Annotated in this window: 102 protein-coding genes, 3 tRNA genes and 1 riboswitch; of the genes, 27 read left to right on the top strand and 78 right to left on the bottom strand. The window is 64.4% G+C overall.

The genetic code is table 11. From position 1 onward, the window contains the following. Window positions 1-8: 8 nt before the first annotated feature. From alaC to HBH1_RS17865, 8 genes are all read right to left on the bottom strand, one after another. Entirely contained in the window at window positions 9-1,292 is a 1,284-nt protein-coding gene (gene alaC / locus HBH1_RS17900) for an alanine transaminase (RefSeq protein ID WP_102663829.1), read from the bottom strand. Between the two features lie 318 nt (window positions 1,293-1,610). Further along, entirely contained in the window at window positions 1,611-2,882 is a 1,272-nt protein-coding gene (locus HBH1_RS17895) for a phenylacetate--CoA ligase family protein (RefSeq protein ID WP_102663828.1), read from the bottom strand. Window positions 2,883-2,893: 11 nt separating this feature from the next. Further along, on the bottom strand, window positions 2,894-3,757 hold the full coding sequence (locus HBH1_RS17890; protein WP_199181616.1) for an ABC transporter ATP-binding protein: 864 nt from the start codon (window positions 3,755-3,757) through the stop codon (window positions 2,894-2,896). 67 nt (window positions 3,758-3,824) lie between these two features. Beyond that, a complete protein-coding gene (locus HBH1_RS17885) occupies window positions 3,825-5,156 on the bottom strand; it encodes an ABC transporter substrate-binding protein (RefSeq protein ID WP_182992086.1) in 1,332 nt (443 codons plus the stop codon). A 99-nt stretch (window positions 5,157-5,255) separates the two neighbouring features. Further along, window positions 5,256-6,332 (bottom strand): branched-chain amino acid ABC transporter permease, encoded by a 1,077-nt coding sequence (locus tag HBH1_RS17880; protein WP_006463903.1) that lies wholly within the window; start codon window positions 6,330-6,332, stop codon window positions 5,256-5,258. A gap of 233 nt (window positions 6,333-6,565) precedes the next feature. Then, complete coding sequence (locus HBH1_RS17875; RefSeq protein WP_102663827.1) at window positions 6,566-7,480, bottom strand: branched-chain amino acid ABC transporter permease; 915 nt, start codon at window positions 7,478-7,480, stop codon at window positions 6,566-6,568. Window positions 7,481-7,555: 75 nt separating this feature from the next. Further along, entirely contained in the window at window positions 7,556-8,437 is an 882-nt protein-coding gene (locus HBH1_RS17870; protein WP_039875658.1) for an ABC transporter ATP-binding protein, read from the bottom strand. 73 nt (window positions 8,438-8,510) lie between these two features. Beyond that, a complete protein-coding gene (locus tag HBH1_RS17865; protein WP_102663826.1) occupies window positions 8,511-10,472 on the bottom strand; it encodes an AMP-dependent synthetase/ligase in 1,962 nt (653 codons plus the stop codon). Between the two features lie 267 nt (window positions 10,473-10,739). Between HBH1_RS17865 and HBH1_RS17860 the strand changes: the two genes are divergently transcribed. Continuing rightward, on the top strand, window positions 10,740-11,417 hold the full coding sequence (locus HBH1_RS17860; protein ID WP_039875661.1) for a Crp/Fnr family transcriptional regulator: 678 nt from the start codon (window positions 10,740-10,742) through the stop codon (window positions 11,415-11,417). Between the two features lie 119 nt (window positions 11,418-11,536). On the opposite strand, the gene HBH1_RS17855 is transcribed toward HBH1_RS17860, so the two are convergent. From HBH1_RS17855 to HBH1_RS17840, 4 genes are all read right to left on the bottom strand, one after another. After that, window positions 11,537-12,010, bottom strand: coding sequence for a response regulator (locus tag HBH1_RS17855; RefSeq protein ID WP_077235391.1), 474 nt, complete (start codon window positions 12,008-12,010; stop codon window positions 11,537-11,539). Between the two features lie 231 nt (window positions 12,011-12,241). Next, window positions 12,242-12,892, bottom strand: coding sequence for a response regulator (locus HBH1_RS17850; RefSeq protein ID WP_039875663.1), 651 nt, complete (start codon window positions 12,890-12,892; stop codon window positions 12,242-12,244). Then, window positions 12,892-14,355, bottom strand: a complete 1,464-nt coding sequence (locus tag HBH1_RS17845; protein ID WP_077235390.1) for a hybrid sensor histidine kinase/response regulator — start codon at window positions 14,353-14,355, stop codon at window positions 12,892-12,894. The genes HBH1_RS17850 and HBH1_RS17845 overlap by 1 nt, the downstream gene beginning before the upstream one ends. 97 nt (window positions 14,356-14,452) lie before the next feature. Further along, a complete protein-coding gene (locus tag HBH1_RS17840; RefSeq protein ID WP_102663825.1) occupies window positions 14,453-16,237 on the bottom strand; it encodes a sensor histidine kinase in 1,785 nt (594 codons plus the stop codon). A gap of 427 nt (window positions 16,238-16,664) precedes the next feature. Here HBH1_RS17840 and HBH1_RS17835 point away from each other — a divergent pair, with 427 nt between their 5' ends. The 5 genes from HBH1_RS17835 to HBH1_RS17815 all read left to right on the top strand — a co-directional run bounded on the left by HBH1_RS17835 (window position 16,665) and on the right by HBH1_RS17815 (window position 21,692). Further along, window positions 16,665-17,153, top strand: coding sequence for a Csu type fimbrial protein (locus HBH1_RS17835; protein ID WP_166757976.1), 489 nt, complete (start codon window positions 16,665-16,667; stop codon window positions 17,151-17,153). A 306-nt stretch (window positions 17,154-17,459) separates the two neighbouring features. Then, a complete protein-coding gene (locus HBH1_RS17830; protein WP_233207649.1) occupies window positions 17,460-18,176 on the top strand; it encodes a fimbrial biogenesis chaperone in 717 nt (238 codons plus the stop codon). A gap of 23 nt (window positions 18,177-18,199) precedes the next feature. Beyond that, window positions 18,200-20,476 carry a fimbria/pilus outer membrane usher protein gene (locus HBH1_RS17825; RefSeq protein WP_102663822.1) on the top strand — a complete coding sequence of 759 codons (2,277 nt, stop codon included), beginning with the start codon at window positions 18,200-18,202 and terminating at the stop codon, window positions 20,474-20,476. Window positions 20,477-20,502: 26 nt separating this feature from the next. Continuing rightward, window positions 20,503-20,985 carry a Csu type fimbrial protein gene (locus HBH1_RS17820; RefSeq protein ID WP_102663821.1) on the top strand — a complete coding sequence of 161 codons (483 nt, stop codon included), beginning with the start codon at window positions 20,503-20,505 and terminating at the stop codon, window positions 20,983-20,985. A 206-nt stretch (window positions 20,986-21,191) separates the two neighbouring features. Continuing rightward, window positions 21,192-21,692: a Csu type fimbrial protein gene (locus HBH1_RS17815; RefSeq protein ID WP_102663820.1), complete on the top strand. Its 501-nt coding sequence runs from the start codon at window positions 21,192-21,194 to the stop codon at window positions 21,690-21,692. Window positions 21,693-21,914: 222 nt separating this feature from the next. Here the strand turns inward: HBH1_RS17815 and HBH1_RS17810 are convergent, their stop codons facing one another. The 11 genes from HBH1_RS17810 to HBH1_RS17760 form a co-directional block, all read right to left on the bottom strand. Then, window positions 21,915-24,518: a 2-oxoglutarate dehydrogenase E1 component gene (locus HBH1_RS17810; RefSeq protein ID WP_102663819.1), complete on the bottom strand. Its 2,604-nt coding sequence runs from the start codon at window positions 24,516-24,518 to the stop codon at window positions 21,915-21,917. Window positions 24,519-24,767: 249 nt separating this feature from the next. Next, window positions 24,768-26,402 carry a methyl-accepting chemotaxis protein gene (locus HBH1_RS17805; protein WP_102663818.1) on the bottom strand — a complete coding sequence of 545 codons (1,635 nt, stop codon included), beginning with the start codon at window positions 26,400-26,402 and terminating at the stop codon, window positions 24,768-24,770. Window positions 26,403-27,019: 617 nt separating this feature from the next. Then, window positions 27,020-27,096: transfer RNA gene (locus HBH1_RS17800), tRNA-Asp, on the bottom strand. Between the two features lie 25 nt (window positions 27,097-27,121). Beyond that, window positions 27,122-27,197 (bottom strand) — tRNA-Val (locus HBH1_RS17795). A gap of 49 nt (window positions 27,198-27,246) precedes the next feature. After that, the gene (locus tag HBH1_RS17790; RefSeq protein WP_102663817.1) at window positions 27,247-27,519 is read right to left on the bottom strand and encodes an HU family DNA-binding protein; all 273 of its coding nucleotides are present in this window, start codon (window positions 27,517-27,519) and stop codon (window positions 27,247-27,249) included. Window positions 27,520-27,843: 324 nt separating this feature from the next. Continuing rightward, window positions 27,844-30,252, bottom strand: coding sequence for an endopeptidase La (gene lon / locus HBH1_RS17785; RefSeq protein WP_039875666.1), 2,409 nt, complete (start codon window positions 30,250-30,252; stop codon window positions 27,844-27,846). A 298-nt stretch (window positions 30,253-30,550) separates the two neighbouring features. After that, window positions 30,551-31,816, bottom strand: coding sequence for an ATP-dependent Clp protease ATP-binding subunit ClpX (clpX, locus tag HBH1_RS17780; protein WP_006463921.1), 1,266 nt, complete (start codon window positions 31,814-31,816; stop codon window positions 30,551-30,553). A 261-nt stretch (window positions 31,817-32,077) separates the two neighbouring features. Then, window positions 32,078-32,704, bottom strand: a complete 627-nt coding sequence (gene clpP, locus HBH1_RS17775) for an ATP-dependent Clp endopeptidase proteolytic subunit ClpP (protein WP_006463922.1) — start codon at window positions 32,702-32,704, stop codon at window positions 32,078-32,080. Window positions 32,705-32,755: 51 nt separating this feature from the next. Then, entirely contained in the window at window positions 32,756-34,105 is a 1,350-nt protein-coding gene (gene tig / locus HBH1_RS17770; RefSeq protein WP_102663816.1) for a trigger factor, read from the bottom strand. Between the two features lie 274 nt (window positions 34,106-34,379). Next, window positions 34,380-34,883: a CreA family protein gene (locus tag HBH1_RS17765; RefSeq protein WP_102663815.1), complete on the bottom strand. Its 504-nt coding sequence runs from the start codon at window positions 34,881-34,883 to the stop codon at window positions 34,380-34,382. Window positions 34,884-35,015: 132 nt separating this feature from the next. Beyond that, window positions 35,016-35,210 carry a DUF1653 domain-containing protein gene (locus HBH1_RS17760; RefSeq protein ID WP_102663814.1) on the bottom strand — a complete coding sequence of 65 codons (195 nt, stop codon included), beginning with the start codon at window positions 35,208-35,210 and terminating at the stop codon, window positions 35,016-35,018. A 204-nt stretch (window positions 35,211-35,414) separates the two neighbouring features. Between HBH1_RS17760 and HBH1_RS17755 the strand changes: the two genes are divergently transcribed. Then, window positions 35,415-35,501 (top strand) — tRNA-Leu (locus HBH1_RS17755). Window positions 35,502-35,612: 111 nt separating this feature from the next. Here HBH1_RS17755 and HBH1_RS17750 read toward each other — a convergent pair. Continuing rightward, complete coding sequence (locus HBH1_RS17750) at window positions 35,613-36,362, bottom strand: SDR family oxidoreductase (RefSeq protein WP_077235385.1); 750 nt, start codon at window positions 36,360-36,362, stop codon at window positions 35,613-35,615. A gap of 207 nt (window positions 36,363-36,569) precedes the next feature. On the opposite strand from HBH1_RS17750, the gene HBH1_RS17745 reads away from it, so the two are divergent. Next, on the top strand, window positions 36,570-36,854 hold the full coding sequence (locus HBH1_RS17745; protein ID WP_006463927.1) for a hypothetical protein: 285 nt from the start codon (window positions 36,570-36,572) through the stop codon (window positions 36,852-36,854). A gap of 36 nt (window positions 36,855-36,890) precedes the next feature. Then, window positions 36,891-37,700 (top strand): squalene synthase HpnC, encoded by an 810-nt coding sequence (gene hpnC / locus HBH1_RS17740; protein WP_102663813.1) that lies wholly within the window; start codon window positions 36,891-36,893, stop codon window positions 37,698-37,700. A 90-nt stretch (window positions 37,701-37,790) separates the two neighbouring features. Here hpnC and HBH1_RS17735 read toward each other — a convergent pair whose 3' ends face one another. Beyond that, window positions 37,791-38,630 (bottom strand): HDOD domain-containing protein, encoded by an 840-nt coding sequence (locus HBH1_RS17735; RefSeq protein ID WP_077236870.1) that lies wholly within the window; start codon window positions 38,628-38,630, stop codon window positions 37,791-37,793. 326 nt (window positions 38,631-38,956) lie between these two features. On the opposite strand from HBH1_RS17735, the gene hpnD reads away from it, so the two are divergent. From hpnD to HBH1_RS17720, 3 genes are all read left to right on the top strand, one after another. Further along, on the top strand, window positions 38,957-39,790 hold the full coding sequence (gene hpnD / locus HBH1_RS17730; protein ID WP_077236869.1) for a presqualene diphosphate synthase HpnD: 834 nt from the start codon (window positions 38,957-38,959) through the stop codon (window positions 39,788-39,790). Between the two features lie 18 nt (window positions 39,791-39,808). Further along, complete coding sequence (hpnE, locus tag HBH1_RS17725; protein ID WP_102663812.1) at window positions 39,809-41,140, top strand: hydroxysqualene dehydroxylase HpnE; 1,332 nt, start codon at window positions 39,809-39,811, stop codon at window positions 41,138-41,140. A gap of 194 nt (window positions 41,141-41,334) precedes the next feature. After that, window positions 41,335-42,477 (top strand): alpha-hydroxy acid oxidase, encoded by a 1,143-nt coding sequence (locus tag HBH1_RS17720; RefSeq protein WP_102663811.1) that lies wholly within the window; start codon window positions 41,335-41,337, stop codon window positions 42,475-42,477. 83 nt (window positions 42,478-42,560) lie between these two features. Here HBH1_RS17720 and HBH1_RS17715 read toward each other — a convergent pair whose 3' ends face one another. The 4 genes from HBH1_RS17715 to HBH1_RS17700 form a co-directional block, all read right to left on the bottom strand. After that, on the bottom strand, window positions 42,561-43,232 hold the full coding sequence (locus HBH1_RS17715) for an ankyrin repeat domain-containing protein (RefSeq protein ID WP_006712964.1): 672 nt from the start codon (window positions 43,230-43,232) through the stop codon (window positions 42,561-42,563). Next, window positions 43,229-44,008 (bottom strand): TatD family hydrolase, encoded by a 780-nt coding sequence (locus HBH1_RS17710; protein WP_102663810.1) that lies wholly within the window; start codon window positions 44,006-44,008, stop codon window positions 43,229-43,231. Before HBH1_RS17710 ends, HBH1_RS17715 begins: the two co-directional genes overlap by 4 nt. 96 nt (window positions 44,009-44,104) lie before the next feature. Further along, a complete protein-coding gene (locus tag HBH1_RS17705) occupies window positions 44,105-44,653 on the bottom strand; it encodes a response regulator transcription factor (protein WP_006712968.1) in 549 nt (182 codons plus the stop codon). A 60-nt stretch (window positions 44,654-44,713) separates the two neighbouring features. After that, complete coding sequence (locus HBH1_RS17700; protein ID WP_102663809.1) at window positions 44,714-46,069, bottom strand: HAMP domain-containing histidine kinase; 1,356 nt, start codon at window positions 46,067-46,069, stop codon at window positions 44,714-44,716. A 213-nt stretch (window positions 46,070-46,282) separates the two neighbouring features. On the opposite strand from HBH1_RS17700, the gene HBH1_RS17695 reads away from it, so the two are divergent. Further along, the gene (locus tag HBH1_RS17695; protein WP_102663808.1) at window positions 46,283-48,508 is read left to right on the top strand and encodes a TonB-dependent receptor; all 2,226 of its coding nucleotides are present in this window, start codon (window positions 46,283-46,285) and stop codon (window positions 48,506-48,508) included. Between the two features lie 110 nt (window positions 48,509-48,618). On the opposite strand, the gene HBH1_RS17690 is transcribed toward HBH1_RS17695, so the two are convergent. From HBH1_RS17690 to mltG, 3 genes are read right to left on the bottom strand one after another with little or no spacing between them, the layout of a single operon-like run. Further along, a complete protein-coding gene (locus tag HBH1_RS17690) occupies window positions 48,619-49,656 on the bottom strand; it encodes a DNA polymerase III subunit delta' (protein WP_102663807.1) in 1,038 nt (345 codons plus the stop codon). Between the two features lie 10 nt (window positions 49,657-49,666). Then, on the bottom strand, window positions 49,667-50,275 hold the full coding sequence (gene tmk / locus HBH1_RS17685; protein WP_102663806.1) for a dTMP kinase: 609 nt from the start codon (window positions 50,273-50,275) through the stop codon (window positions 49,667-49,669). 42 nt (window positions 50,276-50,317) lie between these two features. After that, window positions 50,318-51,298 carry an endolytic transglycosylase MltG gene (gene mltG / locus HBH1_RS17680; protein WP_102663805.1) on the bottom strand — a complete coding sequence of 327 codons (981 nt, stop codon included), beginning with the start codon at window positions 51,296-51,298 and terminating at the stop codon, window positions 50,318-50,320. Between the two features lie 153 nt (window positions 51,299-51,451). Between mltG and HBH1_RS17675 the strand changes: the two genes are divergently transcribed. From HBH1_RS17675 to HBH1_RS17665, 3 genes are read left to right on the top strand one after another with little or no spacing between them, the layout of a single operon-like run. After that, window positions 51,452-52,510: a CAF17-like 4Fe-4S cluster assembly/insertion protein YgfZ gene (locus tag HBH1_RS17675; RefSeq protein ID WP_102663804.1), complete on the top strand. Its 1,059-nt coding sequence runs from the start codon at window positions 51,452-51,454 to the stop codon at window positions 52,508-52,510. 34 nt (window positions 52,511-52,544) lie between these two features. Then, window positions 52,545-52,844, top strand: coding sequence for a DUF4936 family protein (locus HBH1_RS17670; protein ID WP_102663803.1), 300 nt, complete (start codon window positions 52,545-52,547; stop codon window positions 52,842-52,844). Continuing rightward, window positions 52,835-53,683, top strand: a complete 849-nt coding sequence (locus tag HBH1_RS17665; RefSeq protein WP_102663802.1) for an NRDE family protein — start codon at window positions 52,835-52,837, stop codon at window positions 53,681-53,683. Before HBH1_RS17670 ends, HBH1_RS17665 begins: the two co-directional genes overlap by 10 nt. A 374-nt stretch (window positions 53,684-54,057) precedes the next feature. On the opposite strand, the gene HBH1_RS17660 is transcribed toward HBH1_RS17665, so the two are convergent. Further along, window positions 54,058-55,383, bottom strand: coding sequence for a dicarboxylate/amino acid:cation symporter (locus HBH1_RS17660; protein WP_102663801.1), 1,326 nt, complete (start codon window positions 55,381-55,383; stop codon window positions 54,058-54,060). Between the two features lie 297 nt (window positions 55,384-55,680). On the opposite strand from HBH1_RS17660, the gene HBH1_RS17655 reads away from it, so the two are divergent. Next, the gene (locus tag HBH1_RS17655) at window positions 55,681-57,258 is read left to right on the top strand and encodes a methyl-accepting chemotaxis protein (protein ID WP_166757933.1); all 1,578 of its coding nucleotides are present in this window, start codon (window positions 55,681-55,683) and stop codon (window positions 57,256-57,258) included. A gap of 35 nt (window positions 57,259-57,293) precedes the next feature. Here HBH1_RS17655 and HBH1_RS17650 read toward each other — a convergent pair whose 3' ends face one another. The 4 genes from HBH1_RS17650 to HBH1_RS17635 all read right to left on the bottom strand — a co-directional run bounded on the left by HBH1_RS17650 (window position 57,294) and on the right by HBH1_RS17635 (window position 59,467). Beyond that, on the bottom strand, window positions 57,294-57,722 hold the full coding sequence (locus tag HBH1_RS17650; RefSeq protein WP_102663799.1) for a GNAT family N-acetyltransferase: 429 nt from the start codon (window positions 57,720-57,722) through the stop codon (window positions 57,294-57,296). 62 nt (window positions 57,723-57,784) lie between these two features. Beyond that, the gene (locus tag HBH1_RS17645) at window positions 57,785-58,219 is read right to left on the bottom strand and encodes a PaaI family thioesterase (protein WP_039876442.1); all 435 of its coding nucleotides are present in this window, start codon (window positions 58,217-58,219) and stop codon (window positions 57,785-57,787) included. A gap of 10 nt (window positions 58,220-58,229) precedes the next feature. After that, the gene (locus HBH1_RS17640) at window positions 58,230-58,532 is read right to left on the bottom strand and encodes a Dabb family protein (protein ID WP_102663798.1); all 303 of its coding nucleotides are present in this window, start codon (window positions 58,530-58,532) and stop codon (window positions 58,230-58,232) included. 74 nt (window positions 58,533-58,606) lie between these two features. After that, the gene (locus tag HBH1_RS17635) at window positions 58,607-59,467 is read right to left on the bottom strand and encodes a LysR substrate-binding domain-containing protein (RefSeq protein ID WP_102663797.1); all 861 of its coding nucleotides are present in this window, start codon (window positions 59,465-59,467) and stop codon (window positions 58,607-58,609) included. Between the two features lie 174 nt (window positions 59,468-59,641). Here HBH1_RS17635 and phnD point away from each other — a divergent pair, with 174 nt between their 5' ends. The 5 genes from phnD to phnX all read left to right on the top strand — a co-directional run bounded on the left by phnD (window position 59,642) and on the right by phnX (window position 64,230). After that, a complete protein-coding gene (gene phnD, locus HBH1_RS17630) occupies window positions 59,642-60,508 on the top strand; it encodes a phosphonate ABC transporter substrate-binding protein (RefSeq protein ID WP_102663796.1) in 867 nt (288 codons plus the stop codon). Continuing rightward, window positions 60,505-61,314 (top strand): phosphonate ABC transporter ATP-binding protein, encoded by an 810-nt coding sequence (phnC, locus tag HBH1_RS17625; protein WP_102663795.1) that lies wholly within the window; start codon window positions 60,505-60,507, stop codon window positions 61,312-61,314. Before phnD ends, phnC begins: the two co-directional genes overlap by 4 nt. A 1-nt stretch (window position 61,315) precedes the next feature. After that, on the top strand, window positions 61,316-62,173 hold the full coding sequence (gene phnE / locus HBH1_RS17620; protein WP_102663794.1) for a phosphonate ABC transporter, permease protein PhnE: 858 nt from the start codon (window positions 61,316-61,318) through the stop codon (window positions 62,171-62,173). Between the two features lie 62 nt (window positions 62,174-62,235). Beyond that, a complete protein-coding gene (psrA, locus tag HBH1_RS17615; RefSeq protein ID WP_102663793.1) occupies window positions 62,236-63,333 on the top strand; it encodes an iron-containing alcohol dehydrogenase PsrA in 1,098 nt (365 codons plus the stop codon). A 69-nt stretch (window positions 63,334-63,402) separates the two neighbouring features. Continuing rightward, window positions 63,403-64,230 carry a phosphonoacetaldehyde hydrolase gene (gene phnX, locus HBH1_RS17610; RefSeq protein WP_102663792.1) on the top strand — a complete coding sequence of 276 codons (828 nt, stop codon included), beginning with the start codon at window positions 63,403-63,405 and terminating at the stop codon, window positions 64,228-64,230. 25 nt (window positions 64,231-64,255) lie between these two features. Here phnX and HBH1_RS17605 read toward each other — a convergent pair whose 3' ends face one another. Beyond that, on the bottom strand, window positions 64,256-66,766 hold the full coding sequence (locus HBH1_RS17605) for a DUF3141 domain-containing protein (RefSeq protein WP_102663791.1): 2,511 nt from the start codon (window positions 66,764-66,766) through the stop codon (window positions 64,256-64,258). A gap of 150 nt (window positions 66,767-66,916) precedes the next feature. Between HBH1_RS17605 and HBH1_RS17600 the strand changes: the two genes are divergently transcribed. Further along, window positions 66,917-67,789, top strand: a complete 873-nt coding sequence (locus HBH1_RS17600) for an HDOD domain-containing protein (protein ID WP_102663790.1) — start codon at window positions 66,917-66,919, stop codon at window positions 67,787-67,789. Window positions 67,790-67,799: 10 nt separating this feature from the next. Beyond that, window positions 67,800-68,036 carry a hypothetical protein gene (locus HBH1_RS17595; protein WP_102663789.1) on the top strand — a complete coding sequence of 79 codons (237 nt, stop codon included), beginning with the start codon at window positions 67,800-67,802 and terminating at the stop codon, window positions 68,034-68,036. A gap of 29 nt (window positions 68,037-68,065) precedes the next feature. On the opposite strand, the gene HBH1_RS17590 is transcribed toward HBH1_RS17595, so the two are convergent. From HBH1_RS17590 to urtA, 8 genes are all read right to left on the bottom strand, one after another. Next, window positions 68,066-68,362: an FmdB family zinc ribbon protein gene (locus tag HBH1_RS17590; protein WP_006713012.1), complete on the bottom strand. Its 297-nt coding sequence runs from the start codon at window positions 68,360-68,362 to the stop codon at window positions 68,066-68,068. A 363-nt stretch (window positions 68,363-68,725) separates the two neighbouring features. After that, on the bottom strand, window positions 68,726-69,904 hold the full coding sequence (gene fmdA / locus HBH1_RS17585; protein WP_102663788.1) for a formamidase: 1,179 nt from the start codon (window positions 69,902-69,904) through the stop codon (window positions 68,726-68,728). 57 nt (window positions 69,905-69,961) lie between these two features. After that, on the bottom strand, window positions 69,962-70,993 hold the full coding sequence (locus tag HBH1_RS17580; RefSeq protein ID WP_102663787.1) for an aliphatic amidase: 1,032 nt from the start codon (window positions 70,991-70,993) through the stop codon (window positions 69,962-69,964). A 30-nt stretch (window positions 70,994-71,023) separates the two neighbouring features. Then, window positions 71,024-71,713: an urea ABC transporter ATP-binding subunit UrtE gene (urtE, locus tag HBH1_RS17575; RefSeq protein WP_102663786.1), complete on the bottom strand. Its 690-nt coding sequence runs from the start codon at window positions 71,711-71,713 to the stop codon at window positions 71,024-71,026. Between the two features lie 25 nt (window positions 71,714-71,738). Then, the gene (gene urtD / locus HBH1_RS17570) at window positions 71,739-72,506 is read right to left on the bottom strand and encodes an urea ABC transporter ATP-binding protein UrtD (protein ID WP_102663785.1); all 768 of its coding nucleotides are present in this window, start codon (window positions 72,504-72,506) and stop codon (window positions 71,739-71,741) included. Beyond that, entirely contained in the window at window positions 72,503-73,732 is a 1,230-nt protein-coding gene (urtC, locus tag HBH1_RS17565; RefSeq protein WP_102663848.1) for an urea ABC transporter permease subunit UrtC, read from the bottom strand. Before urtC ends, urtD begins: the two co-directional genes overlap by 4 nt. 43 nt (window positions 73,733-73,775) lie before the next feature. Continuing rightward, the gene (gene urtB / locus HBH1_RS17560) at window positions 73,776-74,693 is read right to left on the bottom strand and encodes an urea ABC transporter permease subunit UrtB (RefSeq protein ID WP_006713022.1); all 918 of its coding nucleotides are present in this window, start codon (window positions 74,691-74,693) and stop codon (window positions 73,776-73,778) included. A 124-nt stretch (window positions 74,694-74,817) separates the two neighbouring features. Then, window positions 74,818-76,074: an urea ABC transporter substrate-binding protein gene (gene urtA / locus HBH1_RS17555; protein WP_077236840.1), complete on the bottom strand. Its 1,257-nt coding sequence runs from the start codon at window positions 76,072-76,074 to the stop codon at window positions 74,818-74,820. Window positions 76,075-76,613: 539 nt separating this feature from the next. On the opposite strand from urtA, the gene HBH1_RS17550 reads away from it, so the two are divergent. Both HBH1_RS17550 and HBH1_RS17545 read left to right on the top strand, forming a co-directional pair. Next, window positions 76,614-80,078, top strand: a complete 3,465-nt coding sequence (locus HBH1_RS17550; RefSeq protein WP_102663784.1) for an ATP-binding protein — start codon at window positions 76,614-76,616, stop codon at window positions 80,076-80,078. Beyond that, window positions 80,056-81,042 (top strand): response regulator transcription factor, encoded by a 987-nt coding sequence (locus HBH1_RS17545; protein ID WP_102663783.1) that lies wholly within the window; start codon window positions 80,056-80,058, stop codon window positions 81,040-81,042. Before HBH1_RS17550 ends, HBH1_RS17545 begins: the two co-directional genes overlap by 23 nt. Window positions 81,043-81,145: 103 nt before the next feature. On the opposite strand, the gene HBH1_RS17540 is transcribed toward HBH1_RS17545, so the two are convergent. The 7 genes from HBH1_RS17540 to HBH1_RS17510 form a co-directional block, all read right to left on the bottom strand. Further along, on the bottom strand, window positions 81,146-81,871 hold the full coding sequence (locus HBH1_RS17540) for an immunity 52 family protein (RefSeq protein ID WP_102663782.1): 726 nt from the start codon (window positions 81,869-81,871) through the stop codon (window positions 81,146-81,148). A 93-nt stretch (window positions 81,872-81,964) separates the two neighbouring features. Then, a complete protein-coding gene (locus HBH1_RS17535) occupies window positions 81,965-82,717 on the bottom strand; it encodes an immunity 52 family protein (RefSeq protein WP_233207648.1) in 753 nt (250 codons plus the stop codon). Next, the gene (locus HBH1_RS17530; RefSeq protein WP_233207647.1) at window positions 82,717-83,436 is read right to left on the bottom strand and encodes an immunity 52 family protein; all 720 of its coding nucleotides are present in this window, start codon (window positions 83,434-83,436) and stop codon (window positions 82,717-82,719) included. Before HBH1_RS17530 ends, HBH1_RS17535 begins: the two co-directional genes overlap by 1 nt. 14 nt (window positions 83,437-83,450) lie before the next feature. Next, complete coding sequence (locus HBH1_RS17525) at window positions 83,451-84,056, bottom strand: restriction endonuclease fold toxin 5 domain-containing protein (protein WP_102663780.1); 606 nt, start codon at window positions 84,054-84,056, stop codon at window positions 83,451-83,453. Continuing rightward, complete coding sequence (locus tag HBH1_RS17520; RefSeq protein ID WP_102663779.1) at window positions 84,056-84,403, bottom strand: hypothetical protein; 348 nt, start codon at window positions 84,401-84,403, stop codon at window positions 84,056-84,058. The genes HBH1_RS17525 and HBH1_RS17520 overlap by 1 nt, the downstream gene beginning before the upstream one ends. Beyond that, entirely contained in the window at window positions 84,387-84,890 is a 504-nt protein-coding gene (locus HBH1_RS17515) for a DUF4123 domain-containing protein (protein WP_102663778.1), read from the bottom strand. The genes HBH1_RS17520 and HBH1_RS17515 overlap by 17 nt, the downstream gene beginning before the upstream one ends. Window positions 84,891-84,892: 2 nt before the next feature. After that, a complete protein-coding gene (locus HBH1_RS17510; RefSeq protein ID WP_102663777.1) occupies window positions 84,893-85,309 on the bottom strand; it encodes a PAAR domain-containing protein in 417 nt (138 codons plus the stop codon). A gap of 301 nt (window positions 85,310-85,610) precedes the next feature. Between HBH1_RS17510 and HBH1_RS17505 the strand changes: the two genes are divergently transcribed. Further along, complete coding sequence (locus tag HBH1_RS17505) at window positions 85,611-85,808, top strand: hypothetical protein (RefSeq protein ID WP_006713029.1); 198 nt, start codon at window positions 85,611-85,613, stop codon at window positions 85,806-85,808. Window positions 85,809-85,877: 69 nt separating this feature from the next. On the opposite strand, the gene HBH1_RS17500 is transcribed toward HBH1_RS17505, so the two are convergent. The 25 genes from HBH1_RS17500 to pgm form a co-directional block, all read right to left on the bottom strand. After that, on the bottom strand, window positions 85,878-87,392 hold the full coding sequence (locus HBH1_RS17500) for a cobyric acid synthase (protein ID WP_102663776.1): 1,515 nt from the start codon (window positions 87,390-87,392) through the stop codon (window positions 85,878-85,880). Next, window positions 87,385-88,407 carry a threonine-phosphate decarboxylase CobD gene (cobD, locus tag HBH1_RS17495; protein ID WP_102663775.1) on the bottom strand — a complete coding sequence of 341 codons (1,023 nt, stop codon included), beginning with the start codon at window positions 88,405-88,407 and terminating at the stop codon, window positions 87,385-87,387. The genes HBH1_RS17500 and cobD overlap by 8 nt, the downstream gene beginning before the upstream one ends. Next, window positions 88,400-89,347: an adenosylcobinamide-phosphate synthase CbiB gene (gene cbiB / locus HBH1_RS17490; RefSeq protein WP_102663774.1), complete on the bottom strand. Its 948-nt coding sequence runs from the start codon at window positions 89,345-89,347 to the stop codon at window positions 88,400-88,402. Before cbiB ends, cobD begins: the two co-directional genes overlap by 8 nt. After that, the gene (cobU, locus tag HBH1_RS17485) at window positions 89,341-89,952 is read right to left on the bottom strand and encodes a bifunctional adenosylcobinamide kinase/adenosylcobinamide-phosphate guanylyltransferase (RefSeq protein ID WP_102663773.1); all 612 of its coding nucleotides are present in this window, start codon (window positions 89,950-89,952) and stop codon (window positions 89,341-89,343) included. Before cobU ends, cbiB begins: the two co-directional genes overlap by 7 nt. Next, the gene (gene bluB, locus HBH1_RS17480; protein WP_102663772.1) at window positions 89,949-90,632 is read right to left on the bottom strand and encodes a 5,6-dimethylbenzimidazole synthase; all 684 of its coding nucleotides are present in this window, start codon (window positions 90,630-90,632) and stop codon (window positions 89,949-89,951) included. The genes cobU and bluB overlap by 4 nt, the downstream gene beginning before the upstream one ends. Continuing rightward, on the bottom strand, window positions 90,629-91,963 hold the full coding sequence (locus tag HBH1_RS17475) for a cobyrinate a,c-diamide synthase (protein WP_102663771.1): 1,335 nt from the start codon (window positions 91,961-91,963) through the stop codon (window positions 90,629-90,631). The genes bluB and HBH1_RS17475 overlap by 4 nt, the downstream gene beginning before the upstream one ends. Then, the gene (cobO, locus tag HBH1_RS17470) at window positions 91,963-92,565 is read right to left on the bottom strand and encodes a cob(I)yrinic acid a,c-diamide adenosyltransferase (RefSeq protein ID WP_102663770.1); all 603 of its coding nucleotides are present in this window, start codon (window positions 92,563-92,565) and stop codon (window positions 91,963-91,965) included. Before cobO ends, HBH1_RS17475 begins: the two co-directional genes overlap by 1 nt. Before the next feature lie 25 nt (window positions 92,566-92,590). After that, on the bottom strand, window positions 92,591-93,694 hold the full coding sequence (locus tag HBH1_RS17465; RefSeq protein WP_102663846.1) for a CobW family GTP-binding protein: 1,104 nt from the start codon (window positions 93,692-93,694) through the stop codon (window positions 92,591-92,593). Between the two features lie 38 nt (window positions 93,695-93,732). Further along, complete coding sequence (gene cobJ / locus HBH1_RS17460; protein ID WP_102663769.1) at window positions 93,733-95,292, bottom strand: precorrin-3B C(17)-methyltransferase; 1,560 nt, start codon at window positions 95,290-95,292, stop codon at window positions 93,733-93,735. Window positions 95,293-95,312: 20 nt separating this feature from the next. After that, window positions 95,313-96,149: a cobalamin biosynthesis protein gene (locus HBH1_RS17455; RefSeq protein ID WP_102663768.1), complete on the bottom strand. Its 837-nt coding sequence runs from the start codon at window positions 96,147-96,149 to the stop codon at window positions 95,313-95,315. Continuing rightward, window positions 96,146-96,922, bottom strand: coding sequence for a precorrin-4 C(11)-methyltransferase (gene cobM / locus HBH1_RS17450; protein ID WP_102663767.1), 777 nt, complete (start codon window positions 96,920-96,922; stop codon window positions 96,146-96,148). Before cobM ends, HBH1_RS17455 begins: the two co-directional genes overlap by 4 nt. Further along, a complete protein-coding gene (gene cobI, locus HBH1_RS17445; RefSeq protein ID WP_199181615.1) occupies window positions 96,919-97,686 on the bottom strand; it encodes a precorrin-2 C(20)-methyltransferase in 768 nt (255 codons plus the stop codon). The genes cobM and cobI overlap by 4 nt, the downstream gene beginning before the upstream one ends. After that, window positions 97,683-98,888, bottom strand: coding sequence for a cobalt-precorrin-5B (C(1))-methyltransferase CbiD (cbiD, locus tag HBH1_RS17440; protein ID WP_102663766.1), 1,206 nt, complete (start codon window positions 98,886-98,888; stop codon window positions 97,683-97,685). The genes cobI and cbiD overlap by 4 nt, the downstream gene beginning before the upstream one ends. Further along, window positions 98,888-100,477, bottom strand: coding sequence for a precorrin-8X methylmutase (locus HBH1_RS17435; RefSeq protein ID WP_102663765.1), 1,590 nt, complete (start codon window positions 100,475-100,477; stop codon window positions 98,888-98,890). The genes cbiD and HBH1_RS17435 overlap by 1 nt, the downstream gene beginning before the upstream one ends. After that, entirely contained in the window at window positions 100,474-101,265 is a 792-nt protein-coding gene (locus HBH1_RS17430) for a cobalt-precorrin-7 (C(5))-methyltransferase (RefSeq protein ID WP_102663764.1), read from the bottom strand. The genes HBH1_RS17435 and HBH1_RS17430 overlap by 4 nt, the downstream gene beginning before the upstream one ends. Beyond that, window positions 101,211-103,232: a putative cobaltochelatase gene (locus HBH1_RS17425; RefSeq protein WP_102663763.1), complete on the bottom strand. Its 2,022-nt coding sequence runs from the start codon at window positions 103,230-103,232 to the stop codon at window positions 101,211-101,213. Before HBH1_RS17425 ends, HBH1_RS17430 begins: the two co-directional genes overlap by 55 nt. Further along, on the bottom strand, window positions 103,229-107,377 hold the full coding sequence (locus HBH1_RS17420) for a cobaltochelatase subunit CobN (RefSeq protein WP_102663762.1): 4,149 nt from the start codon (window positions 107,375-107,377) through the stop codon (window positions 103,229-103,231). Before HBH1_RS17420 ends, HBH1_RS17425 begins: the two co-directional genes overlap by 4 nt. Next, complete coding sequence (locus HBH1_RS17415) at window positions 107,370-107,711, bottom strand: (2Fe-2S) ferredoxin domain-containing protein (RefSeq protein WP_166757936.1); 342 nt, start codon at window positions 107,709-107,711, stop codon at window positions 107,370-107,372. The genes HBH1_RS17420 and HBH1_RS17415 overlap by 8 nt, the downstream gene beginning before the upstream one ends. Before the next feature lie 63 nt (window positions 107,712-107,774). Next, complete coding sequence (locus HBH1_RS17410) at window positions 107,775-108,536, bottom strand: CbtA family protein (RefSeq protein WP_102663760.1); 762 nt, start codon at window positions 108,534-108,536, stop codon at window positions 107,775-107,777. A gap of 10 nt (window positions 108,537-108,546) precedes the next feature. Next, the gene (locus HBH1_RS17405) at window positions 108,547-108,753 is read right to left on the bottom strand and encodes a CbtB domain-containing protein (protein WP_006463938.1); all 207 of its coding nucleotides are present in this window, start codon (window positions 108,751-108,753) and stop codon (window positions 108,547-108,549) included. Between the two features lie 143 nt (window positions 108,754-108,896). Beyond that, window positions 108,897-109,135, bottom strand: a riboswitch (cobalamin riboswitch). A gap of 39 nt (window positions 109,136-109,174) precedes the next feature. Further along, a complete protein-coding gene (locus tag HBH1_RS17400) occupies window positions 109,175-109,774 on the bottom strand; it encodes a hypothetical protein (protein WP_233207646.1) in 600 nt (199 codons plus the stop codon). A 147-nt stretch (window positions 109,775-109,921) separates the two neighbouring features. After that, window positions 109,922-110,662: a hypothetical protein gene (locus tag HBH1_RS17395; RefSeq protein WP_233207645.1), complete on the bottom strand. Its 741-nt coding sequence runs from the start codon at window positions 110,660-110,662 to the stop codon at window positions 109,922-109,924. A gap of 437 nt (window positions 110,663-111,099) precedes the next feature. Further along, entirely contained in the window at window positions 111,100-111,246 is a 147-nt protein-coding gene (locus HBH1_RS25250; protein ID WP_006463942.1) for a hypothetical protein, read from the bottom strand. 61 nt (window positions 111,247-111,307) lie between these two features. Next, complete coding sequence (locus HBH1_RS17390) at window positions 111,308-111,646, bottom strand: hypothetical protein (protein ID WP_102663758.1); 339 nt, start codon at window positions 111,644-111,646, stop codon at window positions 111,308-111,310. A 196-nt stretch (window positions 111,647-111,842) separates the two neighbouring features. Next, the gene (pgm, locus tag HBH1_RS17385; RefSeq protein ID WP_102663757.1) at window positions 111,843-113,492 is read right to left on the bottom strand and encodes a phosphoglucomutase (alpha-D-glucose-1,6-bisphosphate-dependent); all 1,650 of its coding nucleotides are present in this window, start codon (window positions 113,490-113,492) and stop codon (window positions 111,843-111,845) included. Window positions 113,493-113,800 lie beyond the last annotated feature (308 nt).

Genomic DNA, 113,800 nt, shown 5'->3' with positions numbered 1-113,800 from the left:
GACCTGTATCACGCCCCCTTGGCGTTCTTGAACATGGTCTTGATGCCGCGAATGGCCTGGCGGATGCGGGATTCGTTCTCGATCAGGGCGAAGCGCACGTACTCATCACCATATTCGCCGAAGCCGATACCGGGCGAGACGCAGACCTTGGCCTGCTCCAGGAGGATGCGCGAGAACTCCAGCGAGCCGAACTGGCGGTAGGGTTCCGGAATGCGCGCCCAGATGTACATCGAGGCCTTGGGTACATCAACCATCCAGCCGGCCTCGTGCAGGCCCTTGACCAGCACGTTGCGGCGCTTTTCGTAGTTGGCGCGAATTTCCTCCACGCAAGCCTGGTCGCCCTCCAGCGCGGCAATGGCCGCCACCTGTACCGGCGTGAAGCTGCCGTAGTCGTGATAGCTCTTGATGCGCGCCAGGGCCGCCACCAGGCGGGCATTGCCGACCATGAAGCCGATCCGCCAGCCGGCCATGTTGTAGCTCTTGGAGAGGGTGAAGAACTCCACCGCGACCTCGCGCGCACCCGGCACCTGCATGATGGACGGCGCTTTCCAGCCATCGAAGGTGATGTCGGCATAGGCCAGGTCATGCACCACCAGGATCTGGTGTTCCCGTGCCAGCTTGACCACCCGTTCGAAGAATTCCAGCTCCACGCACTGCGCGGTCGGGTTGGAGGGGAAGCCCAGGATCATCATCTTCGGCTTGGGGTAGCTCTCGCGCACCGCGCGTTCGAGCTCGTCGAAGAAGTCCACGCCCGGGCTCATGCGCACGGAGCGGATATTGGCGCCGGCAATGACCGCACCGTAGATGTGGATGGGATAGCTGGGATTGGGTACCAGCACGGTATCGCCCTTGTCCAGCGTGGCCAGCATCAGGTGCGCCAGGCCTTCCTTGGAACCGATGGTGACGATGGCCTCGCTGTCGGGATCGAAGTCCACCTCGTAGCGGCTGCGATACCAATGCGCGATGGCGCGGCGCAGACGTGGGATGCCCTTGGAGGACGAATAGCCATGCGTGTCGGGGCGCTGCGCCACCTCCACCAGCTTCTCGACGATGTGCGGTGGCGTTGGGCCATCGGGGTTGCCCATGGACATGTCGATGATGTCTTCGCCACGCCGGCGCGCGGCCATCTTCAGTTCGGCGGTGATGTTGAAGACGTAGGGCGGCAGGCGCTCGATGCGCGGGAAGCTGACCGGGAAGGCGTCGGCGGGTGCAGCAGAAACGGAGGAAGAGGAAGAAGAAGAAGAAGCGTCAGGCGAGCGCGAGGAATCGCGCGAATCGGCGGATTGCGTCATGGAAGACTTTCACGTAAGCGCCCGGAACCGTCCGAGCGACGTTGGAACACATGTTCCGCGAATGATTCTATGCGCGAACCTTCATATGCACAAGCCGGGATGTGACTGATCGCAAGACATTTTGTACATTCCTCCCTCACCATCGGTTCGGACTGAGCGGACTGAGTAGCGGCGCAGCCGCGTATCGAAGGCGGCGTGACGGCAGCACCTCATGAGCGCCTCATGAGCGCCTTCGATACGGCCCTGACGGGCCTACTCAGTACGAACGGTCAGCCGCGGCGCGGGCTTGTCCGATGAGGAAGCCCGCCAGCAATGCATTCATTCGTACTTGCGCGCATCCTCGATCACCTTGCCATCGTTGGGCAGGCTGCCCGGCGCCACCAGCAGGACCTCGCCGCGCAGCTTGGTCACATCACGCAGGCTGCCGGCCAGGGCCGTGACATCCACCGCCGGGTCAGCCGGGTCACCCACTTCGCAATGCAGGGTCATGACGTCATTGGCCATCTCGCCGGACACCACCAGCCGTGCCCGCAGCACGTCGCCATGGCGGCGCAGCACATCGGCCACCTGTGAGGGATGGACGAACATGCCGCGGACCTTGGTGGTCTGGTCGGCGCGGCCCATCCAGCCCTTGATGCGGGTATTGGTACGCCCGCAGGGAGAGATGCCCTGTACCACCGCCGACAGGTCACCGGTACCGAAGCGGATCATCGGATAGTCGGGATTGAAGGAGGTCACCACCACCTCGCCCACCTCGCCCTCGGTCACCGGATCACCGGTGCCAGGCCGCACGATTTCCAGGATCAGCGATTCGTCCAGCACCATGCCGGGATGCACGGCGCCGTCGCTCATGGTCTCGTAGGCGATATTGCCGATATCGGCCGAGGCATACAGCTGCAGCACCTGCGGCACGCCGTGTTCATGGAACCAGTGGCGCAGCGACGGCGGCAACGCTTCGGCGCTGACCAGGGCACGCTGCACGCTGGAGATGTCGGCGCCCATTTCCTGCGCCTTCTCGATGATGATCTTGAGGAAGGACGGCGTGCCGACATAGGCATCCGGCTTCAGGGCCGTCATCGCATTGACCTGCAGCTCGGTCTGGCCGATGCCGGCCGGAATGACCGCGCATCCCAGGCGGGCCGCCGCGCCTTCGACCATGAAGGCAGCTGGTGTGAAATGGTAGGCAAAGCAGTTCTGCAGGATGTGGCCGGCCTGCAGGCCGAGCGCCTTCATCGGGCTGGCAAAGCGCCACCAGTCGGCCGCATGGCCTTCGGGATCGTAGATCGGCCCGGGAGAGACGAACAGCCGCCGCAATTGACGCGCCGGCGTGGTGTTGAGCCCGCCGAAGGGGCTTTCGCGGGTCTGCAGTTCCTTCAGGTCCGACTTGCGCGTAACCGGCAATTGCGCCAGGTCGGCGCGCGAGCGGATGGCCGCAGCGTCGACACCGGCAAGGATGCGCGCCCAGCCCGGCGCGGCCTGCGCGCGCGCCAGCAGTGACGGCAAGGCCTGCATCAGTTGCGCTTCGCGCCGGGCTGGATCGCGTCGCTCCTGGGCGTCCAGCTGCTGCATGAATTCGGTGGGATCGGACATGGGCCCTCCCCTTACGCCAGCCAGCGCTTGCGGCGGCGGTAGAACTTCATGTCGCGGAAGTTCTTGCGCCCGGCGCCGGACACGCCCAGGTAGAACTCCTTGACGTCCTCGTTGTCGGCCAACTCGCGGGCTGCGCCTTCCATCACCACCCGGCCGTTTTCCAGGATGTAGCCGAAGTCGGCATAGCGCAGGGCCACCATGGTGTTCTGTTCGGCCAGCAGGAAGGAGACCTTTTCCTTGCTGTTCAGGTCCTTGACGATCTCGAAGATCTCTTCCACGATCTGCGGCGCCAGGCCCATGGAGGGCTCGTCCAGCAGGATCATCGAAGGCTTGGCCATCATGGCGCGGCCGATCGCCGTCATCTGCTGTTCGCCGCCAGAGGTATAGCCGGACTGCGACTTGCGCCGCACCTTCAGGCGGGGAAAATAATCGTAGATCTTTTCCAGTTCGTGCTTCACCTCGGCATGACTGATGCCACGGGTATAGGCCCCGGTGAGCAGGTTCTCTTCCACGGTCAGGTGGCCGAAGCAATGGCGCCCTTCCATCACCTGGATCACGCCGCGCTTGACCAGGTCATTGGGGGTCATGCGGTCCACCCGCTCGCCCCGGAACTCGATGCTGCCCTTGGTGACATCGCCCCGCTCGGCATGCAGCAGGTTGGAGATGGCCTTGAGTGTGGTGCTCTTGCCGGCACCGTTGGCACCCAGCAGGGCCACGATCTTGCCCTCCGGCACATCCAGCGAGACGCCCTTCAGGACCAGGATCACGTGGTCATAGATCACTTCGATATTGTTGATGGCCAATGCCTTGGCCGCTGCCGGAGCGGCTGCGCTGTGGACGGTGCTGGCACTGGTCGGAATCGGTGTGGCATTCATGGTCTGTCGCATTTCCAAAAAAGCACCGGCGGCGGTGGGAGACGAGCAAAGCCGCCGGCGCAAGCGCCTACTTCATGCAGGCAGGAGTGATGCCTTTTTCTTTTGCGTATTTCGCAGCGGAAGCCTTGAACAGCGGGTGGATCAGGTTCTTGTTACCCTCGATCCAGTCCGACACCAGCACCCACTTGCTGCCGTCCCATTGCTGGATCTTCACCTTGCCCGATCCTTCGTGGTTGTCGCAGGAGGTCTTGATCTCCGGCAGCAGCCCGGTAGCGCCCAGGGCCTTCAGGCGGGCATCGGTGATGTTGAGGTTTTCAAAGCCCCAGCGCACCTGCTCGCCGCTCATGACCTTGCCCTTGCCGTATTTGTCCTGGGCGGTACGCACCGCTTCCACGGTAGCAATCGCGGCCGACACGCCACGGTTGTAGAGGATGGAACCGAGCTTGTTCTTGTCCTGCATGTTGCCCTTGCCCGCGCCATAGACCACCTTGTCGATATCGGCGATCACCGGGACATCCTTGCCGGCCACGTTCCAGGTCGCCGACAGATAGCCCTTGGCGGCTTCGCCTGCCGGAATGGTGTCTTCTTCCGAACCGGCCCACCAGGAACCGACGATCTTGTCACGCGGATAGCCGACCTTCTGCGCCGCCTTCAGCGCGGTCTGGTTCATCACGCCCCAGCCCCAGAAGATGACGTAGTCCGGGTTTTCCTGGCGGATGCGCAGCCACTGCGCGCCCTGTTCGTTGCCGGGGTGGGCCACCGGGATTTCCACCAGCTTGAACTTGCCGATGGAAGACTCGGCCTGCAGCGCCACGATGGGCTCCTTGCCATAGGCCGAATCGTGGTACAGGAAGACGATCTTCTTGCCGGCCAGCGAGCCATTGTTCTTGCCGGCCAGGTACTTGACGATGGCCGAGACCTGCATCTGGTAGGTCGTCACCAGCGGGAAGGCATACGGAAATACCGAGCCGTCCACCGCATCGGTACGACCATAGCCGATCATCACCAGGGGCACCTTGTCTTCGGCGGTCTTGTCGATGAGGGCGTAGGAGATGCCGGTGGCCATGGGATTGATGGCCGTGCCGTGGGTGACCGTGTTCTTGTTCTTCATGCGCTCGTAGCACTCCACGCCCTTGGCGTTGTTGTACTCGGTCTCGCACTCTTCCCAGGACAGCTTGACGCCGTTGACGCCGCCTTCCTTGAGGTTGACGTAGTTCAGGTAATCGACATAGCCGCCGTAGTAGGACTGGCCATTGGTCCCGTAGGGGCCGACGCGGTAGCTGGGGATGGCAATGAACTGGTCATTGGTCTGGGCCAGCGCCGGGGGCGCCGCCGACAGCAGGCCGGCGGCACAGGCGGTCGCCAGCACCAGTTGCCTGAGATGCTTCATGGTCTTCATGGTCTCGTCTCCTTTATGTTGTCGTTGCCGACTTTTATCGGACGCCGGTGATCCGGCCTCCGCCTACCTCGATACGGTGTTGCGCCACCTCGCCCCCCCTCAGTGCGGGAACGGCCACAGGCGCAGTTTTTCCTTGGCGATCTGCCACAGCCGCGCCAGCCCGTGCGGCTCGGCGATGAGGAAGAAGATGATCAGTGCGCCGAACACCATCATCTGGATGTGCGACACGGTGGCATTCGTGAACGGCAGGTGCAGCAGCGCGGCCAGCGGCGGCAGCGCGTTGTCCAGGAAGATCGGCAGCAGCAGGATGAAGGCCGAACCCAGGAAGGAGCCGAGGATGCTGCCCACGCCGCCGATGATGATCATGAACAGGATGCGGAAGGACAGGTCCAGCGAGAAGCCGTCCGGCTCCACCGAACCCAGGTAGCAGAAGGCATACAGCGCCCCGGCCACGCCGCAGTAGAAGGAACTGACGGCGAAGGCGGTCAGCTTGGTGCGCATCAGGGGAATGCCGATCACCTCGGCGGCCACGTCCATGTCGCGCACCGCCATCCAGGCGCGCCCGGTGGAGGAACGCACCAGGTTCTTGGCCACCAGCGCCAGTACGCTCACCACGGCCAGCACGAACAGGTACTTGCGCACCGGGGTGTCGATGGCGATGCCGAAGAAATCGATCTTGGGGGTGCTGATCACGCCCGAGGAACTGTTGTTGGAGAACCAGGGGAACTTGGTCAGCGCCCACACCACGAAGAACTGCGCCGCCAGCGTGGCCACGGCCAGGTAGAAGCCCTTGATGCGCAGCGAAGGCAGCCCGAAGAGCACGCCGACCAGCGCCGCACAACCGCCCGAGAGCAGCAGCGTGGCGACGATGGGGATGCCCTCCACCCGCAACTGGAAGTTGTAGGCCGCGTAGGCGCCCACCGCCATGAAGGCGGCCGACCCCAGCGAGAGCTGGCCGGCATAGCCGGTCAGCACATTCAGGCCCAGTGCGGCCAGCGCGAAGACCAAAAATGGCACCAGGATGGCCGAGAACCAGTATTCGCTGCCCAGCAGCGGCACGGCCACGAAGGCGAACACCATGAACAGCGTGAAGATGATGCGATCCTGGCGGATCGGGAAGATCTGGCTGTCGGCGATGTAGCTTGTCTTGAATTGTCCTGCTTCACGGTACAGCATCATGTTCTCCTTGTTCCTGCTCTTGCTCAATCCATCTGACACCGTTCGTCCTGAGTAGCGGCGCAACCGCGTATCGAAGGCGCGCCGTCAGCAAGCGCAGGAGCGCCCCTTCGACAGGCTCAGGACAGGCTTCGATACGGCCCTGATGGGCCTACTCAGTCCGAACGGTGGTCTGAGGTGCAAGCCGTCTCATTCAATCGATCCATATTGAAACAGTTGGAATCAGCACTTTGTCATACCCGGTCGATATGCCGCTCGCCGAACAGGCCTTCCGGCCGGACCAGCAAAAACAGCAGCGCGAACACATACGGGAACCAGCCTTCGATGCCGCCGAAGTTGCCGCCGAAGGCATCCTGCATCACCGGCGGGATATAGATTTCGGCCAGCTTTTCGGAGGCGCCGATGATGAGCCCGCCCACGATCGCCCCGGGGATCGAGGTGAAACCACCCAGGATCAGCACCGGCAAGGCCTTCAGCGCCGTCATGGTCAGCGCGAACTGCACGCCGTTGCGCGAGCCCCAGAGCAGGCCGGCGATCAGCGCCACGAAACCGGCCACGCCCCACACCACCGCCCAGATATGCTGCAGCGGGATGCCCAGCGACAGCGCGGCCTGGTGGTCATCAGCCACGGCCCGCAGCGCCCGGCCCACCTTGGTCCTCTGGAAGAACAGGGCCAGCGCCGCCACCAGTGCCACGACCATGCCGGAGGCAAAGAGGTCGAACTTGGAGAGGCCGATGCCGACACTGTCCATCACCGACTGGATCGGTTCGTCGACGATGCCCAGGTCGATGGGACGCACTTCGCTGCCGAACAGCAAGGGTCCCAGGCCTTCCAGGAAGAAGGTCAGGCCGATGGTGGCCATGAAGAGCGTGATCGGCGGCTGGTTGACCAGCTTGCGCAGCACGAAGCGTTCGGTGGCCAGGCCCACCAGGATCATCACCACGAAGGCGCCGATGATGGCGGCCCACATCGGCATGCCTTTTTCCATCAGGCCCACCACCGCCAGCGCGGCGAAATAGACCATCGCCCCCTGCGCGAAATTGAACACGCCCGAGGCCTTGTAGATCAGCACGAAGCCCAGGGCCACCAGTGAATACATCAACCCGGAGAGCAGTCCGCTCAGGGTGACTTCGAGGAAGAATTGCATGTCGTCTCCTTGCTACCGCCTTCGATATTGTTTTTATTATTTATATTATTTATTGACTGCACGTGGATCCCGGACTCAGTGCGAGGTCCCCAGGTAGGCCTTGATCACTTCGGGATTGCTCATCACCTCGTCGGGCGTGCCGTCGCCGATCTTCTTGCCGTAGTCCAGCACCACCACCCGGTCGGAGATATCCATGACCACGCCCATGTCGTGTTCGATGAGCACGATGGTGGTGCCGAACTGGTCATTCACATCCAGCACGAAACGGCACATGTCCTGCTTTTCTTCCACGTTCATGCCGGCCATGGGTTCGTCCAGCAGCAGCATGTGCGGTTCGGCCGCCAGCGCCCGCGCCAGCTCCACGCGCTTTTGCAAGCCGTAGGGCAGGCGTCCCACCGGGGTCTTGCGGATGTGCTGGATTTCCAGGAAATCGATCACCTCCTCCACCTTGTGGCGATGTTCGATTTCCTCGTTGCGGGCCGCGCCCCACCACAGGGCGTTGGAGAACAGGCCAGAGCGCATCTTGGTGTTGCGTCCGGTCATGATGTTGTCCAGCACCGTCATGCCCTTGAAGAGCGCGATGTTCTGGAAGGTGCGGGCAATGCCCTGGCGCGCGATGGCGCTGGGATGCATGCCCAGGCGCGGCTGGCCGCGATAGAGGATCTGGCCTTTCTGCGGATGGTAGACGCCGTTGATGACGTTGATCATCGAGCTCTTGCCGGCACCGTTGGGGCCGATGATGGCGCGGATTTCATGTTCGCGCACATCGAAGGAAATGTCGGTCAGCGCCTTCACGCCACCGAAGGACAGCGAGATGTTCTGCAGGTCGAGGATGACCTCGCCGATGCGGCGCCCGTTGGCGGCCACGGCCGCTGCTTCTTCATCGGGGCTGGTCACGGGCGGCAGGCCCGAGGGCAGGATTTCGGAAGACAGGTGTCGTTTCATGGTCGTATTCATTCAGCGGTGGTCTGGTCGGGCTACGCTGCTGGCCGGGCCGTTTGCGGGCGCCCGGGACGGGACTGCGTGCTGCTCAGGCGGCGCTTTGCAGCGTCTTGAAGGTCTTGGCCTCGGCGATCTTCAGGTCGGCCGCGATCATGCCCTGGCGGCCATCCTCGAACTTGACCTGGGTCTCGATGTATTGCGACGGGCGACCGTCGTAGAGCGCCTCGATCAGCACCGCGTACTTCTCGGCGATGAAGCCGCGCCGGACCTTGCGGGTGCGGGTCAGTTCTTCGTCGTCGGGATCCAGTTCCTTGTGCAGGATGAGGAAGCGATGGACTTGTGAATCGGCCAGCAGCGGGTCCGCCACCAGATCGGCATTGACCTTTTCCACGCATTCGCGCACCAGTTCGTACACCGCGGGATTGGCGGCCAGGTCGGTGTAGCCGCTGTAAGGCAGGTTGCGCCGTTCGGCCCAGTTGCCCACGGCATCCATGTCGATGTTGATGAAGGCCATGCACTGCTCGCGACCGTTGCCGAAGGTCACCGCTTCCTTGATGAAGGGGAAGAACTTCAGCTTGTTCTCGATGTACTTGGGCGCGAACATGCTGCCGCAGGCCATCTTGCCGACATCCTTGGCGCGGTCGATGATCTTGAGGTGGCCGTCGCTGTCGAAGAAGCCGGCGTCACCGGTGTGGAAGTAGCCGTTGGCGTCGATGGCCTCGGCAGTGGCGTCGGGGCGCTTGAAGTATTCCTTCATCAGGCCGGGCGAACGCACCAGCACTTCGCCGTTGTCGTCGATGCGCACTTCCACGCCCTTCATGGGCCGGCCCACGCTATCGAGCTTGACGTCGCCCGAGGGCTGCATGCACACCGTCACGCAGGTCTCGGTCATGCCATAGAGCTGCTTCAGGTTGATGCCCATGGAGCGATAGAAGTCGAACAGGTCGGGGCCGATGGCCTCGCCGCCGGTATAGGCCACGCGCAGGCGCGACATGCCCAGCACGTTCTTCAATGGCCCGTAGACCAGCAGGTCGCCCAGCGCATATTGCAGCCGGTCCATCAGCGACACGCCCGGCTTGCCATCCAGGATGCGCATGCCGACCCGGCGCGCCACGCGCATGAAACCATGGAACATCTTGCGCTTGAGCCAGCCCGCATCCTCGATGCGGATCATGACCTGGGTCAGGATGTTTTCATACACGCGCGGCGGCGCGAAGTAATAGGTCGGGCCGATCTCGCGCAGGTCGGTCATGACGGTATTGGGCGACTCCGGGCAGTTCAGGCAGAAACCGGCGACGTGCTGCTGGGCGAAGGAGTACAGGAAATCACCCACCCAGGCCAGCGGCAGGTAGCACAGGATGTCGTCGTCCTGGTCCAGATGATCGAACTCCACCAGCGTGGTGGCGGTGGTGATCATGGCCCGGTGCGAATGGCACACGCCCTTGGGCTTGCCGGTGGTGCCGGAGGTATAGAGGATGATGGCGACGTCGTCGGGCGAACCGGCCGCGACTTCCTTCTCGAAGAAGTCGGGATGGGCGTGCTCGTAGGCGCGGCCCAGTTCCTGCACGCGGGCAAAGGACAGCAGTTCGGGCTGGTGGTAGTTGCGCATGCCACGCTCGTCGTCAAAGATGACGTGGGCGATGCGGGGCAGGTTTTCCTTGATCTCGAAGACCTTGTCGACCTGCTCCTGATCTTCGGCCATGACGAAGTCGACGTTGGCGTCGGCCAGCACATAGGCCATGTCGGCGGCCGGTGCGTCCTGGTACAGCGGCACCGGCATGCCACCCAGCGCCTGCGCGGCGCTCATGGCCCAATACAGGCGCGGGCAGTTGTTGCCGATGATGGCCAGGCTCATGCCGCGCTTGAAGCCCAGGGCCGCCAGGCCGCAGGCAAAGCTACGCACCTCGTCGGCCACCTGGCGCCAGCTCGTGGTCTGCCAGATGCCCAGGTCCTTCTCGCGGAAGGCGGCCCGCTCGGGGCGTTGGCGGGCATGCGCCTGCAGCAGCCGCGGAAAGGTCGCGGCCTGGTTGTCTTGTCTCGTCTCCACCATCTTCCCACCTTCTTGTGCAGGTTCGAAAGATTCGCCCGTTCACTTTTCCGTGTATCGAGGCGAATCCGGTGTCGGATCAGTCTGTGCTGCCAGGCTTACGCTGCTCTTACTGCAGCAGTCATTGTGTCGGGCATGCCAGCTGTCCTGTCTCTATGATTGGACTGGGTTTGGTTCAGGCCTTTTTTGCGATGATAGTAGAGTGAGAGGTTGCCAGTGGATGTCATCTCACCGACAATTGACAAACTTTCGATATTGCGACGCATCATCATGGAGACATCAATTCGACGCATGCTGTCCAAGAGCATCTGGGCGCAGGCGCTGACCGAAGAGCAACTGGCCCGGGTGGAATCCGAAGTGGTCAGCCGCAAGATTGCCGCCGGTGGCTATGTCTGCCGCAAGGGTGACCCGGTCGCGCACTGGATCGGCGTGCATGAAGGCTTGCTGAAGATGAGCAGCGTCTCGCCCGAGGGCAAGACTGTCTCCTTCGCCGGCATGGCCAATGGCGGCTGGCTGGGCGAAGGCTCGCTGCTCAAGGACGAGCCGCGCAAGTACGACGTGGTGGCACTGCGCGAGAGTGAATTGCTGTACATGCCCAAGGCCACCTACATCTGGTTGCTGGACAACAGCATCCCCTTCAACCGTTTCCTGGTGACGCAGTTGAACGAGCGCCTGGCGCTGTTCATTTCGCTGGTGGAATACGACCGCATGCTGGAGCCGGATGCCCGCGTGGCACGCTGCCTGGCGGCCCTCTTCAATCCCTACCTGAATCCGGGCATCGGCCGCAACCTGCAGATTTCGCAGGAGGAAGTCGGCAATCTCTCCGGCACCTCGCGCCAGCGTGCCAACCAGGCCCTCCAGGTACTGGAAAAGGCCGGCCTGCTGAAGGTGGATTACGGCAGCATCACCATCAACGACCTGGATGGCCTGCGGCAATTTCCGGGGTGAAACCCCGGGCCTGGCCCGTCCACCCGTCCACGGTCTCGGCCTGCAGGACGGCATGAAAAAAGCGCGGTCACAGCCGCGCTTTTTCGTTGGGACAACGGCCTGCCGGCCGATGGCTGCGCTCAGGAAGCTGCCGCCGGGGATGCCGGGGCGTCTTCGCCGTTGCGGGCCGGGCGATTGCGATTGCGCCAGTAGATGCCGGTATCGACCACGGTGCCCATGAATTCCTTGGGGTCGGTGGACTTGACGACGTAACCATTGGCGCCCAGTTCGTAGCTCTGGTTGATGTCGCGCTGGTCGTCCGAGGAAGAGAACATCACCACCGGGATATGCGAAGTGGCAGCGTTGGACTTGATGATCTTCAGGAAATCGTGACCGCTCATCAGCGGCAGGTTCAGATCGAGCAGGATCAGGTAGGGGTGCAGGTCCTTGCGGTGCGCATATTCCCCCTGGAAGAAGAACTCCTCGGCCAGTTCCGCATCGGCAAACCAGGTCAGCTTGTCGGCCAGCTTGCGACTGCCCAGCGCCAGGCGGGTCAACTCGGCCACTTCCGGGCTGTCGTCGACGAGGATGATGTCATATTGCTCGATATCCATGGATGGATCGCTTTCTTCAGTAAATTTCAAGCTGGAACTATTCTTGCCGGACTGACCACCTCTGGCCGTCACCGAACGACATCAGGGACGTCGGGAACTGCCCTTCCCCCTAGTTTCCAGCATCGGCGATGCGCTGGAACACCAGTACCGACGCCGATCCCGGTACTGTCAGGGATTATTGCACAGGCGATTTCAAAAAAAATCAGATTTTTCCTTAACCAGGTGAAGCTGTCACTTGTCCGGGGTGGCAATCCCGGTCCGGATGGCGTACCGCACCAGGCCCGGCACATCGCGGATATCCAGCCGGTCCATCAGCTGCGCCCGGTGGGTCTCGATGGTCTTGGCGCTGACATTGAGCTGGTAGGCGATTTCCTTGGTGTTGTTGCCCTCGGCGATCAGTTGCAGGATTTCGCGCTGGCGCGGAGTCAGCACCTCCACCGGCGTGCCGTTCTGGGCGACCCGCTTCATGTAGTTGTCCAGGGCCTCGCGCGAGATATGGGAGTCCAGGTACTGGCGACCGTGCTTGACCTCGTAGAGCGCCTTTTCCAGCTCGGTGGCGGCGGAATCCTTGAACAGGTAGCCGTTGGCGCCGGCATTCAAGGCCTGCATCACGTATTCCTCGCTGCCGTACATGGACAGCATCAAAAAGCGGATGGTGGGGTATTCGCCGCGCAGGCGGCGTAACGCTTCCAGACCGTTCATCCCCTTCATGGCGATGTCCAGCAGCACCAGGTCGGGTTTCAGCTGCGGGATCATCTCGATGACCTCGGCGCCATCGGACGCCTCGCCCACCACTTCCACACCGGGCATGGCGGTCAGCAATGCCTTGATGCCACTGCGCACCAGCGCGTGGTCGTCGGCCAGCATGATTCGTGTAAGCATTACAACCTCCTGACGATAGGGGCGACCGGCAGGTGCATGACGATTTCCGTCCCTGCGCCGGGCGCCGAAGTGATATCCATGGAACCGCCTACCAGCACGGCCCGCTCTTCCATGTTGAGCAGGCCGAAACTGGTGCCGGAAATGGCGTTGCTGCGGGCACGCTCGATGTCGAAACCGCGACCGTCATCGCGGATGCTGAGATAGACCTGGTCCTGCTGGCGGTCGATCTTGACCCAGATGTTCTGGCACCTGGCGTGACGCAGGATATTGGTGACCGCTTCCTGCACGATGCGAAAGGCGGTGTTTTCGATGTCATGGTGCAACTCGCCGTCGTGGCCGCTGCTTTCGAACCAGCCATTGACGTTGGCCAGCTTGGATTTCTGCTCCACGTAGGAACGCAGGGCGGCGATCAGGCCCAGGTTGTCCAGCTGCGGCGGGCGCAGATCCAGCGACAGGCTGCGCACCTGGGCCAGCACGGCGGTGACGATGTCGATGCCGTTCTGCAGCGAAGGGCCTTCCAGGGTGCCGGTCTTCTTGATGGTTTCCAGGTTGATCTTGAGCGCTGTCAGCGACTGGCCGACGTCGTCATGCAGGCCGCGCGCCAGGTGCTGGCGTTCGCGCTCCTGCACTTCGATCACCCGCGACGACAGCAGCTGCTGGCGCTGGATCGCCAGCTCCAGCTCGCGCCGCGACTGCTCGCGCTCGGTGACGTCGATGGCCAGCCCGGCGACCATGTCGCCCTTGCCCTCGCCGCTGATGGGAAAACGCACCACATCGAGGATGCGGGCATTGTGGTTGTGGTCGAAGATGGTTTCCTGGGTATGCAGTTCGACCTTCTCGTCGAGCACCTTGCGGTCATATTCCTGCGAGGCCTGGGCCGCGCCGGTGCTCATCAGCTCGGCGTCGGTCATGCCATCCATGTCATGCGGAGTCATGCCGAAGAAGGCCGACTGTGCCGGGTTGACGTAGCTGTAGCGCAGCTGCGAATCCTTGATCCAGGTCGGCATCGGCGCGGCATTCATGAAGGCGTTGAAGCGCGCCTGCATCTCGCGCAGGGCCTGGGCGCTGGCGCGCTGCTTGCGCCGCGCCTGGGCGTCGCGCAGTTCGCGGTCGACCGCGTGCGGCAGGCGGGCGATGGCGCTCTTGAGGAAGTAATCCTGGGCGCCGGCCTTCATCACCTCCACTGCGGTCTGCTCGCCGATGACGCCGGAGACGATGATGAACGGCGTCTGGTCGTTGTCGGCCTTGACCAGTTTCAGGGCTTCCACGCCGCTGAACATGGGCATGGAGTAATCCGAGATGACGATGTCCCAGCGCTGCTCGTGCAGTGCCGCCAGCAGGGCCTGTTCGTCGTCGACCCGCTGCCAGGTGGGTTCGAAGCCGCCGCGCTTGAGTTCGCGCACCATCAGCACGGCGTCTTCTTCCATGTCTTCGACGAACAGCACGCGTAGGGGAATGCTCATGGGGCAGGTCTCTCTCGGTCAGACTCTTTGTTCAGAATGCGGCTGGTACATTGCTTCATACGATGTTGCTCTCATGCCGGGCCTCGATCATGCCACTTCAGCGCACATCACCCAGGCTGGGCATGACACCCTTGCGTGGCAGCGAGAAATAGAAGCTCGCGCCCACCTTGGGAGTGCTCTCGGCCCAGACCCGGCCGGTATGGCGGATCACGATGCGTTGCACCAGCGCCAGCCCGATGCCGGTACCCGGATATTCTTCCTGGCGATGCAGGCGCTGGAAGGTGCCGAACAGCTTGTGCACATAGCGCATGTCGAAGCCCACACCGTTGTCATGCACGCCATAGATGTATTCTTCGGGACCGACTTCCATGGTCACCCGCACCAGCGGCTGGTCGTTCTTGCTGCTGAACTTGACGGCATTGGAGAGCAGGTTTTCCCAGACCTGGGTGATCAGGCCACGATTGGCCACGGCGCCTTCCAGCGGCGCGACCTCGAACTGCACGGCCGGATTTTCCTGGCGCAGGCCGGCGATGACCTGGCCCACCACCTCTTCCATCGAAAAACGCTGCAAGGTCAGTTCACCCGTGGTGGACTTGGCCAACTTGAGCAGGTCGTTGATCAGTTCATCCATCTTGCGCACGTTGCGGCGGATCACCTGCAACTGTTCGCGGCCCTTTTCGTCGATCACGCTGGCGTAGTCTTCCTCCAGGATCATGGCGTAACCGGAAATGGCACGCAGCGGGGCGCGCAGGTCATGCGAGACGGAATAGGAAAAACTCTCCAGTTCCTTGTTGACGCTATGCAGGTGCTGGGCCTGCCGTTCCAGATCGGCGTTGAGGGCCTCGATTTCGTCCTCGGCGCGCTTGCGCTCGGAAATGTCATAGATGACCGTGCGGCTGATCAGCTTGCTGTTGTCGCGGCTGGGGATGGCGGTGGCATTGACCAGGGCCGTGAATTCGCTGCCATCGGCGCGGCGGAAGTCGAGATCGATGCCGTTGATCTCGCGCTTGAGCAGGAATTGCGGATGCAGCTCACGCTGGTAACGCTCGGCGCTCACAGGGCTGAGCAGATCGAGCTGGGTCATGCGCCCGACCACCTGCTCGCGGGTATAGCCCAGCCACTTGAGTTCGGTGTCGTTGATCTTGATGATGGTCTTGTCGGTCTCGTCGACCGAGTGATAGCCGCAGGGCGCGTTGTTGTAGAGGTCTTCGATCTCGTCTGAATAGGCCTGGGCGCGCTGCTGCGCCTCCACCCGACGGCTCATCTCGCGGCGCAGCTTGCTGTAGACCATCACCAGCAAGGCCATGCTGAGCAGACTGCCGCTGACCACCATGATGATGGTCAGGTCGGCGCTGGCGGCGGTGTCATGGGCACGCCGGGCAAGCAGTGCATTCTCGTTGCTCTTCATCTCTTCAAAGCCGTTGCGGATGCGATCGCTCAGGTCCTTGCCTTCCAGTACCCGTTGGCGCCCTTCGTCTGGACTGAGCTCCATCAGGCGACGGGAGAGGCTGATCCGCTGTGATACCAGATCTTCCGTACGGGTCAGCAGTTGCAGCTGCTGCAGATTGTCGCTCATGAGCCGGCGCAGATCCTGCAGAAGCACCTCGATTTGCCTGACGCCCGCCTCGAAACCGGCCTGGTATTCCTGGTTGCCGGACAAGGCATACCCGCGTGAATTGCTGACCGCGTCGCGCACGGTCGAATTGGCGACTTCCAGCTTGTTGATGACGGCGTGACTGTGCTGCAACCAGACTGCGCGCTGCTCGAAATCGCGCACGCTGTAATAGGAAAACGCCGCCACGCCCAGCGAGAGCAGCAAGGCCAGCAGGAAGAAGAGGCCGGTACTGGCGCGCGCCAGCCCGCTTTGTCTAGTTATCGGCATGTATCACATGATCAGATCGGTCACATCGGTTACTTTTCATCGGTCTGGCGGTCACGTCCTGAACTTGCGGAGCGGTTACCTGATCGCCCGCCTGAATGACCGGCGCGCAAGGCGCTGCGCAGATACTCGGGCATGAACTTTTCAAAGGGCCACCCATCCGGGCGCACGGCGATGCAGCGCCCGATCCCCCCATTGCACGGTCAGCAGCGCTGCCGTGGGTACGTCTCCTTGCTGTCTGCAGCGATGCCGGAATGTGACGATCTGGCATCAATTGTTTTCTTTCTGTCAGCAAATCGAAGCAAATTCTTAAAATTTGCTGAAAACGGTGTTGCTTGCCTGCACCTTTGACTCCGTTTCAGAGTAAATATTCGAATTAATTCTATAATAGATTCCAGCTTTTACAGACATTTGCCGGCATCGCATCATGATGAAAAAATCACCCGCCCTCTTCCTTGCCGTCGGTCTCCTGGCTGGCCTGAGCGTGAATGCCGTGGCCGTCTCTACCACCGGCAAGCTCGACATCAGTGCCATCGTCCCGGCGCAATGCGTGGTGCAGAGCGCCGCGCTGCCCTTTGGCGTCTATGCGTCCAGCGCGCTGCAACAGAACGCCCAGATCGGCGTGGCCTGTTCCGCCGGCACCAGCTACACGATCAGCCTGGATGCCGGCACCGGCGCAGGCGGCAATGTCGCCACGCGCAAGCTGACCACTGCCGACGGGGCCAATTCGCTCAACTATGGCCTGTATCAGGATGCGGCCCGCACCCGCGCCTGGGGCAACAGCAGTGGCAGCGACACGGTCGCCGGGGTCGGCAACGGCAGCGCCCAGAACGTGCCGGTCTACGGCTATATCCCGGCCGGCCAGACAGCGCGCGCCGGTAGCTACAGCGACGTGGTCGCCATTACCTTGTCCTACTGAATACCGGGTTGGTCGGCGCAGGCCATGCGCCAGCAGGCAGCGCCTGCGACCACTTCCCTACCCGCCCCTCCATGCATGGCGCGACTTTTCACACGAAGTCGCGCCATTTTTACGTCCGCGTGGGGCGTACATCTTCCGTCCCGACACGCAAGTTGATGAAATGAAATATTTAACTTTCAGTTAAATTCTGTGGCTGCCCTGCAACTTTTTGTTTTACCTGTCGCGGTTTCGTTTTACTCTAGTAAAAATTTGACAAATACCTGACAACCAGAATGGGGATTTCGTAGCGTGACGAGATCAGAAACCATGTTGTGGCGGCTCGCACGTGTCTGTGCAATGGGCTGCCTGATGACGGCAGGGGGATGGCAACAGGCGCAGGCCTCCAATTTCGAGATTGCCCCCGTGGTGCTGGAGCTATCCTCCTCACGCACGGCAGGGGTGATCAAGATCGTCAATAACGACAATCACAATGTGTCGCTGCAGATCCGTGCCTACGACTGGAACCAGGTCGACAGCAAAGATGATCTGCAACCCACCCAGAACCTGATCATCAGCCCGCCGGTGTTCAACCTGGCGCCGGGCGCGTCTCAGGTGATCCGCGTGGTGTCGCGCCAGGCAGCGGGAGCCGGCGAGATCGCGTTTCGCCTGCTGATCGACGAAATTCCCTCCGCGGCCGAGGGCGCCACCATCAATTTCAAGTTCCGGATTTCCATGCCGGTGTTCATCGCTCCCACCGGCACACCGAAGCCGCAGCTTGACTACCAGTTACGCTCAGGCAAGCCGACACGTCTGGTGGTGCAGAACCTGGGCAACCGGCGTGCCCGCTTGCTGGACCTGGCGTTGACCCTGCCCAACGGCAAGAAGATCACCGCACCGGCAGGCGGCAACCCCTATACGCTGGCCGGCATCACCCGCCAATACCTGATCGACACCGAGACCCCGCTTGCCGTAGGCAGCAAAGTCAAACTGACTGCCAACAGTGATGCCGGGCCGATTGATACCGAACTCACCGTGGCGCCTTGAAACGGCTGCTGCTGCTCTGGCTAATGCCTCTGATGCTGGTGCTGCTGGGCGCCACGGCGACCGTGGCACGGGCCGCCACCGGTGACGAGGTGTTGCTGCTGGAAGTGTCCATCAACGGCCGCGGCACCGATCTGGTGGCGCAATTCACGCGTCGCCAGCAAGCCCTGTATGCGACCGCGGCCGAACTGCGCAGTCTCAAGCTGCGCGTGGATGGCGCCGACGACGAGCTGATTCCCCTGCGCGCCATCGCTACCGGGATCGACCTCGACGAGGGCGCTGCCAGGATCAACCTCATGATTGCGGCCCGTTTCATGAACACGACCGACATCGACGCCACCAGCATTGCCAGCCGGGTTCCCTTGTCGGAGGGCGGGCGCGGACTGGTCCTGAACTACGATCTGCTGGCCACTTCCAGCCAGAACCAGCATGCCCTGGGTGGGCTGTTCGATGCCCGCTGGTTCAGCGGCAGCAGCGTGCTCAGCTCGACCGGGCTGGGCTACACCGGCAACAGCGGCGGCGTGTCGGCCCGCCTGGAAACCACCTATACCTATTCCCAACCGGCCAGCCTGACGCGTTACCGCCTGGGTGACGTCATCAATGGCAGCCTGGCCTGGACCCGCTCGGTGCGACTGGGCGGCTTCCAGTACGCGTCGGACTTCAACCTGCGTCCGGACCTGGTGCGCTTCCCCACGCCCTCGCTGGGTGGCGAAACCGTGGTGCCGTCCACCGTGGACCTGTTCGTCAATGGCGTGCGCCAGCTTTCGCAACCGGTGCCGCCCGGCCCCTTCGAGATCCGTCAGCCCCCTATCGCCAGTGGTGCCGGCCAGATCGCAGTGGCGGTCACCGACGAACTGGGACGGCAGACCCTGCGCACCATCAACTTCTACGCCACCGACCGCCTGCTGAAACCGGGCCTGTCGTCCTATTCGGCGGAGGGTGGCTGGGTGCGCCGCCGCTATGGCCTGCGCAGCAATGACTATGGGCAGTTCGCCCTGTCCGGCACGGCCCGCCAGGGGATGAGCGACATCCTTACGCTGGAGGGCCATGCCGAGGCCATGCGCAGCCTGAAACTGGCCGGTGGTGGCGCCGTCTTCAATCTCGGCAACCGCGCCGTGCTGGCCACCTCGCTGGCCGCCAGCAGTGCCGACAGCGGCTCGGGCCAGCAGGTGTCGCTGGCCGTCGAACGCAACGCCGATCCGGTGAGCGTGTCATTGACCCGCACCCAGTCCACCCGCAACTACCAGGACATCGGCGCCATCCAGGGGGCGCCGGTCTCGCGCGCGGCCACCATCGCCACGCTGGGCCTGAACCTGGGCAGCGGCGGCTCGCTGAGCATGGCCTATGCACGCAGCAAGAGCCCGCTGCTCTTTACCGATACCGGCACCAGCGGCCTGGCCGACAGCGAGACGGTGACGGTGACCTGGTTCAAGTCGGTGGGCAGCAGCTCCAACATGTACCTGACCGGTTACCGCGACTTTCGCAACAGCGGTTATGGCGCCACCATCGGCCTGATCATCCCCTTCGGCGGGCGCGATGTGGCCGGTGCCAGCGTAAGCAACAACAATGGCCAGCGGACCGCCACCCTGCAGGCCAGTCGCTCGACGGTGGCCATCGGCGACCTGGGCTGGCAGCTGCAGGGCACCGAAGGCAGCTACCAGCAGCGCATTGCCCAGCTCAACTACAAGAGCCGCTATGGCAGCCTCACCGCGGCGGCCTCGCAGGCAGCCAATACCACCAGCCAGCGGCTGGGGGCGCGCGGCTCGGTATCCTTCATCGATGGCGGCAGTTTCGCCTCGGACTGGATCGAGGACAGCTTTGCCGTGGTCAATGCCAGCGGCGTCAAGAACGTCGGCATCTACAACGAGAACCGCTACGCCGGCCGCACCGACGACAACGGCCAGTTACTGCTGACCGACCTGCGCGCCTACGACGTCAACAAGATTTCGGTGGACGTGCTGGACCTGCCGCTGACACTGCAACTGGACCAGCCGGACCAGTACATCCGGCCGCGCGATCGCTCCGGCGTGGTGGTGCATTTCAATGCGCGACGGGCCTCGGATGTGACCATCATCCTCAAGGATGAGGCGGGCCGGTTCATTCCGCTGGGCGCCAGCATCCGCGTGCGCGAGACCGGTCTGCAGGCGCCCGTGGGCTATGACGGCGTGAGCTACCTGCAGGAACTGGCACCGGTCAATACGCTGGACGTACTGCTGCCCTCGGGGGCGCAATGCCACGCCACGCTGACGCCGCCACCCCGCAGCGAAGGCGGCATGAGCAACGAAGTCGTGATCTGCCGTTGAAATGCGGCCGGCATCATGGAGAACACATGAAGACGATCCCTCCAATCCGCCCGGCCCTGGCCTGGGCCCTTGTCCTGCTGGCATGCGCCCCGGTGCAGGCGCAACAGATCTGCTCGTCGGCCACCAATCCGGTGGCGTTCGGGCTGTACGACCCGCAGTCCAGTGCGCACGTGGACAATACCGGCAGCATCACCGTGACCTGCCAGGCTACGGTGTCGTTGCTGATCGGCTATACGGTCAAGCTCAGCACCGGCAGCAGCGGTGCCTATGCGCAGCGCAAGATGCTCAGTGGCGCCAACAGCCTCAACTACCAGGTCTATACCGACTCGGCACGGACCTCGACGTGGGGTGATGGCTCCTCCAGCACCAGCTTCATCACCGATGGCTATCTGCTGCAGGTTCTCACACCCGTGGTCAAGACCTACACGGTCTATGGGCGCTTGCCGGGCAGCCAGAACGCCAAGGCAGGCAGCTATCTGGATACGTTGACGGTATTGATCACCTATTGAGCGCTTGGCGCCGGCCGCATCGCCAGGCATCGCTGGACATAGCCGATGTGGCGGCTCAGGTTTTCCCTGACGCAGATTGGCGGGTGGCTAGGGAATCGCCGGATGTCGCCGGCGCCGCCCGGAAATTACAGTGTCTCCATACCAGCGCTGCACAGGGAAGTTCTTGCAAGGGGCAAGGACGGGGCGGCCAACACCGGAGAAACCAAATGTTTTTTGCCAAGAAGAATCGTTTCGTTGCAGCTTCCATCGCCGCCGTCGTCCTGGCCTCCAGCGCTCCGGCTTCCTTCGCCGCCACCGCCAGCGGCACGCTGACCATCAGCGCCTCGGTGGTCGCCGCCTGCACCGTGGTCGGCTCGGCCATCGCCTTCGGCGCCTACACCCAGAGCGTGGTCAACCAGTCCGGCACCATCACCGTGCTCTGCACCAATGGCACCGCCTACAACGTCGGCCTGGATGCCGGCACCGGTACCGGCTCCACCGTCAGCAGCCGCAAGATGAGCGCGGCCGGCGGTGGCACCCTGAACTATGCGCTGTACCGCGATGCAGCCCGCACCAACAACTGGGGCTCGACCATCGGCACCGATACCGCCACCGGCACCGGCTCGGGCCTGACGCAGACGCTGACCGTCTACGGCCAGATCCCCGCCGCCCAGACTCCGCTGGCCGGCGCCTACTCGGATACCGTCACGGTCACGCTGACCTACTGAGACAAATACGCTGCACGCGCCCGGCAGCCGCATGCCGAAGCGCCTTTGAAGCCGGACTTGAGCAGCTGCAGCACGAAAGTTACTTGACTAAAGCTTAACTTGCGGACTACAACGTCAACACGACCAGATAACCGGGGAAAACCGGAGGGGGTAAACGGTGCACTTCGCGCAGAAGTGCACCGTTTTTTTCGCCCTCCGTCACCTTCCTTCGCCCCCCTTCGCTCAGCCTTGAGCAAAGACGGCCTGCACCAGGCTTGCCTGCTGGGCGTAATGGCTGGCCTTGGAGGCGGTCGGCCCGGAGGCGGTATCCGGGCGATAGACCGCACGCAGGCGCACCGTCTCCGGCAAGGCGGCTTCGATGGCATCGCGCACGCACAGCCAGGCACCCTGGTTACGCTCTTCCTCCTGTACCCACACCACTTCCTGCAACTGCGGATAGCTGCGCAGGACCTCACCCAGTTGCGCCGTCGGGAAGGGATAGAGCTGCTCCACCGGCAGCAGCGCGGTCTCCTGGTCCTGCGCACTGGCGCGGGCGTCGGCCAGGTCATAGCGCACCTTGCCGCTGCACAACACGACACGCCGCACCGCGGACGCTTGCGGCCCCTCAGGGTCGCCCAGCAGCGGCTGGAAACCCTGCTCCAGCAAGTCCGATAGCGGCGAACTGGCACGCGGCTCCCCATGCAGCACCGACTTGGGCGTAAAGACCACCAGCGGCCGGTCCGCATGCAGGGCCTGATCGCGCAGAAGGTGGAACCACTGCGCCGAACTGGAGGGATAGGCCACCCGGATATTCTGACCCGCGCACAGCAGCAGCATGCGACTGAGATAGCCGGTGGAATGTTCCGGCCCCACGCCTTCGTAGCCATGCGGCAGCAGCATCGTCAACGCCGACGCATAGCCCCACTTGCCACGACCGGAGGTGATGTACTGGTCGATCATGATCTGGGCGCCGTTGACGAAGTCACCGAACTGGGCTTCCCAGATCGTCAGCGCATCCGGGCGCGCCTGCACGCTGAAGCCGTACTCGAAACCGACCACCGCTTCTTCGCTCAGGGGCGAATTGATCACTTCCAGGCTGGCGCGGGGTGCTGCGACTTCGCGCAGGGGCAGGAAGGATCGCTGCTGCGCCTGCGCCTCATCCACCGCATGCCACACGGCATGACGTTGCATGAAGGTGCCGCGCTGCACGTCCATGCCGGAAATGCGCACGCCGTGACCGGCACTGAGCAGGGAGGCATAGGCCATGTTCTCGGCAAAATTCCAGCTGCACGGGTGCTCGGGCGCGGCCACGCTGTGCTGCCATTGCGCGATCAGCTTGACGATGGCCGGATGTGGTTCGAATCCAGCCGGCAGGCGTGTCATCCGCTCCACCCATTGCCGCATCTGGTTCAGGCTGGGTGCTGCAGCTGCTTCGGAGGCCTTGTCCTGCGCGCGCTGCGGGGTGGAGCTTGCTGCTGCCACTCCGGCATGACCTGTGCGACTGCCCCTGAAGGCGGTCAGCGCCTGCTGGCTGCTGGTCGCCAGCAGGGCGGCTCCCGCATCCGAACCAGGCCATCCGGATTGCGCGTACAGCCGGGTCACCGAAGGATGCTTGTCGATGAAGCCATGCAGCAGCGGCTGGGTCACGGTAGCCGTGTCCTGCTCGGCGTGTCCCCAGCGGCGATAGCCGACCAGGTCGATGACCACATCGGCGTGGAACTGCATGCGGTAGTCGAAGGCGATGCGCGCCGCGCGCAACACCGCCTCCGGCTGGTCGGCATTGACGTGCAGCACCGGCGCGCCGACGATGCGGGCGATGTCGGTGCAGTAGCCATGGTTTTCCGGGTCCAGCGGGTTGGGTGTGGTAAAGCCGATCTGGTTGTTGACGATCACGTGAACCGTGCCGCCCACGTCATAGCCCGGATGCTGGGCCAGCTTGAGCGACTCCATCACCACGCCCTGGCCGCAGAAGGCGGCGTCGCCATGGATCACCACCGAGGCGGGCGGCGCTGCCTTGGGGTGACTGGCGCGGTAACCGCGGGCCATGCCCAGCAGGACCGGATAGGCGCTCTCCAGGTGCGAGGGGTTGTGCGCCAGGAACAGGCCGACCTGGCCCAGTGCGGTATGGCGCACGGCCTCGGCGCCCAGGTGGTAAGGCAGATCCACCGCGCTGGCGGCGGCCGGGGTGGTTTTGCTGGCATCGAAGTAGGCCACGATCTCGGCGGCCGGCATCTGCATCAGGTTCACCAGCAGGTTGAGGCGACCACGATGCGGCATGGCGAAGAACAGCTTGTCCAACTGGTAGAAGCTGCAACGCTCCACCAGGGTATCCATCAACAGGAGCAGGCTTTCGCAACCTTCCAGGGAAAAACGCTTGGCCTGCGGATAGTCTTGCTGCAGATAGTTTTCCCACTGTTCGGCCGCTGCCAGGCGGGCCAGGATGGCCGCGCGTTCCTGTGCCTGCGGCTCGGCGCCGGGGTCACGGGCAGCAAGACGCGCGAGCAGCCACTGACGGCGCGGCTCGTCGCGCACGCCGCTGCAGTCCAGTGCGAGCGGGCCGCAGAACAGCCGGCTCAGGTGATGGGTCAGCTCCTTGACATTGGTCAGGCCCAGGCCGTCGAGGAAGCGATGCTGTGCCAGCGCGATGTCCTCGTCCTCCAGCCCGTGCGTCTGCGGCAGGAGGGCCGCAATGTCGGGCACCGAGATCGTGCCCAGGGGATCGATATCGGCGATGCGATACCCCTCGTTGCGGTAGGCATCGATGAAGGACTGGATGCGGGCATGCGCCAGGGCCTGGCGCGCTGTGGAGGAAGTCTGCCCGAGTGAACTCGGAGAATGAAGTGGCATGGCGAACCTTTCTGGGCAAGTACACGGACATGTCGCATCACGCTCGACATCGAGCTCGAGATCATTTCGAAATCGAAATTGCGGACATGCCCTTGACGGAAAAGACGGTGATCACGTCCTCACCCGCAATGCCTGCGGATGGGACGCCTTGTTCTTGTCACGACCGGCCGTGAATGGCCGGCCGTGGTCTCCTCACGGCCCCTCTTACCACACTGCGTTCACACAAAAACGGGTAACCCTATCCGTCTACTAGCCCTGGATCAGGGACAGCTCGGGCTGGATGATCTTTTCGCGCACGCCACCGCGTGCCGCGCCGGCGTAGCCGGAATGGGCGATCAGTTCGCTCAGGCGGAAACGTCCCATCAGGGCCGACAGCTGCTCGGCCTGGGCCTGCAAGGCCTTGGAGGCGGCAGCGTTCTGCTCCACCAGGGCGGAGTTTTCCTGGGTCATCTGGTCCATCTGGCTGATGGCCTGGTTGATCTGCTCGATGCCTTCGCTCTGCTCCTTGCTGGAGGCGCTGATGTCGGTGATCAGATCGGTCGCGTGCTTGATGCTGGCAATGACTTCATCGATGGTGGCCACGGTCTGTTCGACGATGGTGCTGCCCGCCTTGACGTGACTGACCGAACCTTCGATCAGGGATTTGATTTCCTTGGCGGCCACGGCGCTACGCTGGGCCAGGCCGCGCACTTCGCTGGCCACCACGGCAAAGCCGCGACCGTGTTCGCCGGCGCGGGCTGCTTCGACTGCCGCATTCAGGGCCAGCAGGTTGGTCTGGAAGGCGATGCCGTCAATCACGGCGATGATGTCGGCGATCTTGCCGGAAGAAGTGCTGATGGCGCTCATGATGTTGACCACCTGCTCGACCGAAGCGCCGCCGCGCACGGCCACGTCCGAGGCCGAGACGGCGAGCTGGCTGGCTTGCAAGGCGTTGTCGGCATTCTGGCGCACTGCCGAGGTCAGCTGCTCCATGGCCGAGGCGGTTTCCTCCAGGGAGCTGGCCTGCTGTTCGGTACGATCCGACAGGCTCAGGTTGCCCTGTGCCAGTTCGCGTGCGGCCATGTCGATCGCCGAGGTACCGTTGCGCACGTTGGAGACGGTGTCATGCAGGTTATCGCTCATGTGCTGCAGCGCTTGCAGCAGGCGGCTGATCTCGTCCTTGCCCTTGGCCTGCAGGCGATAGGACAGGTCACCCTGTGCCACGGTCTCGGCCAGCATGACCGCGTGACGCACCGGGGCGGTGATGGAGCGCGTGATCAGCACCCCGATCACCGAGGCCAGTACCACGGCCACGGCCGACAGCACCAGCATCTGGATCACGGCCATCTGGCCGTCTTCGGCTGCCTGGCCGGCATCGACCACCATTTCCTTGGCCAGCGAATTGACCATCTTGTCGACCATGACGAAGTAGTCCAGCTGGAGCTTGGACATGTCGCCCTGGTACAGCGTGGTGGCGGCGGCGCGGTCCTCATTCTTCATCAGTTCGAAGAACTTGCGCACGGCCACGCCATAGGCTGCGCGGGCAGTGGTCTGCTCGGCGTAGAGGGCCTTGGTCTTGTCGGAATCGAGCATGCCTTCAAGCTGCTTGTAGGCCTCGGTGTTGGCCTTGCGCAGGCCGGCGTATTCGTCCATGTACTTGGTCGATGCTTCCGGTGTGGCGGCCAGCAGGATGTTGCTCAATACTGCGTTGGCCTTGTAGCCATTATTCTTGATCTGGTTGCTCAAGGCGATGAGCTGGTACTTCTCGTTGACGATGCTGTTGATTTCAGCGTTGTTGGAAGACTGGTTCCGGATCCCGACCGTGGCGGTCACCACGATCAGCAACAAGACCACTGCAAATGCTGCGCCCAAGCGGACGCCAATGTTGAAATTGGCGAGCTTCATCGCTACCCCCTCTTTATCCCATTAGATGCCAAACGTGCAGGCCATCGCAGGAAGACGATACGATTGGTCGTCACCCTGCTCCTGCTGTCACTGCACTACGCGCGAATCCGCTACTGCATCTCGATGGGTTCTTCTTACATCTTTGGGGAGCGGCTCAAGCCCTCTTCCTCGGCCTGTGTGACAGGCCGGGTTCCCTCAAAAACATTATTGCGCCCCGGCGTGTGCCGGTCTCCTGTTTTGAGAAACTGCAAATTCCGGCTTAGTGTAAGCATTTCCAGAGGGAAATAGTACGGAAAACTCAAATTTTTTCTAGCGTGTCGCGTAATCTTCCCAGTCGGCAACTGTGTCTTTTCCAAATAGGCGTAGGCATGCTAGAGATATGCTTCTTGGCTCTGCAATTTTTTCTGCGCAAAACAAAAACGCCCCGTTCTTGCGAACGAGGCGTTTTATCTGGCGGAGCGGACGGGGCTCTCCTACACGCGCGCAGGCCGCGGAATCGCTTGCAAGCGATTCCCTTCTCGCCCCGCCGGGAGCCGCGCAGGCGGCTCCCTCCACTCCGCAGGTTTTTGCTGCGCAAAAACAAAAACGCCCCGTTCTTGCGAACGAGGCGTTTTATCTGGCGGAGCGGACGGGGCTCGAACCCGCGACCCCCGGCGTGACAGGCCGGTATTCTAACCAACTGAACTACCGCTCCTAAACTGGTGCCGACTGCAAGATGCTGGTGGGCGCTGAGAGGCTCGAACTCCCGACCTAAGCCTTGTAAGGGCTCCGCTCTACCAACTGAGCTAAGCGCCCGGCAACCTTAACAGTCTCGTTGCTTGGTTACCGCTGCAACGAAAGAACATTATTTTATAGCATCTTTTAATGCTTTGCCAGCTTTAAATTTGGGAACCTTGGATGCCTTGATCTTGATGGCTGCACCGGTCTGGGGGTTGCGTCCAGTCCGGGCCGCGCGCTTGCCGACGGCGAAGGTGCCGAAACCCACCAGGGTCACGGTGCCGTTCTTTTTCAGCGTGGTCTTGACCGCCCCAATGAATGCGTCCACTGCACGTCCAGCCGCTGCCTTGGAAATATCCGCTGCACCGGCAATGTGTTCTATCAGTTCGCCTTTATTCACTTACGCCCCTCGAACAAGTATTTGATCTGTTTGAATTCAAACGACAACGCCCGGGCTCCGACATATCGCGACCGAGCCCCGCTGCCCGTCGATTGCCTTACGGAAAAATTCCGCAGCGGCTATTAAACAAGCCGCATCCCCAGGTGTCAAGCGGGTTTCCGGCAATGTCGCGATTTTCAGTGAGGATCTTTCCCTTCATCCCAGCAGGCGGGAAAGTGAATCATGCCGCGAACCGGCGTAAAAAAAAGCGCCCCGCAAGAGGCGCTTTTGACAAACCGCTGTGCAGTAGGCTACCTGCACAGCCAGTCCGACATGTCAGGCATTTCAGTGCTTGACGACCGGATCGGTCTTGTCTTCCTTGGCCGCGACCGCCGTGTCGACGATGGCCTCGTCTTCACTCAGCGGCACCGGCTGACGTTCCAGGGCGACTTCCAGCACCTTGTCGATCCAACGCACCGGGATGATCTCCAGCTTGTTCTTCACGTTGTCGGGAATCTCGGCCAGATCCTTCACGTTCTGCTCCGGAATCAGCACGGTCTTGATGCCACCACGGTGCGCAGCCAGCAGCTTTTCCTTCAGGCCGCCGATCGGCAACACTTCGCCGCGCAAGGTGATTTCACCGGTCATCGCCACGTCCGCACGCACCGGAATACCGCTGAAGATCGAGACCAGCGCGGTCGTCATCGCGATACCGGCGGACGGACCGTCCTTGGGCGTCGCACCTTCCGGTACGTGGATGTGGATGTCGCTCTTCTCGAACACTTCGCTCTTGATGCCCAGCTTGCGGGCACGGCTGCGAACCACAGTGCGAGCGGCTTCGATCGATTCCTTCATGACATCACCCAGCGTACCGGTGCGGATGATCTGGCCCTTGCCGGGCATGTTCACCGCCTCGATGGTCAGCAGGTCGCCACCCACTTCGGTCCAGGCCAGGCCGACCACCTGGCCGATCTGGTTTTCCTTCTCGGCGATGCCGAAGTCGAAGCGACGCACACCCAGGAACTTGTCCAGGTTACGCGAGGTGACGGTGACCTTCTTCTCCTGCTTCTTCAGCAGCAGCATCTTCACGACCTTGCGGCAGATCTTCGAGACTTCGCGTTCCAGCGAGCGCACACCCGCCTCACGGGTGTAGTAGCGGATGATGTCGCGGATGGCCGATTCGGCCACGCTGATCTCGCCTTCCTTCAGGCCGTTGTTCTTGATCTGCTTGGGCAGCAGGTAACGCTGCGCAATGCTGGTCTTTTCATCTTCGGTGTAACCGGACAGGCGAATCACTTCCATCCGGTCCAGCAGTGCCGGCGGGATGTTGAAGGAGTTCGAGGTCGCCACGAACATCACATCCGACAGGTCGAAGTCGACTTCGATGTAATGGTCGGAGAAGGTGTGGTTCTGTTCCGGATCCAGCACTTCCAGCAAGGCCGACGACGGATCGCCACGGAAATCCATGCCCAGCTTGTCGATCTCGTCGAGCAGGAACAACGGATTGCGCACGCCGACCTTGGACAGGCTCTGCAGGATCTTGCCCGGCATGGAACCGATGTAGGTACGACGGTGACCACGGATCTCGGCTTCGTCACGCACACCACCCAGCGCCATGCGCACGAACTTGCGATTCGTGGCGCGGGCAATGGACTGGCCCAGCGAGGTCTTGCCAACGCCCGGGGGACCGACGAAGCACAGGATCGGCGCCTTCAGCTTGTCCACGCGCTGCTGGACGGCGAGATATTCCAGGATGCGTTCCTTGACCTTCTCCAGACCATAGTGGTCGCCTTCCAGCACCTTCTCGGCATTGGTCAGATCGTTGTTGACCTTGGACTTCTTCTTCCAGGGCAGCGCGACCAGGGTGTCGATGTAGTTGCGCACCACGGTGGCCTCGGCCGACATGGGCGACATCAGCTTGAGCTTCTTCAGCTCGGACTGCGCCTTTTCCAGGGCTTCCTTGGGCATCTTGGCAGCCAGGATCTTCTTTTCTAGCTCTTCCAGATCGGCACCGTCTTCGCCTTCGCCCAGTTCCTTCTGGATGGCCTTGACCTGTTCGTTCAGGTAGTACTCGCGCTGCGACTTTTCCATCTGGCGCTTGACGCGGCCACGGATGCGCTTTTCCACCTGCAGGATGTCCAGTTCGCCTTCCAGCTGGCCGAGCAGATGCTCGTAGCGCTTGGCGACGTTGAAGATCTCCAGGATGACCTGCTTCTGCTCCAGCTTCAGCGGGAGGTGCGCGGCAATGGTGTCGGCCAGGCGACCGGCATCATCGATGCCCGACAGCGAGGTCAGGATTTCCGGCGGGATCTTCTTGTTCAGCTTCACGTACTGGTCGAACTGCTGCACGATGGTACGGCGCATGGCTTCGACTTCCGCCTCGTCGCCCTGCTCGGATTCCACCGGGGTCAGGTCGGCGACGAAATGGGTTTCCAGTTCGCTGATGTGATGGATGCGTGCACGCTGAGCGCCTTCGACCAACACCTTCACGGTGCCATCGGGCAGCTTCAGCATCTGCAGGATATTGGCCACACAACCGATTTCATAGATGTCTTCGGCCGAAGGTTCATCCTTGGCGGCAGCCTTCTGGGCCGCCAGCATGATGCTCTTGCCTTGCTCCATGGCCGCTTCCAGCGCCTTGATCGACTTCGGGCGGCCGACGAAGAGCGGGATCACCATATGCGGGAAGACAACCACATCCCGTAAGGGCAACAGCGGCAATTGCGATTGTTCTGTGAGTATAGGAGTCGTCATGGCGGGCCTTATCAATAAGTACTGTGAATGATGTTGGCACGAGTGACCAAAACACAAGTCCGGCAGACTAAATATTCGCCGGTTGCGCGTTGTCATGATCGCAACAAAATAAAAAAGCCACACACGAAGCTAGCTCCGGGTGGCTTTTCGATGGAAGCCAGTGTATGTGCGCCGGTTTATTTTACCGTGTTTGCGGTGACCGGACTTCGGGGTGGCTTCTTGCTACGGTGTGGCCAGCCCCAAAGACCTCCGGGACCGCACCACACTTTACTGCTCAGACCTGTTGCAGCCCGGGCGATCAGCCGCCCGAGACCTTTGGCTGGTCGTGGTAGATCAACAGCGGCTTGGCACCATTGGTGATGGTGTTTTCATCCACCACGACCTTGGCCACGTTCTGCTCGCTGGGCAATTCATACATGACATCCAGCAGGGCGTGTTCCAGGATGGAGCGCAGACCACGGGCGCCGGTCTTGCGTGCCAGGGCTTTCTTGGCGATGGCATGCATGGCGGCCGGACGGATTTCCAGCTCCGCGCCTTCCATCTGCAACAGCTTGGCGTATTGCTTGATCAGCGCGTTCTTGGGCTCGACCAGGATCTGGATCAGCGCTTCCTCGTCCAGCTCGTTGAGCGTGGCAATCACAGGCAGACGACCGACCAGTTCCGGAATCAGACCGAACTTGACCAGGTCTTCCGGCTCGGCGTTCAGGAGCACTTCGGAATTGCTCTTCTGGGTCTGGCTCTTCACGCTGGCCGAGAAGCCGATGCCGCTCTTCTCGGAGCGATCCGAGATGATCTTGGCAAGACCGTCGAAGGCGCCACCGCAGATGAACATGATGTTGGTCGTGTCGATCTGCACGAAGTCCTGGTTCGGATGCTTGCGGCCACCTTGCGGCGGCACCGAAGCCATGGTGCCTTCGATCAGTTTCAGCAGCGCCTGCTGCACGCCTTCGCCGGACACGTCGCGGGTGATCGACGGGTTGTCCGACTTGCGGGAAATCTTGTCGATCTCGTCGATGTAGACGATGCCCTTCTGGGCTTTCTCGACTTCGTAATTGCAGTTCTGAAGCAGCTTCTGGATGATGTTCTCGACGTCCTCGCCGACGTAGCCGGCTTCAGTCAGCGTGGTCGCATCAGCGATCACGAAGGGGACATTGAGCATGCGTGCCAGGGTCTGCGCCAGCAAGGTCTTGCCGGAGCCCGTGGGGCCGACCAGCAGGATGTTGCTCTTGGCCAGCTCGACATCATCCTTCTTGCCGAGGTGCTTCAGGCGCTTGTAGTGGTTGTACACCGCCACCGACAGGATGCGCTTGGCAGTAGCCTGTCCGATCACATACTGGTCCAGCAGGTCGGTGATTTCCTGTGGCGTGGGCAGATCCGACTTGGCGCCGGCTACGCTTTCCACGCTGGCAGCTTCATCACGGATGATGTCGTTGCACAGGTCGATGCATTCGTCGCAGATGAAGACCGAAGGACCCGCGATGAGCTTCTTGACTTCATGCTGGCTCTTGCCGCAGAAGGAGCAGTAAAGCAGTTTTTCGCCGCTGGAGGATTTTTTCTCAGACATAGAGCTACTAGGATAGAAGTTACGACCCGATCATACCCGCGAAATCCGGATTCGTCACGGCTTGGTCATTTAAGCTGCCCCTTATTGCTTCACAGGACTGCCGTATGACCGTTATATGTCAGCGAGAGTGCCATTTATCAAGCAAACAGAAGCAGAAAACCCGCTCTGTGCCAAATTCGTCAAAATTTGATAAAAAAAATGCCCGAACATATTCCGTTCGGGCATTTTTCGCGGCCTTGCACTGAAGCAAGAAGATGCAGATCAAGCGCGCTCGGTCAGCACCTTATCGATCAGGCCATATTCCACGGCGGCGTCAGCCGACATGAAGTTGTCGCGATCGGTGTCCTTGCTGATCTGTTCGACGCTACGGCCGGTCTTGTCAGCGAGGATGCTGTTGAGGCGCTCGCGCAGGTACAGGATTTCACGTGCCTGGATCTCGATATCCGATGCCTGGCCCTGGGCGCCGCCCAGAGGCTGGTGGATCATGATGCGAGAGTTCGGCAGCGAGAAACGCTTGCCCTTGGCGCCAGCGGCCAGCAGGAAAGCGCCCATGGAGGCAGCCAGACCCGTGCACAAGGTCGACACCTGCGGCTTGATGAACTGCATGGTGTCGAAGATCGCCATGCCGGCCGAAACCGAACCGCCAGGCGAGTTGATGTACAGGGAAATGTCCTTGTCCGGGTTTTCGCTTTCCAGGAACAGCAGCTGGGCCACGATCAGGTTGGCCATCGCATCATTGACCGGTCCGACCAGGAAAATGATGCGTTCCTTCAGCAGGCGCGAATAGATGTCGTAGGCACGTTCCCCACGACCGCTCTGTTCGATCACCATCGGCACCATGCCGAGCATTTGCGTATCCAATGCAGATTGCTTCATCAGACCTGTCATGTATGCATCCTTAAGCGTAAGAGTTTTCTGATACTACTAGAGAAAACCGGATTACGCTTGCGCCTGATTACCCATCAGTTCGTCGAACGAAACCGGCTTTTCCGAGACCTTGGCTTTGCCGAGAACGTAGTTGACGACGTTTTCTTCCAAAACAAGGGCTTCGACTTCAGCCAGGCGACGACGATCGGAGAAGTAGTACTTCAGCACTTGCTGCGGATCTTCGTAGCTCTGGGCGAAGTCTTCGATCTGGGCCTTGACCTGTTCTTCGGTGGCTTCCAGCTTGTTCTGCTTGACCACTTCAGCCAGGATCAGACCCAGGCGCACGCGACGCTCGGCCTGGGCAGTGAACAGTTCCTTGGGCAGTTGCATGACCTTCGGGTCCATGCCGCGCTGGGCCATGTCCTGACGTGCCATTTCGGACAGACGCTCGACGTCCTGGTCGATCAGGGCGGTCGGCACGTCCAGTTCGGAAGCCTTGATCAGGGCGTTCATCACGCTGTCCTTGGTCTTGGCCTTGGTGCGGGCAGTGACTTCGCGCTCCAGGTTCTTCTTGATGTCTTCGCGCATCTTGGTCAGATCGCCGTCTTCGATACCCAGGGATTGGGCGAAGACTGCATCGACTTCAGGCATGTGCGCCCATTCGATCTGCTTGACGGTGATGGTGAACTCGGCGGTCTTGCCGGCCACGTCCTTGCCGTGATAGTCCTCGGGGAAAGCCAGCGGGAAGGTCTTGGATTCGCCGACCTTCAGGCCGATGGTCGCAGCTTCGAATTCCGGCAGCATGCGGCCTTCGCCCAAGACGAACGGGAAGGCATCGGCCTTGCCGCCCTGGAATTCCACGCCGTCGATCTTGCCGACGAAGTCCACGGTCACGCGGTCGCCGTTCTGGGCCGACTGGTCGGCACCACCGTCGCCGTGCGCGCCTTGCTCGCCCTTGACGTGGTAGTGCACGCGCTGCTTGCGCAGGATGTCGATGGTCTTGTCGATTTCGGCGTCGGAGACCGCAGCGGTGGTCTTCTCGACTTCAGCGCCGGTCAGGTCGCCCAGGGTGACTTCCGGATAGACTTCAAAAGTGGCGTCGAAGGCCAGCTTGCCTTCGCCGGCTTCTTCGCTGGTCTTGGGTTCGATACGGGGGAAACCGGCCACGCGCAGGTTGTTCTCGACGGCGGCGTCGTTGAATGCGCGGCCAACCTTGTCGTTCAGGACTTCGGTTTCGACCTGGTAGCCGAACTGGGCGGCAACCATCTTCATCGGCACTTTACCCGGACGGAAACCCGGCGCCTTGGCGGTACGGGCGCGCACCTTCAGGCGCTTTTCCACTTCAGCCTGAACATCGGCCAGCGGGAAAGACAGGGTCATACGACGTTCGAGTTTGCTCAGGGTTTCGACTGCAGTTGCCATTTAAATCGTCCAAATGTTAAGAATTCCGTAAGCCGGAGCATTCCTGCTGTGTCCCAATCGAATGACTGCAGACGACAAGCGCCCTGCCCGGCCGCGCTAAAGCTCGCTATTTTATACGCAAAAAGCGCCGATAGTCCAAAAATGGGCTTGCCACCCTGCAAACAGGAGAAAAACCGGGCCACAGCCCGTCCGACCAGCCTGCAGGCGGGCTACGATGCAGCCGACCATACCGGCTCGCGCTGCCGCTGCGCCCATCTATAAAGAATTTAGCGAATTATTTCTGTTTCAGTGGAATCGGAGTGGACGGCGACACCGGCACGGCCGTCACGGCGTTCATCGGACTGCCATCGATGAGCTTGTCGGAATAGGTCAGATAGACCAGCGTATTGCGCTTGGCATCCACCACCCGCACCACGTGCAGACGCTTGAAGAGGATGGACATGCGCTCGCTGAAGACGTCCTCCTGTACCGGCAGCTTGTCCTGGAACTGCACGCTGGGCGCCACCTGGCGGCAGGCGATGGAGGCCTCGGACTTGTCTTCCGCCAGTCCCACCGTTCCCTTCACGCCACCGGTGCGGGCGCGTGAGACATAGCAGGTTACGCCGACCACCTTCGGGTCGTCATAGGCCTCGATAACCACGCGGTCATTCTTGCCCAGCCAGCGGAAAGCCGTGCTGACATCGGCCAGCTCTTCCGCCGAAGCCGGCGGAGCAACAGCAACAGCGAGAAGAGCCGCGGAAAAGGCCACCCCAGCCCGCAGGCATACTTGAAGATTCATATGAAATGATGAAAAGCTGAATAAGTTAAGGGAAGGTTCTGCAAATAGACCGTCAACGCCGAGCATTGTTCAGCTCCGCCGCTCCGCGACACAGCTTTGCATCGTCTTTGCCATGCAGACGCCGGCCTTGCCTCATTCCCCGATCTTCTGAAAGCGCGGCACCTGCTTGCCCTCCACCTCCACCATCTCGAAGAACACCTCGCGCGGGCGCAGCCACAAGCGCCCATCTGCCGCACGATAAATGATCATGGGCGTCAGATCAGCTTCCAGAATGGCCTCATCGACATATTCGTAAATGCCGCCCTTGTAATGACGATAGCGTGTCATGCAACTCCCGGTCCGTGATAAGCCAGCCGGCATGGTACTACCGATGGATTCGCAGCAGAAAATGTCCGCGCAGAAAAACGCAGACAGCTGCAACGGCTTGCAGTACAATGGCGCGCTTTGACAAAATGCTACCTGCATCGGTAGCGGCAAATCTGCGGCAAACCTGCTTCCAGACTGCTATCGCGCCGATGCCCGACACCTTCAGCGAGGATGGCGAAATTGGTAGACGCACCAGGTTTAGGTCCTGACGCCAGCAATGGTGTGGGGGTTCGAGTCCCCCTCCTCGCACCAGAATCACGCAGCGCCACCATCGGCCCGACACGACAGGATCACCATCCCGTCGGGCAGGCCGATCGTGTCCCCAACACCCCCGCAAGCAGATAGCACAGCCCTGCTGCCACATCACTTCACCGCACTGTTTCCCCCATCCGCAAACAGCGCCGCGCCCGTCACGAAACTGGACATCGGACTGACCAGAAACAGTGCCGCTGCAGCGATCTCTTCCGGTTGCGCGATCCGCTTCATCGCATGCAGGCCGGCAGCCCACTGCTTCTGCTCCGGGCTGCCGCCCATGTCGGTATCGACGCCACCAGGCAGCAAGGCATTGGCCCGTATCCCCTGCACCGCATAGTCGGCAGCAATGCCCTTGACCAGCCCCATCAGTCCGGCCTTTGCCGCGCCATAGGCCGCCATGCCGGCAATGCCTGCACTGGTCCCCACAAAGCTGGAGGTGAACACGATGGCGCCCCCACCACGCGCCAGCATGGCCGGGATCTGGCTGCGCGCGCCGAGATAGGCAGCGGTGAGATTGGCATGCAGGGTATGTTGCCACTCATCCGGGGTGATCTCCGCAAGCGGCTTGAGCGCTCCCAGTGCCCCAGCATTGTTGACGGCGATGTCCAGCCCGCCGAACTCCTTCATGGCAAGCTCCACGCACTGCTGGTGGGTTGCGGGCTGCCCGACGTCTCCTGCCAGCACGCCTGCCTTGCCGCCACTACTGCTGATGGTGGCCGCAAGCTGCTCCAGGCCTTCCCGGTTCCTCGCATTCAGGATCACCGACGCGCCCTGCGCGGCCAATAGCAAGGCAGTCGCCCTGCCGATCCCGGCTGACGCCCCAGTGACGAGCGCGACCTTTCCTTCCAGTAGAGCCATGGTGTTTCTCCTTCTGTTGTCATCGGACACCGCACTCTATGGGGCTTGCCGCTCGGCGCCACTCGATTTCTTGCTATCGAAATCGACCGGCCGACCGCCCGACCGGCGAAGCCACATCCCCCCATAGCTGCTACAATCCGCGCCTTTGCAGGGCGCACGTCCGTTTGAGACCGCCCACCGTCCAGCCCCAACCTCCGAGGATCTCCCATGCCCACCCAGGAAGAATTCGACGCACTCAAGCAAAGCCACAATGCGCTGCTGAACAAGTTCATCGAGAACAACACCGCCGACCAGATCCTGTTCTCCACTCTCTTCACGGCCGCAGCCGTGCTGTCCAAGGATGGCAAGCAGTTCACCGAAGGTGCCATGGGCATCGCCCGCTCGCTGGCCGCGCAACTCAATGCCGGTGGCACCATGCCCAAGGCCCTGCTGGAGACCGTGGAAACCCGCATCGCCACCATCGAGGCGCTGCTCAAGGACAAGTTCGACTGAGCCCCCCCACACACTCTCAGCACGCCCGCTCCCCTCATGGCCGTCGACCATTACGAGAACTTCCCCGTGGCCTCGCTGCTGCTGCCGGCGCACCTGCGCCCGGCGGTGGGGGCAATCTATGCCTTCGCCCGCAGCGCCGACGATATCGCCGATGAAGGCGACGCCGAACCGGCGCAGCGGCTGGCGGCCCTGCAGGCCTACGAAGCACAACTGGACCTGATCGCCGCCGGCAGCCGCTGCACCAAGCCGATCTTCCAGCGCCTGCAGCAGACCGTCGCCGACCATGCGCTGCCGCTGCAGCCGTTCCGTGACCTGCTCTCGGCCTTCCGCCAGGATGTGGTGACCACCCGCTACGCCCGCTACGAGGACTTGCTGGATTACTGCCGCCGCTCCGCCAATCCGGTGGGCACGCTGATGCTTCACCTCTACGGCGCAGCAACTGAAGAGAACCTGCGCGATTCGGACGCCATCTGCAGCGCCCTGCAATTGATCAATTTCTGGCAAGACGTCGCCATCGATTGGGAAAAGGAGCGCATCTACCTCCCCCTGGAAGACCTGGCGCGCTTCGGCGTGAGCCCGCAGGACATCGCCGACGGCTGTAGCGCACCACGCTGGCAGCAACTCATGCAGTTCGAGATCATGCGCGCACGCGACCTGATGCTGTCCGGCGCACCGCTGGCGCGCCGACTGCCGGGGCGCATCGGACTGGAACTGCGCATGGTGGTGCAAGGCGGCCTGCGCATCCTGGAGCGCATCGAACGCGTGCAGGGGGATGTCTTCAGGCAGCGCCCCAGGCTGGGCAAGCGCGACTGGCTGATCGTCGGCTGGCGCGGGCTGACCAGATAGCTGCGGCCGGACATGAAAAAGCCCCACGGCGCGGGGCTTGTGGGGCTCGGCATCCACACCCGTAGAGGGTATGCAACAACGACGATCGATTCAGACCAGCAGCGCTGCCGTCAAGGTACGGATCTGCTCTTCCGAATCATCCAGCATCTCGCGCAGCGATTGATCGCCGATGTAGTCATCCACCAGGTTCTCGCCGCCGATGCCGGCTTCGGCCACGGCCGCGCGCTGCAGGGGTGAGGGCACCGGCGAGAGCTCCTTGGCCAACAGCAGCACGTCGCCGATGGTCTGCGGCGGCAGCACCCGCACGCCATGCCACAGCGATTCGATGGCATCCACCACCGGCTGCGGCACGCCCAGCTTCTTGAGCACGGCGCGGCCGATCATCTTTTCGCCGTATTCCATCCAGTCCTCGGTACCACCGTCGAGCAGGCCCGGGTAATCATCGGTCCGCGACAACAGGTAGAAGCCCCCGACCTCGTGCACGATGCCGGCAAACATCGCCGTCTCCGGGTCAGCCTTGGTCAGCTTGGAGGTCAGCACATAGGCCGTGGCGGCCACATGGGCGCAGTGCTCCCACAGCTGCGCGGACTTGATGCGCATGCCCGGGTTATTGATGGTACGGCCCAGCTGGCGCACGATCACCGAGGTGGTGATGGTATTGAGGGTACGGAACCCCAGGCGCATCACCGCCGCCCGCACGTTGTTGATTTCCCCGCCGGAACGGTTGTAGGCCGCCGAATTGGCGATGGCCACCGTCCGCGCCGACACCAGCGGCTCGGCCATCACCAGCTTGGCCGCCAGCTCCAGGTGACAATCGGGGTCGGCCAGGGCCTTCTGCAGCTTGATCGACGCGCTGACGTTGGCCGGGAACACCAGCTCCCCCCGTCCGGCCTGCGAGGCGATATTACGAAAGATTTCCAGTCTGTCCATGATGTCTCCAGCCTCCTGTACGTCGTCCAGTCCCGCTCGGGGTGACTTTTGCTGCGCCGCAGCTGTCCTGCCGTTGCGGCGGGCAGTGCTTCCTGTCCATTATCGGCAAAATTCATCCGGATTTGATGTTATGTGAATTTATTTTCCGGATGACATCGGCTTGAGCTTAAAGGACAACGTCAGGCGCCGCAATACATGCCCAATGTACATGCCCAATGAGCAAAGCCCGATTTGCCCTGCCGGGCGCACTCGGCTAGCATAGCGCCTTTGCCGCAACCGGCCTCAATGGCGCGTTTGCGGCCCGCATCAACCGCAGCCACGCATCCATGTCTCCAGACGAATACTGCCAGCAGAAGGCCGCCGCCAGCGGTTCCAGTTTCTATTACAGCTTCCTGTTCCTGCCGCCGCAACGCCGGCTGGCGATCACGGCGCTGTATGCCTTTTGCCGCGAAGTCGACGATACCGTCGATGAAATCGAAGATCCCATGGTGGCGCGCACCAAGCTGATGTGGTGGCGCAAGGAAATCGCCGCCATGCTGGAAGGCCAGCCCACCCACCCGGTGACCAAGGCCCTGCATCCCCACGTGGCCACCTACCAGCTCAAGGGCGAACACCTGCAGGCCATCATCGATGGCATGGAAATGGACCTCGACCAGAGCCGCTACCTCGACTATCCCGGCCTGCAGCGCTATTGCTGGCACGTGGCCGGTGTGGTGGGTGTGCTCTCGGCCAGCATCTTCGGCCACACCCAGCCCGGCACCCTGCTCTTCGCCGAAAAACTGGGGCTGGCCTTCCAGCTCACCAATATCATCCGCGACGTCGGCGAGGATGGCCGCAAGGGCCGCATCTACCTGCCGGTCAACGAACTGCAGCAATTCAACGTCACCGCCGCCGACATCCTCAACGCCCGCCACAGTGAGCGTTTCGAGGCGCTCATGAAATTCCAGGTGGAACGTGCCCAGGCGGTCTACGACGAAGCCTTCGCCCTGCTGCCCAAAGAAGACCGGCGCGCCCAGCGCCCCGGCCTGATGATGGCCGCCATCTACCGCACCCTGCTCGACGAGATCACCCGCGATGGCTATCACGTGCTCAACCAGCGCATCTCGCTCACCCCCATCCGCAAGCTGTGGCTGGCCTGGAAGACCTATGTCTTCGGCTGATCGCCGCACTACGACGGCATGAGCGACGCCCCGCGCCACTACGCCGTGATCGGTGCCGGCTGGGCCGGTTGCGCCGCCGCCGTGGCGCTGGCCGGCGGCGGGCACCGGGTCAGCCTGTTCGAAGCTGCCCGCACCCTGGGTGGCCGGGCGCGCCGCCTCGAACTCGATGGCCGGACCCTGGATAACGGCCAGCACATCCTGCTGGGCGCCTACCGCGCCACCCTGGCCCTGATGAAGCAGGTCGGCGTCGATCCGGCCACGGCGCTGCTGCGCCTCCCCCTGCAGATGCGCTACCCGCTGGCCAACCAGGCCGACGGCATGGACTTCGTCGCACCACGCCTGCCCGCGCCCTGGCATGTGGCCGTGGCCCTGCTGCGCGCCAAGGGACTGGCGCGCGAGGACAAGATGGCCTTGGCCCGCTTTTCCACCACGGCACGCTGGATGGGCTGGCAATTGCACGAGGATTGCAGCGTGGCCGACCTCCTGCAGCGCTTCGACCAGACTGACCGCGTCACCCGCCTGATGTGGCGCCCGCTGTGCATCGCCGCCCTGAATACGCCCCCCGAACGGGCTTCGGCGCAGGTATTCCTGAACGTGCTGCGCGATAGCCTGGGCGCACGCCGGGCCGCTTCCGACATGCTGATCCCGCGCCGGGACCTGGGCGCCCTGCTGCCCGATGCCACCGAAGCCTACCTGGCCCGCCACGGTGGGCTGGTGCGACCGGGCGTGGCGGTCACGCACCTGCTGACGGGCAGCGAGCCAGGCAGCTGGCGCCTGGAAGACCGCCTGGGCGAAAGCCTGGGCGAATTCTCCGGCGTGGTACTGGCCACCGGCCCCGAGGCTGCCGCACAACTGCTGGAGGGCCTGCACGATACCCACCTGCTGCAAGCCCTGGAGCACGAACCCATCACCACCTGCTATCTGCAGTATGGCGAGCAGGTGCGCCTGCCGGCGCCCTTCCTGGCCTTGCTGGACGCGCCGGAGCGCCAGGCCTGGGGTCAGTTCGTCTTCGACCGTGGGCAACTGGGCGGCGACCCGGGCCTGCTGGCCGTGGTGGTCAGTGCCGCCGGGCAGGCCATCGCCGACGGTCATGCCACCCTGACGGCGGGCATCACCCGCCAATTGGCGCAAGACTTCGGCCAGCCGGCCCTGGCCACGCCCCAATGGAGCAAGGTCATCACCGAAAAGCGCGCCACCTTCGCCTGTACCCCCGGACTGCAACGGCCCGACAACACCGCCATGCCAGCCGGACTGGCGCTGGCCGGCGACTACGTGGCCGGCGACTATCCCGCCACGCTGGAAGGCGCGGTGCGTAGCGGCGGTGCAGCGGCCCGGCTGCTGGCGGGCTAGACCGCCCGCAGCGGCTGGCCGTCCCTAAAATTTTCATGGATGACGGCAAAGGGATTCACCCCATCCATGCCGGCGATGCACTACGATAGCGGTCCATCTGCATTACGCATCAGCAGTCCCGATTCCGGTTCGTGTCTGCACCACCATCGCCCGGCGGCGCCAAGCCGCGTTGAATAAATTACGGAGAAAACAATATGCCGGTCATGACCTGTATCGAAGACTTCCGCCTGCTGGCCAAGAAACGTGTCCCCAAGGCCTTCTACGACTACGCCGACAGCGGCTCCTATACCGAGAGCACCTATCGCGCCAACACCAAGGACCTGGCCTCGCTCAAGCTGCGCCAGCGCGTGGCCATCAATGTCGACGAACGCAGCACCCGCACCACCATGATCAGCCACGATGTCAGCATGCCCGTGGCCATCGCCCCCACCGGCCTGACCGGCATGCAGTGGGCCAATGGCGAGATGCTGGGCGCGATCGCGGCCGAGAAGTTCGGCATCCCCTTCACCCTGTCCACCATGAGCATCTGCTCCATCGAGGACGTCGCCAGCGTCACCACCAAGCCGTTCTGGTTCCAGCTCTACGTGATGCGCGACCGTGGCTTCGTGAAATCGCTGATCGATCGCGCCAAGGCTGCCAAGTGCTCGGCACTGGTGCTCACGCTGGACCTGCAGATCCTCGGCCAGCGCCACAAGGACCTCAAGAACGGCATGTCAGTCCCGCCCAAGCTGACCCTGGAAACCCTGCTCGACCTGGCCAGCAAGCCCGGCTGGGCGCTGCGTGCGCTGGGCGGCCGCAAGACCTTCGGCAACCTGGCCGGCCACATCAAGGGCGGTGAAGGCGCCGGCGGCGTGCAGACCCTCTCCAAGTGGACCGCCAGCCAGTTCGACCCCACCCTGAACTGGGACGACGTGGCCTGGATCAAGGAGCAATGGGGCGGCAAGCTGATTCTCAAGGGCATCCTCGACGTGGAAGATGCCAGGCTGGCCGTGCAGACCGGGGCCGACGCCATCGTCGTCTCCAACCACGGTGGCCGCCAGCTGGATGGCGCGATGTCCTCCATCGAAGCCCTGCCGGCCATCGCCGAAGCCGTGGGTGACCAGATCGAAGTCTGGTTCGACGGCGGCATCCGTTCCGGTCAGGACGTGCTCAAGGCGGTGGCCCTGGGCGCGCGCGGCACCATGATCGGCCGTGCCTTCCTCTACAGCCTGGGCGCCATGGGTGGCGACGGCGTCTCGCAGATGCTGGAAATCATGCGCAAGGAGCTCGATGTCAGCATGGCCCTCACCGGCACCAAGGACATCAAGGATGTCGGCCCGCAGATCCTGATCCGCTAAAGCCCCCATCCCATAAAGAAAACGTCCCGGCCCACCGCAAGGTGGCCGGGACGTTTTTTTTACTCTGCGGGATCAGCCTGCTGCTACTGGCGCGGCTTTTCGTTCAGGGCATCGATCACGCCCTCCTGGCCGTAGCGCCGGGCCAGGTCCATGGCGGTGAGACCATCCTTGTTCTTCAGCGTCAGGTCAGCGCCATTGTCACGCAGCACCTCGACTGCCGCTACCCGTCCGCGCATGGCGGCGAGCATCACCGGCGTCATCTTGTCGTCGGGCGATTCGGCATCCACGTAGGCCGAGGCATCCAACAAGAGCTTGACGATCTCCGAGCTGCCGTTGATGGCCGCATAGTGCAATGCCGTCCAACCCGGACGATTGACTTCCACCTCGCGCGAAAGCAACAGCTTGACCACCGGTATGTTGCCGTAGAAGGAGGCCAGCATCAGCGGCGTGTCGCCATTGGTGGCCTGGGCCTCCAGGTTGACGTCCGGTGCATTGACCAGCACCTCGAAGGCCTTCATCGAGTCTTCGCGGATGGACAGCATCAGGCCGGTGTAGCCGCGCTTGGGCTCGATCAGGTTGGGGCCCATGCCACGCTGCATCAGTTGCTTGAGGAAGTACACGTTATCCATGCGGATGGCCTGGAAGTATTCTTCATAGGCACCCGCCCGGGCCGCGCCCGGCAACAACAGCGAGGTGTAGAGCACGATGCGGCCCAGCCCGCGCCAGCGGGAACGCAGCTTTTCCAGCAAGGTCATGGTGTGATTCCGAACAGCTTGAAGAAATTATCAGAGGTCTGGCGTGCCACCTCGGCCACCGGGATGCCGCGCAGGTCGGCGATGAATTCGCCGACGTGGCGTACATAGCCGGGCTCATTGGTCTTGCCGCGAAACGGCACCGGTGCCAGGTAGGGCGAATCGGTCTCGATGAGCATGCGTTCCAGCGGAATGGTGCGCGCTACCTGTTGCAGGTCCTTGGCGGACTTGAAGGTGACGATGCCCGAAAACGAGATATAGAAACCCAGTTCGATGGCCGCATCGGCCACTTCCTGCGATTCCGTGAAGCAATGCATGACGCCCGCCGCACCACCGGCCGCCGGGCTGGCGCCTTCTTCGCGCAGGATGCGGATGGTGTCCTCGGACGCCGAACGGGTATGGATGATCAGGGGCTTGCCCGTGGCGCGCGAGGCGCGGATATGGGTGCGGAAGCGCTCGCGCTGCCATTCCAGGTCACCCTGCAGGCGGTAGTAATCCAGCCCGGTCTCGCCGATGGCGACGATGCGCGGATGGTCGGCCAGCGCCACCAGCTGCTCCACCGAGGGCTCCGGCGTGTCTTCGTAGTCCGGATGCACGCCCACCGAGGCGTAGACGTTGGGATACTGCTCGGCCAGGGCCAATACCTGCGGAAAATCAGGCAGATCGACCGACACGCACAGGGCGTGGCTTACCTCGTTTTCGGCCATCTTGCCGAAGATCTCCGGCAAGCGCGCCGCCAGGTCGGGAAAATTGATGTGGCAATGGGAATCGATATACATGGCCGCTATTGTAAAGCGATGCCGACAGCATGTCGCCCCTGAGCGCGCGCCGCTTACCTTTGGTTACAGCCGCGCCGGCATGCCCGGCGCCCGCCCTCAGCGCGCCACCGGCCGCTTGGCCAGCTTGCGCTGCAGGGTGCGGCGGTGCATGTTCAGCGCCCGCGCGGTGGAAGAGACATTGCCCTCATGCTCGGCCAGCACACGCTGGATGTGTTCCCACTCCAGTCTTTCCAGCGACAGCGGCGACGCCTCTTCCATCGGCGGCACCGGTTCGTCGGTGCGCTCGCCGCCACTGGCATGGTTCAGCGCCGAGAGGATGGAATCGACGTTGGCCGGCTTGGCCAGGTAGTTGTCGGCGCCCGACTTGATCGCCTGCACCGTGGTGGCGATGCTGGCGTAGCCAGTCAACACCAGCAGGCGGGCCTCCGGCAAGGCCTGACGCAGCGGCGACACCCACTGCAGGCCGGAATCCTTTTCCAGCTGCAGGTCGATGGTGGCGTAGTCGAAGCGTTCACGACGCGCCGCTTCCAGCGCCTCCTCGCCACTGTGCGCCACGGTCGGGCGGAAACCCCGACGCGCCAGCGACCTGGCCAGGGTACTGGCAAAGACATCGTTATCGTCGAGAATCAGAAAAGCTGCACTCATCAAAAAGCCTGCAATATAAGAAACATCACATCAGTCGATCAAGACAGGAAACAAAAACATTCAGCGCAAGGGGAAGCGCAACTGTGCCACGGTACCCTCACCCGGCACGGAACGCAGGCGCAGCTTGCCTCCCAGGTGCGTGGCACTGGCAAACGCCAGCATCAGACCAATCCCCGAACCGCCGGAACTGCTGACGACCGGGCCATGACCCAGGCGCTGGAGCAGCTCGGGCGCGATACCGCTGCCATTGTCGGAGACCTCGATGATAGCCGTCTTTTTGCCCGACCTGGCTGACGCCCCGCCAAGCGACGATGGCGCTTCGCTGAGCTTGGTGGCATCGCCAGCATCAGCGGAGATGAGTCGCAGCCGGATCTCCCCCTGGTGACCCCGCCCACGCACCGCATGGGCGGCATTGTCGAGCAGGGTCAAGAGGATCTGCGACAGGTCCTGCAACTGGCTGGCGACCCAACCCGGCTGGTGTACCTCGGCCACCAGCAGCACGGCGGGGTGACGCAGGCGCCAGCCCTCCAGCAGGCTGGTCAGCCAGGGCGTGATGGCCGCGCTGTCCTCGTTGCGCAGCTGGGCATCGGCGTCCAGGCGCATGCTCTCCAGCGCTGCCTTGCAGACCGCGATCTGTTCCTCGACGATGCGCAGGTCTTCGTCATAGACACTCAGCGCGGGGTTGTCGGCCATCTCGCGTCGCAACTCCCCTGCGATCACCGCCACCGTCGACAACGGCGTATTGAGTGCGTGGGCCGCGCCGGCGGCCTGGGTGCCCAGCGCCAGGATGCGATGGCTCTGCAGTTGACGCTCCCGGGCCTGGCCCAGTTGCCGGTCGCGCGAGCGCACCGCAGCGGCGATGCGACTGACGAACCAGGTGATCAACAATGCCGAGATCGTGAAATTGATCCACATCCCCGCCAGGTGATAGGCCATGGCCTGGCCATGGTCGTGGATGTGTAGCGGCTCGTAGAAATACACCAGCCCCGAATAGCCACCCAGCGCGCACAGCGCCAGCAGCAAGGCATAGGGCCAACTGAGGGTAGCCGCGCCGGCCGCCAGCGCCGGCAGGTAGAAGGACACGAAGGGATTGGTCGAGCCGCCCGAGAAATACAGCAAGGCCGTCAATACCGCCACATCCAGCCACAGCTGCATGAACAGTTCACCCTGCTCCGCCGGCCGCGCCCGGCGCATGCGCAGCCAGGTTCCCCCATTGATGAGCAGCTGCAGCAGGATCAGCGCCAGCAAGGGCGACATCGGCAAGGCGATATGCAGCCAGATGTGGGCACCTGCCAGCACCAGCAGCTCGCCGGCCACCATCGCCCAGCGCAGCCAGAACAGGCGCGACAGCAGCAGATGCTGCGGCGGATCGGCAGGCAGCGATGCCGCCGCCAGGAAGGAGCTCGGGGAATTCATGGCCGGAATTATACGGGCTGGGTGGGCACGCCTGGCCTCGGGCCTCCCGGCCTTCGACATTCAGCCGGCGATGACCATCATTTCATTACCTTTTCGCAACACGTCACTTCTATTCATTAAAAAATGAATGCAAATGATAACGATTTTTAATTATACTTTGCGCCGTTTTGTAATACTTCTTCATTCCCACAAGAAATTCTAGAAAGAATCTTCATGTCCATGCCCTTCACTGCGCGCCTCAACCCGCTGGCCGCCGCCCTCGCGCTGGCTTTCCTGGCTCCCCTGCCGGCGCTGGCCCAGACCACTGCCACCACTGCCACTACCGCCACCACCGACTCCAAGGACCAGACCGCCCTGCCCACGGTCACCGTCAATGCCTCCGCCGACGCCTCGGCCGATGGCTTGCCGGCCGAGTTTGCCGGTGGTCAGGTGGCGCGCGGTAGCCGCCTGGGCGTGCTGGGCAATGTCGACAACCTGGACAGCCCGGTGCGTTCGGTGGCCTACACCCGCCAGTTGATCGCCGACCAGCAGGCCCACGGCGTGGGCGACGTGCTCAAGAACGATCCGGTGGTGCGCACCACCCGCGGCTTTGGCAACTTCCAGGAGTCGTACATGATCCGCGGCTTCATCGCCAACTCGGACGATCTGATGTACAACGGCCTGTTCGGCATCCTGCCGCGCCAGTACGTCGCCTCGGAAATGATCGAGCGCGTCGAGGTGCTGTACGGCGCCAGCGCCTTCCTCAATGGCGCCACCCCTGGCGATGCCGGCCTCGGTGGCACCATCAACATCCTGCCCAAGCGCGCCTCCAGCGAAGCCCTGACCGAAGTGACCCTGGGCTACGAGTCGGGCAACAGCAAGTCCGCCGCCATCGACGTCTCGCGCCGCCTGGGCGCCGATGAACGCCTGGGCGTGCGCGTCAATGCCGCCCGTCATGCAGGTGGCACGGGCGTATCCAATGAAAAGCGCGAGACCAATGTCTTCTCCCTGGGCGTGGACTATCGCGGCAATGACTTCCGCCTCTCGGCCGACCTCGGCGTGCAGGAAAACAACCTCAGCAACATGCGTCCCAGCGTCACCATCGGCAGCGGCGTGACGGCGGTACCGACCGCTCCCAGCGGCTCGTCCAACTACGCGCAGCCCTGGTCGTATTCCAATGCCCGCGACATCTTCGGCACCGTACGCGGCGAGTGGGACCTGTCGGCCAGCACCACCGCCTGGGCCGCCTTCGGCGCACGCCAGGGCACCGAGAACAACTCGCTGTCGGGCGTACGCGTGAACAACGCCAGCACCGGCGCCGCCTCCACCTATCGCTTCGACAATGCCCGCCAGGATGACGTCGCCACCGGCGAAATCGGCGTGCGCACCCAGTTCAACACCGGCACCGTCTCGCACAAGCTGGTGGCTGCCGCCTCGGCGTATTCGCTGGATTCGCGCAATGCCTACGGCATGTCCACCTCCTACGCCCTGGCCACCAATCTCTACAATCCGAGCACCTACGCGCGCCCGGCCCTGGTCTTGCTGGGCAATGACCTGTCCGATCCGCAGACCACCATCAAGACCCAGCTGATGAGCGCCGTGGTCTCCGACACCCTGGGCTTCTACGACAACCGCCTGCTGGTGACGCTGGGCGTACGCCAGCAGCAGTTGAAGTCGGACGGCTACGCCTACAACACCCACGTCAACAATAGCCACTATGACCAGAGCGCCACCTCGCCCATGGCCGGCGTGGTGTTCAAGGTGCTCAAGAACCTGTCCGTGTACGGCAACTACATCGAAGGTCTGCAGCAAGGCAAGCAGATCACCGATACCACCGCCGCCAACTACGGCCAGATCCTGGCGCCCTACAAGTCCAAGCAGAAGGAAGTCGGCGTGAAGTACGAACTGGGCGGACTCGGCCTGGGCGCGGCCTTCTTCACCACCGATCGCCCGCTGTCGTACAAGGATGTGTCCACCGGCATCGAGTCCACCAACGGCAAGCAACGCAACCGTGGTGTCGAACTGACCGCCTACGGCGAAGTAACCCGGGGCGTGCGCCTGCTGTCGGGCATCACCTTCCTCGATGCCAAGCAGGTACAGACCAATGGCGGCACCAACAATGGCAAGTACGCCATCGGCGTGCCCAAGATGCAGGCCAATGCCGGCGTCGAATATGACATCCCCGGCGTGCGTGGCCTGACCGTCAATGGCCGCGCCACCTACACCGCCACCCAGTACGTGGATGCCGCCAACAAGCTGGAAGTCCCATCCTGGGTGCGCTACGACCTGGGTGCGCGCTACCTGACCGACATCGGCGGTCGCGCCGTCACCTTCCGCGCCGCCATCGAGAACCTGGCCAACCGTAACTACTGGCAGTCGGCCGGTGGTGCCTCCAACTCGGGCTACCTGGTACTGGGCAATCCGCGTACCTTCAGCACCTCGGTATCGGTGGCCTTCTGATCTGAACGCAAGCGTTTGCCGCAATGAAAATCGCCCGGCCCCACAGTGTGGGGACCGGGCGATTTTTCATGCGCCTGGGCGCAAGCGGACTGCGCCGCAGCAGGTCTGTCTCAGTCGAACATCCGCGCGTAATCGATCAGCATTTCCTCGATGAACAGCTTGGCCGACAAGGGATGGTCAGCGATGGCGCGGCGGTCACCCATGCCACGCAGTGCCCTGGACAAGGCCAGTGCATCGACCCGTTCGGCCAGCCGCCCCAGTTCCTTGCCGTAGCGCGGGTAATAGCGCACCACCCCGGCCGATTTCAGCGACAGCAGATCATAGAGCCAGCGCTGCACCCAGCCCACCAGCTCGGCGGCGGGCGTCTTCTGCAACTTGTCGGCAGCGCGCAGGGCACCATCCACGCCCGGCTGAGCCAGTTGCCGCAGCAGCTCGTCGAGCGCCTCGCGCCCCTCGCCCTGTGCCGCCTCCAGCGCCGCCAGCGGCGCCCCACCCTGCTCGGCCAGCCAGGCATCGGCATCCTTGACGCCCTGCTGTTTGAGCCAGGCCAGCGCCTCGTCGTGGCCCGGCGCGTTCAGGGCGAACTTGCGGCAACGCGAGAGAATGGTCGGCAGCAGCCGATCCAGACGATTGGACAGCAGCAGGAACATGGTCCCCGGCGGCGGCTCTTCCAGCGTCTTGAGCAAGGCATTGGCCGCGGCGGTGTTGAGCGCCTCGGCCGGATACAGCATCACCACCCGCAGGCCGGAACGGTGGGTGGACACGTTCATGAAATCGGCCAGCGCACGGATCTGGTCGATCTTGATGTCCTTGGAAGGCGCCTTGCTGGCCTTGGCGGTCTTCTTTTCCTCGCCGCTGTCGTCCTCGCCGGGTTCATCCTCCAACACCTCCGGGCGCACCCGGCGATAGTCCGGATGATTGGATTGCGAAAACCAGTTGCAGGACGGGCAGACTCCGCAGGCATGCGCCTCGGGTGTAGGCGACTCGCACAGCAGCGACTTGGCGAAGGCCTCCACGAAGCGGGTCTTGCCGGTGCCGGCCGCGCCATAGAACAGCAGCGCATGCGGCAGGCGCTCGCGCAACTGCTGCAGCTGGCGCCAGCTCTCGCCCTGCCAGGGCAGCAAGGGATCGGTCGAAGTCACGGACATGCGGTGCCCCTCACAGCGCGGCCACGATGGCGCGCAATTCGTCCTGGATCACCGGGATCGGACGGGTGGAATCGACAATGCGGAAACGCTGCGGGAATTGCGCGGCACGACGCAGGTATTCGGCGCGGGTGTTGGCGAAGAAGTCCGCCTTTTCCTGCTCGAACTTGTCCAGGGTACGTTCTGCATCCAGGCGCGCGCGTGCCACTTCCAGCGGCACGTCGAAGAGCAGCGTCAGATCCGGCTGCAGATGCGGATGCACCCACTGCTCCAGGCTTTCCAGCTTGTCCAGCGCCAGCTTGCGGCCGCCGCCCTGGTAGGCGAAGGTGGCATCGGTGAACCGGTCGGAAATCACCCAGTCGCCGCGTTCCAGCGCCGGCGTGATCACCTGCGCCAGGTGTTCGCGCCGCGAGGCGAACATCAGCAGGGCCTCGGTCTCCAGGTGCATGGGGTGATGCAGCACCAGTTCGCGCAGGCACTCGCCCAGTTCCGTACCACCCGGCTCGCGGGTGGCCACCACCGTCAGGCCGCGCGCGCGCAGCAGCTCGGTGACGAAGGGAATATGCGTCGACTTGCCGGCGCCGTCGATGCCTTCGAAGGTAATGAATTTGCCTGATGCCATGAAGGTATCGCTACAGAATGAATCGGTGAAAAGAAAGGCGGATCAACGCTGGTAGCGGTTGACGGCCTGGTTGTGCTCGTTCAGGTTGCTGGAGAAATGGCTGGTGCCATCGCCACGCGCCACGAAGTATAAGGCCTCGGTCTTGTCCGGGTTCAGCGCCGCCGCCAGCGAGGCTGCGCCCGGCAAGGCGATGGGCGTGGGCGGCAGGCCGGCACGGGTATAGGTGTTATAGGGCGTGTCGGTCAGCAGATCGACCTTGCGGATCTTGCCCTGGTAACGCTCGCCCATGCCATAGATCACCGTCGGATCGGTCTGCAGCAGCATGCCGGTACGCAGGCGGTTGACGAACACCCCGGCCACCATGCCGCGCTCGGATTTCTGCCCGGTCTCCTTTTCCACGATGGACGCCATGATCAGCGCCTCATAGGGCGTGCGATATGGCAACGACAGATCGCGCCGCGCCCAGGCTTCGTTGAGCTTCTTGCTCATCAGCGCGAAGGCCTGTTTATAGACCTGCATATCGCTGGCGCCCTTGGCGAAGAGATAGGTATCGGGGAAGAACAGGCCTTCCGGATAGGTGTATTCGTTGGTCAGCTTGGCCAGGATCTGCTGGTCGGTCCAGCCGGCCGTATCGTGCTTCAGCGCTGGCTGGTCGGCGATGGCGCGGCGCATCTGCTTGAAAGTCCAGCCCTCGATGACGGTCAGCGCCTCCTGCGCGAACTCGCCGCGCACCAGTTGCAGCAGCAGCCGCTGGGGCGTGTAACCGGGCTTGATCTCATAGCTGCCGGCCTTGATGCGGCCGCCTTCGCCGGACAGGCGCGCATACAGCGTGAACAGGTCCGGATTGAGCGGTACCCCGGCCGCCGCGATCTGCTGGGCAGCCCCCGACACACCCGCCCCCGGCGTGATGGTAAAGGCGATCAGCTGGCCATTGGCCGGCACGATGGGCTGTTTGGTCCAGTAGACGCCAGCACCGGCGACCAGCGCGGCCAGCACGAACAATGTTGCCAATAACTTCTTCATACCTGATGCGAAATCCCTGTAGTTCCGACGCGATTTTTCGGAGATCACTATAATCGAGGCATCAATGATAATCGCTGGCACGACAGTTGCCTAATTTGCCGGGGACTTCACCCCGGCAGGACGTAATCCGACGTAATCCGTAAAAGATTTCCTATGACAGATATCACCGCATCGCCCTCCGCCTGGCGCGACTTCCTCACGCAGCAAGGCGCCCAGTTTGACGACCAGGGCCAGGACGTACTCGGCTTCGGTACGGCTACCCCGCAAAGCCTGGAAAGTTTCGTGGCGCCACTGACCGACCTGGGCCTGATCGCGGCCACCGGCGAAGAAGCCGCCGCCTTCCTGCACGGCCAGCTCACCAATGATGTGCAGCACCTCACCGCCGATGCCGCCCGCCTGGCCGGCTATTGCTCGCCCAAGGGCCGACTGCTGGCCACGCTGCTGATGTGGCGCGACGAAGCCGGGATCTTCCTGCAGCTGCCTCGCGCGCTGCAGCCTGCCATCCAGAAGCGCCTGCAGATGTTCATCCTGCGTGCCAAGGCCAAGCTGGCCGACGTCAGCGCCGAACGCGCCGTGCTGGGCCTGGTCGGACCGGCCACCGCCAACGCCCTGGCCGAGTGGTTCCCGGTCTTGCCGGCCGCCCCCTATGACAAGCTCGACAACAGCCATGGCACCCTGATCCGCCTGGCCGATGCCGCCGGCAGCCCGCGCTACCAATGGATTGCCGCCGTCGACACCCTGAGCACCGCCTGGCCCAAGCTGGTACAGCACTTGAAGCCCACCGCCACCCTGGCCTGGCGCCTGTCCGATATCCGCGCCGGTGTCCCCGGCATCCTCGCCGCCACGCAAGAGCAGTTCGTGCCGCAGATGATCAATTTCGAACTGATCGGCGGCGTCAATTTCAAGAAAGGCTGCTACCCCGGCCAGGAAATCGTCGCCCGCAGCCAGTACCTGGGCAAGCTCAAGCGGCGCACCTTGCTGGCCACCATCGCCAGCGCCGGCGCCCGGGCCGGTGATGAAGTCTTTGCTGCCGCCGATCCCGGCCAGCCCTGCGGCATGGTGGTCAATGCCGAACCGCTGGACCAGGATCACGCCCTGGCCCTGGTGGAAATGAAACTGGCCGCCGCCGACGATACCGTCCATCTGGGCGCCGCCGGTGGTCCTGCCCTGCATTTCCACGACCTCCCCTATGAGCTGGCCGATCCGCAATAAGCGGCGCGCAGCGTTCAAGCCATAGGGACTCACCATGGACCTCTACATCTACTACCGGGTCGCCAGCACCCACGCCCCGACACTGCTGACCAAGATCCGGGGAGTGCAGGCCACCCTGCAGGCGCGCCAGCAGGTGGCCGGCGCACTCAAGCGCCGCCCTGGCGAACAGGACGGCCTGCAGACCTGGATGGAAATCTACCAAGGCATCGCCGACACCGATGCCGAGGGATTCACCCACGCCCTGGAGCAGGCCCTGGCCGAGGCTGGCGCCCTGCCCCTCATCAGCGGTGCGCGTCATGTAGAACAGTTCGAGGATATCGCGCCATGTGCCTGATCATCTTCGCCTGGAAAGTCATCCCCGGCATGCCGCTGATCCTGGCCGCCAATCGCGACGAGTTCTATGCCCGCCCGGCCGCTGACGCCACCTGGTGGAACGACCAGCCCAAGATCTACGCCGGCCGCGACCTGCAAGGCGGCGGCACCTGGCTGGGTGTGACCCGCGATGGCCGCTTTGCCGCCATCACCAATGTGCGCGCACCTTCCGAACGACGAGCGGATGCCCCTACCCGGGGCCAGCTGGTCGCCGACTACCTGGCCGGCGACATGACGCCGCAGGATTACCTGCGCCAGATCGAGCCCCTTGCCCAGCAATACAACGGCTTCAACCTCCTCGTGGGCAACCCCGAGACCATGCTGTGGTATTCCAATCGCGGCAGCGAAGATCCCCGCAATGGCCAGCCGCTGGAATACGGCGTCTATGGTGTGTCCAATGCCTTGCTCGACACCCCTTGGCCCAAGCTCACCCGCGCCAAGGCGCAATTCGCCAGCCTGCTGTGCCAGGGCGCGCCGGAAGAGACCTTCTTCGAAATGCTCACCGATGGCACCCGCGCCAACGACTGTCGCCTGCCCGACACCGGCATCGGCCTGGAAAAGGAGCGCATGCTCTCGCCCATCTTCATCCGCTCGCCCGACTATGGCACCCGCTGCTCCACGGTCCTGCGCGTGCCCATCGTCGGCGAACCGGTCCTGACCGAACACGTGGTCGATCCTATGGCGATGCAATATAGCGGCGAGGCCGCCACCGACAAGGCCTGCCGTATTCCTTGCAAGCCCAGGGGGCAAGATGCTTCACCCGGCGACGACCAGCCTGGCGCAAAGCCGCACAGCGCCTGACCCGGGGCCTTCATTCCTTGCTCACGTGAAATAACCAAAGCGTATATCTGATATTTGGAAGATAAATTGGCCTGATTTGATGCGGAGCAGTAAAGTTATACCTGTCTCCTCCAATTTCCTCCTAAAGAATTGGATTCAAGCCCACACCGCAAGGTCGTGGGCTTTTTTTTCGCCTGTACCCGGCCTGCCCGTAGCAAGAGGTACAAACCTCCCCAAGAGGGTGGACTGCATCCACTGTTCCCGCCGATCCCGGACCTAATCCGATTCCGCCATTTCCACCACCCCAAAACACATCGGCCCCACCACCACGCCAGAAGGCGCGGGGATGGGGCCGATCAGGCCAGCCTGGCGGGAGCGAATCCCGCTGTGGTGACTTAGTGATGCATCTTGGCTTCGGTGCGGTCCAGGATGGCTTCCGGTGCCTGTGCATCTTCCACGGTCTCGTTGTTCAAGACCTTGGTCAGGCGCTCGCTATCCAGTTCGCCGCTCCACTTGGCCACCACCAGGGTCGCCACGCCATTGCCGATGGTATTGGTCAAGGCGCGCGCTTCAGACATGAAGCGGTCGATACCCAGGATCAGCGCCAGGCCGGCCACCGGCACATGGCCCACGGCCGACAGCGTTGCCGCCAGCACGATGAAGCCGGAACCGGTAATGCCCGCCGCGCCCTTGGACGTCAGCAGCAGCACACCCAGCAGCGTCAGTTCCTGCACGAAGGTCATGGGCGTGTTGGTGGCCTGGGCGATGAACACGGCCGCCATGGTCAGGTAGATCGCGGTGCCGTCCAGGTTGAAGGAGTAACCGGTCGGGATCACCAGACCGACCACGGTCTTCTTGGCACCGGCATTTTCCATCTTGGCCAGCATGCGCGGCAGCACCGATTCCGAGGAAGAGGTACCCAGCACGATCAGCAGTTCTTCCTTGATGTACTTGACGAACTTCCAGATCGAGAAGCCGTGCAGGCGGGTGATGATCCCCAGCACCACGAAGATGAACAGCAGGCAGGTCAGGTAGAAGGTACCCATCAGCTTGGCCAGCGAGAACAGCGAACCCACGCCGTACTTGCCGATGGTGAAGGACATCGCACCGAAGGCGCCGATCGGAGCCACCTTCATGATCGCGCCCACCACCGAGAACAGCACGTGCGAGATCTTCTCGATGAAATCGAACACCAGCGTGCCGCGGCCGCCGAACTTGTGCAGGGCGAAACCGAACAGCACCGCCACCAGCAGCACCTGCAGCACGTCACCCTTGGCAAACGCGTCCACCATGCTGGTGGGGATGATGCCCATGACGAAGTCGGTCACCGAACCCATCTTGCCCGGGGCGGTATAGGCCGCGATGCTCTTGGTATCCAGCGCCGCCGGATCGACGTTCATGCCCACACCTGGTTTGAGGAAGTTCACCAGCACCAGGCCGATGATCAGGGCCACGGTACTGACCACTTCGAAGTACAGCAAGGCCAGACCGCCGGTCTTGCCGACCTTCTTCATGTCTTCCATGCCGGCAATGCCGATGACGACAGTACAGAAGATCACCGGAGCGATGATCATCTTGATCAGTTTGACGAAGCCATCGCCGAGCGGCTTCATGGCTTCACCCGTGGATGGGTAGAAATGGCCCAGCAGGATGCCGATCACGATGGCAACCAGAACCTGGAAGTACAGCGATTTGTAAAGGGGCGGTTTTTGCGCCGTCATTATGATTTCTCCAAGAAACATCGAATATCAGCCGGTCCATGGGGACCTGCCGCCTGCCGTTGCCGGATCGTCGTCCGTTCGGGCTTTTGCTTGTTTTATCTGTCCGGGAGAACTCCCCCTCCCCGGTTCGGCCGCAAGTATCTCGCAGTCGCTACGGGGCGGGTATTGTGGGAAACCACATACTTTCAGTAAACAGCGGTTCAAACTGCTCTTTTCTTCATTCTGCAATGCAATAGGATTCGCTATAGTCTGTGCTGGACTGAACGAAAGCTCACGGGCACTCACAAGGAAAATATCGTGCGACGAAAATTGACGGTCACCGCCCGCCTCGGGATTCTGGTAGCGGTACTGTGCGGCAGCGTGGTCCTGCTGGCCTGGCGCGACATGCTGGGCATGGCCTCCAGCAACGACAAGCTGCGCTATGTCTACGAAGACCGGACCATGGCCCTGATCCACATTGCCCGGGTGCGTGATGCCTTGTACATGAACCGCGACGTCATGGGCCGCGCCCTGATGATGGCCAATGTGCCGACCGAACCGGGTCCCGATGGCGCCACCGGCAATGAACAGATCAAGCAGTGGCTGGGCCGCCTGGCCGGCCTGGATGCCAGTTTCGACCAGGGCTGGCAAGCCTACCGCGCCACCCGCCTGACCCTTGAGGAACAAGTCGAGGCCGCCCGTTTCGAGCACAGCTGGAAAACCTACCTGAGCGAACGCAACCAGGTCATCGAACTCATCGCCAGCACCCAGGTATTGCAGGCCAACCGCAGCTGGACCCAGCTCACGCCGCGTCTGTCGGCCCTGGCCACGCAACTGGCCACCCTGGGCCACCTGCAGGAAACCTTGACCCGCAGCGCCTATGACAATGCCCTGCAGGAATACGGCGAACTGCGCCGCCACAACCTGGAAATCGCCTGCGTGGCGCTGGTCGTGGGCATTGCCCTGGCGTTGTGGATCATCATCAGCCTGCGCCGCCAGCTCGGGGGTGAACCCGATTACGCCGCCGACATCGTGCGCCAGATCGCCGACGGCAACCTCGGCGTGGCGGTGCGCCTGCGTCGCAACGACCGTGGCAGCCTGCTCTACGCCATGCACACCATGCGCGAACGGCTCACCGACATCATGCGCAGCGTCACCCTCTCGACCCAGTCGCTGGGCGACTCCTCGCGCCAGCTCAACGCCACCGCGCACGCCCTGGCGGGTGCCTCCAGCGAGCAGGCGGCGGCGGTGGAAGAAGTCCACAGCGCCATTGCCAGCATGAGCCTGGCCATCCAGCAGACCGGCGAACACGCGCGCCGCACCGACCAGATCGCGCTGGCCGCCGCAGCCGACGCCGACAAGAGCGGCGCCGCGGTACAGACCACGGTGGCTGCCATGCGCGGCATCGCGCGCCAGGTCGGGGTGATCGACGACATCGCCTACCAGACCAACCTGCTGGCCCTGAATGCCGCCATCGAAGCCGCCCGCGCCGGCGAGCACGGGCGCGGCTTCTCGGTGGTGGCGGCAGAAATCCGCAAGCTGGCCGAGCGCAGCCAGGGCAGCGCCCACGAAATCAGCGTGATTGCACAGGAAAGCGTGGACATGGCCGAGGAAACCAGCCAGCGCTTGGCCGAAGGCACCCTGCAGGGAATCCGCGAAGCCTCGCAGCAGATCAACCAGATCACGCTGTCCTCGCGCATGCAGGAAGAAGGGGTACAGGAAATCGGCGCCGCCGTCGCTCAGCTCAACGACACCACGCAGCGCAATGCGGCCGCCTCGGAAGAACTGGCCTCCACCGCCGAAGTGGTGGCCGAACGGGCGCGCGAACTGGGCGCCCAGCTGTGTTATTTCAGACTGGAAGACGGCAAGCCCCCAGCCCGCGTACGGCCGGCCTGAAATGTCGGCCCTGTCGGCCCTGTCGGCCCTGCCGGCTAGGCCTGCTGGCGCAGGCTGGCCCGCATGGTGATATGGGGGATGCCCGCTTCCATGAACTCGTCACCCTCGCGGGCGAAGCCGTGGGCATTGTAGAAGCCCTCGGCATGGATCTGCGCATTGAGGATCACCTCGCCGTCGCCGCGCTCCCGCGCCGCCTGGATCAACGCCTGCAACACCGCCCCGCCCACGCCCTGGCCGCGCCCGGCCTTGCGTACCGCCATGCGGCCGATGTGGCCGTCCGGCAGCAGGCGACCGGTGGCCAGCGGCTGGCCGGCCTCGTCGTAGGCCACCGCATGCACGCATAGCGGGTCCATCTCGTCCAGCTCGATCTCGGCTGGCACCTTCTGTTCATCGACAAAGACTTCGAAGCGGATAGGCTGGGCGTGTACGCGCAGCGCTTCCCAACTGCCTACGGTGATTTTCATGCGGGAATTCCTGCTGAGGGTTGAAACGGAAACGCCATGAGGCCCTACGGGTGAATGACGGCTCACTCGTGATCCAGCTTCCTGGAAATATCCAGGCGGCGGATCAGCTTGAAGGTGCCCATGGCCTTGGCCACCAGTCGCTCGCCATTCCACAGTTCGGCCTGGCAGAAGCACATGGTGGTGGAGCGATGGTAGGTATGGCCGCGCGCCACGATGGTCTCGCCGGCATGACCGGCCGGCTGCAGGAAGCTGGTGCTCATCTCGACGGTGGCCGAGGACTTGGCGTCCGGCACGCCGGCCCTGGCCGACAGGCCCATGGCCACGTCCAGCAGGGTCATCGAGATGCCGCCCTGCGCCACCTGCCAGCTATTCATGAACTCCGGCTTGAGAAGCAGTGACATCACGGCGCGATCGTCGCCATATTCCAGCACCTCCACGCCCAGTGCCTGCAGGTAGGGATTACCTTGCGGGAAGACCTCGGTCAACGGCAGACTCATTGCAGCGGCCTCAGATTTCGTAATCCATGCACTGGCGCGCCTCGCGCACGGCACCGATGAAGGGCTTGATGGCGATATGGTCGGGATGGTCCTGGTAGGCATCCAGCGCCGCCCTGGATTCGAACTCCGAATACAGCACCACGTCATAGCTGGCTTCCAGGCCCGGTTGCGCCAGCACCGCTTCGAACTTCAGGATGCCCGGCACCACATTGGCACAGCTGTCCAGCAATTGCTTCATCTTCAGCAGGTTGGTGGCCTTGTCAGCGCCTTCTGCGTGGTCCTTCAGTTTCCACATCACGATATGCTTGATCACGATCGGTCTTCCTCGGTCGAAAATTGGATAAACCGCAATGATAAGCGAAAGCGCCGACCACGACCGGCACCCCGTCAGCCACGCGCAGCGATCTTCATGAAGGACCCGACCAGCCGGCCTTCGCGGCGCTCGGCCAGGCAATAGACATAGGTGTGGGTGCTCACCGGGTCGCCCTCGATGCGCACCATGCGAAAACGCTCGTCGGGAATGAACTCCGCCTCCGATACCGCCGCCAGCCCCAGTCCGCGTGCCACCGCCTCGCGCAGGGCTTCGCGGCTGCCGATCTCCATCACCACGCGGGGCTTCACGCCGGCCTGCTGCAACACCTTTTCCAGCGCCAGCCGGGTGGTCGAGCCCTGTTCGCGCATGAGCATCGGCTGCTGCTCCAGTTCGGCCAGGGGGACCGTCTCGCGCTGGTAGAAGGGATGACTGCGATGGGCAAACAGCACCACCGCGTGATCGGCATAGGGCAGCGCGTGGAACCGCGCATCGTCGGTCACGCTGGCCAGCACCGCGACATCGGTCACGTAGTTCTCCAGGTCGGCCAGCGACTGCGCCGAGTTGCCCAGCTTGATCGACAGCTCAACCTGCGGATAACGGGCGCGGTAGGCGTCCACCATCTCGATCACGTGGAACGGCCCGACCGCGCCGATGCGCAGATGCCCCACATGCAGCGCTCCCGAATTGACCAGCAGGTTCAGCGCGTCCAGTTCCAGCTCGGCGATGTTCTGCGCGATCGGCAACAGGCGCTGCGCCGTCTCCGACAGGTCGACCCGCCGCCCCCGGCGGAAGAACAGTTCCACATTGTGTTCGCGCTCCAGCGATTGCACCTGGGTGGTCAGGGTCGGCTGGCTCACGCCCAATGCCCGGGCCGCCGCCGAAAAGCCGCGATGGCGGGCCACGGCGAGGAAGGCACGCAGTTGCGAAGGAGTCATCTATAGCCTCAATCAATAGCTTCGTCGAATTTTAACGATTATATCGATAATAGGGCCGTCATAAAGCCCCCGTAAGCTCCTCTCCTGTCAGTACCGGCCCGAGCAACTCGCCCGACACTGCGCCGCCGATCACCCACTGCGTCCACCACCGGACGCCCACGACAAGGATCCACCATGCAACGACGTTCCCTGCTCGCCCTGTGCCTGGGCGCCCTGACCTCCCTCCTGCTGAGCCAGCCGGTGCGCGCCGCCCAGCCCCTGACCGTGGGCCTGATCCCGGCCGAAGACTCGCAGGCCATGCTGGAAAACAGCAAGGCCGTCATCGACAGCCTGCAGCAGCAGCTGGGCATGCCGGTCAAGCCCTTCATCGCCACCGACTACAACGGCATCATCGAGGCGCTGCGCTCGCGCAAGCTGGATGTGGCCTACCTCGGCCCCTTCTCCTATGTGCTGGCCAGCTCGGTGGCCAATGTCGAAGCCTTCGCCGTGGCCGAGACCAAGAAGAGCGGCCGCAGCTTCTACAAGAGCCTCATCATCACCCGCAAGGACAGCGGCCTGCAGAGCGTGGAGCAGTTGAAGGGCCGCACCATGGCCTTCGTCGATCCGTCCTCGGCCTCCGGCCACCTGTTCCCCAGCGCCGGCCTGCAAAAACTCAATATCGACCCCAACAGGTATTTTTCGCGGGTGATCTTCTCCGGCTCCCATGACGCCAGCATCCTGGCCGTGGCCAACAAGAAGGTCGACGCCGCCGCCGTGGCTGACCGCATCCTGGCGGCCGCCGTGGCCAAGGGCGTGGTCCAGCAATCGGACCTGAACGTGGTCTGGACCTCGCCCGACATCCCCGAGTCGCCCATGGTCTGGCGCCGCGACCTGGACCCGGCCCTGAAACAGAAGATCGCCACCGCCTTCGCCAACATCAAGGACGTGAAATGGGGTGACCAGGGCGTCCTGAACGGCTTCGTCCCCACCACTGACGGCGCCTACGACGTGGTGCGCGAGACCGCCAAGATCCTCAACCTGGACCTGAAGGCCATGAAATGATCCAGCTCCGCGCCCTCGCCAAGCACTACGGCAGCCATGCCGTGCTGCGCGGGATCGACCTGGACGTCCCGGCCGGCCAGTTCCTGGTGGTGCTGGGCCCGTCCGGGGCCGGCAAGTCCACCCTGCTGCGCTGCATGAACGGTCTGGTCCAGCCCAGTTCGGGTGAACTCCGGATCGCCGGCTTCGACGCCACCGATCCCCGCGCCCGCCAGGTCCGCCAGTTGCGCCGCCAGGTGGCGATGATCTTCCAGCATCACAATGTGGTGCCGCGCCTGTCGGTGCTGAAGAACACCCTGACCGGCCGCCTCGGCCAGGTCCCGACCTGGTCCTCGGTCCTGCAACTGTTCAGCCGCCAGGACGTGGCCCTGGCCATGGACTGCCTGCGCCGCGTGGAACTGGAACACAAGGCCCACCAGCGTACCGATGCCCTCTCCGGCGGCCAGCGCCAGCGGGTCGGCATCGCCCGCGCCCTGGCCCAGCAGCCGCAGGTGATCCTGGCCGACGAACCAGTAGCCAGCCTGGACCCCAAGACTTCGCGCCTGGTGCTGCACTACCTGCGCGCCGCCTCGCGCGAACTGGGTATCACCGTGGTCTGCAATCTGCACCAGGTGGACTATGCCCGCGAATTCGGCGACCGCATCATCGGCCTGTCCGGCGGCGAGCTGGTCTTCGACGGCCCCGGCACGGCGCTGGACCAGCATCACCTGGACCGCATCTATGCCAGCCCCGGTCATGTGCCGCACCCGGCTTCCCACGCCACCGCCACCGCCGCCACCAGCCTCGCACCGGCGATCCAAGGAACCTGACATGAACAGTCCCTCCTCCTCTCCCTCTGCCGCCCCTTCTTCGACCGCCCCCGGCTATCTCTGGACCGGCCCCCGTCCGCAGACGCTGCGCGCCTGGCTGGGCCACGCCGCCCTGGTGGCGCTGATCGCCTGGCTGCTCGGCTGGAGCGCCCAGGGCACGCAACTGTCGTGGAGCGAACTGGCCAATGGCCTGCCGCAGATCGGCGACTTCCTGGCCCGCTCCTTCCCGCCCAACTGGTCCTTGCTGCCGGCACTGCTGGCCCCGGCCATCGAGACCCTGCAGATCGCGCTATGGGGAACCCTGCTGGGCGTGCTCGGCGCCGTGCCGGTGGCCCTGCTGGCGGCACGCAACCTCAACCCCAACCGCACCCTGCACGCCCTGGTGCGCCAGGGCCTCAACGTCACCCGCAGCATCAATGAACTGATCCTGGCGCTGGTGTTCGTCTCGGCAGTGGGGCTGGGACCCTTCCCGGGCGTGCTGGCACTGGCGGTACACGGCGTGGGCATGGTCGGCAAGTTCTTCGCCGAAAGCATCGAGGAAATCGACCAGGGTCCGCTGGAAGCACTGCGCGCCACCGGCGCCCGGCCGCTGCAGGTGATCATCTTCGGCGTACTGCCGCAGGTGGCCACGGCCTGGATCGCCACCGTGCTCTACCGCTTCGAGGTCAACCTGCGCCAGGCCACCGTGCTGGGCATGGTCGGGGCCGGCGGCCTCGGCTTCGAACTGGTCAACAGCCTCAAGCTGTTCAAATACCAGGACACCGCCACCTGCATTGTCGTGGTGACCCTGATGGTGGTGGCCGCCGATGCGCTCTCCAGCCACCTGCGGCGCCTGATCCAGGATGGCAGCACGCATTGAGCAACGAGCACTGAGCTCGCCCATTCAACATCGCGAACCCCGAAAACCCCGAGAACAGACTCATGTGGAATTTCCATAACCCGGTCGCCATCCATGCTGGCGCCGGCAGCCTTGCCACCCTGCCGCACCTGCTGGCCGGCCGGCGCGCCATCCTGATCACCTTTCCCGAGGCCGCCGCGCTGGGCCTGGAGCAGGCCATCGCCGACCTGCTCGGACCGCAACTGGTGGCCATCGAAAACGCCGTGCAACCCAATCCCGACGTCGCCTGGCTGGGCGCGATGCACGAGCGCCTGTGGCAGCAGCACCCCGACGTCCCCTGCCTGATCGCGCTGGGCGGCGGCAGCGTCATCGACTGCGCCAAGGCCATGCTGGCGCCCACGCCCTCGGGCCGCTTCGAGGAACTGCTCACCCATCTGCGCCAGGACAGCGCCTTCCAGCCCGACCCCGCCCGCATCAAGACGCTCATCGCCATTCCCACCACCGCCGGCACCGGCAGCGAAGTCACGCCCTGGGCCACCCTTTGGGATGCGGCAGGCGGTCACAAGTATTCCCTGCATCGTCCCTGGACCTGGCCCGAGGCCGCCCTCATCGATGCCGAACTGATGCGCAGCCTGCCCCCGGCCGCCACCCTGGCCAGCGCCCTGGACGCGCTGTCGCACGCCCTGGAGGCGATCTGGAACCGGCACCGCAATCCGCTCTCCTCGACCCTGGCCGCCAGTGCCGCGCGCAGCATCCTCGCCACATTGCCGGCCCTCATGCGCCAGCCCGACGCACTGACCCTGCGCGAGCAGATGGCGCTGGCGGCGCTGCAGGCCGGCCTGGCCTTTTCCAATACCCGCACCGCCCTGGCGCACTCGCTGTCCTATGACATCACGCTGCGGCAAGGGGTGGTCCACGGCATCGCCTGCTCGTTCTCGCTGCCGCACATCCTGCGCCTGGCGCTGGGCCGCGATGCGGCCGTGGATGCGCTGCTGCTGGACATCTTCGACGCCGACGACGCCCACCAGGCCGTGGCCCGGCTCACCGCCTTCCTGGAAGCGCTGGGCGTGTCCACCGACCCGGCCCGCTATGGCCTGGGTGAGGGCGAGCGCTGGGACGCCGCCCTGCAGCAGGCCCTGCAAGGCCCACGTGGACGCAACTTCATCGCTGCCGCCCCCTGATCGGCACGCCCCGATCGACAAGACAGCCCACCCAACACTGCACATCGCCATCCGACAAGGAGAATATTCATGCACACCACCCTGCAGCCCGGCCGCAACCTGCAAGCCGTCATCTGCGACTGGGCCGGCACGCTGGTCGATTTCGGCTCCCTGGCGCCGACCCAGATCTTCGTGGACGCCTTCAAGAGCTTCGACATCGAGATCACCCTGCAACAGGCGCGCGGCCCCATGGGCCTGTCCAAGTGGCAGCACATCCGCGTGCTGCTGGACGACGCCGACATCGCCGCCCAATGGCAGCGCCACGCCGGCCGCCCGGCCAGCGATGCCGATGTCGACGCCATCTATGCCCGCTTCATGCCCATGCAGATCGCCAAGGTCGGCCAGTATTCGCAACCCATCGAGGGCGCGGCCCAGGTGCTGGCCTGGCTGCGTGGACAGGGCCTCAAGATCGGCTCCTGCTCCGGCTATCCGCGCCAGGTGCTGGACGTGTTGCTGCCGCTGGCAGCCGAACAGGGCATCCGTCCCGACCACGTGGTGGCCGGCGACGAACTGCAGGCCGGCGGCCGCCCCGGCCCCTATATGGCACTGGCCAACATGCTGGCGCTGGCCATTGATGACGTGGCAGGCTGCATCAAGGTGGACGACACCGTACCCGGTATCGAGGAAGGCCTGCGCGCCGGCATGTGGAGCGTGGGGGTGTCGCTGTCGGGCAATGAAGTGGGACTTACCCAGGCAGAACTGCTCACCCGGACGCCAGCCGAAGTGACGCATCTGAAGCAACAGGCCGAAGCGCGCCTGCGCGCAGCCGGTGCCCACTATGTGATCGATTCGGTGGCGACGCTGCCGGAGGTGGTGGCCCACATCCGCGCCCGCCTGGCCAGCGGCGAACGTCCCTGAGGTCCCGAGTCTCCGAGCCCCCGGATCAGCTGCGCGGCTTGCGCGCCCGGGGGCTGGTCGTAGCGGCTTTCTTCGGCGCCGCGCTGCGCTTGGCGGGAGCGGCCTTGGCCGCTGCGGTGGCTGGCTTGACCACCTTGGCGGGCTTCACAGGCTTGGCCACTGCAGCGGGCGCCTTGCGGGTGCTCTTGCGCGGCGTCGCCGGGGCCTTGCGTGATGGTGCAGTGGCACGGTCGTCCCCATCGTCCGCATCGGCATCGACCGTGATCTCGTCAGAAGACTCACCGATGGCCGTGGTCAGCTTGCGCGCCAGCGCGATCACCTTGCCGGGATCGACGTCCAGCGTGCCGATCAGCAGCTCGATGATTTCCGAGCGCGGGTTGGCCAGCGTCGGCTCGATCATCATCACCGCCGCCGACAAGGCCAGCGCCCGTTCGCGGCTGGCGCGGTCGGGCAGCATCTGCTGCAGGGCATTCAGGGCTTCCACCGGCGCCACGGCAGTCACGCGCGCCTGCTCCTTCAACAGTTGCACCCAGTTGGTCTGGGGCGACACGCTGGCATGCATGCCCGGCAGCTGCGCCAGCAGGCGCGCCAGGCGCAGGCTGCGTCGTTCGAATACGCCCACCGAGATCATCCCGGCGATGACGATGCGGCACACCGCCTCGGCAAAGCCGCCATTGGCGATGTCTCCGATGACGGCGCTGCGATAACGTCCCAGTTCTTCCTGCGCCCAGCGCTGGGCGACCTCGGCATCGGCCTCGCGTGGCGGCAATACGGCGCCCAACCCGTTGGGGCCGAACACCTGGCGCGTCATGCGTACCGTGCGCGCATCGCGCTGGTCGCGCCAGGCATTGAGTTCATCGGTGATCTTCTGCGCCATGCGCTGCTCGTAGCGCTTCAGCGGATGCTGGGCATCCAGCTGCACCCGCCGGGCCCGCGCCTGCGCGGCCTGCTGGCGGATGAACGACGCCGCCGGGTGCGCATCCGAGAACAGTTGGCGCTGCATGCGCAGCGGGTTCAGGCGCATCAACGCATTGGCGCTTTCGCGGGTAGCCGTCATGCGCACCCAGGGGCGTACCCAGGTCTTGTAGAACTGCGCATTGATCTGCGACCACTGGCTTACCGTCGAGAAGACGGATTCCTCCTCGCGCCCCTCGGGATTGAGCCGGCGTAAATCGTCCATGGTGCGATGCTGGTATTGCACGGTATAGTCGCCCGGCTCCAGCGCGTCCCAGCGCTGCGCCTGCTGGCCGTCCTTGCGCTCCAGCTTCATCTCGTACAGGCCCGGTGGCAGGCTTTCGATCACGTCCAGCGAGCTCACCAGCTGGTCGTGCTCCTTCAGCGCCACCGATCCCCCCACGAAGATGCCCAGGTGGCCCACGCTCTCATGCAACACGTAGATGATGGTGCGCCCCGCAGCGGCGATGGCGCGCTCGTCGCCCCAGGTGTCGATGATCCAGTTCAGGGCCTGCGGCGGCGGCGTGATGTTGTCACCCCAGGAGGCGAAGACCACGATGGGCGCCACGATATCGCGCAGGCTGACCGCCTTGCCGCGCACCTCCAGCTCGCCCCGTGCCAGCTTGTTGCCCACGAACAGGTTCTCGGTGATGGCCTCGATCTCGGCCCCGGTCATGCGGAAGAAGCCGCCCCACCAGCGTTCGAACTCCAGGAAGCGCGGCGCCTCCTGATCGACCCCGGCCCACAGGTTGTAATACTTGTTCCAGAAGGTATTGGCCGGGTTGAGCTTCTCGAAATTCTCCACCAGGCTGGCACCATCGAAGCGGTCCGCCCCGAGATCGGCCGCCAGCGAAGCCAGCCAGGTACCGCCCAGCGTGGCGCCGCTGTAGCGCATGGGATTCAAGGTGGAACTGCCGGCCCAGTAGGACGCCGGGGCGCCCACCATCATCAGCGGGCCGAACAGTTCCGGCCGCACCGCGTCCAGCGTCATCATGGCCCAGCCGGCCTGGCAATTACCGATCACCACCGGCTTGGCCGCACATTGCGGATGACGGCGGATCACCTCTTCCAGGAAGCGCGCCTCGGCCTCCATCACGGTGACCAGGGTCTGGCCATCCTCCGGCTCCGGCCGGAAGGTCACGAAATAGACCGGATGCCCGGCCTTCATCGCCATGCCCACCTCGGAATCGAACTTGAAGCCGCCAATCCCGGGGCCATGCCCGGCCCGGGGGTCGACCACCACCACCGGCCGCGCCGCAGGATCGACAGGCAGCTCCGGCGGTGGTTGCAGCAATAGCAAGGCGTAGTTGCAGGGTGCCGGCAGGTCCTTTCCGTCCAGCACCAGGGTATGGTCGAACTTCAGCAGCGGCGGCGTGCCCTGCTCCAGGTGTTCCAGGTAATCATTGCCCCGGTCCAGTAGGGTATCGAGGAAGAGGAAACTGCGCTGCACGCAATCCTCCACATACGCCTGCACATCGCCCCAGGCCAGGGCTGGCGCGGCTGCAGTATCGGCTGAAGCACTGGCTGCAGTACCGGTGGCGGCATCAGGGTGAAGGGATCCAGCGTTCTTGCGACTTGCCATGGACTCGCTCCCGGAGGGGGTTCAGAGGGGTAACCAGTCCATCATACGGAGAAAGGTGAAAGCAAATCGTCCGATCTCTGAGACAATAAAACCGCTTTTCCCTGCTTTGGCCGAGCCGGCACAACAAAATCATTGCGTGGAGGAATTCTCATGGAGCTCAAGAGCCTGGTGGACCAGCCCGGCAAGTTGCCGACCGTTCCCAAGGTGGTGCAGCAACTGATGGCCAGTTTCAATGCCGAGGACGTCTCGGCCCAGGACATCGCCCAGCAGATCGCCGCCGATCCGGCGCTCACCGCCAAGGTCCTGCGGCTGGCCAATTCGGCCTTCTTCCACGCCTCGCGCACCATCGGCACGGTCGACGACGCGCTGCGCATGCTGGGTTTCATCATGGTGCGCAACCTGGTGCTGGGCAACGGCATGGTGGCCGCCTTCAAGAACACGCGGGGCATGGACCTGCACCAGTTCTGGCTGCACACCCTCTATACCGCCGTCGCCGCCCGCTGGCTGGCCATGCACGCCGGTCATGCCGGCGAAGACAATGGCGACGCCGTCTTCACGGTCGCCATGATGCATGGCATCGGCCAGTTGCAACTGCACGCCGTGGCCGCGGCGGCGGTGGCGCCCCTGGACAAGCAATGCAATGTGCTCGACGCCAACCGCGCCGAACGCGAGAAAGCCGCCTGGGGCTTCCACTATGCCGATGTCTCGGCAGAGCTGGCCACCCTCTGGCACTTCCCCGACGCCATGACCACCGCCCTGCGCAGCATTCCCGATCCGCTGGCCGCCGGCCGCCTGGAGCGCGCCGCCGCCTGGGTCCACCTGGGCGCCTGGGCGGCCCGGGTCGAGGTACTTGCGCTGGATGACGCCACGGCCCTGGCCAGCTATCCCGCTGCGCTGGCCAAAAAACTGGGCGTGGACCCGGCATGGCGCCCGGTGCTGGTAAAACATGCGCCAGATCAGGCCGGGCGCGCCATGCCCTCCTTCAGCGAGCTGGCGGCCGGGCTGGACGCCATGCTGGAATAAGGCCGTCACCATGGAAACCTTCTTCGGCCTGGTGCTGGGCCTGCTACGCCATCTGGCCTTCAATGCCGTCTTCTACGCCATCGGCTGCGGCCTGCTCAAGCTGGTCACACTGGGCCGCTACCCGCGCCTGACGCCGCTGCGCGGCGGCCACTGGCGCCACCAGGTGCAGGACGTCGACCTGGTCACCCTGCTGGGCTTGCTGGCCACGGTAGCGTTGCTGATCCTGATGGCGCATTGGCTCGGCTGACCCGCTTCGGGCGGCAGCCTGCACCGACATCAGGTTGCACAGATACTGCAGCTATGCCCCTTGCAGTTGTGCAGCACGCTGCTGCGACCCGCCCCGGCATGGGTACCGGGGCCGGTGGCCCCCTGGCCAGCCAGTTGTTCGGCGCCGTTGCGCGGTTGCCAGCGATACCTGACCTGCAGCCCCACATGGCCACCGGTGAGCATGGGCGCGGCCGCCGTCGGCTGCTTGCAATAGGGACAGCTGGTGTCGCCATGCAAGGCCTGCAAGGGAATCAGTCGTTCGAAGATGCCGTCGCAATGGCTGCAACGAATGTCGTACAAGGGCATGTCCCCTCCTGAAGAATCCCGACCCGAAAAGACCCGACCGGAAAGACCTCCGGCCGGGAACACACTAGGGCCTGTTCACATTTAATCTGCGAGATGCGTTGGCCCCAGAAGGCGTGGTGGCAAGGCGCGCGTCAGGGCTGGTGGTGGTGCCACCAGTCCTGACGTGCAACGCCGCCAGCGCGCCTTCTGGCGCCAACCCTCCGGGAGAGGCCGCCAAGCGTCGCCTGCCGTTGTTGCAGCTCCTTGCCGTAGCACCACTACGGCGCGTCGCTGCGCCTAGGCAGTCAACGCTTGGCGACCTCTCGCACTCGTAGATTAAATGTGAACAGGCCCTACACACTACGCACAACGAAGCCTCAGGCGTCAGCCCTTGCGCCCCCAGTAGGACTTGTCGTTCAACATGCCCTTGGGCGTGATGTCCTGATCGAAGATCGAGGTCGGCAAGGCCACCGTGCAGGCGCAGTTGGGAATATCGACGATGCCGCCGATGCGCCCTTCCACCGGTGCGGCCGTGAGCAGCATGTAGGCCTGACTGCCGGTGTAGCCGAAGTGGGTCAGGTAGTCGATGGCCTTGAGGCAGGCCTGGCGATAGGCCACGGTGGCATCAAGGTAGTAGTTCACGCCGTTTTCCACGCTGATGCCCTCGAAGGTCAGCCACTGCTCGTAATGCGGCTTGACGATGCTGGGCATGAAGATGGGCGACGTGATGTTGTACTTCGCCATGCCGCCCTTGATGAGATCGAAGCCGACGTGGCTCACGCCGTCCATCTCGATGGCGCCGCAAAAGCCGATCTCGCCATCGCCCTGCGAAAAGTGCAGGTCACCCATCGAGAAACCGGCGCCCTTCACATACACCGGGAAGAAGATGCGCGTACCGGCCGACAGGTCCTTGATATCGGTATTGCCGCCATGCTCGCGCGGCGGCACGGTGCGCGCTGCGACCTTGGCCATCTCGTCGAACTTGGCGCCGGTCAGGCCGCGCAGCACGGCGGTGCTCGGATCGGGCGGCTTGGCCAGGCCCTTGGCGGCCAACGGTGCCTCGCGGCGGTTCCATTCGGCCAGCAGCTCATGCGACGGCAGGCAGCCCATCAGGCCCGGGTGGGTCAGGCCGGCGATGCGCACGCCCGGGATGTGACGCGAAGTGGCGTACAGGCCCTTCAGGTCCCAGATGGCCTTGTCGGCCTCGGGGAAGTAATCGGCCAGGAAGCCGCCGCCATTTTCCTTGGCGAACACGCCCGAGAAACCGACCGGCGTGACCGGTTTGATGTCCAGCAGGTCGATCACCAGCAGGTCACCCGGTTCGGCGCCTTCGACGTGGAAGGGACCGGTCAGCGGGTGGGCGCGGGTCAGGTCGACATTCTTGACGTCGGAGACGTCATCGGTGTCCTTGATCTGGGCATCCAGGAAGTCCAGCGATTCGATCAGGATGGATTCACCGGGCTTGACCGAGGCCAGGAACGGCAGGTCCGGGTGCCAGCGGTTGTGACCCAGTTCAGGCTGCTCTGCCAGCGGGACGCCGGGCTTGATCTTGAAGTGTTGCATGCGATCTCCTTGGTGGTAGGTGCGTGATGAGCGTGATGAGGACGCGCGCCCTGGGGCTCAGGGCGCCGGCTCAGTAGGAATCCCCGGCATCGGACATTCGGGCGTGCCGGCGCTGTTGCGGGTGAGCGCCTCGACCTGGGCGCGGGCGGCCTGCGGGTCATTGACCCAGGTGCGATAGAAATCGAAGGGGCACTCGGCCACGCCGGCCGGTGATTCGCCCGAATTGATCTTGCCGGTATAGCCCCGGTGCAGCAGCTTGTAGAGGTGGTTCTGCGATTGCCAGTTGCGGCGCGCATCGCGGATGGCGCCGATGGACAGCTCGGCATACTGGATGCCCATTTCCTCGGTGCCGCATTCGCCCAGGGTACGACCGTCGAAACCGACGATGGCCGAGTGGCCGAAGTAGGAATACACGCCATCGAAGCCCGCCGCATTGGCCACCGCCACGTAGACGTTGTTCATCCAGGCCATTGCCTTGGAGACCATGATCTGCTGTTCCTTGGCCGGGTACATGTAGCCCTGGCAGCGCACCACCAGCTCCGCGCCCTTCATGGCGCAGTCGCGCCAGATTTCGGGATAGTTGCCGTCGTCACAGATGATCAGGCTTATCTTCAAGCCCTTGGGACCATCGCAGACATAGGTGGTGTCGCCCGGATACCAGCCCTCGATGGGCGTCCAGGGCATGATCTTGCGGTACTTCTGCACGATCTCGCCTTGGTCGTTGATGAGGATGAGCGTGTTGTACGGTACCTTGCGCGGATGCTCTTCATGGCGTTCGCCGGTCAGCGAAAACACGCCCCACACACCGGCGATGCGGCAGGCTTCCGAGAAGATGGCGGTCTCCTCGCCGGGGATGGTGGCGGCCGTCTCGAACATCTCGTCGCGGTCATACATGATGCCGTGGGTCGAATACTCCGGGAACACCACCAGGTCCAGCCCCGGCAGGCCCTGCTTCATGCCCACCAGCATGGTGGCGATCTTCCTGGCGTTTTCCAGCACCTCGGCCCGCGTATGCAGGCGCGGCATCTTGTAGTTGACCACCGCCACGCCGACGGCATCCTTGCTGCTTGAAATGTCTCCGTGTCTCATGGGCTTTCTCCTTCTCGCAAACAGGTGAATTCAGACCGACAGGTACTTGCTGATGGTGGGCGCATCGACATTGGCGCGCGTGTCTTCATAGACGAATCGTCCCTTGTCGATCACCAGGAAACGGTCGGCGATCTCCAGCGTGAAGCTCAACACCTGCTCCGAGACCACGATGGTGAGCGCGCGGATCTTGCGGATTTCCTTCAGGCTCCTGGCGATGTCCTTGATGATGGAAGGCTGGATGCCCTCGGTCGGCTCATCCAGCAACAGCACCCGAGGATTGGTGGCCAGCGCCCGCGCAATGGCCAGTTGCTGCTGCTGGCCGCCGGAGAGATTGCCGCCCTTGCGGGTGCGCATGTCGTAGAGCACCGGGAAGAGCGAATACAGCTCGTCCGGCACCTTGCCCCGGGCCGAGGCCGGCAGACCGGTCTGGATGTTTTCCAGCACCGTCATGTGCGAAAAGATCATCCGCCCCTGCGGCACATAGGCCACGCCGCGCTCCACGCGCTGGTGGCTTTCCAGGGCGCCCAGTTCGACGCCGTCGATGCTGATGCTGCCGCCGCGCAGCGGCAGGATGCCCATCAGGGTCTTGAACAGCGTGGTCTTGCCCATGCCGTTGCGGCCCATGACGGCGACGATTTCTTCCTTGGCCACCGACAGGTCGACGTCGTGGATGACCTTGCTCTGGCCGTAGCCGGAGGCGAGTTGCGAGACTTTGAACATGGCAGGCTCCGGGTTGGGTAGGCGTTCAGTGACCGAGATAGACATCGATCACCTTGGGATCGGATTGCACCTTCTCCATGCTGCCCTCGGCCAGGATCTTGCCCTGGTGCAGCACGGTGACCTTGTGGGCGATGCTCTTGACGAAATCCATGTCGTGCTCGATCACCACCACCGAACGGCCCTGGCTGATGCGGCCCAGCAGTTCGGCGGTCTTTTCGCGCTCGGACACGCTCATGCCGGCCACCGGCTCGTCCAGCATCAGCAGTTCGGGCTCCTGCATCAGCAACATGCCGATCTCCAGCCACTGCTTCTGCCCGTGCGAGAGCAGGTCGGCCTGGGTGTGCAGCTGCTGGTCGATGAAGATCTCGGCGGCCACCGCCTCCACCCGTGCCACCACGTCTGGCGAGCGCTGGAAGGTCAACGCGCCGAACACCTTGCGACCACGCGGGAAGGACATTTCCAGGTTCTCGAAGACGGACAGGTTCTCGTAGATCGACGGCGTCTGGAACTTGCGCCCCACCCCCGCCCGCACGATGGCGTGCTCGCTCATCTTCGTCAGCTCATGGCTGTTGAACTTGATGCTGCCGGAGGTGGCGCGGGTCTTGCCGCAGATCAGGTCCAGTACGGTGGTCTTGCCGGCACCGTTGGGGCCGATCACCACGCGCACCTCGTTGCGCTGCACGTAGAGATTGAGGCCGTCCACCGCCTTGAAACCGTCGAAGGACACCGTCAGATCTTCGATGGCCAGGACCGGATGGGCATCCGATTCGAAACCGATGGGGTTCTCGCTCATTTGCTGGCCTCCAGGGTGGCGCCGGGCTCGATGCCGTCGCGCTTGGGTTCAGGGGTGGACGGACGGGCCGTCGCGACAGTCGTGACAGTCGGGGCCGCAGCGGGGGCGACAGTTGGCGTCACCGCTGCCGGCTTGGGCTCGCCCCGCAGCCGCGCCATCAGCCGCTTGCCCTGGGTCTGCCAGAGACCGGCCAAACCATTGGGGAAGTACATCACCACCGCGATGAAGAGGCCGCCCATGAGGAACAGCCACAGCTCGGGGAAGGTCTCGGAAAAATAGGTCTTGCCGAAGTTCACCAGCAGGGTGCCGTACACCGCGCCCAGCAGCGACATGCGACCACCGACGGCGGCATAGATCACCATCTCGATGGACGGCACGATGCCCACGAAGGAGGGCGACATGAAGCCCACCTGTAGCGTGAACATGGCCCCGCCGATGGCCGAGAACATGGCCGCCGCGCAAAACACGAAGACCTTGAAGCTGGCCACGTCATAGCCCGAGAAGCGCACCCGCTCCTCCTTGTCGCGCATGGCCACCAGCAGGCGCCCCAGCTTGGAGCCGAGCACATAGCGGCCGAACAGGATGCAGCCGAACAGCAAGGCGGCATTGACGAAGTACAGCACCAGCTTGGCGTGGTCGGTACGGATGTCCCAGCCCATCAGGGTCTTCAGGTCGGTGATGCCGTTGACGCCGCCGGTCAGGCCCTGCTGGCCGATGATGAGGATGGAGAGGATGGCGGCGATGGCCTGCGTGACGATGGAGAAATACACATCCCCCACCCGGCGCTTGAACATGGCCAGGCCGATCAGCATGGCCAGGATGGTCGGCACCAGCAGCACCGCCAGCACGGTGAAGGCAAAGCTGTGGAATGGTTCCCACATGGCCGGCAAGGCGGTGATCTGGTTCCAGTCCATGAAGTCGGGAATGCCCGGCGTGGACTGGATCTTGGTGCTGATGGGGTCGGAGGCTTCGAGTTTCAGGAACATGGCCATGCAATAGCCGCCCAGCCCGAAGAACACCCCCTGGCCGAGGCTCAGGATGCCGCCATAGCCCCAGCACAGCACCAGCCCCACCGCCACGAAGGCATAGGACAGGTACTTGCCCACAAGATTGAGACGGAACATGTCCAGCGTCAGCGGAAACACCAGCAGCAACAGCACCGCCATCACCAGCAGGCCCACCGCCCCGGAGCGCCCGCCCAACAGTTTTTCATAGGCTGCATGCATCATCGGACCTCGCACGGGTTGTTGGAGAAAGAAAAGCCGGCCATCACTTGCGCACCTTGGCCGAGAACAGGCCCTGCGGACGCAGCATCAGGATCAGGATCACCGCCGAGAGCGTGAGCACCTTGGCCATGGAACCGGTCAGGAAGAACTCCGCCGTGGACTGCGTCTGGGCAATCGAGAAGGCCGAGGCAATGGTGCCGATCAGGCTTTGCGCGCCGCCGAAGACCACCACCAGGAAGGTATCGACGATGTACAGCGAGCCGCTGGTGGGACCGGTGGAACCGATGGTGGTGAAGGCCGCCCCCGCCACCCCGGCCACGCCGCAACCGAGCGCGAAGGTGGTGCGATCGACCTTGCGGGTATTGATGCCCACCGCCCCGCTCATGACCCGGTTCTGCATCGTGGCGCGCACCTGCAGGCCCCAGCGCGAGCGGAACAGCAGCACGAAGATGGCCCCCGTCAGCAGCACCGTGATGCCCATCATGAAGAGGCCATTGATGGGAATGTCGATGGCGTCGGTCGGCTTGAAGGAACCCATCAGCCAGTCCGGCAGGGTGGCGCTGACTTCCTTGGCGCCGAAGATGGAGCGGAAGGTCTGCTGCATCGCCAGCGACAGGCCCCAGGTGGCCAGCAGCGTATCGAGCGGACGCTTGTAGAGGCGGCTGATCAGCAGCAGTTCGGTCAGGTAGCCCACGCCATAGGCCACCGCGAAGGACAGCACGATGGCCACGAAGAAGTAGATCGGCTGCAAGGCCGGCGCATAGGTGGTGGTGAGATGTGAGAGCAGATAGGTGATGTAGGCGCCGATGGTGAGGAATTCACCGTGGGCCATGTTGATCACGCCCATCTGCCCGAAGATGATGGCCAGGCCCAGCGCCATCAGCAACAGGACGCAGAACACCGAGAGGCCATTGAAGCCCTGCATGGCGAAGATGGCGCCGAATTCGGATAGAGAAACCATGTTGACTCCCGATGGGCAAGGATGAATTGACCGAATTGACCGAATTGACCGGTAAGGGGCGGCAGCGCCCGCATGTCACTACAGACGCCGCCGCTTTGCTACGCAGTGAAGAGACGCCTACTGCTTACTGGTAACCCTTGGGGAAGGGATTCGGTTCGATCAGGTCGGACTCGTAGACCACCTTGAACTGGCCATCCTTCTGCGCTTCGCCGATGCGGGTCTTGCTCCACAGGTGATGGTTCTCGTGGACCTTGACGTAGCCTTCCGGCGCGGTCTTGAGTTCGATGCCGGGCGAGGCTGCCACCACCTTGTCGACGTCGAAGCTGCCGGCCTTCTCCACCGCCGCCTTCCACAACCAGGGGCCGAGGTAGGCGGCCTGCGTGACGTCGCCGATGACCGAATTGGCGCCGAACTTGGCCTTGAACTCGGCCACGAATTTCTTGTTGTTGGCGTTGTCCAGGCTCTGGAAATACTTCATGGAAGCGAAGAAGCCCTCCACGTTCTCGCCACCGATGCCCAGCATTTCGTCTTCGGTGACCGAGATGGTCAGCAGGTTCTGGGTCTTGGCGGTGACGCCGGCGGCCTTGAGCTGCTTGTAGAAGGCGACATTGGAGCCGCCCACCACGTCGGCGAAGATGACGTCGGGTTTCTTCAGCTTGATCTTGTTGATCAGCGAGCCGAACTGGGTGTTGCCCAGCGGATAGTATTCCTCGCCCACCACCGAGCCCTTGAGCACGTTCTCGATGTGCTTGCGGGCGATCTTGTTGGAAGTGCGCGGCCAGATGTAGTCCGAGCCGACCAGGAAGAAGGTCTTGGCCTTCTTTTCCTTGGCCACCCAGTTCAGGCCCGCCAGCACCTGTTGCGTCGCCTCCTGCCCGGTATAGAAGACGTTCTTGGACTGCTCCAGGCCTTCGTAGAAGGTCGGGTAGTAGAGCAGGCCGTTGTCCTTCTCGAACACCGGCAGCACCGCCTTGCGCGAGGCCGAGGTCCAGCAACCGAAGACGGCCGCCACGCGGTCGTTCTCCAGCAGCTTCTTGGCCTTTTCGGCGAAGGTCGGCCAGTCGCTGGCACCGTCTTCCTGGATGATCTTGATCTTGCGACCGAGGATGCCGCCCATGGCATTGATCTGGTCGATGGCCAGGCGCTCGGCCTGGATCGACCCGGTCTCGCTGATGGCCATGGTGCCGGTGGCCGAGTGCAGCTGGCCCACGGTGACCTCGGTGTCGGTGATGGCCAGCTTGGTGGTATTGACCTTGGCGGTCGGATACTGCTGGGCCGAGGCCATGCCCGGCAGGGCGGCTGCGGCAGCACCGGCGGCCAGGCCCATGAGGACCTTGCGGCGCGGCAGCGAGGGCGGATTGGAAGACGAGGAATGCGACATGCGGTACTCCTTTCGGTCGTTGTTGTTGGATGCCGGCCGGGCAACGTGGCGTCGTGCGGAAAAAAAGCCGGTAAAAAACGGAAAAGTGAACAAACGAGGGAAAGGCCCGCCACTGGCGTGGCATTCAGGAAAACGTCTCCTGCTACATATGAATATTCCTTCAAGCCGGCCTTTAGCTGCGCTGGCCCTGCCCTTCGTTCTGGGAGGCAGAATAGGATCGGCAGTGCAGCGCAACAATACGTTGTTTGACGTAAGCTCCCGGCCACTGCCGGCCGCCCGCCTGCACAGCTTTTGCCCGCCTGCTGCCTGTTGTTGGTGCAGGCAAATGGCGGGGAGCGTGGCGATGCTCTTGCCGGGGTGGCAATACCTCCTGCGGGTCTGCTGTGTTTTGGTGAATTCCCGTGGAATGCGGCAGCGCACATACGTCATTTGACGTATGCCCTCACCGTCCAAATGGTTTGAAAATTGCTTGCGCCTGAACGCGAGCGGTCCGGCAACCCAGGACCTGACGAGATGACCTGACTTCCCCCCGAGCCAACGTGACCCATCCCGCCACACAACGCATCGTCAAGGTCCGCCGCGACTACAACACCTGGGTCGCCAATGAGACCCTGGAAGACTACGCACTGCGCTATACGCCGCTGTCGTTTCGCCGCTGGTCCGAATTCCGCCTGGCCAACACGGCCCTGGGCGCGACCTCCTTTTTGGCGCTGGAAGCCATCAGCGGCGCCATCACCCTCAGCTACGGCTTCACCAATGCCTTCTGGGCCATCGTCTGCGTGGTGGTGCTGTTCTTCCTGACCGGTCTGCCGATCAGCTACTACGCGGCGCGCTACGGGGTGGACATGGACCTGCTCACGCGCGGCGCCGGTTTCGGCTACATCGGCTCGACCATCACCTCGCTGATCTATGCCAGCTTCACCTTCATCTTCTTCGCGCTGGAAGCGGCCATCATGGCCCAGGCCATCGAGATCTACTTCGGCCTGCCGCTGGTGTATGGCTATGTGCTCTGTTCGCTGATCATCATTCCCATGGTGGCCTACGGCATCACCCTCATCAACCGCCTGCAGATGTGGACCCAGCCACTGTGGCTGGTGCTGCTGGTGCTGCCCTACCTGTGCGTGCTGTACAAGGAACCCGACGCCCTGCGCAACCTGATGAGCTTTGCCGGTCGCGCCGAGGAAGGCAGTTCCTTCAACCTGCTGTTGTTCGGCGCGGCGGCGACGGTGGCCTTTTCGCTGATCGCCCAGATCGGCGAGCAGGTCGACTTCCTGCGCTTCCTGCCGAAAAAGACCGCCGCCAATCGCGGCCGCTGGTGGAGCGCCCTGCTGCTGGCCGGGCCCGGCTGGATTCTGCTGGGCGGCGCCAAGATGCTGGGTGGCGCGCTGCTGGCCTTTCTTGCCATCCAGCACGAGGTGCCGATGGCGCGCGCAGTGGAACCGACCCAGATGTACCTGATCGGTTACCAGTACGTGTTCGGCAATCCGGCCCTGGCGCTGGGGGCGGTGGTGCTGTTCGTGGTGGTGTCGCAGATCAAGATCAATGTCACCAATGCCTATGCCGGTTCGCTGGCCTGGTCCAATTTCTTCGCCCGCCTGACCCACAGCCACCCGGGCCGGGTGGTGTGGCTGGTGTTCAATGTCCTGATCGCGGTGCTGCTGATGGAGCTGGGTGTGTTCAATGCGCTGGAACATGTACTGGCGCTCTACAGCCTGGTGGCCATCTCCTGGATCGGCGCGGTGGTGGCCGACCTGGTGATCAACAAGCCGCTGCGCCTGAGTCCGGCGCATATCGAGTTCAAGCGCGCCCACCTGTACGACGTCAACCCGGTCGGTGTGGGCTCGATGGTGATCGCCACCCTGCTCTCCACGCTGGCCATGTCCGGCGTGCTGGGCAAGACGGTGGCAGCACTCTCCCCCTTCATCGCCCTGGGGACGGCCCTGGTGAGCGCACCCTTGATCGCGGTGGCCACCGGCAGCCGCTACTACATCGCCCGCCGCGATACCTTGTCCGAACAGAGCTATCGCCCCTACACGCCCGGCCACAGCCCCTCGGTACTGGACTGCGTCATCTGCGGCAATGCCTTCGAAACCCCGGACATGGCGCACTGCCCGGCCTACCAGGGCGCCATCTGCTCGCTGTGCTGCTCGCTCGATGCGCGTTGCAAGGACCGCTGCAAGACCCCGCGCGCAAGGCTGCCCAACCAGATCCTGCACACCCTGCGCCAGTTGATCCCGGCGCGCTTCGCGCTCAAGCTCAATACCCGCATCGGCCATTACCTGAGCGTCTTCGGTCTCCTGGCCGGTGGCCTGGCCATCGTGCTGTGGATGCTGTACTTCCAGCAGATGGCCGACCTCTCCGGCCTGACGCTGGCCGCGCCCGACTCGCTGCGGGGCGTCTTCATCAAGCTGTTCTGCCTCTTGCTGGTGGTGGTCGGCGTGGGCGCGTGGTGGCTGGTGCTGACCAATGAAAGCCGCGCCGTCGCGCAGGAAGAATCAGAGCGCCAGACCAACCTGCTGCTGCAGGAAATCGAAGCCCACAAGCAGACCGACGCCGAACTGCAGCGCGCCAAGGAAGCCGCCGAATCGGCCAACCTGGCCAAGAGCCGCTTTGTAGCCGGCATGAGCCACGAGCTGCGCACGCCCTTGAACAGCATCCTCGGCTATGCGCAGATCCTGCATGTGGACGCCACCATCCCGCCGGCCCGCAAGGAAGCCATCGCCATCATCCGCCGCAGCGGCGAACACCTGCTGAGCCTGATCGACGGCCTGCTGGACATCGCCAAGATCGAGGCCGGCAAGATGCGCCTGGCCTCCGACGAACTGGCGCTGGAAGCCTTCCTGGAACAGATCGTGGGTATGTTCGCCCCGCAGGCCGAACAGAAGGGCCTGCAGTTCCGCTTCGAAAAAACCGGCCGCCTGCCGCACATCGTGCATGCCGACCAGAAGCGGCTGCGGCAGATCCTCATCAACCTGCTGGGCAATGCCGTCAAGTTCACCGACCGTGGCGGGGTCACCCTGAAGGTGCGCTATGCCCGCGAGATCGCCTGGTTCGAGGTGGTCGATACCGGCATCGGCATCGCCGACGACGACCTGGAGCGTATCTTCCTGCCCTTCGAACGCAGCAACGCGGCCAGCCTGCGTGAAGACATCGGCACCGGCCTCGGCCTGGCCATCAGCCGCATGCTGGTGCACATCATGGGGGGCGAACTGAGCGTACAGAGCAGGGTCGGCAGCGGCAGCAGCTTCCAGCTCAAGCTCTACCTGCCGGAGGTGCATGTGCCGCGCCCCCGGCTACAACTGGAAGACCAGATGTCCGGCTACGCCGGCCCCTCGCGCCATATCCTGGTGGTGGACGACCAGGCCTCGCAACGGCGCCTGTTGAAGGACATGCTGGCCCCGCTGGGCTTTGCGGTCAGCGAGGCCGACAGCGGCCTGGCCTGCATGGAAAGACTGGCGCACGAGGTGCCGGACCTGATCCTACTCGACATCGCCATGCCGCAGATGGATGGCTGGAGCGTGGCCCGCGCCATCCGCGCGCGGGGGCTGACGCAGTTGCCCATCCTGCTGGTCTCGGCCAATGCCTTCGAGAACCTGCACGAACGCAACGGTGCGCCACTGGTCAACGATTTCCTGGTCAAGCCGGTGTCGTACAACGAGCTGCTGGGCAAGATCCGGCAGCACCTGCAACTGGACTGGGTGGCGCCCGGCACGACCGCCTCGGCACCCACTGCCACGCCGCCCGCCACCACCGCCACCACCACCATCACGGCCAAGCCACTGATGCTGGTGCCGGGCCAGGACAGGCTGGCCGCCCTGCTGCAACTGGGCAGCATCGGCTATGCCAAGGAAATCCTGCGCCAGCTGGACGCCATGGACCGCCAGAACCCGGCCTACCTGCCCTTCACCACGGAGTTGCGGCAACTGGTCAGGCAATTCCGACTCAACGAATATGTCACCCGCATCAAGGAGCTGATCCGCCATGATCTCAACGACGTTCGATAGGCAAGTCGTACTGATCGTCGATGACATGCCCGACAACCTGGCCATGTTGTCCGACGCCCTCGACGAAAGCGGCCACATCGTGCTGGTCGCCACCGACGGTCTCTCGGCGCTGCAGCGGCTGGATCACATCACGCCCGACCTGATCCTGCTGGACGCCATGATGCCCGGCATCGACGGCTTCGAGACCTGCCGTCGCATCAAGCAACTGCGGCAGGTCAATCACGTACCGGTGGTCTTCATGACCGGCCTGTCGGAGACCGAACATGTGGTGCGCGGCTTCGAAGTCGGCGGCATCGACTACGTGACCAAGCCGATCCGCCCGCAGGAAGTGGTGGCCCGCATCGGCGCCCACATCCGCACCGGGCGCATGATGTCGCAGGCACGCGGGGTCCTGGAACAGGCCGCGCACGCGGTGATCGTCCTGGGCGGCAATGGCCTGCCGACCTGGCAGACCAGCAAGGCCTCGCAATGGCTGGAGAAGTATTTCGGCGCCCCCGCACCGGGCAGCCAGCGGCTGCCGGCGGCACTGCAGGTCTGGCTGAACGAACAACTGGTGCGCCAGCGCCAGGGCGAGAACCTGGACCAGTTGCCCCCGCTGGTGGTGCGCCTGGACCAGGGCGAACTGCACATCACCCTGTGCGGCCCCGGCCAGGGGCATGGCGCCAGCCTGCTGCTGGAAGAAAAGACCGGCGGCCCGGCAGCGCTGGCCCGGCCGGAAGACGGCCCGGTGCTACCCGCCTCGCTGGAAGCCTGCCGGCTCACCCCGCGCGAGAGCGACGTCCTGCTGTGGCTGGGCAAGGGCAAGACCAACCGCGACATCGCCGACATCCTCGGCATGAGCCCGCGCACGGTGAACAAGCACCTGGAACACATCTTCGTGAAACTGGGCGTGGAAACCCGCTCGGCGGCGGCGGTGCTGGCCAGTAGCGTGGCGGCGGGAGGCGGGAGTCAGTTGCTGCAATGAGCCGATGGATTGATCACGCTGGAATGCAGACGGCCGGATTCATCGATTCATTGCCAACGTCGCAAGGACGATCCGACCGTTCAAAGTCGAACCATGAGCCCCTTCACAGGTCTGCGTAGCGGGGGAGCAAGTCTTGATCGACCAGGCGGACTTCGATGGCATTGGCGATCTTGACGTGTTCCGGGTTTTCGTCGGAAAACGGTGCGTCGGTGACGCTGACGATGATCGTTCCAATCTGTTTGTCCTTGCCCTTTGCGTCCTTGCCCATGACAGGCACGAGTGCGGCTGCTTCTGGCACTTGCTTTAGGATCACCACTTCCGGCAGATAGAGCATCCAGCCGACGCCCGGACGATCCTTGAAAGCCTTATGTTCCCAGTAGCCATTGCTTTGTACAGAAACATAATGGGGAGCCCAAATACCAGCACTCCGCGCCACCACATTGGCCACCATATTCCAGTCAGATGAGAATGACCGGGGACGCCCGACGAACGTCACAAGGCTTAAGTGCGGCGCGGGGCGTGCCATAATCCTGAGTGATGCGGCTGCATGCCCTTCCTTTCCATTCCAGATCGAGATGATTCGTGGATCGATCCCCCCTTTGAGGCGATTTTCAAGCACTGACAGGGACGATGTCGTGGTCGAGGCGCAAGTAAAAACACCGTACAACAGTGCTGAATCGCGGGTGTCGCCGGTGAGCAGCCATTCATGGAGCGATGGCGATAGTTTCTGCAGCTCGACGACCAGAAGGCGCAGCTCTTCGACGAGAATGCTGACTGACAAGTCTCCCGCATGGCGGAGCGATATTGAAATATCGTAGGCATGTTTCATAGCAGATTAAACCCGTTGAAAAGTGCGTTCCCGAATCACCGGGGTGATCTTGCCAAGCCAGGCGCCGTCTACAAAGTTGAGCTTATTCCACCGTCACAAGTCCATATAGCGGGGAAGCAAGTCCTGATCGAACAAGCGGATTTCGATGGCATTGGCGACCTTGACGTGTTCGGGGTTTTCGTCGGAAAACGGTGCGTCGGTGACGCTGACGATGATCGTTCCGGTTTGTATGTCCTTGCCTTTTTCTCGCTTACCCATGACCGGCACAAGTGCCCGTGCCTCGGGGACCTGCTGGGCGGTCAGCACTCGCTGCAGGTAGAGCATCCATCCGACTCCAGGGCGATCCTCGAAGACCTTCTTGTCGAAGTAGCTCGTTGTCTCCACCGTCACCACCGAAGGGGCCAGCAAACTGACACCTCTGAGAACAAGTCTCAAGGCCGGTTCAATGGACTTAGAAAACGCTCCGGGATCCGCTATTAGCATGATCATGCTCGTCTCAGGAGCAACCCGGCCAATGTATTGCAGTGAAGCCCCTTCCGGGCCCTCCCTCCCATTCCACATCCCGACGATCTTGGGATCGGCTATCTTCTTCAATGACTCGGCGAGGACGGCAGTGGCCGCTGTCGTAGGGCCTGTGGAATCGAAGACCTTGCAAAGATAGGCCTCGTTCTTGGTGTCGCCCTTCAGGAGCCATTCATCAAGCAACGGTGAACAAGCCCTCAACTCGGCGCGGATTGAATGCAGCTCCGTCAACATGGCTGCCACATGCAGCGGGCCGGGTTGACGGAAGATGGCGATCAGTTCATATGGGCGCTTAGCCGTGTCAAAACGATCTGTCATCGCCATCACACGTCCCCGAAGCGGGGAAGCAAGTCTTGATCAACCAAGCGGATTTCGATGGCATTGGCAACCTTGACGTGTTCCGGGTTTTCGTCTGAGAAAGGTTCGTCAGTGATGCTGACCACGATCGTTCCTGTTTGAATCACTTTGCCTTTTTCGTCCTTGCCCATGACCGGCACAATTGCACGAGCATCGGGGACTTGTTGGGCGTCCAGCACGCAGGGAAGATAGAGCATCCAACTTGCTCCAGGCCGGTCCTCAAAAACCTTGTGATCGCTGTACCAGTAAGGGCCAAATACAGCGAAGCTTGGATTCCAAATTGATATGGCTTTCTTCAACCAAACCACTGGGGTTCGCCAGTCGTTGACCTCAGGCTCCAGACGCAGTGAAAACTCGATGCTGTCCGGGCGGCCAAGGACATTGGTGAGCGATGAGAGTCCGGCACTCTGCGCATCAACATCTGCACCGTTCCACAAGGAGATTGAGCGAATGTCGGTGACGCCTTTGCTTCGCTGCTCCAGAACGGCCAGCGCTTGGGCAGTCGGCCCATTCTCATCGAACGCCTTGTACAGGAGCGCATCCACCTTGCTCTTATCTGAGGAAAGTAACCAGTGATGGAACAGTGGTGAGAAAGATTCCACAGCACGCGTAAACTCGTACAGCTCTTGCAACTGTGTTGGAACGTCAATCAGTGTCGGCTGTCCTCTTCGGAAGAACAGTTCCATTGCGGGAGTCGGTTTCATGGCTGAAATATCACCTCAATGTCTGGATAAGCGGCTTTGATGATTCGGGAGAAGTAACGGTAGCTGATAGGCTCCATGAAGTGCCATCGAAGTCCAACAGGTGGGCGCGGTTGCGCTCCTGCCGCCTGGCGGTAAGCCTCTTCGGTCAGCTTGTTTGCCCCATCTTTCCACCAGCTACGAACCTCCCTGAATTCATCGAAAAACTGGTCGTACTTTGCCTTGGCTTCCTTCAACAGGCATTCGCTGGAATCGAAGCCATCAAAGGCGACCCCGTTGAACAACCACTCAGTGATGAACCCCGGCCCTTTAGGCATGCCACCGATGCGGGCCTGGTAGGCAATCGATATCTCAGACCATCCAGCGGTAGAGCGATTGAATGGTGCGCCACGATCGGCCGTGCAGTCAGGGCACTTCTTGCGGTTTTTGGTTTGTGTTTCAGTACGTGCAATGGGCGCAGACTTGGCTTTTTCAGCTTCCTCCTGGCGCTTGCGTGCCTGCTCATTGGCGGCCACACCGGCCGCGCCGGCGGCGACGCCTGCACCGACTGCGGCCAGGAGACGGGCGCCCACGCCCTCGATCAATGGTATTGCCAGTGCTGCCATCAACGATCTCCTTTCAGTAGCTGTTTCATGACGGCATTGAGGTCGTCGAGCCGTTGTTCCGGCGTCGCGCCGGGCTTGCGCAGATAGCGATCGACCAGTGGGTCATCGTGGATGCGCGCAGCGTCCGCCGTCAGGTACATCAGCTGCACGATGTGGGGGGTGCTGGTGAAGCCTGTCCGGGCGGCGTAGTCGTAGGCGTGCTGCATCCGTTTCAGCACTTCTTCCCGGCCGGGGTGGTCGCGCATCTCGGGTCGATCGCCCAGGAAGGCGTCGCACACGGCTGCTACGAACTGGCGGGCTTCACTCTGTTGCAGGGCCTGCCACTGTGCCTCACCGAGCGTGAGCATCTTGCCTCCCGATCCAGACGCGCCGGCCTTCATGCAGCAGGTGCCACTCATGGATGTAGCCGAAGAAGGCTTCACGCTGCGCACCGTCCAGCGTGCGCGCCAGATTGACCAGAACGCGCGGGTCCCAGAAGCGAAGCAAGGCGCTGCGGCCATCCGGAAGCTGCACGTCGAGCCGCAGTTGCAGCAGTTGCCCGAGGCCTTCCAGGTCTTGCGGCGCGATCAGCCAGGTCACCGACGGCGCATCACGCTCCAGCGTGATCAGTTCGGCGATGCTGGCCTTGTTGGCGATGGTCGTGTCCACCAGCCAAGGGCCGGCGTGGGCCAGCGCGGCATCCGGTGTCCCCGCGAACAGTGGGAACAGTCCGACTCCCGGATGGAGTTGCTTGCAGAGCTGGGCCTGGTACTGCACGCCATCGACCAGTGCATACAGTCGAAGCGCGGGCATGGTGTGGTGCAGTTTTTCCAAGCGTGATTGCACGTCGAGCATGGTCACTCCCGAATCACGGTCGGGCTGCCGAAGTGCGCGGCTTTGCGCAGGCAATCCAGGCAGATGCCGGAGTCGGTCGGCGCGGCAACCCGGGAAGCCGTCGCCAGCGCCTCGGCCTTGGCGTCAGCTGCCGGATCACCCAGCGATGACTCGTCCGACCAGGCCGTTGTCGCCTCCCCGGAGATCAGGCTGGCGCCGCAGTCGGTTGTGTCCATGTGGCGGGCGTAGCTGCGTCCCTCGCCATCCACCATGTCGGGGGCGCCGGAGTTGATCGCGAATACGCCCTTGCATTGGGGGCAGACCACCTTGTCGCCGACGCGGGCCATGTACTTGCCGTTGATGCTGCAGGTCAGGTCGGCGCTGATGACCGTGCCGCCGTGGCTGGTCTTGTCGCCAAGGGTGATGAAGGGACGATCCATGATTTCCTCGTTAGGTTGGACATGGGCCACCGGTGCTGTGTTGTTGTGCTCGCTTGATCACTGCCGCCGGGCCGAAAGGTGGGCATTTTCCATGGCCCATCGGCGGAGTAAAGTTACGAGGGAAATTAGCAGGGAAATACCGAAACAATCAGATCGATTGCTCGTAAAAGAGGGGGACTTTTCCAGGTGAAATACGAGATGGGATCGGCGGGCGCCTGAAGAAAATTTCACATGAGCGGGCGCTTTGCCCTATCCTTGCACAGGGCACTTACGCCCATCATCACCGAAGCAAGGAGTCATCATGCCCAAGAAAGAGAAACTGGACCCGGAAACCGAAGCCCTGATCCAATGGTGTACCGAAGTCGAGCAATTCCTGGTCAAGGGCGGCGCCACGCTGGACCAGGCGCAGGAGCACATCGAAGAACAGGTGGAGTGGTTCACCGATCTGTTCTACGACGGCCTGACCCCGGAAGAAGCCGCCAAGGAAGCCCTGGCCTGAAGCAGGTTCCGCCAACCTCCCCTACCACCAGCATCCCGGCCCGCAAGGCCGGGATTTTCTTTTCGCGGTTCAGTCGCGGCCAAAGCGCGTGGAGAGTTCGCGCAAGGCGTCGTAGAGAGGCCGGGTGGCCTCGGCCAGGCGCTCAAGGCTGGCTTCGCGCAGGGCGTCCAGGTCCAGCGCGGCAGCGTCCTTGAGGCCGGCCCACGCCAGCAAGGCGGCCAGTGCCTGCGGATGGTCGAACATGCCGTGCAGGTAACTGCCCAGCAACTGGCCATCGGCCGATTGTGCGCCCTCGCCCCGCCCTTCGATGACGAAGGCCGGTCGCTCCAGCGCGGCACCGTGTGAGACGCCCATGTGGATTTCGTAGCCGCGCACGCTGGCGTTGCCCTGGCCGGGATTGCCGAAGTTACCGAAGTTACCGAAGTTACCGAAGTTATCGAAGTTACAGTGGCCGCTGACCTGCAGCAGGCGCTTTTCCTGCGTCAGTTCGGTGTGCATGGCGAGCAGGCCCAGGCCGGCGCTGCTGCCGGGGGTACCTTCCACGCCATGCGGGTCGTCGATGCGCTCGCCCATCATCTGGAAACCGCCGCAGATGCCGATGAGCTTGCCGCCATAGCGCAGGTGGCGGCTGATGGCTTCGGTCCAGCCATGCTGACGCAACCATTGCAGGTCGCCCCGGGTGTTCTTGCTGCCGGGCAGGATGATGAGGTCGGCCGGGGGAATCGGCTGGCCGGGGCCGATGAAGCGCAGGTCGAGGTCGGGATGGGCGCGCAACGCGTCGAAGTCGGTGTGGTTGCTAATACGCGGGAAGACCGGTACCACCACGCGGAAATCCCCCTTGTGCTCCTGCGTGGCGGCGACCGCATCTTCGGCGTCCAGCTGCAGGCCGTGCAGGTAGGGCAGCACCGCCAGGACCGGCTTGCCGGTGCGTTGCTCCAGCCAGTCCAGCCCGCCTTGCAGGAGGCTGATGTCGCCCCGGAAGCGGTTGATGACGAAGCCGACCACGCGCTCGCGCTCCCTCTCGGAGAGGCAATCGAGGGTGCCGGTCAGGTGTGCGAAGACACCGCCACGGTCGATGTCGGCCACGATGATGACCGGGCAATCGACTGCTTCGGCAAAGCCCATGTTGGCGATGTCGCGGGCGCGCAGGTTGATCTCGGCCGGGCTGCCGGCGCCTTCGACGATGACGCAGGCATAGTGCGCGCGCAGGCGGGCATAGGATTGCAGCACGGCCTGCATGGCCTCGGTCTTGTAGCGGTGGTAGTCGCGGGCGTTCATGTCGGCGCGCACCTTGCCGTGCACGATGACCTGGGCGCCGGTGTCGCTGGAGGGCTTGAGCAGGACCGGGTTCATGTCGGTATGCGGGGCGATGCCGGCGGCCTGGGCCTGCAGGGCCTGGGCGCGGCCGATCTCGCCGCCGTCGGCGGTGACGGCGCTGTTCAGGGCCATGTTCTGCGGCTTGAACGGGACCACGGGGATGCCGTCCTTCTTCAGCAGCCGGCACAGGGCGGCCGCCAGGGTGCTCTTGCCGGCGTCCGAGGTGGTGCCCTGGATCATCAGGGTGTGGAAGGGGAAATCAGCCACGTCGGCTCCATCTATGCAGGGCTTGTTGCAGCCGCTCCCAGCCGGCTTCGTCAGGCGGCAGGCCAAGGCGGATGCCACCGGCGCCACGGGTGAAGAGGCGCACCCAGATGCCCTCTTGCGCCATGGCTTGGTGAAACGCCACGGCCTGCGGTTCCGGCCACCACTGGAACAACGCCGTGCCATGGGAGGCGATGCCATGGGCGGCCAGCAGGGCCTGCAGGCGCTCGCCGGCTGCCAGCAGTTGCTGCAGGGTGGCCTGCTGCCACTGGCTGTCGCCGAGGGCGGCACAACCGATCTGCTGGGCCGGGCCGCTGATGGTCCAGGGTCCCAGCCAGTCGGCCAGCGCATCCAGCAGCGTCGGCGCGGCGGCCACGAAGCCCAGCCGCAGGCCGGCCAGGCCGAAGAACTTGCCCACCGAGCGCAATACGATCAGGCCGGAGCTGGCCGTGTGGGCCGCCGTGTGGGCGGCCACGCTCTGCTCGGGGAACGTATCGCCGAAGGCTTCGTCCACCACCAGCCAACCGCCGCGTGCGGCCAGGTGCGCGGCCCATTGGAGGAGCTGGGCCGGGGCCACCCGCGTACCGGTGGGATTGTTGGGATTGCAGAGCACCAGCACGTCGCAGGCAGCGCCCTGCACTGCCTCGTCCAGCGCGGCGTACGGGACTTCGCGCACCGCATGGCCGGCGCGCTGCCAGCAGTGCGCATGTTCGGCGTAGATGGGCGCGGCCACCACCACCTGGGCCGGGCGTCCATCCTGGCGCAGGCGCAGTTGCGGCAATGCCTGGATGGCGGCCTGGGTGCCGGCCACGGCCAGCATGCGGGGCGCACCGTAGTAGGCGCAGGCGGCCTGCTCCAGCGCCGGCGAGGCTTCGGGCAGGCGGTGCCAGGCGTCGGCGGCGATGGCCGGCGCCGGATAGGGTCGGGGGTTGATGCCGGTGGACAGGTCCAGCCATTGGCTGCGGGGACGGCCATAGTGGCGCGCCGCGTCGTTGAGGTTGCCGCCGTGTTCAAGCATGCAGGCCTCCCAGGCAGAGCAGCGCCACGGCGCTGATGACGGCCAGCCACAGGGCCGTGCTCATGGCCACCAGTCGCCAGGCGCGCACGATGTCCGGCCCTTGCGGCATGGGGCCGCGCCCCAGTGGCGGGCGCTGTTCCAGTTCGCCGTCATAGATCGCCGGCCCGCCCAGGGCCAGGCCCAGCGCACCGGCGCCTGCGGCCATCACCGGCCCGGCATTGGGGCTGTTCCAGGCCGGGGCCTGTTCCTTCCAGCAGGCCATGGCCTGGCGCCGCTGGCCCAGCCAGGCGTAGGACAAGGCGGTCAGGCGTGCCGGCAGCCAGTTCAAGGCATCGTCGATGCGTGCTGCGGCCCAGCCGAAGTGCAGGAAGCGCGCCGTGCGGTAGCCCCACATCGCATCCAGGGTATTGGCCAGGCGGAACAGCAAGGCGCCGGGGCCGCCGGCCACCAGGAACCAGAACAGCGTGCCGAAGACGGCGTCGTTGCCGTTCTCCAGCAGCGATTCGACGCCAGCCTTTGCCAGTTCCTGCTCGCTGGAATGGCGCGTGTCGCGGCTGACGATGTAGGAGGTCAGGCGGCGTGCCTGCGGCAGGTCGCCGGTGGCCAGCGCCTGAGCGATGGGCAGGGTATGTTCGCGCAGGCTGCGCAGGCCGATGCAGAAATACAGCAGCGCCGCATGCAGCAAGGCGGCCAGCCACCAGGGCGCGGCCGCCAGCAGCCACGCGGCCACCAGCACCGGCGGCAGCACCGCCAGGCTCCAGGCCAGCACGCCGCGCAGGCGCAGTGCCGGGCGCTGGTTGAGGGTGCGCTCGATGGCTTTGGCCAGGTTGCCGAAACCGACCAGCGGATGCCAGCGCCGCGCCTCGCCCAGGGCCAGGTCCAGCGCCACGCCCAGCGCCATCAGCACCGCCAGCCAGGGCCAGGACAGGCCGCTCAGCATGGGCTGTCCTTCAGGCTCAGGGGCAACCCGGCGGCGACCCATTGCACCCGTTCGCAGAGGGCGGCCACGGCCTGGTTCAGGCGGCCGGCCTCGTCCACGAACCAGCGCGAGATGGCGCCCTGCGGGATGATGCCCATGCCCACTTCATTGGAAACGATGATCACCGGCCCCGCGACCTCCTGCAAGGCGCGCAGGAAATCCACCCGCTGCAGCGTGAATGCCGCTGGCGGGTCGATCGGCCCCAGTTCAGGAAATGCCATGCCGTCGGCAAACAGCAGGTTGGCCAGCCACACGGTCAGGCAATCGACCAGCACCACGCGATCGGGGCGGCTGTGCTCGCGCAGGGCCTGGCCCAGGGCCAGCGGTTCTTCCACCGTGCGCCAAGGGCCACCCAAGTCCAGTCGGCGTTGCTGGTGGTGGTCGATGCGGGCCTGCATCTCGGCGTCGTCACTGCTGGCGCGGCGGCTGGCGGTGGCGAGATAGACGATCTCGGCAGCGCCGGCCTGCCAGGCGGCCAGTGCCAGTTGCTCGGCATGTGCGCTCTTGCCGGAGCGGGCGCCGCCGAACACCAGGGTGCGTTGCGGCGGGCGGGAAGCGGGTTTCATGCTTGTGGTTCTCCCTGGGCGGGCCAACGGTCCTGATAGACCAGATCGGCCAGTGACTGGCGCGTGGCCCATTGCGCCTGTTCCAGCATGGGCCGTTCGTAGAAGGCCGGGACATGGCCCAGGCACAGCACAGCCATCGGCTCGGCGCCGGCCGGCATCTGCAGCAGCTTCGCCAGGGCCAGCGGATCGAACAGTGACACCCAGCCCATGCCCAGGCCTTCGGCACGGGCGGCCAGCCACATGTTCTGCAGCGCGCAGGAAAGCGAGGCCAGATCCATCTGCGGCAGCGTGCGGCGGCCGAAGACGTGGGCTTCGCGGTGGTCCATCAGGGCGGCGACCAGCACTTCGCCGCACTCCAGGATGCCTTCCACCTTCAGGCGCATGAACTCGTCCTCGCGCTGGCCCAGTGCCTGCGCGGTGGCCACGCGTTCCTGCTCGACCAGTGCGTGGATGGCCTGGCGCAGGTCGCGATCAGCGATGCGGATGAAGCGCCAGGGCTGCATGAAACCCACGCTGGGCGCTTGGTGCGCGGCCTGCAGCAGGCGTTCCAGCAGGGCCGGCTCGACCGGGTCGGGCAGGAAGTGGCGCATGTCGCGCCGCTCGCGGATGACGCGATAGAGGGCGTCGATCTGCTCCTGCGGATAGCGATGGGCCGGCTGGGGCGAGGCCGTCGGGTTCATGCGACCGCGCCTCCCAGCAGGGCCGCCACGGTGCGCGGGGCGGAACGGAAATAGGCGTGCAGGTAGCTGGCGGTGACCTGTTGCTGGCGATACACCACCTCGCCCTCGGAAGAATCGAACAGGCGCTCGCCCCGCGCCATGAATTGCGCGCCCACCACCGCCCGCGAATAGTGGAAGGTGTGGCAGCGCAGATGCTCGCCCACGGCGCCCGGCAGGTTCAACTTCAGGGTCTGGTAACCCAGCCCCTGCAGGCGTGGCTGCACCGTGGCCTGGCCGGGCAGCACGCCACACATCTGGCCGCTGCTGCCGTCCTGGCCGACGATACTGTCCAGCAGGAACAGCATGCCGCCGCACTCGGCGTAGAGCGGCTTGCCGGCAGCCGCATGCGCGCGCAGGCCGGACTGGGTGACCTGCGCGGCCTGCAGCGTGGCGAGGTAGAGCTCGGGATAGCCACCCGGCAGCCACACCGCATCGCAGGGCGGCAAGGGATCATCGGCCAGCGGCGAGAAGAAGGCCAGGCTGGCGCCCATCTGTTGCAGCAATTCCAGGTTGGCGGTGTAGATGAAGGAAAACGCCAAGTCGCGCGCCACGGCGATGGTCTTGCCTGCCAGCAGGCGCGCGAAGTCGCGCTCCGGCGGTGGTGTGCCGAAGTCCACCGGGTCCGGCAGCGTGGCCAGGGAGGTGCTGGACATGCGCTCGGCCACCGCGTCCAGGCGCGCATCGAGGTCGGCGATCTCGGGTGCGGCCACCAGGCCGAGGTGGCGCTCCGGGAGGGCGAACTGCATGTCGCGCTGCAAGCCGGTCAGCAGCGGCACCGATGGGCGGGCGTTGCGCAGGCCCTGGCGCAGCATCTGCGCATGACGTGGGCTGGCCACGCCATTGGCCAGCACTCCGGCAAACTTCAGTTCGGGCCGGTAGGCCAGCAGGCCCTGCGCCAGCGCGCCGATGGTCTGGCCCATGCCACGCGCATTGATCACCGCCACCACCGGGATGCCCAGCAACTGGGCCAGGTCGGCACTGCTGGGTTCGCCATCGTAGAGGCCCATGACGCCCTCTACCAGCAGCACGTCGGCCTCGGCCGCGGCCAGCGCCACCTGGCGCCGGCAGTGGTCTTCGCCGCCCAGCCACAGGTCGAGGTTGACCACCGGCTGGCCGCTGGCCTGCTCCAGCACCATGGGGTCGAGGAAATCAGGGCCGGTCTTGAACACCCGCACGCGCCTGCCCTGGCTGCGGTAGAGACGCGCCAGCGCGGCCGTGATGGTGGTCTTGCCGTGGCCGGAGGCCGGGGCCGAGATGAACAGGGCCGGGCAGCTGTGATGAAGTTCGGACATCAGAATTCCACGCCTTTCTGCGCCTTCACGCCCTGCTCCTTGTAGGGGTGCTTCACGGGGCGCATCTCGCTGACCAGATCGGCCTGTTCAATCAGCGCCTCGGGCGCGTGACGGCCGGTGACGACGATGTGCAGCATCTCGCGACGGCCGGCGAAGACACGCAGCACTTCTTCCAGATCGAGGTACTGGTATTTCAGGACGATGTTGAGTTCGTCCAGGATCACCATGTCATAGCTGGGGTCGTTGATCATGCGCAGCGCCTCGGCCCAGCCGCGCGCAGCGGTGCGCATGTCGGCTTCGCGGTCCTGGGTATCCCAGGTATAGCCCGCGCCGACGACGTGGAAGTCGCAATTCGCATGGCTGCCCAGGAAGTCGCGTTCGGCGCTGTAGAGCGCGCCCTTGATGAACTGCACCACGCCCAGTTTCATGCCATGGCCGAGGATGCGCATGCCCATGCCGAAGGCGGCGCTGGATTTGCCCTTGCCGGTGCCGGTGTTGACGATCAGCAGCCCCTTTTCCAGCTGGGCGGCGGCCTTCTTCTTTTCAAAGCCTTCCTTGTGGCGCTGGGTCATGCGCTTGTGGGAGTCGGGATCGGTTTTCACGGTCGGGTTCTTTCCAAAGATTCATTCAGGTCCAGTCGGCACCGGTGCGCTCGGCAAGGATGCGGGCGACGTTGCTGCGACTGGGATGGTAGCCGATGAAGACCAGTTCGCTGTGCTTGCCATCGTGGCTGGCGGTACCGCCCTGCCCGCTGGCGGCGGCCACCACGCGGGCGCGCACCGCCTGCAGCAGCAGCGGGCCGGCGGCGCTGTGCACGAAGCCCTTGGTGCGCAGGATGGGTTCGGCCAGGGCGGCGGCAGCCACCGCCTGGCGCAGGCGCTCCGGGTCCTGCGGCGCCGTGCTGCGCAGCGTGAAGGATTGCCAGCCGGGGTCTTGCTCATGGAAGTGCTTGTGGGTGGACAGCCCGTGGCTGTGCGCACCCAGGCCGGAGTGGGCATGGCCGTTGAAGCGGCGCTGGTCGGCCGCGACCGTGGCGCGCTCGCCCGGCATGCCCACCGGCGTGTAGTGGTGATGCACGGTCGCGCCCGCCTGGTGCAGGCGCAGGCCCAGTGCCAGGCGGATATCCAGCCGGGCGCCATAGGCCAGTTCCAGGAAGCGCACATTGGGTGCCAGTGCGCGCACGGTGGCTTCAGCCTGCAGCAAGGGCGCTTCGTCCATGCCGTCGATCTTGTTGAGGACCACCACGTCGGCACATTCCAGTTGCTGGCGGAACAGGCTGGCGGTGGCATCGCGCACCGCGTCGCCACTGGCGAAGGCCTCTTCCAGCAGCAACGGGGTATCGACCACGGCCAGGGTGGCGTCCAGCACGAAGTGCGGCGCCAGCTCGGGCGACTGCAGCACCTCCATCACGGCGCTGGGCAGGGCCAGGCCAGAGGTTTCGATCAGCACATGGTCGATCTGCGCACGGCGGGAGGCCAGCGCCAGCATGGCCGGCACGAACTGCTCGTCCTCACCATAGGCGATCAGGCCATGGGCAAAGTCCTGGATCTGCACCTGACCCTGGCCATCGCCCTCGGCGCGCAGCAGGTCGCCGTCGATGGCGACTTCGCCGAATTCATTGATCAGCAAGGCCAGCCGGCGCGACTGGCGGCGCTGCACCAGGGCGCGCAGCAGCGTGGTCTTGCCGGCCCCGAGGAAGCCGGTGACCACGGTCACCGGGATGGGCGGCATGGCGTTGGCCAATGCTGGAGCCGATACGGCGCTCACCGTCAGGCTCCCGCCAGTGCCGCCAGGCGGGCATGGACTTCAGCGAAATCATGGGCCACCAGCGGGTAGTCCAGGCGTGGACGGCGTACCGTCAGCAGCGGGATGCCCAGGGCGCGCGCTGCCTCGACCTTGGCCCGATAGCCGCCGGCCTCGCCGGAATCCTTGGTGACCACGCAATCGATGCCCCAGTCGCGCCACAGCGCTTCGTTGAAGGCTTGCGAGAACGGCCCCTGCATGGCGCACAGCTGCGCACGCGGCAGGCCCAGTTCCAGGGCGCGACGCAGGAAGTCGGGATCGGCCGTGACGCGGGCGAACCATTGGCGTTCCTGCGCACCGCTGGCCTGCAGGAAGGTCGCCAGGTCCTTGGAGCCGGTGGCCAGGAAGATGCGGCGCCCCATGGCAATGGCCCGGGCGGCGGCCTCCTGCATGTCGGCGCAGGCGTGGGGATCATCGGCGGCGATCTCGCTGGGGCGCTCATAGCGCAGGTAGGGAATGCCCAGCTCCTGCGCCAGCGACATCAGTTGCTGCGACATCTGCACCGCAAAGGGATGGGTGGCATCCACCAGCACCCGGGCCTGACTGTCGCGCAGGGCCTGGCGGCGCGCCTCCACGCCCTGGCGGCCGGACCAGACGAACACGCCCGGGCAATCGCCGCGCGCCAGCTGGCCGCCATAGTCGGTGGCGGTGGAGACCACGACGCTGCGGCCCTGCCCGGCCAGCTCGGCGGCCAGCGCATTGCCGTCGCTGGTGCCGGCGAACACCCACACCGCCTGTGCTGGCAGTTGAGCGGCGGCTTGGGCTTGCGATTCTTCGCTCCAGTCGTTGTAGCCACGCGGGGTGAAAATCCAGCCGCGCTTGCGCTGGGTGAAGCGGTTGCCGATGACGATCGAGGTCAGCATGTCGAACTGCAGGCCCGGCAATTCATCCAGGCGATGGATGGAGACCTGCTGGCCCGGGCGGTAGGCATTGCGCACCACGCCGCACAGGGTATGCGGGGCCTTGTGCTGCAGCATCAGTTGCAGGATGCGATAGACGCCCTCCTGCCGGCCGGCGCTCTGCACGTTGTAGAGCACGCAGGCCAGGTCGGCCTGGGCGATGTGGCTGGCGCGCTGTTCGATCCACGACCACGGGCATAGCAGGTTGGACAGCGACAGCGTGGCGAAGTCGTGCGACAGCGGCGAGCCCAGGAGCGATGCGCAGGCATTGGCCGAGGTCACGCCGGGGATGACATTGACCTCGTAGGTGTCGTCCTCGCGCATGTCGTCGAAGGCCAGCGCCGCCATGGCGTAGATGCCGATGTCACCGCTGGAGATGAGCGCCACCCGGCGCCCGGCGCGGGCCTGTTCGATGGCCAGCAAGGCGCGCTCGCGCTCCTGCGTCAGCGGCGGGGTGTGGATTTCCTTGCCCTCGATGTGTGCGGCGATCCAGCGCAGGTACAACTCGTAGGCGACGATGACCTCACTCTCGCGCAAGGCCTCGATGGCACGCGGGATGATCATCTCCTCGAAACCGGGGCCGACCGAGACCAGGTTCAATACGCCTTTATTCTTGACTGCTTCCATTCTGTTTTCCTGCAAATGATTTACGTATTTTCAACAAAGGCGCGCCAGCCCTCGCCATCATCCACGATGGCCACCGTCACCCCATCCAGCGCCGTCTTGCCCAGCAGCAGGCGGCCACGCGGGCTGGCGATGAGCGCTGCCGGTTCACATACGCCGTCCACGCCGATGTTCTGCCGCACCCACTCCGAGGGCTTGCCCACCCAGGCACGCTGGGCGATCTGCTCGCGGTCGATCACCCGCAGCGGCAAGCCATGGGTGGCGCAGAAGGCCAGCAGGCCGGGTTCCTCGGCCTTGAGGTCGATGGTGGCGACTTCGCGCACCTGGGCCAGTGTGGCGCAGGGGCATTGCTGCAGCGCCTGCGCGACGGCCGCACCGATCTGTTCGACCGAAGCCAGCTTCCGGCAGCCTATGCCCAGCACCAGCGGCTTGACGGCTTCGGTGGCGGTGGTCACGACCGGCTGCGCGCCCGTCACCTGCGCCACCCGATAGGCCAGGCCGTTGGCCCCACCCTCATGGCCGGCCAGCAGCGAGATGGCGAAGCGGGCCGCTTCATCCACCACCACCACGGCCGGGTCGCTGTGCTTGTCCTGCGGCAGGCCGTCGAGGAAACGTACGGCGATGCCGGTGGCGCCGATCATGATCCACTGGCGATGGCGGCGATAGGCCAGCGCGAACTGCTGGCGCTGCGACTGCGATGTGCCTGCCTCGCTATTGAGCCAGGGCTGGTACAACTGGCAGGACTGGCGCAGCTGACCCAACTGGCCGCCCAGCCTGTCCTGCAGGTACATGGCCAGCGGCGCGGCTTCGACGCGCACTGGCCACAGGCCGAGTTCAGGCAGGGCGACCGGCGGGTTCATGCGGCGTCCTTGTTCTTCTTCACCACGCGGAACAGATGCGTGAAGTCCTTGGAATAGAGGCTGGACTCGGCCACCTGTGCCTTGTCCAGCGCCGCGCCCACCAGCATCATGGTGGTCAGGTTCCATTCGCCGCGCTTGTTCTCTTCCAGCACGCGATCCAGTTGTCCCTGGTAGACACGCTGCTCGGGCCAGGTGGCGCGATAGACCAGGGTCACCGGGGTCTCGGGCGGATAGTGCAGCAGCAGGTCGGTGACGATCTTCTTCAGGTGCGGGCCGGAGAGGAAGATGCACATCGTGGCGCGGTGCGCGGCCAGGGAGGCGATCGATTCGGATTCCGGCACGGCCGAGGCGCGGCCGGAGACGCGGGTCAGGATCACGCTCTGCGATACCTCGGGCTTGGTCAGCTCGGCCGAGACCGCAGCGGCGGCTGCCGTGAAGGAGGACACGCCCGGCACCACCTCGTAGGCGATGCCCAGCGCGTCGAGGCGGCGCATCTGTTCGGCGGTGGCGCCATAGATGGCGGGGTCGCCGGAGTGCAGGCGCACGACGTCGATGCCCTGCTCCCGGGCGCGCTCATAGCAGGCCTGTTGCTGTTCCAGGTCGAGCGCGGCGGTGTCGATGATCTCGGCATCGGCGCGGCAATGTTCCAGCAAGGCGGTCGGTACCAGCGAGCCGGCATACAGCACCATCCGCACCTGGCCCAGCAGGCGCGCACCGCGCAGGGTGATGAGGTCGGCCGCACCGGGGCCGGCGCCGACGAAATAGACTTTCATGCACTTCCTTTCAATGATGCGGGCGGGCGATGGCGCTGCGCCTGCGGGGTCTTGCGGATCAGCAGCACGGCCAGGTAGCCGCTGGCCTCGGCGGCATCGAGCGTACTCAGGTCGCTGGCCAGTACCTCGCCTTCCAGGCCGATGCGGCGGGCAAAGCCGCAGTGTTGGGCGATGTCCATCTCGCGCAGCAGGTCCAGCACCCACGGCAGGCGCGCGCCGACCTTCATCAGCACGACGATGTCGTGGCTCTCGATCTCGGCACGCAGGGTGGCGGCATCTTCCGGGCAGGGCAGGATCAGGGTGCGCTCCTTGCCCACGCCCAGCGGCCATTCCAGCGCCGCCGCAGCGGCCGCGTAGCTGGTGATGCCGGGCAAGGTGACGTAGTCACATTGCGGATAGAGGTCGCGCACGGCCGCCAGTACGTAGCCATAGGTCGAGTAGGTCAGCGCGTCGCCGATGGTGAGGTACACCAGTTGCTGGCCGTCGCGCAGTTGCGCCGCCAGCTGCTGGCCCAGCTGGGCGTAGTGTTCTTGCAGGACCTGGCGGTCGGGGTCCATGTTGAACTCGATCTCGCGCAGGCGGCTGCGGTCGAACTCCACGCCTTCCAGGCACTGCAGGGCGACCGACAGGTCGGCGCCACGCGCCCGGGGGATGTAGATCAGGTCGGCGCTGCGCAATGCAGCCAGCGCCGCCAGCGGCAGGTAGCCTGCCGGGCCGGGGCCGACGCCGATGCCGGTCAGGCGACCGCTCACGGGATCCGTCATGCCAGCGCTCCCAGATGACGACCCTCGAGGTCGAACAGACGCACTTCGATGCGCGAGACCGCCGGTACGCGGGCCTGCGCCAGCGCAGCGATGCGGGTTTCGATCCCGCTCCAGAGGCGGCGCGAGAGCGCGGCATCCTGCTGGCGGACCAGCTCTATGATTGCTTCCACCGTATTGGCTTCCTTCATCTGCTGCAGCAGCGCGGGGGGGAACAGCTCGCCCTCGCCTGCCGCGTTCATGTCTTGCGCCACGCGGGCTACGCCCCGCATGGCCATGTTGCTCTTGCTGGAGTGGGTGTTCCACACGCCATCCAACACCTTGGCCAACTTGCCCGGATGGCCGGCCAGCCACAGCAGCGGCAGCCTGCGGCCCTCTTCGCTCAGGGCCTGCTGCGTGAAGTCCAGCGCATCGCCGAGGAAATTGGCGATCTGCACGCTGCGCTTGTCCGGCAGGCCCAGCGTCTGCGCCACGAAGACGCGACCGATCTTGCCCGGCAGGTAGGCCACGGCATCCCCCTTATCGTCACCGGGCGTGCAGGCTGCCAGCGCCACGCGGATATAGACCTCGATGGAGGCGATCCAGGAGGCCATCGACATCGGTTCGACGATGCCCGAAGTCCCCAGGATGGAGATGCCGCCCACGATGCCCAGCTTGGGGTTGAAGGTCTTGGGCGCGATGGCCCGGCCTTCGCGGCAGCCGATGTGCAGGTCGAAGCCGGGCATTTCGGCCGGACCGGGCTGCAGTTCCTGCCAGACCTCGGCGACGGCAGCACACATCATGGCACGCGGCACCGGGTTGATGGCGGGCTCGCCGACGGCCACGCGCAGGCCGGGCATGGTGGCTGTCCCTACACCTTCGCCGGCGAAGAAGCGGACTTCGCCGAGCGCATTGCGCCGCACCTGGGCGACGATGGTGGCGCCATGGGTGTTGTCGGGATCGTCGCCGCCGTCCTTGAGGACTTCGGCTTCGGCCATGCCCTCTTCCACCATGCGCACCGCCTTGATCGGCACGCGCAGGTAATGCCGGCCATCGGGCAGGCTGACGTCGGTCTGTTGCAGCGTCACGCCGCCCAGCAGGCGATAGAGCGCGGCGCGTACCGCCGCCGTGGCGCAACTGCCGGTGCTGCGACCACGCCGCAGACCATTGGGGGCGAGCACGGCCAGGTCATATTCGGCGCGTTGCAGTTCGCCCGGGTGGTCCATCACTGCACGCCTTCGGCTTGCGCTTCCTGCTGCACCAGCCAGGCGATGGCATCGATCATCAGGGCATTGACCACGCTGGCCGCCCAGGGCGAGCCGCCCCGGGTGCCGCTGTTGGTGATGCGCGGCACCTGCAGGCAACGGCGCAGTTCGTCCTTGCTCTCGCGGGTGCCGACAAAGCCGACCGGCAGGCCGATCACCAGTTGCGGGCGCCAGCCATGTTCGCGGATCAGGCGCACGGCTTCGGTGATGGCGGTGGGCGCGTCGCCGATGGCCAGCACGATGTCGTTGCCGAACTTCTGCCAGGCGCGCCGGATGCCGGCCGCCGAGCGGGTCATGCTCAGGTTCTGGGCCATCAGGTGCGACTCGGGATCATGCACGCCGCACCAGGTCTCCACGCCCAGCTGTTCCAGCACGGCGCGCTTGAGGCCGGTCTGCACCATGGTCACATCGGTGACCACGCGCTTGCAGCGCAACAGGGCCTTCATGCCGGCCTGGGCGGCACCGGCGGAGAAATAGATTTCATCGGCGACGGCGAAGTCACCGCTGGTATGTACGAGGCGCTGCAGCACGGTCAGGTGATCCGGCGGGAAGCCGCTCCAGTCGCGTCCGGCCTGGATGATCTCCATGCTCTCGGCCTCGATGGGATGCGGCACGTAGGGCGCGGTGCGCGCCGGTATCGCCGCCGACTGGGCGCGCGCAGTCAGATCGCGCACCTGCAGATGGTGGGCGCGCTGCGGCTCGCCGACCTGCTGTTCGAAACCGACGATCTGCACGCGGTACTTGCACAGGGTGCAGTTCATCGCGGCGCGACCTTCGACGGCCTCGCGGGCGCGCTCCAGCATGACATCGGCGACCTGGGCATGCACGCCCAGGTAGGCGGCCTTGAGCACTTCCACGCCGGGCTCGCGCGCGGCCTGTTCGTCGGCGGCGGCATAGATGCGCTTGACCAGCACGCCATCGAAGAGGAAGAACGGCAGCACCACCAGGCGCTGCCAGCCCTGGCCGGCGGCCTGCGACAGGCCGTCGCGCACCAGCGGCGTGGCCGTGCCGGAGAAACAGACCTTGACGCCGCCGAAACCCATGCCCTCCTGCACCATGCGGGCCAGTTTGGCGATCTCGCCATTGGCGTCGGGGTCCGTGGTGCCACGGCCGACCAGCACCAGGCAACTGTCATTGCGATGGATGATTTCCTCGGAGCTGGCCTCGGCCTCCACTACCCGTTGCTGCAACAGTTGCAGCAGCAGCGGATGCAGGTCCATCGGCGCGCCGAAGTGGAAATCGACCTGCGGGTAATCCTGCGCCAGGGCCAGCAGTTCGGCCGGCATGTCGTTCTTGGCATGGCGCGCGCCCAGCAGCACGCCCGGCACCACGGCCACCTCGGTGGCCCCCTCGGCCACGCAGGCGGCGGCCGCCTCGGCAATCGTGGGGGCGGCGAATTCCAGGTAGCCGTGGCGCACGATGCGCCCCTGGGCGCGCTGGCGCACCAGTTCCACCAGCGCCTCGAATTCGCGCAGGGAATCGGGATCGCGGCTGCCGTGGCCGGCGATGACGACCGCCGACCTGGTCCGCTGCGGGGTGAGCTCCTTCATGCCGCTCCTCCTGCCGCCGCAGCTGTCGGCGGCGGTTCGATCTGGCTGGCCATGGGGGCGAGGGTGCGGATGAGCATGATGCTCATGTCGCTGAATTCGACATCCGCGCAATCGGCCAGCTTGCCGTGCCATTCGGCGTCGCCCCGGGTCAGGTTTTCCCAGACCTCGGTGGGGTGATCGGGACTGACGCCCTGCTGCAGCAGATAGCTGGCGATGTGGCGCGGCATGAAGGAACGCGCCGCATCCCAGGGGCAAGGGATGACGATGGCATTGCGACCGTCATTGAGGACATGCACCAGATGGCGCTTGAAGGGTTCCAGGTCGCCACGGCGGTGGAAGGTGATGAAGGTGGTCTCGTCGAAGCAGACGTGGGCGCGGGAGGCCAGGATCTGGGCCGAGGAAATGCCGGGCAGGGTTTCCACCCGATGGCCGCAGGCGCGTTCCACGCGTTCCAGGTACTGGAAGCCGCTGAAGTGGATGTCTCCCATGAAGACCACCACGCAGCGCTTGCCGGCGTGATGCAGGGCCGCCACTTCGTCGAGCTTGGCGACCTGGTCGCGGTAGCCCATGAGCACCACCTGGGCGCTGGCGGGGATCAGTTCCTTGACCACGTCCACCACGGCGTTGAAGCCGGCCACCACGTCGGCGTTGCGGATCAGTTCGGCGCCGCGCAGGGTGAGATAGGAGTGGTCGCCGGGGCCGGCGCCGATACAGATGATCATGGTCTTTCCTTTCAGCGCTTGCCCAGCTGGGCGCGCACGGTCAACGCCAGGGCGTCGCCGGTCAATTGTTCCAGGGTCAGGCAGGGCGCACCCAGCGCCTCGGCCAGTTGGGCCGCACGGCCCAGGCGCAGGTAGCCCGATTCGGTATCGAGCACCAGCGCCGGTATGGCTTGCGCGGCCAGGTTGGCGGCCGCTTCCAGGGTCTGCGTCCAGGCGTCGCCCTGGCTGCCGGGCAGGCTCACATTCGCCTTGCCGTCGGACAGGATCACCAGCAGCGGCGGCAGCTCATCGCTGGCCTGGCTGGTCTGCTGCAGCAGTTGCGCCGCCAGTTGCAGCGCGTGCGGCAGTGGCGTGCGTCCGCCGGTGGGCAGTTCGCGCAGGCCCTGCTCGGCCAGGTCGGCACTGCGGGTGGGGGCCAGCAGCAGTTGCGCCTGTTCACCACGGAAGCCGATCACGGCCAGTTGGTCGCGACGCTGGTAGGCGTCCGTCAGCAGCGCCAGCACGGCGCCCTTGACCGCTTCCATGCGGCGCTGCGCGGCCATGGAGCCGGAGGCATCGACCACGAAGACGATCAGGTTGGCGCCTCGGCCGCTGCGCACCTGGCGATGCAGGTCTTCGCGGGTGACCTGCAGGCGCTCGCCGCCCTCGCCTGCCAGGGCAGCCCGTACGGCGGCGCTGCGCAGTGTAGCACCGACGGCCAGGCGATCCGGATTGGCGTCCGGCACGGCGCGCAGGGCGCTGCCCCGGCTGGCGTCGGCCACCGCGCTGCGGCGGCCGCTGGTCGTGGAGGCCGGAAAGCTCGTGGTGGGCGTGACCACGCTGATCTTGCGGGCCGGACCGGCGGCGCCGATGGCGAAGGTCTGCTGGGCACCCTCGCCTTCTCCATTCTGTTGTTCTTGCTGCTCTTGCTGATCCTGCGGTTCCTGCCCTTCCTGTTCATCCGGGGCGGTATCGGGTGGTGCGCCTGCGCTGCCCTGCCCCTGGCTTTCCCCCTGCGCCTGTCGCGCCTGATCGACCAGATCGTCGAGCTTGTCCTGGTCCATGCCGCTCTGTTCGAAAGGCTTGCGGCGACGGCGGTGTGGCAACACCAGGAGCGCGGCGGCGCGCACGTCGTCGGGCGTCACGCGCGCGCGCGCCTGCAGGGCGGCGATGGCGCGGGCGGTCTTGTGCATGACGATGTCGGCGCGCAGGCTGGCCACCTCGAACTCGCAGCAGAGATGGCTGATCAGCTCCAGCATGGCGTCGTCCAGCGCCACGCCGGGCAGCAGGCGCTGGGCCTGGGCCACCTGGGCGCGCAGGGCATCCTGCTGGGCCTGCCACTGGCTGGTGAAGGCCTGCGGGTCGGCCTCGTAGGCGATGCGTCGGCGCACCACCTCGGCGCGTACTGACTTGTCGGTGGGCGCCGTCACTTCCACCATCAGGCCGAAGCGGTCCAGCAGTTGCGGGCGCAGGTCGCCCTCCTCCAGGTTCATGGTGCCGATCAGGGTGAAGCGCGCCGGATGGCTGACCGACAGCCCTTCTCTCTGTACCGCATTGACGCCCATGGCGGCCACGTCCAGCAGGACATCGACCAGGTGATCGGCCAACAGGTTGACTTCATCGATATAGAGGATGCCGCGATGGGCCGCCGCCAGCAGCCCCGGCTGGAAGGCGCGCTGGCCGCCCTGCAGGGCTAGCTGCAGGTCCAGCGAGCCCAGTACGCGGTCTTCGGTGGCGCCCAGCGGCAAGGTGACGAAGGGAACCTCGGCCAGCGTGGCGGTGGGTGGCTCCTGCGCGCTGCAGACCGCACAGGCCGCAGCGGGCTGGCCGGGCGCGCAGTTGAAGGCGCAACCGGGCGTGCGCAGGATGGCCGTCAGCACCTGGGTCAGGCCGCGTGCCGCGGTGCTCTTGGCGGTTCCCTTGTCGCCGCGCACCAGTACGCCGCCGATGCCGGGATCGACGGCGCACAGCAGCAGCGCTTCTTTCAGCAGGGGCTGGCCGACGATGGCTGAAAAGGGATAGCCAGGATGGTGATGGTGGTGGGCCGCGCTCATTGCATGTCCTTGGTGTGTTCACTGCCACGCACGGTTTCGCCACGGGCTTCGAGCAGGGTTTCGCTGTGCAGGTAGAGGGCGCGCAATCGTTCCAGCGTTTGCGCATCCGGCTCCTGCCACATGCCGCGACTGGCGGCTTCCAGCAGGCGCTCGGCGATGGCGTTCTGGGCCCAGGGGTTGGCCTGTTCCAGGAATTCACGCATGGCCGGGTCGAAACCATAGGTCTCGGCCAGTTGTTGGTACATCCAGTCGTCCAGCACCTGGGCGGTGGCGTCGTAGCCGAACAGGTAATCGACGGTGGCGGTCAGTTCCAGGCCACCTTTGTAGCCATGGCGACGGATGCTGGCCAGCCACTTGGGATTGACCACCCGGGCGCGGAAGACGCGCAGGGTCTCTTCCTTCAGGTCACGCACGGCGGCGCGTTGCGGGTCATGGCTGTCGCCGAAGTAATGGCGCGGCTGCTGGCCCGACAGGGCGCGGATGGTGGCGATCATGCCGCCGTGGTACTGCAGGTAGTCATCGCAGTCGAAGATGTCGTGCTCGCGATTGTCCTGGTTATGCAGGGCCACCTGCACCCCGGCCAGGCGCTGGCGGAAGGCCTCGCGCTGGTCGGCGCCCTGCACCTTGCGGCCATAGGCGAAGCCGCCCCAGTTGATGTAGGCCTCGGCGAAATCGGCCTGGTCCTGCCAGTTCTTTTCCTGGATCAGGGGCAGGATGCCGGCGCCGTAGCTGCCGGGCTTGGCGCCGAAGACGCGGTAGGCCGCCTGGGTGGCGGCCTCGGCCTGGCCCAGCCCGGTTTGCAGGCCCTGCTGCAGGTCGCGCAGGTAGTGCTTGCGCACGAAGTTCATGTGTTCCGGCTCGTCGGCGGCGATGGCCAGTTGCACGGCGTCGTCGATGAGTTCGATCAACTGCGGGAAGGCGTCGCGGAAGAAGCCGCTGATACGGGTGGTGACGTCGATGCGCGGGCGCTGCAATTCTTCCAGCGGTACCAGCTCGACCCCGGCCACTTGCCGGTTGCCGGCGCGCCAGAGCGGGCGTGCGCCCATCAGCGACAGAATCTGGGCGACATCGTCGCCGTGGGTGCGCATGGCGCTGGTGCCCCAGATGCTGATGGCCACGCTTTCCGGGTAGTCGCCGCTTTCGCGATGATGGCGCGCCAGCACTTCACGCGCCAGTTGCTGACCCACGCGCCAGGCCGATTGCGAAGGGACGCTGCGCGGATCGACCGAATAGAAATTGCGGCCGGTGGGCAGGATGTGCGCCATGCCGCGCGTGGGCGAACCGCTGGGGCCGGCCGGGATGTAGCCACCACGCAGGCCGCTGAGCAGGTTGCCGATTTCTTCGCTGGTCTGGTGCAGGCGCGGCACCAGCTGTTCGCAGGCGAAGGCCAGCACACGGCGCAGTCCGCTGGCCTGGTCCAGCGTCGTATGCGCGGCCGGGGGCGTGGTCCGCTTCACCGGCGCAGCCGATGGACGGGCCAGCGCGCGCATGCCGCCCAGCACGCTGCCGGCGCTCTTGCCCAGGGCGGGTTGCAGGCGCGGTCGCTGCTCGGGACTGGCCTGCTCCAGCGCCGCGAAGACGGTTTTGAGTACGCGGTCGATGGAGTGGACGGCGAAGTTCTGCTGCTGCAGAGCCTGCATCAGCGCAAGGCACAGGGCGTCGATGGCCTCCAGCGCATCGGCGCGGGTGACGATGGCGCGACCGGCGCAACGGGCCAGGGCGTCGTCGATGTTGAGGCGACGGCCCTTGTGTTCCAGCAGCATGTCCAGCGACAGGCCGAACAACCGTGCCACCTCTTCCTGCAGACCCGGCAGGTCCTGATTGGGCAGGCGGACCAGGGCCACCAGCATGTCGGGCATCTGTGCCTGATCGGGCATGCGGCCGAGGATGTGCAGGCCGTCGCGGATCTGCGCCGCGCCCAGTTCGCAGAGGTAGCCGTCCAGATCCTCGATCAGGTGCGCCACGCCGGCGCCGTCCAGTTCGGTCAGGGCGTGCGGGAGTTCGCCGTCTTCGTGCGGGTGGTCGTGATCATGATCGTGGTGAGCATGATCGCCATGATGGTGATGGTGGTGTGCATGTCCATGGCCGTGATCGTGGTCATGATCATGGTCGTGATGCAGCAGCTTGTACTGCAGGTCGGTATCCAGGTTGGTCTGCCGCACCAGTTCCCAGATCTGCTGCTGCAGCAGCGGCAGCTTGGCCGGGTCCAGCACTTCGACCTGGTAATACTCGTCCACCAGTTGCGTCAGCTCGGCCAGCGCGCCATAGCTGTCGGCGGTGGTCATCGGCGGCGTCAGATGGTCCACCACCACGGCGTGGGCGCGGCGCTTGGCCTGCGAGCCCTCGCCGGGGTCGTTGATGATGAAGGGATAGAACAGCGGCAGGTCGCCCAGCAGCGCATCGGGGAAGCACTCCTCGGACAGGCCCACGCCCTTGCCGGGCAGCCATTCCAGCGTGCCGTGCTTGCCGACGTGGACGATGGCGTCGGCGCCCCACTCTTCGTCCAGCCAGCGGTACAGGGCGTAGTAGTGATGGGTGGGCGGCAGGTCGGGCTGGTGGTAGATGGCGTCCGGGTCCATGCCGTAGCCACGGGGCGGTTGCAGGGCGACGAAGGCATGGCCCAGGTCGAGGCCGGCGATGGCCAGGTGCTGCTCATGCACATAGGCCTGGCCGGGCGCGGCACCCCACTGGCGCTCCATCCTGGCCTGCAGGGCCGAGGGCAAGGCGGCGAACCATTGCGCGTAACGGGCAGCGGGAATGCGGGCGGCGGCGCGACGCAACTGGTCTTCGGTGAGCAGGATGTCGTCGTAGGAACAGCGGTCCACCAGTTCATGGATCAGCGCGGTACCGCTGGCCGGCAGGTCGGCGATGGCGTAGCCGTCGGCCTGCAGGGCGCGCAGCACGGCCATCAAGGACTCCGGTGCGTCCAGCCCGACGGCATTGCCGATCTGCGCGGCCTTGCTGCTGGAATTGGTGAAGATGAAGGCGATGCGCTTGTGCGCATTGGGCGTGGTGCGCAGGCGCACCAGCCGCTGCGCTAGGCCGGCGATGCGATGCACGCGGTCCGGCAGCGCCCGGTACTGCACAGCGCCGCTGTCGGTGACTTCCTTGAAGGACAGCGGCACGCCGATGATGCGGCCATCGAACTCGGGTAGCACCACGTTCATGGCGGCGTCCAGCGGGTTCATGCCGCGCGTGGAATGCTGCCACTGGTCTTGCGTCATGCCGCTGGTGATGGCTTGCAGTACCGGCAGGTCCAGCTGTTCCAGTACCGAGACCGACCAGCCGGCCGGAGTGACGCCACCGGCGGTGATCTCGCCCATGGCGAAAGAGGTGGTGTTGATGATCAGGTCCACCTGGCCGGCGCCGAAGTATTGCAGCGCGGGTGGCAAGGCGGCGCCGCTGGCGGCCGACACCCGCAGCGAGGACGTGAAGACTGGCAGCACGTCCAGTCCGCGGGCTTCCAGCGCGGCCACCAGCGCGTCGATGAAACCGGTATTGCCCGAGAGCCAGTGCGCCCGGTAAAAGATGATGCCCACGGCCGGCTTGCCGGCGGGCGCGCGGGCGCGCAGGGTCAGCCAGTCGGCGATGCCGGCATCCTGCTCCAGGTCGGGATGGTAGAGGCCGTGTTCGGGGAGTGCCTGTGCCGGTGCATAGCCGTAGCCGCTCAGCAGCAGGCGGTCGGACAGGCAGCGCAGCATCTGCGCCAGGTTGACGCTGCCGCCGCCGTTGAAATAGGCCAGCGCCTGCTGCTGCGCATCGACCGGCGCGGTGGAGGCGGCGGCCAGTTCGGCATCGGGCTCGCCGGTGCCGGACAGCAGGATCAGCTGCCGGCCCTCGGCACGCGCCACGCGCAGCAGCTCGGGCAGGCCATTGACGGCGCCCAGACGGCCAAGGATGCGCAGCACGATCACCTGCGCCGCCGACAGCTCTTCGCGCAGCATGTCAGCCAGGGTGCGGCGCGGCTGCCCGTGTTCATCGGTGTCAGCGTGCAGGCCTTGCAGGTCGTAGCCGGCCACCGGGGGAAAGTCCGCCGGCAACTGGCTGCGGGCGGCGGCCAGCATGGCCAGATCGGTCGGGGCGTGGGTGAGCAGGACGATCTGCGGACGGGCGGCTGAGGTCGCTGAAGTGGCTGATTCAGACATCGCTGCGCTCCGGTTCGGGATGGACGTCGCCGCTGCCCAGGCGATGGAAGACCAGGTCGCTGACTTCGCGTCCGCCTTCGAGGTGTTCCACCACCACGCGCTCGATGGCGCTGGCGTCTTCGCAGCGGTACCACACCCCTTCGGGATAGACCACCACCACCGGCGCCTGGGCCTTGCAGGCCACCATGCAATGGGTGCGGGTGCGCTTGACGCGCAAGTCGGGACGGGCGTCGATCTGCTCGCCCAGGACGCCGAACATGGCTTCGGCCAGGACACCGTTCTCGGTGCAGCGCGGGCCGACGCACATGAGCACGTGGCGGTGATGAGTTCTCATTGCTTCACTTTCAGAGGCGCCGCGACGCTATCGGCGTTGGCCGGACAGCCAACGCCAGACGGTTCAACCGAACCGGCGGTAGAAGAAACCGGTCAGGCCGCCCAGGGCCAGCCAGAACACGGCATTGGCCATGGCGGTGGCGCGGATGAAGGCTTGCGCCAGCTCTTCCGGCGCGGCACTGCCATGCAGCTCGGGTTGCGGCGCGCCGACCAGGTGCGGCACCACCAGCAGCAGTACGGCCAGGACCTTCCACCACCAGCCACGGCCGAACACGAACAGCCCCAGGCTGGCGGCGGTCATGACCGCCGTCATCACCCACCACAACTGGCGTGCGTGGAGGGGCGCGGCCAGGGTGCCCGGCACTTCCGGCGGCAGGCCCAGCGAGGGCGCGACAAAGAACACGCCATAGCCGGCCAGGCCCCACAGCAGGCCGCTGCGCCAGCCGACACGGCGACCGCTGATGGCAAAGGCGGCCACCAGCATCAGGGCGAAGCCGACTGCCATGCTGACGTTGGCCAGCACGGTATAGCCGGTGCGTTCGGCGCCGTCAGCCGGCTCCCAGGCGTTGGGGTCGTGCTCATGTGCATCGCCGTGACTATGGGCCGGGGTGCCGGCCGCATGCTCATGCGCCGGGGCGGCATCATGATCATGGTCATGGGTAGCGGCGGCGGCCGGGGCAGCCTCTTCGGCCGCTTTTTCATACTGCTCGGCCTGGAGGATGATCTTTTCGACCTGGAATTGCTGCACACCCGACAGCAGCACGCCCGACAAGGCGCCTGCCACCACCACGGCCGACGCCATGCGCCGGAAGACGGTCCAGTTCATTGCACGCTCCTCAATGGCAGGGGAAACCGGCCGAATGGCGCCCGTCGTGGGCGGCATTGTGCAGCTCGACCTTGGAGGCGAAGCCGGCACCGTAGATCAGGGCCACGCCCAGCACAAAGGCCAGCAGCGACGGCGCGATGCGATCGCGCCAGACATGGCTGCCGGCGTGGGAGGATGAAGTGGTGCTGCTGGCATTGAGACCGGAGGTGGTGGACATGCGCGTTCCTTGGCTGGATGGATGGAACGGAGAAAGCCACACGTGAAGCGCCCATGCACGATCCGGTCGTCCACGGACGACGCTGGCCAGGGCCTGCTCGGAAACATGATGGAAGCTGTCCGCATGATCGCCCTCCGCGAATCATTGAAGAATTTGCCACTGGCCGGTCTCCGGGCTGGCGGGATGAAGTCTCAAGGTCTGAGGCTTCGCGGACAGGCGCCTTCCCATGCTCAGGCACAGTGGCGTAGTGCGTGTCCTTCCTCGCTTACCGTTGCGGGGGCAGCGCCGGCATTGGCCGCACGTGGTCGCGTGGGCCGCACCGGCTTCCCGTTTGAATCCCTGGCGCGGCTGCGCGCGGGATACCAGAAGCAATGCTAGGGGCGAAGTATAAAGGCGGGGGGCCGGTTGGGCAACACGGCGCTCAGCGGGCCGGGTCGGTCGTGGCTGGCGGCGGGGTGGCCAGTTTGTAGTAGAGATGGAGGTCGCCGCCCATGCCGAACGGGATACGTCCCACGAAGACCGCACGGAGTTGCCTGCCGCCCCGTTCTCCGCGCAGTTCCATCAGGCAGAGGTAGCGCTGGCCCAGGTGGCTCAGCAGGGCGAAGGAGGCCTCCTGCGGCCGCTGCACGGTGGACGCTGTCTCCGCGCCGAGGGCGATGGCGCGGTCGATGTAGCCGCGATGGGAATTGACGAAGAGGTAATCACCGGCGCCGGGGTTGCCGCTGGCATAGCCGATGCGCCAGCGGGAGTTGTCGCCATCGGGCAGGTAGAGGCGGTAGGGCGACAACGGGCCCTGCTCCAGCATCTGCACCCGGCCGGCGATAGGGTCGACGCCGACCTGGCCGTGGCCGATGCGGTCGACGCTCAGACAGGTATCCAGCACCACATCCGGCAAGGACGGGGCGGCCGGACTGGCCACCATGCAGATGAACAGCAGGGCCAGTGGTACCGAACGCCGCAGCGGTACGCACCAGCGACAGACAGCGTTAAGGCAGCAGGTGCAGCGGGTGCAGCAGGTCAAGAACTGGCTCCAAGATCGTGCAACAGGACGGCACTGGCACACCCAGCCCCGGATTCGCCGCCATCGTTGCAGATGTGAATTTTCTTTCATATCAGAAAATTCTGAATGAACATGAGGAAAGCCTGCCTGACCAGATGGATGCCACGCCTAACGCCCTGAACGCGGCTCCTGGATGATGCCCTCGAACAGTTTCAGGGCCACGAAATGCCATTGCGCCGACTCGACATCGTAGAGCGCGACCTGATTGACCGGCTGCCCCGGTCGCGCCGTGCCCGGGATGCGCCGGATGGCCTGCAGCGCCTGGCGGTGACGCTCGGCGTCGCTGGCGGCCAGCATCCGGGCGTGCGATTCGGCGTGGGCGAACAGGCCAGCCTGCTCCCACAGGCGTTCATGGCATTCCAGCACAGGCAGCTCGATGCGCAGATGGATGGCATCGATCAGGGGCGATATCACTGCGCTGTGCGCCGAGGACAGGCGCAACAGCCCGCCATCGCGACGCACCACCAACTGACCGTCGTGGGCGCCCCAGGCCACGTGCAGGCAGTAAGGCAAGCGTTCCGGCTGGTAGATCAGCAGTTCGTCAGGGGTGAAGGCGGAGGCTGCCATGACCTCGTAACGGTCGGGCGCCAGGGCATGCCAGGCGGCGTCGATACAGGCCTCGAAGGGAGAAAGGTAGACCACCATGGCGTTGGTGCCGGGGCCGTTGCCATTGTCGCGGGTGCGCTCGCACATCACCTGGCACAAGCCATCGGCACTGGCCAGGCCGGTGGCGCGGATCAGCACGTAAAGCGGTGTAAGGGTCTGAAGCAGGTGCCGACGGTGACTGCGACGGCGGCCAGGGTGGCCCGGGTGCCCGGGGGCAATGGGTAGCTGATAATCGTCGGACAAGGCCTGCACTCCTCTGTGAAAACGGGGGGTGGTCAGCCGGAAAACCGGGATGGATGCCTGTGGGAAGTGTTACCAGCGATGCTGCAAGCTGCCCTGCCCGATCCGTCCGTACCTGCTGCCAAAACGGCATGTTTTCACAGTTGTAAGGCACTTGACATGGGAATTGTCTGAATGACGCAAGGTTTCGATGCAAGCCGTTCGCGGTCACCGTGATTCAGAATTCACGCTGACCAGCTGCAGGCCCCTGCAGACGATTTTTTACTTCAGTTTTTACATTATCAAGCTGAATAGCTATGCGCAGTTCGGCCTCCGCGAGGTCCGTCTTCCTGCGCCCTCTTCTGCCCGAAGGACGAAAAATGCAGGCGCGGCCGGATCCGGCGGCGCCTGCAGTGTACTCATGAGGCCAGCATGACGCTGACCAGCGCTACATCCCAGCCCTACATCCGTATCGGCTTGTCGGACGGGCGCGGGTTCAGTGGCGGATCTTCCACCGGGACCGGATCGTCGTCCGGCAGCTCCGGCGGGGGCAGATGCGGGTCGTGCGCAGGCGGGGTTTCCTGGGGCGTATGCAGGGCGATATTCAATGGGCCTCCTTGGACGATGTCGATGGCACGCTGCTCGCCGCAGCGCGAGCTCCTGGTGAAATCAGCGCTGTGCAGTGGGGTTCTGGTGAGGAATCGGATCCTGCGGCGGCGTCGGGTCCAGTGGCGGGACTTCCACCGGGGGAGTGTCCTGGGGCTTGTGCATGTGATTCTCCTTGGGAAAAACGGGGGGTGGGTCGGCACCGGGTGCCGGCTGTTCGGGTAGCACGCCATCGTCGGCGTTGGACCATGGGTCCTCGGTGCCGTCGGGTTCTACCTGGCCAGGATGCGGCACGGTCGAAGACAGTGCAGTATCTTCAGGCTTAACGCCCGCCACGCTACCGGGCGGCCTGAGCAAGGCCGCTTCAGGCGCGGCCGACGGGTGGGAATGAGACTGTTCCATGCGATCCTCCTTGCCGGGCTGGAATGGAATAATGGAATGACTCATCTTACGAAGCCCGCGCCCCGCTCTCAGCCAGACATCGGCCGATTCCCCTGTAGGAAGGACGGAAAACAACCGTCAACGGAAAATAAAAAGCCGCCATCCCCGATGAGGATGGCGGCGCTGAGACGGCCTGAGGGTGCTAGGGCCTGCCGATTCAATCCTCCTTGAGGGCGCGGCTGACGATTTCCTGGGCTTCGGCAAAGATCTTGTCCAGGTGGGTCTGGTCGCGGAAGCTCTCGCCGTAGATCTTGTAGATGTTCTCGGTGCCGGACGGACGGGCAGCAAACCAGCCGTTGTCGGTGACGATCTTCAGGCCGCCGAAGGCCTTGCCGTTGGCCGGCGCCGTGGTCATCACTTCGCGGATCGGTTCGCCAGCCAGTTCGGTGGAACTGACATCGGCCGGTGACAGGCGCGACAGCCTCGCCTTCTGCTCGGGCGTAGCGGCGGCTTCCTTGCGGCCGTTCAGGGGCGCGCCCAGTTGCCGGGTCAGGTCGGCGTAGATCTGGCCCGGGTCGTTGCCGGTGCGGGCCGTCATCTCGGCCGCCAGCAGGGCGGCGGTGATACCGTCCTTGTCGGTGCTCCAGGGCTGGCCGTCGAAGCGCACGAAGGAGGCGCCGGCGCTTTCCTCGCAGCCGAAGGCCAGGCTGCCGTCATACAGCCCATCCACGAACCACTTGAAACCGACCGGCATTTCCAGCAGCTTGCGGCCCAGATGATCGGCCACGCGATTGATCATCTGGCTGGACACCAGCGTCTTGCCGACGGCAGCATCGGCACGCCATGCCGGGCGATGACGGAACAGGTAGTACACCGCCACCGAGAGATAGTCATTGGCCGGCAGCAGGCCCGTGCTCTTGGCGACGATGCCATGACGGTCATGGTCGGTATCGCAGGCCATGGCCACATCGAAGCGATCCTTCAAGGCAATCAGTTCGCTCATGGCGTAGGGCGAGGACGGGTCCATGCGGATCTGTGCGTCCCAGTCCAGCGGCACGAAGCGGAAGCTGGCATCGACATCGGTATTGACCACTTCCAGGTTCAGCTTGTAGCGATCGGCAATGGCCGACCAGTAGTGCAGACCGGCGCCGCCCAGCGGATCGACGCCGATCTTGACGTTGGCACCGGCGATGGCGGCCAGGTCGATGATATTGGGCAGGTCGCCGACGTAGTTGTCGAGGTAGTCGTAGCGGCGCGTGGTGTCGGCCTTCAAGGCCTTTTCGAAGCTGACGCGCTGCACGCCCTTGAGCTGCTGTTCCAGATAGGCATTGGCGCGCTTTTCGATCCAGCCGGTGACATCGGAGTCGGACGGGCCGCCATTGGGCATGTTGTACTTGAAGCCGCCGTTGTCGGGCGGATTGTGGGACGGCGTGACCACGATGCCGTCGGCCAGCTTGTCGCGGTGCACGCGGTTGTGCGTGAGGATGGCATGCGAGACGGCCGGGGTGGGGGCGTAGGGGCTGCCCTCGGCCAGCATGGTCACCACTTCGTTGGCCGCCAGCACCTCCAGCGCGCTGTGCCAGGCCGGTTCGGACAAGGCATGGGTATCGATGCCGAGGAACAGCGGCCCCTTGAAGCCCTGCTCCTTGCGGTAGTCGCAGATGGCCTGGGTGATGGCCAGCACGTGCCACTCGTTGAAGCTGTGGGCATTGGCGTTGCCGCGATGACCGGAAGTACCGAAGGCGACCCGGTGCGCCGGCACGGACACATCCGGACGCAGGCTGTAATAGTTCGACAGCAGCACCGGCAGGTTGACCAGGGCGGAAGGTGCGGCACGTTTGCCGGCGAGGGGATTGACGCTACTCATGGTGTCTTTTATGGATGAATGGATAGCAGTAGAAACGGGGAAACGCGGGGGAACGCGGGGGGAACGCGAGGCAACACAAGACCGCAGTGCCAGTCCGCGAAACTTATTCTTTTTTCAACATCACAAGCATTGTAACGCTTCGCTGCCGCATTGCAGCATTTCCGCACACGTCGCTGCGACGATTTGATCAATGCACCGGCTGCAGGATCATTCCAGAATGATGCCCGGCAACAACGCAAAATGCGCCCGGGCATAGCCACGGACGCATTCGCTGACGGCGGTAAGGCCGGCGAGCTGAAGGCAGACAT

The sequence above is a fragment of the Herbaspirillum sp. BH-1 genome, assembly GCF_002870055.1.
Taxonomy (GTDB): Bacteria; Pseudomonadota; Gammaproteobacteria; order Burkholderiales; family Burkholderiaceae_D; genus Herbaspirillum; species Herbaspirillum frisingense.
The sequence above is the reverse complement of the archived record's forward strand: the minus strand, read 5'-3'. Positions and strand labels throughout refer to the sequence as shown.

What these genes read in the sequence shown, in the direction of transcription:
- psrA (WP_102663793.1), top strand. Translation starts at nt 62,236, where the DNA reads ATGTGGAATTTCCATAACCCGGTCGCCATCCATGCTGGCGCCGGCAGC.
- HBH1_RS17510 (WP_102663777.1), bottom strand. Translation starts at nt 85,309, where the DNA reads ATGGATCGTCCCTTCATCACCCTTGGCGACAAGACCAGCCACGGCGGC.
- HBH1_RS17635 (WP_102663797.1), bottom strand. Translation starts at nt 59,467, where the DNA reads ATGACTCCTTCGCAACTGCGTGCCTTCCTCGCCGTGGCCCGCCATCGC.
- HBH1_RS17865 (WP_102663826.1), bottom strand. Translation starts at nt 10,472, where the DNA reads ATGGTGGAGACGAGACAAGACAACCAGGCCGCGACCTTTCCGCGGCTG.
- HBH1_RS17405 (WP_006463938.1), bottom strand. Translation starts at nt 108,753, where the DNA reads ATGTCCACCACCTCCGGTCTCAATGCCAGCAGCACCACTTCATCCTCC.
- HBH1_RS17435 (WP_102663765.1), bottom strand. Translation starts at nt 100,477, where the DNA reads ATGAAGGAGCTCACCCCGCAGCGGACCAGGTCGGCGGTCGTCATCGCC.
- HBH1_RS17765 (WP_102663815.1), bottom strand. Translation starts at nt 34,883, where the DNA reads ATGAATCTTCAAGTATGCCTGCGGGCTGGGGTGGCCTTTTCCGCGGCT.
- HBH1_RS17530 (WP_233207647.1), bottom strand. Translation starts at nt 83,436, where the DNA reads ATGGAACTGTTCTTCCGAAGAGGACAGCCGACACTGATTGACGTTCCA.
- HBH1_RS17420 (WP_102663762.1), bottom strand. Translation starts at nt 107,377, where the DNA reads ATGTCTGAATCAGCCACTTCAGCGACCTCAGCCGCCCGTCCGCAGATC.
- hpnE (WP_102663812.1), top strand. Translation starts at nt 39,809, where the DNA reads ATGAGCGACGCCCCGCGCCACTACGCCGTGATCGGTGCCGGCTGGGCC.
- urtC (WP_102663848.1), bottom strand. Translation starts at nt 73,732, where the DNA reads ATGCATGCAGCCTATGAAAAACTGTTGGGCGGGCGCTCCGGGGCGGTG.
- HBH1_RS17880 (WP_006463903.1), bottom strand. Translation starts at nt 6,332, where the DNA reads ATGCTGTACCGTGAAGCAGGACAATTCAAGACAAGCTACATCGCCGAC.
- HBH1_RS17665 (WP_102663802.1), top strand. Translation starts at nt 52,835, where the DNA reads ATGTGCCTGATCATCTTCGCCTGGAAAGTCATCCCCGGCATGCCGCTG.
- HBH1_RS17455 (WP_102663768.1), bottom strand. Translation starts at nt 96,149, where the DNA reads ATGAACCCGCCGGTCGCCCTGCCTGAACTCGGCCTGTGGCCAGTGCGC.
- phnC (WP_102663795.1), top strand. Translation starts at nt 60,505, where the DNA reads ATGATCCAGCTCCGCGCCCTCGCCAAGCACTACGGCAGCCATGCCGTG.
- hpnC (WP_102663813.1), top strand. Translation starts at nt 36,891, where the DNA reads ATGGCCGTCGACCATTACGAGAACTTCCCCGTGGCCTCGCTGCTGCTG.
- HBH1_RS17855 (WP_077235391.1), bottom strand. Translation starts at nt 12,010, where the DNA reads ATGGATATCGAGCAATATGACATCATCCTCGTCGACGACAGCCCGGAA.
- HBH1_RS17660 (WP_102663801.1), bottom strand. Translation starts at nt 55,383, where the DNA reads ATGACGGCGCAAAAACCGCCCCTTTACAAATCGCTGTACTTCCAGGTT.
- HBH1_RS17840 (WP_102663825.1), bottom strand. Translation starts at nt 16,237, where the DNA reads ATGCCGATAACTAGACAAAGCGGGCTGGCGCGCGCCAGTACCGGCCTC.
- HBH1_RS17475 (WP_102663771.1), bottom strand. Translation starts at nt 91,963, where the DNA reads ATGTCCGAACTTCATCACAGCTGCCCGGCCCTGTTCATCTCGGCCCCG.
- HBH1_RS17410 (WP_102663760.1), bottom strand. Translation starts at nt 108,536, where the DNA reads ATGAACTGGACCGTCTTCCGGCGCATGGCGTCGGCCGTGGTGGTGGCA.
- HBH1_RS17545 (WP_102663783.1), top strand. Translation starts at nt 80,056, where the DNA reads ATGATCTCAACGACGTTCGATAGGCAAGTCGTACTGATCGTCGATGAC.
- HBH1_RS17595 (WP_102663789.1), top strand. Translation starts at nt 67,800, where the DNA reads ATGGAAACCTTCTTCGGCCTGGTGCTGGGCCTGCTACGCCATCTGGCC.
- alaC (WP_102663829.1), bottom strand. Translation starts at nt 1,292, where the DNA reads ATGACGCAATCCGCCGATTCGCGCGATTCCTCGCGCTCGCCTGACGCT.
- HBH1_RS17875 (WP_102663827.1), bottom strand. Translation starts at nt 7,480, where the DNA reads ATGCAATTCTTCCTCGAAGTCACCCTGAGCGGACTGCTCTCCGGGTTG.
- HBH1_RS17675 (WP_102663804.1), top strand. Translation starts at nt 51,452, where the DNA reads ATGACAGATATCACCGCATCGCCCTCCGCCTGGCGCGACTTCCTCACG.
- HBH1_RS17810 (WP_102663819.1), bottom strand. Translation starts at nt 24,518, where the DNA reads ATGCCACTTCATTCTCCGAGTTCACTCGGGCAGACTTCCTCCACAGCG.
- fmdA (WP_102663788.1), bottom strand. Translation starts at nt 69,904, where the DNA reads ATGCAACACTTCAAGATCAAGCCCGGCGTCCCGCTGGCAGAGCAGCCT.
- HBH1_RS17835 (WP_166757976.1), top strand. Translation starts at nt 16,665, where the DNA reads ATGAAAAAATCACCCGCCCTCTTCCTTGCCGTCGGTCTCCTGGCTGGC.
- HBH1_RS17895 (WP_102663828.1), bottom strand. Translation starts at nt 2,882, where the DNA reads ATGTCCGATCCCACCGAATTCATGCAGCAGCTGGACGCCCAGGAGCGA.
- hpnD (WP_077236869.1), top strand. Translation starts at nt 38,957, where the DNA reads ATGTCTCCAGACGAATACTGCCAGCAGAAGGCCGCCGCCAGCGGTTCC.
- HBH1_RS17710 (WP_102663810.1), bottom strand. Translation starts at nt 44,008, where the DNA reads ATGTATATCGATTCCCATTGCCACATCAATTTTCCCGACCTGGCGGCG.
- urtD (WP_102663785.1), bottom strand. Translation starts at nt 72,506, where the DNA reads ATGAGCGAGAACCCCATCGGTTTCGAATCGGATGCCCATCCGGTCCTG.
- HBH1_RS17695 (WP_102663808.1), top strand. Translation starts at nt 46,283, where the DNA reads ATGTCCATGCCCTTCACTGCGCGCCTCAACCCGCTGGCCGCCGCCCTC.
- phnX (WP_102663792.1), top strand. Translation starts at nt 63,403, where the DNA reads ATGCACACCACCCTGCAGCCCGGCCGCAACCTGCAAGCCGTCATCTGC.
- HBH1_RS17520 (WP_102663779.1), bottom strand. Translation starts at nt 84,403, where the DNA reads ATGCTCACGCTCGGTGAGGCACAGTGGCAGGCCCTGCAACAGAGTGAA.
- tmk (WP_102663806.1), bottom strand. Translation starts at nt 50,275, where the DNA reads ATGGCATCAGGCAAATTCATTACCTTCGAAGGCATCGACGGCGCCGGC.
- lon (WP_039875666.1), bottom strand. Translation starts at nt 30,252, where the DNA reads ATGACGACTCCTATACTCACAGAACAATCGCAATTGCCGCTGTTGCCC.
- clpX (WP_006463921.1), bottom strand. Translation starts at nt 31,816, where the DNA reads ATGTCTGAGAAAAAATCCTCCAGCGGCGAAAAACTGCTTTACTGCTCC.
- HBH1_RS17515 (WP_102663778.1), bottom strand. Translation starts at nt 84,890, where the DNA reads ATGCTCGACGTGCAATCACGCTTGGAAAAACTGCACCACACCATGCCC.
- bluB (WP_102663772.1), bottom strand. Translation starts at nt 90,632, where the DNA reads ATGAACCCGACGGCCTCGCCCCAGCCGGCCCATCGCTATCCGCAGGAG.
- cobM (WP_102663767.1), bottom strand. Translation starts at nt 96,922, where the DNA reads ATGAAAGTCTATTTCGTCGGCGCCGGCCCCGGTGCGGCCGACCTCATC.
- HBH1_RS17815 (WP_102663820.1), top strand. Translation starts at nt 21,192, where the DNA reads ATGTTTTTTGCCAAGAAGAATCGTTTCGTTGCAGCTTCCATCGCCGCC.
- HBH1_RS17600 (WP_102663790.1), top strand. Translation starts at nt 66,917, where the DNA reads ATGGAGCTCAAGAGCCTGGTGGACCAGCCCGGCAAGTTGCCGACCGTT.
- cobJ (WP_102663769.1), bottom strand. Translation starts at nt 95,292, where the DNA reads ATGGAAGCAGTCAAGAATAAAGGCGTATTGAACCTGGTCTCGGTCGGC.
- HBH1_RS17845 (WP_077235390.1), bottom strand. Translation starts at nt 14,355, where the DNA reads ATGAGCATTCCCCTACGCGTGCTGTTCGTCGAAGACATGGAAGAAGAC.
- cobU (WP_102663773.1), bottom strand. Translation starts at nt 89,952, where the DNA reads ATGAAACCCGCTTCCCGCCCGCCGCAACGCACCCTGGTGTTCGGCGGC.
- HBH1_RS17645 (WP_039876442.1), bottom strand. Translation starts at nt 58,219, where the DNA reads ATGAGTCTGCCGTTGACCGAGGTCTTCCCGCAAGGTAATCCCTACCTG.
- urtB (WP_006713022.1), bottom strand. Translation starts at nt 74,693, where the DNA reads ATGGTTTCTCTATCCGAATTCGGCGCCATCTTCGCCATGCAGGGCTTC.
- HBH1_RS17760 (WP_102663814.1), bottom strand. Translation starts at nt 35,210, where the DNA reads ATGACACGCTATCGTCATTACAAGGGCGGCATTTACGAATATGTCGAT.
- HBH1_RS17820 (WP_102663821.1), top strand. Translation starts at nt 20,503, where the DNA reads ATGAAGACGATCCCTCCAATCCGCCCGGCCCTGGCCTGGGCCCTTGTC.
- HBH1_RS17705 (WP_006712968.1), bottom strand. Translation starts at nt 44,653, where the DNA reads ATGAGTGCAGCTTTTCTGATTCTCGACGATAACGATGTCTTTGCCAGT.
- HBH1_RS17540 (WP_102663782.1), bottom strand. Translation starts at nt 81,871, where the DNA reads ATGAAACATGCCTACGATATTTCAATATCGCTCCGCCATGCGGGAGAC.
- HBH1_RS17415 (WP_166757936.1), bottom strand. Translation starts at nt 107,711, where the DNA reads ATGAGAACTCATCACCGCCACGTGCTCATGTGCGTCGGCCCGCGCTGC.
- pgm (WP_102663757.1), bottom strand. Translation starts at nt 113,492, where the DNA reads ATGAGTAGCGTCAATCCCCTCGCCGGCAAACGTGCCGCACCTTCCGCC.
- HBH1_RS17720 (WP_102663811.1), top strand. Translation starts at nt 41,335, where the DNA reads ATGCCGGTCATGACCTGTATCGAAGACTTCCGCCTGCTGGCCAAGAAA.
- HBH1_RS17745 (WP_006463927.1), top strand. Translation starts at nt 36,570, where the DNA reads ATGCCCACCCAGGAAGAATTCGACGCACTCAAGCAAAGCCACAATGCG.
- HBH1_RS17650 (WP_102663799.1), bottom strand. Translation starts at nt 57,722, where the DNA reads ATGAAAATCACCGTAGGCAGTTGGGAAGCGCTGCGCGTACACGCCCAG.
- tig (WP_102663816.1), bottom strand. Translation starts at nt 34,105, where the DNA reads ATGGCAACTGCAGTCGAAACCCTGAGCAAACTCGAACGTCGTATGACC.
- HBH1_RS17425 (WP_102663763.1), bottom strand. Translation starts at nt 103,232, where the DNA reads ATGAGCGCGGCCCACCACCATCACCATCCTGGCTATCCCTTTTCAGCC.
- phnD (WP_102663796.1), top strand. Translation starts at nt 59,642, where the DNA reads ATGCAACGACGTTCCCTGCTCGCCCTGTGCCTGGGCGCCCTGACCTCC.
- HBH1_RS17890 (WP_199181616.1), bottom strand. Translation starts at nt 3,757, where the DNA reads ATGAATGCCACACCGATTCCGACCAGTGCCAGCACCGTCCACAGCGCA.
- HBH1_RS17885 (WP_182992086.1), bottom strand. Translation starts at nt 5,156, where the DNA reads ATGAAGACCATGAAGCATCTCAGGCAACTGGTGCTGGCGACCGCCTGT.
- HBH1_RS17700 (WP_102663809.1), bottom strand. Translation starts at nt 46,069, where the DNA reads ATGAATTCCCCGAGCTCCTTCCTGGCGGCGGCATCGCTGCCTGCCGAT.
- cbiB (WP_102663774.1), bottom strand. Translation starts at nt 89,347, where the DNA reads ATGCTGAGCGGCCTGTCCTGGCCCTGGCTGGCGGTGCTGATGGCGCTG.
- urtE (WP_102663786.1), bottom strand. Translation starts at nt 71,713, where the DNA reads ATGTTCAAAGTCTCGCAACTCGCCTCCGGCTACGGCCAGAGCAAGGTC.
- HBH1_RS17580 (WP_102663787.1), bottom strand. Translation starts at nt 70,993, where the DNA reads ATGAGACACGGAGACATTTCAAGCAGCAAGGATGCCGTCGGCGTGGCG.
- HBH1_RS17870 (WP_039875658.1), bottom strand. Translation starts at nt 8,437, where the DNA reads ATGAATACGACCATGAAACGACACCTGTCTTCCGAAATCCTGCCCTCG.
- HBH1_RS17690 (WP_102663807.1), bottom strand. Translation starts at nt 49,656, where the DNA reads ATGTCCGTGACTTCGACCGATCCCTTGCTGCCCTGGCAGGGCGAGAGC.
- urtA (WP_077236840.1), bottom strand. Translation starts at nt 76,074, where the DNA reads ATGTCGCATTCCTCGTCTTCCAATCCGCCCTCGCTGCCGCGCCGCAAG.
- clpP (WP_006463922.1), bottom strand. Translation starts at nt 32,704, where the DNA reads ATGACAGGTCTGATGAAGCAATCTGCATTGGATACGCAAATGCTCGGC.
- cbiD (WP_102663766.1), bottom strand. Translation starts at nt 98,888, where the DNA reads ATGGACCACCCGGGCGAACTGCAACGCGCCGAATATGACCTGGCCGTG.
- cobD (WP_102663775.1), bottom strand. Translation starts at nt 88,407, where the DNA reads ATGCTTGAACACGGCGGCAACCTCAACGACGCGGCGCGCCACTATGGC.
- HBH1_RS17830 (WP_233207649.1), top strand. Translation starts at nt 17,460, where the DNA reads ATGTTGTGGCGGCTCGCACGTGTCTGTGCAATGGGCTGCCTGATGACG.
- HBH1_RS17505 (WP_006713029.1), top strand. Translation starts at nt 85,611, where the DNA reads ATGCCCAAGAAAGAGAAACTGGACCCGGAAACCGAAGCCCTGATCCAA.
- HBH1_RS17605 (WP_102663791.1), bottom strand. Translation starts at nt 66,766, where the DNA reads ATGGCAAGTCGCAAGAACGCTGGATCCCTTCACCCTGATGCCGCCACC.
- HBH1_RS17535 (WP_233207648.1), bottom strand. Translation starts at nt 82,717, where the DNA reads ATGGCGATGACAGATCGTTTTGACACGGCTAAGCGCCCATATGAACTG.
- cobI (WP_199181615.1), bottom strand. Translation starts at nt 97,686, where the DNA reads ATGACGGATCCCGTGAGCGGTCGCCTGACCGGCATCGGCGTCGGCCCC.
- HBH1_RS17825 (WP_102663822.1), top strand. Translation starts at nt 18,200, where the DNA reads ATGCCTCTGATGCTGGTGCTGCTGGGCGCCACGGCGACCGTGGCACGG.
- HBH1_RS17805 (WP_102663818.1), bottom strand. Translation starts at nt 26,402, where the DNA reads ATGAAGCTCGCCAATTTCAACATTGGCGTCCGCTTGGGCGCAGCATTT.
- mltG (WP_102663805.1), bottom strand. Translation starts at nt 51,298, where the DNA reads ATGAAGAAGTTATTGGCAACATTGTTCGTGCTGGCCGCGCTGGTCGCC.
- HBH1_RS17525 (WP_102663780.1), bottom strand. Translation starts at nt 84,056, where the DNA reads ATGGCAGCACTGGCAATACCATTGATCGAGGGCGTGGGCGCCCGTCTC.
- HBH1_RS17750 (WP_077235385.1), bottom strand. Translation starts at nt 36,362, where the DNA reads ATGGCTCTACTGGAAGGAAAGGTCGCGCTCGTCACTGGGGCGTCAGCC.
- HBH1_RS17735 (WP_077236870.1), bottom strand. Translation starts at nt 38,630, where the DNA reads ATGGACAGACTGGAAATCTTTCGTAATATCGCCTCGCAGGCCGGACGG.
- HBH1_RS17670 (WP_102663803.1), top strand. Translation starts at nt 52,545, where the DNA reads ATGGACCTCTACATCTACTACCGGGTCGCCAGCACCCACGCCCCGACA.
- HBH1_RS17850 (WP_039875663.1), bottom strand. Translation starts at nt 12,892, where the DNA reads ATGCTTACACGAATCATGCTGGCCGACGACCACGCGCTGGTGCGCAGT.
- HBH1_RS17860 (WP_039875661.1), top strand. Translation starts at nt 10,740, where the DNA reads ATGGAGACATCAATTCGACGCATGCTGTCCAAGAGCATCTGGGCGCAG.
- HBH1_RS17390 (WP_102663758.1), bottom strand. Translation starts at nt 111,646, where the DNA reads ATGGAACAGTCTCATTCCCACCCGTCGGCCGCGCCTGAAGCGGCCTTG.
- HBH1_RS17715 (WP_006712964.1), bottom strand. Translation starts at nt 43,232, where the DNA reads ATGACCTTGCTGGAAAAGCTGCGTTCCCGCTGGCGCGGGCTGGGCCGC.
- HBH1_RS17590 (WP_006713012.1), bottom strand. Translation starts at nt 68,362, where the DNA reads ATGCCCTTGTACGACATTCGTTGCAGCCATTGCGACGGCATCTTCGAA.
- HBH1_RS17465 (WP_102663846.1), bottom strand. Translation starts at nt 93,694, where the DNA reads ATGCCGCCCATCCCGGTGACCGTGGTCACCGGCTTCCTCGGGGCCGGC.
- phnE (WP_102663794.1), top strand. Translation starts at nt 61,316, where the DNA reads ATGAACAGTCCCTCCTCCTCTCCCTCTGCCGCCCCTTCTTCGACCGCC.